The sequence below is a fragment of the Actinomadura sp. 3N508 genome (assembly GCF_044326375.1).
Taxonomy (GTDB): domain Bacteria; phylum Actinomycetota; class Actinomycetes; order Streptosporangiales; family Streptosporangiaceae; genus Spirillospora.
In genome coordinates this window covers 112961-227035 of sequence record NZ_JBIRAX010000008.1, presented here as the reverse complement: position 1 = coordinate 227035, position 114075 = coordinate 112961, and the positions used below count along the sequence as shown (strand labels likewise).

The 114075-nt window shown below is 71.1% G+C and carries 106 protein-coding genes, 2 tRNA genes and 1 pseudogene (1 of these 109 running past the window's edge); 38 read left to right on the top strand and 71 right to left on the bottom strand.

Annotated elements, in window-relative coordinates; translation table 11 throughout:
* The 3 genes from nfi to ACH34S_RS27515 form a co-directional block, all read left to right on the top strand.
* Nucleotides 1-183, top strand: partial view of a deoxyribonuclease V gene (gene nfi, locus ACH34S_RS27525; protein ID WP_395955698.1) — the final stretch only. The gene continues 498 nt to the left of window position 1, outside the view; only the last 183 of its 681 coding nucleotides appear in the window; the start codon falls outside the window, past its left edge; the stop codon is at nt 181-183.
* A gap of 82 nt (nt 184-265) precedes the next feature.
* Nucleotides 266-880: a TetR/AcrR family transcriptional regulator gene (locus ACH34S_RS27520; protein WP_395955697.1), complete on the top strand. Its 615-nt coding sequence runs from the start codon at nt 266-268 to the stop codon at nt 878-880.
* A 48-nt stretch (nt 881-928) separates the two neighbouring features.
* Nucleotides 929-1690 (top strand): glucose 1-dehydrogenase, encoded by a 762-nt coding sequence (locus ACH34S_RS27515; RefSeq protein ID WP_395955696.1) that lies wholly within the window; start codon nt 929-931, stop codon nt 1688-1690.
* Here the strand turns inward: ACH34S_RS27515 and ACH34S_RS27510 are convergent.
* Nucleotides 1687-3093: an amidase gene (locus ACH34S_RS27510; protein WP_395955695.1), complete on the bottom strand. Its 1407-nt coding sequence runs from the start codon at nt 3091-3093 to the stop codon at nt 1687-1689. The two genes, ACH34S_RS27515 and ACH34S_RS27510, sit on opposite strands and share 4 nt — an antisense overlap.
* An 8-nt stretch (nt 3094-3101) precedes the next feature.
* Between ACH34S_RS27510 and ACH34S_RS27505 the strand changes: the two genes are divergently transcribed.
* The 3 genes from ACH34S_RS27505 to ACH34S_RS27495 all read left to right on the top strand — a co-directional run bounded on the left by ACH34S_RS27505 (nt 3102) and on the right by ACH34S_RS27495 (nt 5611).
* The gene (locus ACH34S_RS27505) at nt 3102-3638 is read left to right on the top strand and encodes a TetR/AcrR family transcriptional regulator (protein ID WP_395955694.1); all 537 of its coding nucleotides are present in this window, start codon (nt 3102-3104) and stop codon (nt 3636-3638) included.
* 624 nt (nt 3639-4262) lie between these two features.
* Nucleotides 4263-4742: a DUF2637 domain-containing protein gene (locus ACH34S_RS27500; protein ID WP_395955693.1), complete on the top strand. Its 480-nt coding sequence runs from the start codon at nt 4263-4265 to the stop codon at nt 4740-4742.
* Between the two features lie 389 nt (nt 4743-5131).
* The gene (locus ACH34S_RS27495; RefSeq protein ID WP_395955692.1) at nt 5132-5611 is read left to right on the top strand and encodes a hypothetical protein; all 480 of its coding nucleotides are present in this window, start codon (nt 5132-5134) and stop codon (nt 5609-5611) included.
* Nucleotides 5612-5822: 211 nt separating this feature from the next.
* Here the strand turns inward: ACH34S_RS27495 and ACH34S_RS27490 are convergent, their stop codons facing one another.
* Nucleotides 5823-6425, bottom strand: a complete 603-nt coding sequence (locus tag ACH34S_RS27490; protein ID WP_395955691.1) for a class I SAM-dependent methyltransferase — start codon at nt 6423-6425, stop codon at nt 5823-5825.
* Nucleotides 6426-6686: 261 nt separating this feature from the next.
* Between ACH34S_RS27490 and ACH34S_RS27485 the strand changes: the two genes are divergently transcribed.
* Both ACH34S_RS27485 and ACH34S_RS27480 read left to right on the top strand, forming a co-directional pair.
* Nucleotides 6687-7166 (top strand): SH3 domain-containing protein, encoded by a 480-nt coding sequence (locus ACH34S_RS27485; protein WP_395955690.1) that lies wholly within the window; start codon nt 6687-6689, stop codon nt 7164-7166.
* Between the two features lie 86 nt (nt 7167-7252).
* On the top strand, nt 7253-8590 hold the full coding sequence (locus ACH34S_RS27480; protein ID WP_395955689.1) for an MFS transporter: 1338 nt from the start codon (nt 7253-7255) through the stop codon (nt 8588-8590).
* Nucleotides 8591-8645: 55 nt separating this feature from the next.
* Here the strand turns inward: ACH34S_RS27480 and ACH34S_RS27475 are convergent, their stop codons facing one another.
* Together ACH34S_RS27475 and ACH34S_RS27470 are read right to left on the bottom strand one after the other, a co-directional pair.
* Nucleotides 8646-9992 carry a sensor histidine kinase gene (locus ACH34S_RS27475; protein WP_395955687.1) on the bottom strand — a complete coding sequence of 449 codons (1347 nt, stop codon included), beginning with the start codon at nt 9990-9992 and terminating at the stop codon, nt 8646-8648.
* Complete coding sequence (locus ACH34S_RS27470) at nt 9989-10675, bottom strand: response regulator transcription factor (RefSeq protein WP_395955686.1); 687 nt, start codon at nt 10673-10675, stop codon at nt 9989-9991. Before ACH34S_RS27470 ends, ACH34S_RS27475 begins: the two co-directional genes overlap by 4 nt.
* Nucleotides 10676-10702: 27 nt before the next feature.
* Between ACH34S_RS27470 and ACH34S_RS27465 the strand changes: the two genes are divergently transcribed.
* Nucleotides 10703-11218, top strand: a complete 516-nt coding sequence (locus ACH34S_RS27465) for a hypothetical protein (protein ID WP_395955685.1) — start codon at nt 10703-10705, stop codon at nt 11216-11218.
* A 74-nt stretch (nt 11219-11292) separates the two neighbouring features.
* Here ACH34S_RS27465 and ACH34S_RS27460 read toward each other — a convergent pair whose 3' ends face one another.
* A complete protein-coding gene (locus ACH34S_RS27460) occupies nt 11293-11937 on the bottom strand; it encodes a PaaI family thioesterase (protein ID WP_395955684.1) in 645 nt (214 codons plus the stop codon).
* 125 nt (nt 11938-12062) lie between these two features.
* Nucleotides 12063-13028, bottom strand: coding sequence for a hypothetical protein (locus ACH34S_RS27455; RefSeq protein ID WP_395955683.1), 966 nt, complete (start codon nt 13026-13028; stop codon nt 12063-12065).
* A gap of 99 nt (nt 13029-13127) precedes the next feature.
* Here ACH34S_RS27455 and ACH34S_RS27450 point away from each other — a divergent pair, with 99 nt between their 5' ends.
* Nucleotides 13128-13727 (top strand): DUF4870 domain-containing protein, encoded by a 600-nt coding sequence (locus tag ACH34S_RS27450; RefSeq protein WP_395955682.1) that lies wholly within the window; start codon nt 13128-13130, stop codon nt 13725-13727.
* A gap of 34 nt (nt 13728-13761) precedes the next feature.
* Here the strand turns inward: ACH34S_RS27450 and ACH34S_RS27445 are convergent, their stop codons facing one another.
* From ACH34S_RS27445 to ACH34S_RS27435, 3 genes are all read right to left on the bottom strand, one after another.
* On the bottom strand, nt 13762-14586 hold the full coding sequence (locus ACH34S_RS27445) for a TIGR03619 family F420-dependent LLM class oxidoreductase (RefSeq protein WP_395955681.1): 825 nt from the start codon (nt 14584-14586) through the stop codon (nt 13762-13764).
* 68 nt (nt 14587-14654) lie between these two features.
* Nucleotides 14655-15428, bottom strand: coding sequence for a hypothetical protein (locus ACH34S_RS27440; protein WP_395955680.1), 774 nt, complete (start codon nt 15426-15428; stop codon nt 14655-14657).
* A 108-nt stretch (nt 15429-15536) separates the two neighbouring features.
* Nucleotides 15537-16220, bottom strand: a complete 684-nt coding sequence (locus tag ACH34S_RS27435) for a cyclase family protein (RefSeq protein ID WP_395955679.1) — start codon at nt 16218-16220, stop codon at nt 15537-15539.
* 46 nt (nt 16221-16266) lie between these two features.
* On the opposite strand from ACH34S_RS27435, the gene ACH34S_RS27430 reads away from it, so the two are divergent.
* Complete coding sequence (locus ACH34S_RS27430; protein ID WP_395955877.1) at nt 16267-17046, top strand: HipA family kinase; 780 nt, start codon at nt 16267-16269, stop codon at nt 17044-17046.
* Nucleotides 17043-17444: a DUF3037 domain-containing protein gene (locus tag ACH34S_RS27425; RefSeq protein ID WP_395955678.1), complete on the top strand. Its 402-nt coding sequence runs from the start codon at nt 17043-17045 to the stop codon at nt 17442-17444. Before ACH34S_RS27430 ends, ACH34S_RS27425 begins: the two co-directional genes overlap by 4 nt.
* Before the next feature lie 77 nt (nt 17445-17521).
* Here the strand turns inward: ACH34S_RS27425 and ACH34S_RS27420 are convergent, their stop codons facing one another.
* From ACH34S_RS27420 to ACH34S_RS27360, 13 genes are all read right to left on the bottom strand, one after another.
* Nucleotides 17522-18430, bottom strand: coding sequence for a hypothetical protein (locus ACH34S_RS27420; RefSeq protein WP_132178611.1), 909 nt, complete (start codon nt 18428-18430; stop codon nt 17522-17524).
* A gap of 249 nt (nt 18431-18679) precedes the next feature.
* Nucleotides 18680-19795, bottom strand: a complete 1116-nt coding sequence (locus ACH34S_RS27415; protein ID WP_395955677.1) for a helix-turn-helix domain-containing protein — start codon at nt 19793-19795, stop codon at nt 18680-18682.
* 90 nt (nt 19796-19885) lie between these two features.
* The gene (locus tag ACH34S_RS27410) at nt 19886-20728 is read right to left on the bottom strand and encodes a GNAT family N-acetyltransferase (protein WP_395955876.1); all 843 of its coding nucleotides are present in this window, start codon (nt 20726-20728) and stop codon (nt 19886-19888) included.
* A gap of 135 nt (nt 20729-20863) precedes the next feature.
* Nucleotides 20864-22510 carry an alpha/beta hydrolase gene (locus tag ACH34S_RS27405; protein ID WP_395955676.1) on the bottom strand — a complete coding sequence of 549 codons (1647 nt, stop codon included), beginning with the start codon at nt 22508-22510 and terminating at the stop codon, nt 20864-20866.
* A 178-nt stretch (nt 22511-22688) separates the two neighbouring features.
* The gene (locus tag ACH34S_RS27400; RefSeq protein ID WP_395955675.1) at nt 22689-24293 is read right to left on the bottom strand and encodes an alpha/beta hydrolase; all 1605 of its coding nucleotides are present in this window, start codon (nt 24291-24293) and stop codon (nt 22689-22691) included.
* Nucleotides 24294-24601: 308 nt separating this feature from the next.
* Entirely contained in the window at nt 24602-26263 is a 1662-nt protein-coding gene (locus ACH34S_RS27395) for an alpha/beta fold hydrolase (RefSeq protein ID WP_395955674.1), read from the bottom strand.
* Nucleotides 26264-26528: 265 nt separating this feature from the next.
* Nucleotides 26529-27719: a flavodoxin-dependent (E)-4-hydroxy-3-methylbut-2-enyl-diphosphate synthase gene (gene ispG / locus ACH34S_RS27390; RefSeq protein WP_395955673.1), complete on the bottom strand. Its 1191-nt coding sequence runs from the start codon at nt 27717-27719 to the stop codon at nt 26529-26531.
* Between the two features lie 116 nt (nt 27720-27835).
* Nucleotides 27836-29038, bottom strand: coding sequence for a M50 family metallopeptidase (locus ACH34S_RS27385; protein ID WP_395955672.1), 1203 nt, complete (start codon nt 29036-29038; stop codon nt 27836-27838).
* A gap of 49 nt (nt 29039-29087) precedes the next feature.
* Nucleotides 29088-30323 (bottom strand): 1-deoxy-D-xylulose-5-phosphate reductoisomerase, encoded by a 1236-nt coding sequence (gene dxr, locus ACH34S_RS27380; RefSeq protein ID WP_395955875.1) that lies wholly within the window; start codon nt 30321-30323, stop codon nt 29088-29090.
* A gap of 637 nt (nt 30324-30960) precedes the next feature.
* Nucleotides 30961-32193, bottom strand: a complete 1233-nt coding sequence (locus tag ACH34S_RS27375) for an ABC transporter substrate-binding protein (RefSeq protein ID WP_395955671.1) — start codon at nt 32191-32193, stop codon at nt 30961-30963.
* 535 nt (nt 32194-32728) lie between these two features.
* Nucleotides 32729-33082, bottom strand: coding sequence for a hypothetical protein (locus ACH34S_RS27370; protein WP_395955670.1), 354 nt, complete (start codon nt 33080-33082; stop codon nt 32729-32731).
* Between the two features lie 158 nt (nt 33083-33240).
* Nucleotides 33241-34740: a CoA-acylating methylmalonate-semialdehyde dehydrogenase gene (locus ACH34S_RS27365; RefSeq protein ID WP_395955669.1), complete on the bottom strand. Its 1500-nt coding sequence runs from the start codon at nt 34738-34740 to the stop codon at nt 33241-33243.
* Entirely contained in the window at nt 34737-36044 is a 1308-nt protein-coding gene (locus ACH34S_RS27360) for an aspartate aminotransferase family protein (RefSeq protein ID WP_395955668.1), read from the bottom strand. Before ACH34S_RS27360 ends, ACH34S_RS27365 begins: the two co-directional genes overlap by 4 nt.
* A 146-nt stretch (nt 36045-36190) precedes the next feature.
* On the opposite strand from ACH34S_RS27360, the gene ACH34S_RS27355 reads away from it, so the two are divergent.
* Both ACH34S_RS27355 and ACH34S_RS27350 read left to right on the top strand, forming a co-directional pair.
* A complete protein-coding gene (locus ACH34S_RS27355) occupies nt 36191-37807 on the top strand; it encodes a PucR family transcriptional regulator (RefSeq protein WP_395955667.1) in 1617 nt (538 codons plus the stop codon).
* Nucleotides 37808-37867: 60 nt separating this feature from the next.
* Entirely contained in the window at nt 37868-38662 is a 795-nt protein-coding gene (locus tag ACH34S_RS27350) for an alpha/beta fold hydrolase (protein WP_395955666.1), read from the top strand.
* Here ACH34S_RS27350 and ACH34S_RS27345 read toward each other — a convergent pair.
* On the bottom strand, nt 38625-39677 hold the full coding sequence (locus tag ACH34S_RS27345; RefSeq protein WP_395955665.1) for a hypothetical protein: 1053 nt from the start codon (nt 39675-39677) through the stop codon (nt 38625-38627). The two genes, ACH34S_RS27350 and ACH34S_RS27345, sit on opposite strands and share 38 nt — an antisense overlap.
* Nucleotides 39678-39794: 117 nt before the next feature.
* Here ACH34S_RS27345 and ACH34S_RS27340 point away from each other — a divergent pair, with 117 nt between their 5' ends.
* Nucleotides 39795-40925: a glutamate--cysteine ligase gene (locus ACH34S_RS27340; protein WP_395955664.1), complete on the top strand. Its 1131-nt coding sequence runs from the start codon at nt 39795-39797 to the stop codon at nt 40923-40925.
* A 21-nt stretch (nt 40926-40946) separates the two neighbouring features.
* Nucleotides 40947-41588: a class I SAM-dependent methyltransferase gene (locus ACH34S_RS27335; protein ID WP_395955663.1), complete on the top strand. Its 642-nt coding sequence runs from the start codon at nt 40947-40949 to the stop codon at nt 41586-41588.
* A gap of 15 nt (nt 41589-41603) precedes the next feature.
* On the opposite strand, the gene ACH34S_RS27330 is transcribed toward ACH34S_RS27335, so the two are convergent.
* Nucleotides 41604-42104 (bottom strand): helix-turn-helix transcriptional regulator, encoded by a 501-nt coding sequence (locus tag ACH34S_RS27330; protein ID WP_395955662.1) that lies wholly within the window; start codon nt 42102-42104, stop codon nt 41604-41606.
* Nucleotides 42105-42335: 231 nt separating this feature from the next.
* Here ACH34S_RS27330 and ACH34S_RS27325 point away from each other — a divergent pair, with 231 nt between their 5' ends.
* Entirely contained in the window at nt 42336-43541 is a 1206-nt protein-coding gene (locus ACH34S_RS27325; RefSeq protein WP_395955661.1) for a hypothetical protein, read from the top strand.
* Nucleotides 43542-43579: 38 nt separating this feature from the next.
* Here ACH34S_RS27325 and ACH34S_RS27320 read toward each other — a convergent pair.
* Nucleotides 43580-44767 (bottom strand): annotated as a pseudogene (locus ACH34S_RS27320) (RNA-guided endonuclease InsQ/TnpB family protein); the annotation flags it as partial.
* 119 nt (nt 44768-44886) lie between these two features.
* On the opposite strand from ACH34S_RS27320, the gene ACH34S_RS27315 reads away from it, so the two are divergent.
* The 7 genes from ACH34S_RS27315 to ACH34S_RS27285 all read left to right on the top strand — a co-directional run bounded on the left by ACH34S_RS27315 (nt 44887) and on the right by ACH34S_RS27285 (nt 54632).
* On the top strand, nt 44887-47334 hold the full coding sequence (locus tag ACH34S_RS27315) for a tetratricopeptide repeat protein (RefSeq protein ID WP_395955660.1): 2448 nt from the start codon (nt 44887-44889) through the stop codon (nt 47332-47334).
* The gene (locus ACH34S_RS27310) at nt 47331-48656 is read left to right on the top strand and encodes a PP2C family protein-serine/threonine phosphatase (RefSeq protein WP_395955659.1); all 1326 of its coding nucleotides are present in this window, start codon (nt 47331-47333) and stop codon (nt 48654-48656) included. The genes ACH34S_RS27315 and ACH34S_RS27310 overlap by 4 nt, the downstream gene beginning before the upstream one ends.
* Nucleotides 48653-49993 (top strand): VWA domain-containing protein, encoded by a 1341-nt coding sequence (locus tag ACH34S_RS27305; RefSeq protein WP_395955658.1) that lies wholly within the window; start codon nt 48653-48655, stop codon nt 49991-49993. Before ACH34S_RS27310 ends, ACH34S_RS27305 begins: the two co-directional genes overlap by 4 nt.
* Before the next feature lie 2 nt (nt 49994-49995).
* Nucleotides 49996-50877: an FHA domain-containing protein gene (locus tag ACH34S_RS27300; RefSeq protein ID WP_395955657.1), complete on the top strand. Its 882-nt coding sequence runs from the start codon at nt 49996-49998 to the stop codon at nt 50875-50877.
* Complete coding sequence (locus ACH34S_RS27295; protein ID WP_395955656.1) at nt 50874-52403, top strand: hypothetical protein; 1530 nt, start codon at nt 50874-50876, stop codon at nt 52401-52403. The genes ACH34S_RS27300 and ACH34S_RS27295 overlap by 4 nt, the downstream gene beginning before the upstream one ends.
* Nucleotides 52391-53260 carry a glutamate ABC transporter substrate-binding protein gene (locus ACH34S_RS27290; protein WP_395955655.1) on the top strand — a complete coding sequence of 290 codons (870 nt, stop codon included), beginning with the start codon at nt 52391-52393 and terminating at the stop codon, nt 53258-53260. The genes ACH34S_RS27295 and ACH34S_RS27290 overlap by 13 nt, the downstream gene beginning before the upstream one ends.
* 172 nt (nt 53261-53432) lie before the next feature.
* The gene (locus tag ACH34S_RS27285) at nt 53433-54632 is read left to right on the top strand and encodes a hypothetical protein (RefSeq protein WP_395955654.1); all 1200 of its coding nucleotides are present in this window, start codon (nt 53433-53435) and stop codon (nt 54630-54632) included.
* Between the two features lie 223 nt (nt 54633-54855).
* Here ACH34S_RS27285 and ACH34S_RS27280 read toward each other — a convergent pair whose 3' ends face one another.
* On the bottom strand, nt 54856-55581 hold the full coding sequence (locus tag ACH34S_RS27280; RefSeq protein WP_395955653.1) for a hypothetical protein: 726 nt from the start codon (nt 55579-55581) through the stop codon (nt 54856-54858).
* An 82-nt stretch (nt 55582-55663) separates the two neighbouring features.
* On the opposite strand from ACH34S_RS27280, the gene ACH34S_RS27275 reads away from it, so the two are divergent.
* The 3 genes from ACH34S_RS27275 to ACH34S_RS27265 all read left to right on the top strand — a co-directional run bounded on the left by ACH34S_RS27275 (nt 55664) and on the right by ACH34S_RS27265 (nt 57345).
* Nucleotides 55664-56182 (top strand): PH domain-containing protein, encoded by a 519-nt coding sequence (locus ACH34S_RS27275; RefSeq protein ID WP_395955652.1) that lies wholly within the window; start codon nt 55664-55666, stop codon nt 56180-56182.
* 439 nt (nt 56183-56621) lie between these two features.
* Nucleotides 56622-56876 carry a DUF1778 domain-containing protein gene (locus tag ACH34S_RS27270; RefSeq protein WP_395955651.1) on the top strand — a complete coding sequence of 85 codons (255 nt, stop codon included), beginning with the start codon at nt 56622-56624 and terminating at the stop codon, nt 56874-56876.
* Between the two features lie 106 nt (nt 56877-56982).
* On the top strand, nt 56983-57345 hold the full coding sequence (locus ACH34S_RS27265; protein ID WP_395955650.1) for an NUDIX hydrolase: 363 nt from the start codon (nt 56983-56985) through the stop codon (nt 57343-57345).
* On the opposite strand, the gene ACH34S_RS27260 is transcribed toward ACH34S_RS27265, so the two are convergent.
* Entirely contained in the window at nt 57338-57757 is a 420-nt protein-coding gene (locus tag ACH34S_RS27260; RefSeq protein WP_395955649.1) for an HIT family protein, read from the bottom strand. The two genes, ACH34S_RS27265 and ACH34S_RS27260, sit on opposite strands and share 8 nt — an antisense overlap.
* A gap of 826 nt (nt 57758-58583) precedes the next feature.
* Between ACH34S_RS27260 and ACH34S_RS27255 the strand changes: the two genes are divergently transcribed.
* Both ACH34S_RS27255 and ACH34S_RS27250 read left to right on the top strand, forming a co-directional pair.
* Entirely contained in the window at nt 58584-59726 is a 1143-nt protein-coding gene (locus ACH34S_RS27255) for an ATP-binding cassette domain-containing protein (RefSeq protein WP_395955648.1), read from the top strand.
* Nucleotides 59723-60412: a hypothetical protein gene (locus ACH34S_RS27250; protein ID WP_395955647.1), complete on the top strand. Its 690-nt coding sequence runs from the start codon at nt 59723-59725 to the stop codon at nt 60410-60412. The genes ACH34S_RS27255 and ACH34S_RS27250 overlap by 4 nt, the downstream gene beginning before the upstream one ends.
* A 493-nt stretch (nt 60413-60905) precedes the next feature.
* On the opposite strand, the gene ACH34S_RS27245 is transcribed toward ACH34S_RS27250, so the two are convergent.
* The 3 genes from ACH34S_RS27245 to rlmN all read right to left on the bottom strand — a co-directional run bounded on the left by ACH34S_RS27245 (nt 60906) and on the right by rlmN (nt 63507).
* Nucleotides 60906-61733, bottom strand: coding sequence for a DUF1963 domain-containing protein (locus ACH34S_RS27245; RefSeq protein WP_395955646.1), 828 nt, complete (start codon nt 61731-61733; stop codon nt 60906-60908).
* 63 nt (nt 61734-61796) lie between these two features.
* Nucleotides 61797-62303, bottom strand: a complete 507-nt coding sequence (locus tag ACH34S_RS27240) for a DivIVA domain-containing protein (RefSeq protein WP_395955645.1) — start codon at nt 62301-62303, stop codon at nt 61797-61799.
* Nucleotides 62304-62367: 64 nt separating this feature from the next.
* Nucleotides 62368-63507: a 23S rRNA (adenine(2503)-C(2))-methyltransferase RlmN gene (gene rlmN / locus ACH34S_RS27235; protein WP_395955644.1), complete on the bottom strand. Its 1140-nt coding sequence runs from the start codon at nt 63505-63507 to the stop codon at nt 62368-62370.
* Between the two features lie 112 nt (nt 63508-63619).
* On the opposite strand from rlmN, the gene ACH34S_RS27230 reads away from it, so the two are divergent.
* The gene (locus ACH34S_RS27230) at nt 63620-64765 is read left to right on the top strand and encodes a suppressor of fused domain protein (protein ID WP_395955643.1); all 1146 of its coding nucleotides are present in this window, start codon (nt 63620-63622) and stop codon (nt 64763-64765) included.
* 41 nt (nt 64766-64806) lie between these two features.
* Here ACH34S_RS27230 and ACH34S_RS27225 read toward each other — a convergent pair whose 3' ends face one another.
* From ACH34S_RS27225 to rpsB, 5 genes are all read right to left on the bottom strand, one after another.
* The gene (locus tag ACH34S_RS27225) at nt 64807-65586 is read right to left on the bottom strand and encodes a phosphatidate cytidylyltransferase (protein ID WP_395955874.1); all 780 of its coding nucleotides are present in this window, start codon (nt 65584-65586) and stop codon (nt 64807-64809) included.
* Nucleotides 65587-65984: 398 nt separating this feature from the next.
* On the bottom strand, nt 65985-66542 hold the full coding sequence (gene frr, locus ACH34S_RS27220) for a ribosome recycling factor (RefSeq protein ID WP_395955642.1): 558 nt from the start codon (nt 66540-66542) through the stop codon (nt 65985-65987).
* A gap of 85 nt (nt 66543-66627) precedes the next feature.
* Entirely contained in the window at nt 66628-67326 is a 699-nt protein-coding gene (gene pyrH, locus ACH34S_RS27215) for a UMP kinase (RefSeq protein WP_328374081.1), read from the bottom strand.
* 335 nt (nt 67327-67661) lie between these two features.
* On the bottom strand, nt 67662-68498 hold the full coding sequence (tsf, locus tag ACH34S_RS27210) for a translation elongation factor Ts (RefSeq protein WP_395955641.1): 837 nt from the start codon (nt 68496-68498) through the stop codon (nt 67662-67664).
* 84 nt (nt 68499-68582) lie between these two features.
* A complete protein-coding gene (rpsB, locus tag ACH34S_RS27205; protein ID WP_395955640.1) occupies nt 68583-69629 on the bottom strand; it encodes a 30S ribosomal protein S2 in 1047 nt (348 codons plus the stop codon).
* Between the two features lie 384 nt (nt 69630-70013).
* Between rpsB and ACH34S_RS27200 the strand changes: the two genes are divergently transcribed.
* Nucleotides 70014-70727, top strand: coding sequence for a murein hydrolase activator EnvC family protein (locus tag ACH34S_RS27200; RefSeq protein ID WP_395955639.1), 714 nt, complete (start codon nt 70014-70016; stop codon nt 70725-70727).
* A gap of 203 nt (nt 70728-70930) precedes the next feature.
* On the opposite strand, the gene ACH34S_RS27195 is transcribed toward ACH34S_RS27200, so the two are convergent.
* Complete coding sequence (locus ACH34S_RS27195; protein ID WP_395955638.1) at nt 70931-71842, bottom strand: tyrosine recombinase XerC; 912 nt, start codon at nt 71840-71842, stop codon at nt 70931-70933.
* A gap of 154 nt (nt 71843-71996) precedes the next feature.
* Between ACH34S_RS27195 and ACH34S_RS27190 the strand changes: the two genes are divergently transcribed.
* The 3 genes from ACH34S_RS27190 to dprA are packed head-to-tail and all read left to right on the top strand — an operon-like array spanning nt 71997 to nt 75093.
* Entirely contained in the window at nt 71997-72350 is a 354-nt protein-coding gene (locus tag ACH34S_RS27190; RefSeq protein WP_395955637.1) for a YraN family protein, read from the top strand.
* Nucleotides 72350-73903: a YifB family Mg chelatase-like AAA ATPase gene (locus ACH34S_RS27185; protein WP_395955636.1), complete on the top strand. Its 1554-nt coding sequence runs from the start codon at nt 72350-72352 to the stop codon at nt 73901-73903. The genes ACH34S_RS27190 and ACH34S_RS27185 overlap by 1 nt, the downstream gene beginning before the upstream one ends.
* On the top strand, nt 73900-75093 hold the full coding sequence (gene dprA, locus ACH34S_RS27180) for a DNA-processing protein DprA (RefSeq protein ID WP_395955635.1): 1194 nt from the start codon (nt 73900-73902) through the stop codon (nt 75091-75093). The genes ACH34S_RS27185 and dprA overlap by 4 nt, the downstream gene beginning before the upstream one ends.
* Nucleotides 75094-75456: 363 nt before the next feature.
* Here the strand turns inward: dprA and ACH34S_RS27175 are convergent, their stop codons facing one another.
* The 25 genes from ACH34S_RS27175 to rsmD form a co-directional block, all read right to left on the bottom strand.
* Complete coding sequence (locus tag ACH34S_RS27175; RefSeq protein ID WP_395955634.1) at nt 75457-75771, bottom strand: DUF2469 domain-containing protein; 315 nt, start codon at nt 75769-75771, stop codon at nt 75457-75459.
* Complete coding sequence (locus ACH34S_RS27170) at nt 75768-76493, bottom strand: ribonuclease HII (RefSeq protein ID WP_395955633.1); 726 nt, start codon at nt 76491-76493, stop codon at nt 75768-75770. The genes ACH34S_RS27175 and ACH34S_RS27170 overlap by 4 nt, the downstream gene beginning before the upstream one ends.
* A 374-nt stretch (nt 76494-76867) precedes the next feature.
* Entirely contained in the window at nt 76868-77743 is an 876-nt protein-coding gene (lepB, locus tag ACH34S_RS27165; RefSeq protein WP_395955632.1) for a signal peptidase I, read from the bottom strand.
* 234 nt (nt 77744-77977) lie between these two features.
* Nucleotides 77978-78328 carry a 50S ribosomal protein L19 gene (gene rplS / locus ACH34S_RS27160; RefSeq protein WP_173396656.1) on the bottom strand — a complete coding sequence of 117 codons (351 nt, stop codon included), beginning with the start codon at nt 78326-78328 and terminating at the stop codon, nt 77978-77980.
* Nucleotides 78329-78446: 118 nt separating this feature from the next.
* Complete coding sequence (gene trmD, locus ACH34S_RS27155) at nt 78447-79367, bottom strand: tRNA (guanosine(37)-N1)-methyltransferase TrmD (RefSeq protein WP_395955631.1); 921 nt, start codon at nt 79365-79367, stop codon at nt 78447-78449.
* Complete coding sequence (rimM, locus tag ACH34S_RS27150) at nt 79364-79876, bottom strand: ribosome maturation factor RimM (protein WP_395955630.1); 513 nt, start codon at nt 79874-79876, stop codon at nt 79364-79366. The genes trmD and rimM overlap by 4 nt, the downstream gene beginning before the upstream one ends.
* Before the next feature lie 11 nt (nt 79877-79887).
* A complete protein-coding gene (locus ACH34S_RS27145; RefSeq protein WP_021598307.1) occupies nt 79888-80130 on the bottom strand; it encodes an RNA-binding protein in 243 nt (80 codons plus the stop codon).
* A 1-nt stretch (nt 80131) separates the two neighbouring features.
* Nucleotides 80132-80587 (bottom strand): 30S ribosomal protein S16, encoded by a 456-nt coding sequence (rpsP, locus tag ACH34S_RS27140; protein ID WP_395955629.1) that lies wholly within the window; start codon nt 80585-80587, stop codon nt 80132-80134.
* A 325-nt stretch (nt 80588-80912) separates the two neighbouring features.
* The gene (gene ffh / locus ACH34S_RS27135; protein WP_395955628.1) at nt 80913-82499 is read right to left on the bottom strand and encodes a signal recognition particle protein; all 1587 of its coding nucleotides are present in this window, start codon (nt 82497-82499) and stop codon (nt 80913-80915) included.
* Nucleotides 82500-82976: 477 nt separating this feature from the next.
* The gene (locus ACH34S_RS27130; RefSeq protein WP_395955627.1) at nt 82977-85568 is read right to left on the bottom strand and encodes a [protein-PII] uridylyltransferase; all 2592 of its coding nucleotides are present in this window, start codon (nt 85566-85568) and stop codon (nt 82977-82979) included.
* A gap of 20 nt (nt 85569-85588) precedes the next feature.
* The gene (locus ACH34S_RS27125; RefSeq protein ID WP_395955626.1) at nt 85589-85927 is read right to left on the bottom strand and encodes a P-II family nitrogen regulator; all 339 of its coding nucleotides are present in this window, start codon (nt 85925-85927) and stop codon (nt 85589-85591) included.
* Complete coding sequence (locus ACH34S_RS27120) at nt 85924-87255, bottom strand: ammonium transporter (protein ID WP_395955625.1); 1332 nt, start codon at nt 87253-87255, stop codon at nt 85924-85926. Before ACH34S_RS27120 ends, ACH34S_RS27125 begins: the two co-directional genes overlap by 4 nt.
* 170 nt (nt 87256-87425) lie before the next feature.
* Complete coding sequence (gene ftsY, locus ACH34S_RS27115; protein ID WP_395955624.1) at nt 87426-88580, bottom strand: signal recognition particle-docking protein FtsY; 1155 nt, start codon at nt 88578-88580, stop codon at nt 87426-87428.
* A gap of 98 nt (nt 88581-88678) precedes the next feature.
* The gene (locus ACH34S_RS27110; RefSeq protein ID WP_395955623.1) at nt 88679-89347 is read right to left on the bottom strand and encodes a DivIVA domain-containing protein; all 669 of its coding nucleotides are present in this window, start codon (nt 89345-89347) and stop codon (nt 88679-88681) included.
* 5 nt (nt 89348-89352) lie between these two features.
* Nucleotides 89353-90567: a globin domain-containing protein gene (locus tag ACH34S_RS27105; protein ID WP_395955622.1), complete on the bottom strand. Its 1215-nt coding sequence runs from the start codon at nt 90565-90567 to the stop codon at nt 89353-89355.
* Between the two features lie 4 nt (nt 90568-90571).
* Nucleotides 90572-90979, bottom strand: a complete 408-nt coding sequence (locus tag ACH34S_RS27100; protein WP_395955621.1) for a globin domain-containing protein — start codon at nt 90977-90979, stop codon at nt 90572-90574.
* A 311-nt stretch (nt 90980-91290) separates the two neighbouring features.
* Entirely contained in the window at nt 91291-94977 is a 3687-nt protein-coding gene (smc, locus tag ACH34S_RS27095) for a chromosome segregation protein SMC (protein ID WP_395955620.1), read from the bottom strand.
* 740 nt (nt 94978-95717) lie between these two features.
* The gene (locus tag ACH34S_RS27090) at nt 95718-95915 is read right to left on the bottom strand and encodes a hypothetical protein (RefSeq protein WP_131967557.1); all 198 of its coding nucleotides are present in this window, start codon (nt 95913-95915) and stop codon (nt 95718-95720) included.
* Between the two features lie 179 nt (nt 95916-96094).
* Nucleotides 96095-96394 (bottom strand): acylphosphatase, encoded by a 300-nt coding sequence (locus ACH34S_RS27085; protein ID WP_395955873.1) that lies wholly within the window; start codon nt 96392-96394, stop codon nt 96095-96097.
* Nucleotides 96395-96426: 32 nt separating this feature from the next.
* The gene (mutM, locus tag ACH34S_RS27080) at nt 96427-97320 is read right to left on the bottom strand and encodes a bifunctional DNA-formamidopyrimidine glycosylase/DNA-(apurinic or apyrimidinic site) lyase (RefSeq protein ID WP_395955619.1); all 894 of its coding nucleotides are present in this window, start codon (nt 97318-97320) and stop codon (nt 96427-96429) included.
* Complete coding sequence (gene rnc, locus ACH34S_RS27075; RefSeq protein WP_395955618.1) at nt 97313-98113, bottom strand: ribonuclease III; 801 nt, start codon at nt 98111-98113, stop codon at nt 97313-97315. The genes mutM and rnc overlap by 8 nt, the downstream gene beginning before the upstream one ends.
* Nucleotides 98114-98460: 347 nt before the next feature.
* Nucleotides 98461-98640: a 50S ribosomal protein L32 gene (gene rpmF / locus ACH34S_RS27070; RefSeq protein ID WP_138648437.1), complete on the bottom strand. Its 180-nt coding sequence runs from the start codon at nt 98638-98640 to the stop codon at nt 98461-98463.
* Nucleotide 98641: 1 nt separating this feature from the next.
* Nucleotides 98642-99289: a YceD family protein gene (locus ACH34S_RS27065; protein WP_395955617.1), complete on the bottom strand. Its 648-nt coding sequence runs from the start codon at nt 99287-99289 to the stop codon at nt 98642-98644.
* Between the two features lie 121 nt (nt 99290-99410).
* Complete coding sequence (gene coaD / locus ACH34S_RS27060) at nt 99411-99890, bottom strand: pantetheine-phosphate adenylyltransferase (protein WP_395955616.1); 480 nt, start codon at nt 99888-99890, stop codon at nt 99411-99413.
* A gap of 116 nt (nt 99891-100006) precedes the next feature.
* The gene (rsmD, locus tag ACH34S_RS27055) at nt 100007-100576 is read right to left on the bottom strand and encodes a 16S rRNA (guanine(966)-N(2))-methyltransferase RsmD (RefSeq protein WP_395955615.1); all 570 of its coding nucleotides are present in this window, start codon (nt 100574-100576) and stop codon (nt 100007-100009) included.
* 215 nt (nt 100577-100791) lie between these two features.
* On the opposite strand from rsmD, the gene ACH34S_RS27050 reads away from it, so the two are divergent.
* A complete protein-coding gene (locus ACH34S_RS27050) occupies nt 100792-101499 on the top strand; it encodes an LPXTG cell wall anchor domain-containing protein (RefSeq protein ID WP_395955614.1) in 708 nt (235 codons plus the stop codon).
* Between the two features lie 63 nt (nt 101500-101562).
* Here ACH34S_RS27050 and ACH34S_RS27045 read toward each other — a convergent pair whose 3' ends face one another.
* From ACH34S_RS27045 to ACH34S_RS27035, 3 genes are all read right to left on the bottom strand, one after another.
* Complete coding sequence (locus tag ACH34S_RS27045; protein WP_395955613.1) at nt 101563-103350, bottom strand: serine/threonine protein kinase; 1788 nt, start codon at nt 103348-103350, stop codon at nt 101563-101565.
* Nucleotides 103351-103801: 451 nt separating this feature from the next.
* Entirely contained in the window at nt 103802-105991 is a 2190-nt protein-coding gene (gene recG, locus ACH34S_RS27040; protein ID WP_395955612.1) for an ATP-dependent DNA helicase RecG, read from the bottom strand.
* A gap of 104 nt (nt 105992-106095) precedes the next feature.
* Nucleotides 106096-107700 (bottom strand): DAK2 domain-containing protein, encoded by a 1605-nt coding sequence (locus tag ACH34S_RS27035; RefSeq protein ID WP_395955611.1) that lies wholly within the window; start codon nt 107698-107700, stop codon nt 106096-106098.
* Nucleotides 107701-107933: 233 nt separating this feature from the next.
* Here ACH34S_RS27035 and rpmB point away from each other — a divergent pair, with 233 nt between their 5' ends.
* Nucleotides 107934-108128, top strand: a complete 195-nt coding sequence (gene rpmB, locus ACH34S_RS27030) for a 50S ribosomal protein L28 (RefSeq protein ID WP_030164391.1) — start codon at nt 107934-107936, stop codon at nt 108126-108128.
* Between the two features lie 68 nt (nt 108129-108196).
* On the opposite strand, the gene thiD is transcribed toward rpmB, so the two are convergent.
* The 3 genes from thiD to ACH34S_RS27015 form a co-directional block, all read right to left on the bottom strand.
* The gene (thiD, locus tag ACH34S_RS27025; RefSeq protein WP_395955610.1) at nt 108197-109021 is read right to left on the bottom strand and encodes a bifunctional hydroxymethylpyrimidine kinase/phosphomethylpyrimidine kinase; all 825 of its coding nucleotides are present in this window, start codon (nt 109019-109021) and stop codon (nt 108197-108199) included.
* Nucleotides 109022-109073: 52 nt separating this feature from the next.
* Entirely contained in the window at nt 109074-109976 is a 903-nt protein-coding gene (locus ACH34S_RS27020) for a cellulose binding domain-containing protein (protein WP_395955609.1), read from the bottom strand.
* A 100-nt stretch (nt 109977-110076) separates the two neighbouring features.
* On the bottom strand, nt 110077-110997 hold the full coding sequence (locus ACH34S_RS27015; RefSeq protein WP_395955608.1) for a thiamine-phosphate kinase: 921 nt from the start codon (nt 110995-110997) through the stop codon (nt 110077-110079).
* Nucleotides 110998-111174: 177 nt separating this feature from the next.
* On the opposite strand from ACH34S_RS27015, the gene ACH34S_RS27010 reads away from it, so the two are divergent.
* Together ACH34S_RS27010 and ACH34S_RS27005 are read left to right on the top strand one after the other, a co-directional pair.
* Nucleotides 111175-111408, top strand: coding sequence for an Lrp/AsnC family transcriptional regulator (locus tag ACH34S_RS27010; RefSeq protein ID WP_021600577.1), 234 nt, complete (start codon nt 111175-111177; stop codon nt 111406-111408).
* Nucleotides 111395-111859 carry a DUF3515 domain-containing protein gene (locus ACH34S_RS27005; protein WP_395955607.1) on the top strand — a complete coding sequence of 155 codons (465 nt, stop codon included), beginning with the start codon at nt 111395-111397 and terminating at the stop codon, nt 111857-111859. Before ACH34S_RS27010 ends, ACH34S_RS27005 begins: the two co-directional genes overlap by 14 nt.
* A 12-nt stretch (nt 111860-111871) precedes the next feature.
* On the opposite strand, the gene ACH34S_RS27000 is transcribed toward ACH34S_RS27005, so the two are convergent.
* The 4 genes from ACH34S_RS27000 to ACH34S_RS26985 all read right to left on the bottom strand — a co-directional run bounded on the left by ACH34S_RS27000 (nt 111872) and on the right by ACH34S_RS26985 (nt 113852).
* A complete protein-coding gene (locus ACH34S_RS27000; RefSeq protein ID WP_395955606.1) occupies nt 111872-112822 on the bottom strand; it encodes a hypothetical protein in 951 nt (316 codons plus the stop codon).
* A gap of 3 nt (nt 112823-112825) precedes the next feature.
* Nucleotides 112826-113464: a hypothetical protein gene (locus ACH34S_RS26995; protein ID WP_395955605.1), complete on the bottom strand. Its 639-nt coding sequence runs from the start codon at nt 113462-113464 to the stop codon at nt 112826-112828.
* 82 nt (nt 113465-113546) lie between these two features.
* Nucleotides 113547-113634 (bottom strand) — tRNA-Tyr (locus ACH34S_RS26990).
* A gap of 144 nt (nt 113635-113778) precedes the next feature.
* Nucleotides 113779-113852 (bottom strand) — tRNA-Leu (locus ACH34S_RS26985).
* Nucleotides 113853-114075 lie beyond the last annotated feature (223 nt).

Sequence of the window (114075 nt, the reverse complement as noted above, 5' to 3'; positions counted from 1 at the left end):
GGCCAGGTCATCGGCCGTGTGCTGCGGACGCGAGACGGCGTGAAACCGGTCTTCGTGTCCGTAGGCCATCGCACCGACCTGGAGACCGCGTGCCGGAACGTCCTCGGCCTGACCCCCCGGTACCGGCTACCGGAGACCACACGGAAGGCAGACCGGCTGTCCCGCGATGCGCTCACCGGGTAGCGCGTCTTTGTGGAAGATGGCACTCTCGTCCGAAAGCAGACGGAGACACCCAGGTCATCCGCGACGCCGCTGGACGGTGCCCATGGACACCCGGCCGATGCGGGCCGACGCCCGCCGCAACTACGAACGACTGATCACGACGGCCCGCACCGCCTTCATGGAGCACGGCACGGGCGCGTCCCTCGACGACATCGCAAAACGCGCGGGCGTCGGCTCCGGGACGCTGTACCGGCATTTCCCCACCCGGGACGCGCTGCTGCACGCCGTCCTGCGCGACCGGATCGACGGCCTCCTCGCGCACGCCGACGAGCTGCTCGCCGAGCCCGCCGCCGACCCGGAGACCGAGGCGCTCAACGCGGAGGCCGCGCTGGGCCGCTGGCTGCGCACCTACCTGACCGGCGCCGGCACCCCGCGCGGCACCTCCACCGTGATCATCGAGGCGATGTCGGTGACCTGGGCCGACACCGGTCTCGGCGCCGCGGCCACCGCGATCTGCGACGCGCTCGGCCGGCTGCTGGACCGCGCGCAGCACGCGGGCGCCGTCCGCGCCGAGATCGACCCGCGCGACCTGCTCCGGCTCACCAACGCGATCGGCGTCGCCGCGGAGCGCACCGCCGATCCCGGCGCGTACGCCGACCGGATGCTCGCGCTGCTCTTCGACGGCCTGCGCACCGGTGAGCGCCCCTTGTCCCGTTGACCAAGCGTTCGCTAGGTTGACGTCACGGACACGTGACAAGGAGCGTTGATGGGGCAGCTTGACGGCAAGGTGGCGCTGATCACCGGCGGTGCGCGCGGGATGGGCAAGTCCCACGTCCGACGGTTCCTGGACGAGGGCGCCAAGGTGGTGTTCGGCGACGTCCTGACGGACGAGGGAACGCGGTTGGCCGCCGATCTGGGCCCCGATGCCGTCTTCGTCCCCATGGACGTGACCCGCGAGGACGACTGGAAGAACGCCGTCGACACCGCCACCACAACGTTCGGCGCCCTGCACATCCTGGTCAACAACGCCGGAATCATCCGGCACAAGACCATCGAGGAAATGTCCGTCGACGAGTTCCGCCGCATTCTGGACGTGAACCTCCTCGGCCAATGGCTCGGCGTGAAATCCGTCACCGCCGCAATGCGCGAGGCCGGCGGCGGCTCCATCGTCAACGTGTCCTCGACCGAAGGCTTCATCGGCGCCTCCGGCCTCGCCGCCTACAGCGCCAGCAAGTTCGGCGTCCGCGGACTCACCAAGGCAGCCGCCCGCGAACTAGGGGAATACGGAATCCGGGTGAACTCCATCCACCCCGGCGGCGTCCTGACGCCCCTCTCCCTCCAGGACGACGTCGTCGCCGCCACCGCGGACAGCGCCGACTCTTTCTTCAAGGCGCTCCCCCTGGGCCGCATGGGCAAGTCCAAGGAAGTGTCGGGCCTGGTGGTCTACCTGGCATCGGACGACTCGTCCTACTGCACCGGCAGCGAGGTCCTCGTCGACGGCGGCATGCTCACGGGCGCCGGATACTAAGGCCGCCGCTCGGCCCACCCCTCAACGGCCTCCAACTGCGCGGCAAGCGAAATCAGCGTCGCCTCGTCGGAGTCATGTCCGAGAAGCTGCGCACCGATCGGCAATCCCGCTTTCGTGAACCCGGCAGGCACATTCACACCCGGCCACCCGAGCACGTTCCACGTCCACGCATAAGGACAGGCCGCCGCGACCCCGGACTGCGTCCTCCGATACCCCACCCCCTCATAGGCGCCCACCCTCAACGGCGGCTGGGCGGTAGTAGGTGTGAGCACCACGTCCGCACCCTGGAAGATGCGCCCGACCTTCCTCCTCAGATATGGGTCCATCCGCCTCGCCAACGGAAGCAGCCGCCTGCCGACGACCCGCCCGATCGATGCCTCGACCTCCGTCCGCCGCTCCGGCCGAGCATCCGGAATGGAGTCGAGCCAATCGGCGGCTCCAGCCGTCCCCCGCGGAACGAGCCCCAGCCCCACGAGCCCATAGTCGGGATCGCAGGGAAAAACCTTATGGCCCAGATCAGTCAGCCTCCGCGCCAGCCGCTCGACGGCCCCGCGAACCTCGGGATCAAGCTTCCCACTGACCCCGAACGCCGTCCGATAGGAAACGGCGACCCGCAACCTACGAGGCTCCCTACGAGCAGCCTCCACAAAAGCCACCCTTGGCGGATCGACCTGATAAGCGTCCTCCGGATGGCTCCCGCTCAGCACATCCAGCAACAACGCCGCGTCCTCCACATTCCGCGCAAGCGGCCCCCACACGGTGATCCCATAAAAAGGATCCGTCTGCGGGAACCCGGAAACGCGCCCCCGCTGCGGCTTGATGCCGACCAGCCCCGTCCACGCCGCCGGAATCCGGATCGACCCGGCCCCATCGGACCCCACGGCCCCGGCGACCATCCCCGCCGCCACCGCGACCGCCGCCCCACCCGACGACCCGCCCGGCGAATAATCCGGGTTCCACGGATTCCGAGCGACCCCGAAACTTGACTCGCTAAAGGGCCACAACCCCAGCTCACACGTATTGGTCTTCCCCACGACCACGGCCCCCGCAGCCCGCAGCTTCCGCACGACCTCCCCGTCCCGCACCGCGGGACGATGGTTTCCGGCCACCCCGAACGGCGTGGTCTCCCCTTCAAGATCCGTATCGTCCTTGATCGCCACCGGCACCCCGAGCAGCGGCAGCCGCTCCCCGTCCGCCAGCCGCCGATCGGCCTCCCGCGCCTCCCGCGCCGCCGCCTCCCACCGCACGACCCGGAACGCCCCGAGCGACTCCTGCCGCCGGATGCTCTCCAGACACCCCTCAACGAGCTCGCACGACGAAACGTCCCCCCGGACCAGCGCCTCCACCTGCCCGACCAGCCCCAGCACCGCACGCCCTCTCGTTCGTTCGAACGAACGATACACTGCCACAAATGAGCGCCCGCGACCAGATACTCCAGGCCACCCTCCGCCTCATCGGCGAGCAGGGCATAGGCGCCGTGACCAACCGCGCCGTGGCCCGCGCCGCCGGCGTCTCCCTCGGCTCACTCACCTACCACTTCCCGAGCCAGGACGACCTCCTCCGCGAGGCCCTGCACACCTTCGTAGAGAACGAGATAGCCCGCATAACCACGCACATAGCAACCCTCACACCACCCACCAACGCCCCCGACGAGGTAGAGAAAGCCGTCCTGGCCATCTCGCAGGGCCCGGAGCAGATAGCCAACCTGGAACTCCACCTCCACGCCGCCCGCTCCCCCGCCCTCCGCGAAACCTCCATCCGCTCCGTCGAGGCCTACGACCGCCTGGCCACCGCCGTCCTCAACTCCCTGGGCGTCCCCGACCCCGAACGCCACGCCCCCGCCGTGGTCGCCATGCTCTACGGCCTGGCCCTCCGCCGCCTGGCCACCGGCGACACCACCGGCACAGCCGAGGCCGTCCGCCTCCTCCTCCGAGGCGCCCTCCCCTGAGAAAGACTTCTGGCCCGCACGGCCCCAGAGCGGAGTTACAAAGCCGTGCAGGCCAGAAACCTGTCTCAATCAGGAACCTCAGTCGGAACCTCAGCCGACGTTCGCTCTCTGCTCTCCGCCTGTGCACCTCCGCCGTGTCTCCGATGTGACACCCCAAACGCTAAGCCGCCAACCGCCCCACCAGAACACCCTTAACCCTCACTTAGGGAACCCCTGAGGAGGCCTTAGTCCGCCCCCGTCCGACACAGTCTCGGGAAGTCGCCCGGAAAGCCGCTCACCTGCAAAATCAAGGGAAGAAGCCAGAGGAACAGTCCGGCACAGTCGAGCCGAGTCGACCCAATCCGGCAGGCGTTGGCTCCCGAGATCGGCTCACCTGGCTCCCTCCCTCTCCGCAGGGAGGAGGGCTAACCATGGCCCTAGAAATCACCGAAACAACAATGACCGCCACGGTAAAAGGCAAGGTCATCGCCACGGCCAAGCGCGCAGGAAACACCTGGCAGACCACCACATGACCACACCCACTCGACCGCAACGCAGCGATCACGGCCCTGTCTCTCGCCGAGCGACTCATCACCCACGGCGAAGACGACCCGTGCGTGATCGAGTGGCGAAGGGAGCTGGCCCGTGGCTGACCGCCTCATCCGGATCACAACCGCTCTCGCCGTACTAGCGGTAGCCGCCGTAGCAGCCGTCATCTCGTACCGCCACGCTTACGAACTCGTCCACACCCACGGCGAGACGGGCCCCACTGCACGCCTAGTCCCGTTCACCGTCGACGGCCTCATCTGGGCCGCATCCATGGTGATCCTGGACGCAAGCCGCCGGCAGCAACCCGCACCCCCGTTGGCAAAGTGGAGCCTCGCCGTAGGCATCGTGGCCACGGTAGGCGCCAACGTGGCACACGGCGCATCCCACGGCGTCATAGGCGCGGCAGTCAGCGCGTGGCCGGCTCTCGCCCTAGTCGGCTCCTTCGAACTCCTCATGCCCCTCACTCACAGCTCGGCAAGCCATCAGGACGAAGACGCACCCAACCGGCGCAGCCTCGCTCCGAAGTGGAGCACACGCCGGAACAAGCAGTGTTGGACGAGTACAGAGCGAGCTTGAACGATCCCGGCCCTCCGCTCTCTCAGCGCTACCTAGCCGAGAAGTACGGCATCGACCGCCGCAAGGTGAAGCAGCTCATCACCTACGCGCAACAACCCGCCCCCGCCCTTGGCCCAATTTGGCGTCTCGCGCAAGTTGGCAGCCCCAAGTGCCCTCGATGTGCCCGCTTTGACAATGACTCTCCGAGAGTCCCGCACGAGATCCTTTTAGCACTTGACCCTTAGATCACAGGGGCGATCTCTCGCTGTCCTGCGCCTGAACAAAGCTTCATGAGCTTCTCACTGACCTGTCGTGAACGATCTAGCTGCACTGCGCTTGGCATCGGCGAAGGGTTCTAGTAGATTCTATTCCATCTGAACCACCTACTGAATATGTTGAGCGGAGAGTCAATGAGCGAGGCGCTGCTGCTTGCAATAGGAGGAATTCTTGGTATTTCTCTGGGCAGACTCTGGGATATTCGATCTGAGACCTTACGGTGGCACAGGGATCAAAAGACCGCCTGCTATCAGCGCCTCGCCGAGGCTTTTATTTTGATTTACGAGGATATCCGATCCATAGCTTTGACCGATCCCGACACGGACGAGTCGGCTAATGCAATCGACCGTGCTCGGCGTGACAAGACGTGGGATAACGCACTCGCTTCGGTCTGGCTTCATGGGTCCACTCCGGTTGTCGCGGCTGCATCACTAATGGATCGTGTGCTAACTGAGCTCTTCTATGATGCGCAAGCCAGGGTTTTCTCAGTTGAGCAGTGGAACACAGCTCGAACTCCATCGGCCAGTGCGTTCGAGGGATTCATTTCGGCTGCCCGCAAGGAGCTTAATCTGTCAGCCGCCCCAATTACCCTCTTCCCATATACCCCTAGTTAGTTCGATTTCGAACCCCGAGAATTTCATCATGCTTCCACGGGCGCTGGACGGTTCCGGCAGGGACGCAGAAGGTTCGTACAAGTTCGGACTGGGCCGCCGACCCCTCCCCTCCGCAGGTGGAGCACCGGTGTGCGGGACGCTGCGATGCCGTAGGCGTGGGGGTTGATCAGCAGGTCGTGATCGGCGCGTTCGCGGTGTTTCGGGTGCGGTTTTAGGGGTGGGGTATTGGGGTGAAGGCTAGGGTGGTCCAGTTTAGGTTTGGGCGGCCTAGGACGTCTTGGCGCAAGCTGTGGTGGATTAGGGTCAGGCCATTTGTGGTGGCGTTTGTGATTGTCTCCTGTGCTGAGACGTCGAACATGCGGCGGCCTGGCGGTACTGGGCCGTGGCGGAGGGTTAGGACGATCCGGGCGGTTGGTGTCGTCAGTGTGGCCAGGCGGCCCATTGCGGTGTGGCGTTCGTGCTTGTCCAGGTGCATCCATACTGCGGACAGGAGGATCAGGTCGAAGTCGCACGTTGGGGGGAGGGTCGAGAGGTCGGGTAGGGCGTCGGCCAGCCATTCGATGTTCTTGGAGGGGTGGAGGCGTTCGCCTACGGCGCGTAGTTCGTCGGTGGGTTCGACGGCGAGTACCTGGTGGCCGGCGCGCGCCAGTGCTGCGGCGTCGCGGCCTGAGCCTGCGCCCACGTCCAGGATCCGGCTCGCGGTTGTGGGGAACAGGTGCAGGACGTCCTTGTGGGCGTCCACGAAAGCCAAGCCCTCGTACTGCCGCGCGAGTACTTCCGCTGCCTCGGCATAGCCGACAGTACCTGCGATCATCAGGCCCCAACCCCCACCGACGACAACGTAGCGAAGCGCGTGTGTCCTTCGCAGGTCCTCTTCTGGACGGTGTCTTTACTCGGTCTCGTGACACTTCCGGCGATTCAGGCAAAACGGATTCCCGTTTCGGCCGTGTTTCGTGGCCGGTGGTTGCGGCTGCTGGGGCGGGGTCCGTCAAGAAGAGTCTTCGTTACTCTGGGTCTTTGCTGTGTGACGCTGGGTAGTGTTTGCGACGTACGTCGGACCAACCTGGAGGAACATATGCAGGTAGGGATAAAGCTCGGTGTGGGAGCGGCAGCCGCGGTGCTGGCCGGGAGTGCGCTGAGCCTCGGTGCGGTCGCCGGGGCGACGGAGCCGCCGCCGAATCCGGGCCAGCAGGAGTCGGTGCCGGCTCAGCCGCAGCCCGTGCAGCCAGAGGAAGGGCAGGGGCCGGGTGCCATCGAGGTGGGGCCGGAAGGCGCCGCCAAGGCGCTGGCGCGGCTCGAGCAGCGCAACATTCAGCGGGCTCCGTGGTGCCACGGGAGGGTGGCGGTCCAGCAGCTGAACGTCCGGTCGGGACCGGGGACTGAGAACCCCGTGGTGTACAAGGTCGTGCGCAATCAGCCGGTCAACACTGACTGGGGCCGCATCGTTCGTGAGGACGGGTACCTGTGGGTGCCGCTCAGCAACGGGCGCTGGCTCGCCGACTACAAGCTCGGCGACGGTAACGGCAAGTGGTACGTGAGGTACACCAACTGCTGACGCCTGGTGCCGGGGCCAGCGTCTGAGCCGTTGGCCCCGGCGTTCAGCGGTTTGATGCGGCCGTCGCTGATCGCTACGGTCGCCCGGTGGGAAGGCGGTCGCTGGGGCGACGGTTCGGGTGGCTGTGGGCGTCGTATGCGTTCAGCACGTTCGGCACGAGGATCGCGTTCGACGCGTTCCCCCTGATCGCGGTTCTGGTGTTGCACGCCGGGCCCGCGCAGGTGTCGGTGCTGGCGGCCGCGGGTCTGGCGGTGGGGGCGGCGGTGGCGGTGCCGCTCGGGCCGTGGGTGGAGTTCCGCCGCAAGCGGCCGGTGATGGTCGCGATGGATCTGGTGCGGTTCGCGGCGTTGATGAGCGTGCCCGTCGCGTACGTGTTCGGGTGGCTCAGTTTCGTTCAGTTGGTCGTTGTTTCGGTTGTGGTTGGTGCGGCCGGGATCGCGTTCAGGGCCGCCAGCGGAGCCTATTTGAAGGCGATCGTCCGGCCGGAGAATCTGGTCACCGCGAGCGGGCGGTTCGAGGCCACCACCTGGACGGCGACCGTGGTCGGGCCGCCGGTCGGCGGGGTCGCGATCGGGATTCTGGGGCCGGTGGCGACCGTGGTGGCGGACGCCTTCAGCTACCTGCTGTCGGCGGCGGGGATCCGTGCCATCGGAGGGACGGAGCCAAGGCCGGAGCGGGTCGTGCGTGCAGAGCGGGGCGGCGTCCTTGAGGGGTGGCGGTACGTTCTGGGGCACCCGACGCTGCGTTTGTTGTTCTTCAACACGGTGCTGGTGAACGCGCTGATCATGGCGCCGGCGCCGCTGCTCCTCGTGCTGATGGTCGGGGATCTCGGGTTCGCGCCGTGGCAGTACGGGCTGGCGTTCGCGGTGCCCTGCCTCGGCGGCCTCGCCGGGTCGCGGCTGGCCGGGCCCGTCGTCGCGCGGTTCGGGGAGCACAGGGTCATGCTGGTGAGCGGGGTGCTGCGGGTGTGCTGGCCGGTCGGGCTGGCCTTCATCGGGCCCGGCGCCTGGGGGCTCGTGCTCGTGATGGTCGTGGAGGTCGGGCTGATCACCAGTGTCGGGGTGTTCAATCCGGTGTTCGCCGCCCACCGGCTCACGCGGTCCGCGACGGACCGGGTCGCAAGGGTTCTCGCGGCGTGGACGGTCACCGGAAACGCAGTCACGGCCGCCGTGACGGCGCTGTGGGGGTTGCTGGCCGCTCTTACGAGCGCGCGTGCGGCGATCGCCCTTGCGGGTGTGCTGTTGCTGGCGACCCCGCTCCTGCTTCCCTGGCGTGACCGCGGGTCACAGGCTGTAGGAGGTGGGGGCGGTCGGGATGTAACCGCTCGCGGCGAACCCGAGGACCGCGATCAGGACGGCGACCGCGAGCCCCAGGACGGCGACGAGCGCGGCGGCGATGTAGCGGCGACGCTTCATGAACGGTGAAGCTAAGGCCGGGGCGGGGCGACGGCGCGGGTCTTAAGCGGGATTTAAGGGCCGGCTAGGAAGTGCGGGAATGGCGGCGGCGGACCAGGCGGCGGGAGCGGCGGGCGGGCGGGAGCCACTTGGTGCGGAACCACATCTGCACCTGCGCGCCGCCGAGGACGCTGCGGTGGATGCGCAGGTACCCGCCGGTCGACTCGGCGGCGCGGCGGGCGATGTCCAGGCCGAGGCCGGTGGATCCGCCGCTGCTGCTGCCCCGCTTCAGCGCGGCGTCCGGGTCGGTTATGCCGGGGCCGCCGTCCGCGACGAGGATGCCGGTGACGCCCTGCCCCTGGTGGAGCGTGACGACGAAGCCGGTGCCCTCGGACGTGTGCCGGAAGATGTTGCCGAGCAGCGCGTCCACGGCGGCGGCCAGCTCGGTGCCGGGGACCGGGAGCGGCGCCGGGCCCTCCGCGCCGATCAGCTCGCAGGAGCGGCCCTCGTCCTCGGCGAGGACGGACCAGAACGCGACCCGGTCCTGCAGCACCTTGGACGCGTCGCAGCTGCCCCGTCCGGTCGGGCGCCGGACGGTCCGGATGATCTGGTCGACCTCGCGCTCGATGCGGTCGACGGCCTCGCGGGTCTGCTCGACGACCGGGCCGTCGCCCAGCGACTCGACGTTGAGGCGGAGCGCGGCGAGGGGCGTCCGGAGGCGGTGTGACAGGTCGGCGGCCATTTCGCGTTCCGCCGACAGGAGCTGGACGACGTGGTCCGCCATCGCGTTGAACGCGAGCCCGGCCTCGACCAGCTCGGGCGGGCCGTCCGGCTCGATGCGGACCGACATCTCGCCGTCCCCGAACGCGCCCGCGGCCTCGGCGAGCCGGCGGGTGGAGCGGATCATGCGGTTGCCGAGCCGGTCGGCGACGGCGACGGACCCGGCGACGAGCGCGGCGGCGACGGTCGTCATGACCAGCCACGCCTTCCACACGCCACGGGACAGGTCCTCGTCGGGCAGGTAGACCTCGACGACGGCGGTGCGGCCCGCGTCGAGCGACACCGGCTGGAGCAACGCGTAGCCGCCGTCCACGCCGGCGGTGTAGGAGCGGCCGCGGCGGCCCGCCTCGGCGAGCTGCTCGGGGCGGGCGCCGCCGTCCGGGGAGGCGTTCCTGGGGACGATCCCGCCGTCCGGCATGTGCACGGTCATCCGCCCGGCGGCGCCCGCCTGGGTGCTGGCGACGGCGCGTTCGAGCGCGGCGGGGTCCTCGGTGACGACGAGGACGGGGCCGAGCGCGCTGGCCTGCCGCTCGGCGGTGGTGAGGGCGCGGTCCCTGGCGATCTCCCGGACGGTCAGCGCGAGCGGGATGAGGAACGCCAGCGCCACCATCGAGGTGACCGCCAGCGACACCAGGACGAGAGTGCGCCTCATGATCTCGGATCGGGCTCGGCCAGCCGGACCCCGACCCCGCGCACGGTGTGCAGGTAGCGGGGGGCGGCGGCGGTCTCGCCCAGTTTCCGGCGCAGCCAGGACAGGTGGACGTCGATGGTCTGGTCGTCGCCGTACGCCTGCCGCCACACCTCGGCGAGCAGCTCGCGGCGCGCCACGACCCGTCCGGGGCGGGCGGCCAGGTAGGCGAGGAGGTCGAATTCGCGGCGGGTCAGTTCGAGGGGCTCGCCGTCCAGTGCCGCCTCCCGCCGGTCCAGGTCGATGTGCAGGCCGCCGACCCTCAGCTCGGCGGTCGGCCCGGACCTGGCCGACCGGCGCAGGACGGCGGCGAGCCGGGCGCTGAGATGCTCGATGGAGAACGGCTTGATGAGGTAGTCGTCGGCGCCGGCGTTCAGCAGCCGGACGATCTCGGGCTCGTCGTCGCGGGCGGTCGCGATGATCACGGGCACGTCGGAGATGCCGCGGAGCATCTTCAGGACCTCCGCGCCGTCGAGGTCGGGGAGCCCGAGGTCGAGGACGACGACGTCGGGCGGCGACTGCGTCACCTCGCGCAGCGCGTCCATCGCCGTGCCGACGCTGCGGACGACGTGCGAACGCACGCTCAGCTCCCTGATCAAGGCGGTCCGGACATTCGGGTCGTCCTCAACCACCAGAACACTCGCCATGGCGGAACCGTATGCCACCATGTGCCCATGCGTCGCGCAATGTCGTATGTTGCGCCCTGGGCCGCGGTCACCGCGCTCGCGGTGACGTTCTCCTGGCTCGGGGTCCGCGACGTGGTGCGCGGCGCGGTGTCGGAACGGTCGGCGCCGCCGCCGATCGCCGGCCCGATCATCCACTCCAGCCCGTCCGGCCTGCCCGGCCCGACGTCGATCGGCTCGCCGACGTCCCGGCCGGAGAGCCCGCCCGCCGGGAAGGACGAGAAGCCTTCCCCGGAACCGGAGCCGACCGCGCGGGACGATGACGATCCCACCCCGAAGCCGCCGGACAACGTGCGCAGCTACGCCACCCGCGGCGGGCGCGCCGCCATGTCGATCGAGAAGGACCGGGTGCGGCTGGTGTCGGCGACGCCCAACCCGGGCTACGAGACGCGCGTGACGCAGGCCGGGGGATGGCTTCGCGTCGACTTCCTCAGCGACGACCGCACCTCGTCGGTCATCGCGTCCTGGTACGGGCAGGATCCGGCGGTCAAGGTGTACGAGTACTGAACGTAACTGAACGTATTGAACGACCTCCCGGACGGCGTCTCGGACGACGTCCTGAACGGCGGTCGGTCCAAGTACTAGTACTGGGACGTAACGAAGTGCCGCGGCATGACGAACATCGCGCTGGCCTCTACGGTGACGCGGCCGTCCGGTGCGGCGATCGTCCCGGCCGCGTAGACCTTCCGTCCCTCGACGCGGCTCGCCTTCGCCTCGACGAGCAGCGGGACGCCGAGCGGGGTGGGGCGCCGGTAGCGCAGCTCCAGGGTCGCGGTCATCCCGGGCGTCCCGGTGGCGGCCGCGGCCATGCCGAGGACCTGGTCGAGCACCATCGCCGAGACGCCGCCGTGCGCGTACGACGGCGGACCCTCGTAGACGGCGCCGAGCGTGAACTCGCCGCGGACGATGCCGTCCGAGGTGACCTCCAGGTCGACGGGCGGGGCGACGGGGTTGAGATGTCCGGTGACGGGGTTGGCGACCTGCCGGTCCATCCGGCGCGACTCGCCGGACGCGGCCGTCCGGATATCGCCGGACGCGGCGAACGGGGGCGCGTTCCTGCGCTTCGCCGAGAGGCGCTCGGTCAGCTCCTTGACCTCGCCGGCCACCGCGGCGGCCTCGGCGGCGCCCGCGCCGGTCAGGACGGCGGCCTCGGCCAGCTCGCGCACGCGTTCGGCGAGCCCGGCCAGCGCCGCGACGTCGTCCTCCCCCAGCAGGTCTCGTTCCACCGGCGCATTCCTCCTTGCGGGGACGTCCCCCACGCCTCCCGATCAACCGACCGCGAGTCTAGGAGGTGGCCCGGAATGCCCCGGACACCGGGGTCGATTCCACGCATTTCAGGAGTCAGTACCGGTCAGGCGCCGGTCGCCGGCGCCTGGCTGGGGCGCAGGCTGCCGAGGACCTTCGTCAGCTCCGCCTTCGGCATGGCGTCCGGGACGCCCTGGTCCGACATCAGGACGAAGACCGTCGTCTTGCCGGGAGCGACGCCCGGCACCGCCACCACGTGCACGATCGCGGACGGAGCATCGCATTTCCCCTTGGCCTTGATGACGACGTCGGCCCGCACATGGACGCCCTTGTCACGTCCGACGTTCACGGTCTTCGGCGCGCTCAGCGTGACCACCGGCGCGGGAGCGCCCTCGACGTTGTAGGCGTGCGTCGCCCACTTGTTCGCCGCGTGCCGCGCGACCTGCGTCACGGTGCCTTCGATGTACTGGTTGAACCCGGCGCCGCCGCGGTCGTAGTCGGTGTCGCCGTCCTTGCACACGTCATCGCGGTACTGGGCCACGGAGCTCATCATGACCGGCTCCTTCTTGCCCGGGAGGGCCTCGAAGCCGCTGAGGGTCTCGGTGGGCAGGATCCGCCACGCCTTGGAGACGTCGTAGCTCAGCCCGTACTTGGCGCTGCTGACCGCCCGCCAGCCCTTCACCTTCGGCGGGACGGTGCTGACCGGTTCCGGCTCCGGCGAGGACGGCGAGGACGGTGGGGACGCCGAGAACCCGGCCCCGCCGGCGTCATCGCCGTCGTCCTGGCCGAGGAGCAGGAACGGAGCGAGGATCAGGCCGGCCACGCAGCCGCCGCCCATGAGGAGGCGGTACGGCCACCGCCGGTTGATGAGATGGTAGGGCCGTCGCGACCGCGCCTGGGGGCCGCCTGCGGCGGGAGACGTGGGAGGGGCGTCCTTGGACAGCGGCACGCCGGGCGCCGGGGGCGGCTGGTCGGACTCGGGCGAGTCGCCCCAGTCCTGACCCGGAAGCGGGTACGGATTCCGCCATCCCTCGTCGTCGCCGATGCCGCCGGAGCCCTTGTCGCCCTTCATATCCGGTGACCGTAGTGCACCCGCGGCCGAGATCCCCGTTTAAATAGATTCCCGCAGCTATCTCCAGGTTGCCCCTGTCAAGGAACGAAGGTAGGACCAGTGACGGACAAAGCGCCGCCGCCTCCCGATGATCTCCCGCCCGATCAGCCGCCGCCGTATCAGGGCGCGTACGGGCAGGCTCCGGGAGCAACGCCCTACGACCAGCCGCCGCCCGGGGCGCCGCCGTACGACCAGCCGCCGCCCGGCGGGGCGCCGCCCCATGACCAGCCGCCGCCGGGGGGCCACTACGACCCTCGCTGGGGCTATGGGCCTCCGGGCGTCCCGCCCGGCATGCCGCAGCAGCCTCCGCAGGAGACGACCTGGGCGATCTTCTCCTATGTCGGGATAGTGCTGATCGGCTTCCTCGCGCCGATGATCATCTACTTCGTGAAGAAGAACATCGATCCGTTCGTCCGCTTCCACGCGGCGCAGGCGCTGAACTACCAGATCACCATGCTGATCCATCTGCTCGCGGTCGCGGTGATCTGCGCGCCGCTCGCGATCGCGTTCGAGAACCCCGTGTTCCTGGTCATGCTCATCCCCCCGTACCTGGAAGCGGCGTTCGGGCAGTTCGTGTTCATCATCCTGGGCGCAATAAAGTCGGGGAAGGGCCAGTACTTCAAGTTCCCGACCTTCTTCTGCTTCCGGATGATCCGGTGACCCCGGCGGGCGGCGCGGCCGAGGCGCGACGGCCTTACAGGTAGGTGCGGGCGTACTCGTCCAGCAGCGGCAGGACGGTGTCGCGCCCGGCGGACGGCAGGCGCAGCACGACCTCCTCGATACCGAGCGTGGCGTAGTAGCCGAGCTTCTGCGGGGTGGGCTCCGTCCCGAACGGGATCACGGGCACCATCGCCCGCCCCGCCCGCTCGCAGGCCCGGCGCAGGTCGGGCAGCGCCGCGCGGACGCCGGAGCCGCCGATGGGCAGCCATCCGTCGCCGTACTCGGCGATGTGCGCGAACAGCGTGGGGCCCGGCGCGCCGCCGAGCAGCACGGGCACCCGCCCGAGCGGCTTCGGCCACGACCAGCTCGCCTCGAAGTCCACGAACTCGCCCTTGAAGGACGCCTCGTCGTCCGTCCACAGGGCGCGCATGGCCAGGACGTGCTCGCGGACCATCGCGCGCCGCCGCTGCCACGGCACGCCGTGGTCGGCGGCCTCCTCGGCGTTCCAGCCGTAGCCGATGCCGAGCGCGAACCGTCCGCCTGCGAGCCGGTCGAGCGTGGCGACGGCCTTGGCGGTGACGATCGGGTCGCGCTGCGCGGGCAGCAGGATGCCGGTGCCGAGCGTGATCCGCTCGGTGACGGCGGCCGCCGCGGCGAGGGCGACGAGCGGATCGAGCGTCCGCGCGTACTCCGCGGGCAGGCTCGTGTCCCCGGTCGGCGGCGGCGTGGCGCGGGACACCGGGATGTGGGTGTGCTCGGGGACGTAGAGGGACGCGAACCCGCGCTCCTCGGCCGCCCTGGCCAGCTCGTGCGGCTCCATGGTCAGGTCGGTCGCGAACATCGTGATTCCCAGCCGCATCGCACGGCCTCCTCCCGTCGCCCTGCACGGCCACCCTAACGGGCAACCAAGCAGATGCTAGGTAGGGGCTACGGCGGGAAGGAGCAGACGGCCACGGTCGCGTCGTCGTGGACCTTCCCTCGCGGCCACTTGACGGCCGTGGGGTCGGTGCGCTCGATCTCGCGGGTCCGCTCGATCAGCCCGGTGGGGCCGGGATCGACGGCCAGCGCGGCGAGACCGGCCCAGTCGGCGGCGCCGAAGCGGGCCGCGAGCCGGGTCGCGCCGTCGGTCATCAGGATCACGCGGTGCAGGTCGGCGACCGGCACGGTGCCCGTGATCGCCGCCTCGGCCGCGGCCGGGTCGGCGGCGGCGTAGTGGTCGCCGCCCGTGATCTCCTGGACGCCGTGCACACCGTCCAGCAGGACGGTCGAGTCCGCCAGCACCAGGTAGTCGACCACGTCGCCCCGCAGGCGCAGGGCCAGGACGGTCGCGGCCGGGGTCGTCGGCATGCGCAGATCGCAGGTCGCGCGGTGGGAGGCGGCCACGTCGGCGATCGCCCCGGCGAGGCGCGCGACCAGCGGCCGCGTCCCCGGCGTGTGCGCGCCCTCGGGCGGGCCGACCGGCGGACCCGCGGGCGGACCGCCGGACGGGCCGCCGGGCGGCCCGATGCCGTCCAGCATCCGCGCGAGCAGCCGCGTGCCGAGCGACCGCGCGTACCAGGCGGTGCCGTGGGCGCATCCGAGGTCGGTGCCGAGCGCCAGCCCGCACCCGTCGAGCACCACCACCGCCCCGGACGCCGCCGCGACGAAGTCCTCGTTCCCCCGCTCGGCGCTGCCCTGATCCGTCGCCCACGTCACCCGCACCGCGCCCCGCCCCTCAGTCGCCCGGCCACCAGTATGGGGCGGACGGCGGCGGCGAGGAACACCCGAGCCAAACCGTGACAGCCGCCGCGTGGAGGGCTCGGCCACTGCCTAGACGAGGACGGCGTGGTCGTCTACGCGGGCCACGGCGCGGACCGGGGCGCCGTCCGCGCCCGCCAGAGCGATCGGGAACAGTGACACCTCGATCGCGCAGCCCGCGTTCTGGGCGTCGAGGACGCGGCCGAGCCCGGTGAGGTTCTCGCCGATCACCGCACCGGCCCCGCACAGGACGCGATGGGCCGCCAGGGAGAAGTCCTCAGAGGCCGGGGGCGGCGTCCGGTCGACGCTCAAGGCGTCGATGGCGACCGTCCGGACACCGGCCGCGACGATCGCCTCCGCCGTCTCGACGGACGGATACGGGTGGGCGAGGTAGTCGTCGCCGCCCCAGTGCGCCGACCAGCCCGTCGCGATGAGCAGCACGACCCCCGGGGCTAGGCCGCTGGGCAGCAGCTCCGGGCCGATGGGCGTCCGTGGCGGCAGGCCGCGGGCGTCCATCACCACCGCCGGGCCGGTGAAGCGGCTCAGGGGGAGCTCGTCCAGGCGCGGCAGGGAGTCGTCGATGTGGAAGGGGGCGTCCACATGCGTTCCGGATTGTGAACCCATGTGCAGCCGCAGGACGTTCACCCCGGATTCGGCGACCGTCAGCGCCGGGACGGCCGTCACCTCCGGATCGCCCGGATACACCGGCATCCCGGTCGCGATCGGCACCGACAGATCGAGCAGTTCAACGCCCATGGTTTCGATTATCCCGAGCGCGTTCACCCGATAGCGTTGCGATGTGTTGCCACATGTGACAGCCATCCGCTACGTGACGCCGCTGCGCGAGGGCGGGTCGCTACCGGGCGTCGTCGAGGCCGACGACCTCGGCACCTACGTCATGAAGTTCCACGGTGCCGGGCAGGGCCGCAAGGCGCTGATCGCCGAGGTGATCACCGGTGAGCTGGCCCGCCGGCTCGGCTTCCGGGTGCCCGACCAGGTGCTCATCGACCTCGACCCCGCGATCGGACGGCACGAACCCGACCCCGACGTGCAGGACCTGCTGAAGGCCAGCCCCGGCTGGAACCTCGGCGTCGACTTCCTGCCCGGGTCGCTCGGGTTCGACCCGCTCGGCTGGCGCCCCGACCCCGACTTCGCGTCCCGCGTGCTGTGGTTCGACGCGTTCACCGGGAATGTGGACAGGAGCTGGCGGAACCCGAACATGCTGGTCTGGCACGGCGACGTGTGGCTGATCGACCACGGCGCGACGCTCATCTTCCACCACGCCTGGACGAACGCGACCCGGCTGTTCTCCGGCCCGTACGACGTGGACGACCACGTCCTCACCCCGTACGCGACCCGCCTGGAGGCCGCCGAGGCCGACCTCGCCCCGAAGATCACGGAGAAGCTGCTGCGCGAGGTGACCGGGCTGGTGCCCGACCGCTGGCTGGACGGCGAGCCCGGTTTCGCCGGACCGCAGGAACTGCGCGACGCCTACGTCGACATCCTGCTGCCGCGCGCCGCCAAGCCGCGCGACTGGCTGCCCGACCTGGAGACCGCCGGCCGGCAGGGCGGCGCCCGATGACCAACCTCAGGACGGCGGCCGAGCCCGCGATCTTCGAGTACGCGACGCTGCGGATCGTCCCGCGCGTCGAGCGCGGCGAGGCGATGAACGTCGGCGTGGTGGTGTACTGCCGCGCCCGCGACTACCTCGGCTGCCGCGCCCATCTGGACGAGCAGCGCCTGCTCGCCCTGGACCCGCTGCTGAACGTCGAGGGCGTCCGCGCCGCGCTCAGGGCGGTGGACGCGGTCTGCGGCGGCGGCGAGCGCGCGGGCCAGGCGGCCAATGAACCGCCCGGCACTCGGTTCCGGTGGCTGACCGCCCCGCGCAGCACAATTGTGCAGCCGGGCCCCGTTCACGCGGGCCTGACCGAAAACCCCGAAGCCGAACTGGATCGGCTGTTGAACCTGCTTGTTAAATGACGCTGAACCGAATGCGCACCCGGCTGGCTCGAAAACGAGCCGGCCGGGTGTGAACCCGGCCGGGATGCGAACAAGCGTCAATCCCACTCCCAGCGGATGCCGTGATAACCGGCGGCCATCCCGAACTCGATGAAATGGACGCTGTGGTAACTGGACAACCGCAGGTCAGCCGAATCCTTCAACGCGGTGTGGCCGTCCGGACGCCAGGTGCGATAGCAGCGGGCGGGGAGCGCGGACGGGTGGAACCTGATCTCGATCAGGTACTCGTGCTGCGGGGCGCGGAACCCGCGGCCCTCCTCGTTGGCGGGCGGGCTGGCCTCGTCGAACCCGAAGCCGTACTCCAGCAGGTAGGTCTCGCCGCGGCCGAGGGCCCGGTCGAACAGCAGCTCGGCGGCGATGAGGCCGCTGCCCTCGTCCATCCGGACGCGGCCGAACCGGCAGCCGCGGACCGTTCTGGACGTCGGTAGAACGCCCTGTGGATGGTGGTAGACGGCGATCCAGCGGTCGACGCCCCGCTGCTGCGCCTGGAACACCGCCCGGACGCGCACCTCGTGCAGCTCGCGGCGCCGGCCGATGAGGTACTGGTCGTGCATGCTGAGCCCGGTGAGCTGCCGCTCGCCGCGGTCGCCGATCTCGTCGAGCAGATCGCGGACGCCGGGCTCGGGACACAGCTCCTCCACCGGCAGCCACGGCCCGGTGGCGCGTTCGGCGGTCGGCTTCAACAGGGTCAACAGGGAATGGCGCGGCAGTTCGAGGATGACCTCGAGACCGCGGACGGCGCGCATCGAGTCGGCGCGCTCGGGCCGGGTCCGGCCACGCTGCCAGTAGCTCAGCGTCGACAGGCTGACCGCGATGCCCTGCTCGTCCAGGCGGCGGCGCAGCGAGTCGAGGCTGAGCCCGCGGGCCTGGATCGCCGCGTGCAGGGCGACATTGAACGGCCCGTACTGCAAGACCTGTAGTAGATCGTCTTCTGCGACACTCTGCACTGTTCGGCCTCCGGATCTTCTCCGGCCGGCCCCCGCACAACGGCCTTGACAACTGCAATTGCAACTTCAGCGCTCACTGTAAGCCCCCGGTGGCGCCATGCCAACAGGCAACTTTTGACGTCGCTCCCCCGGCCTGAGCCCGGGGAGTACACCCGATCGAAACGCGGGGTTCATGGAGTCTAGCTCCGTATGGCCCCCCGGTCATGTATTTCGCGGACACGTTCACAGGGTCGAACTCGGCACGCTGGATCAATGCCACTCCCATTCAATACCGACGATGCCGCGTCGAACGGCGCCGACCGCGATGTTCGCGCTGCCGGACGTGCCGATCCACAGTTCACCGAGCCGCTGGCGCGGCGACTGGGAGCTCTCGGCGGTGAAGCCGTAGCAGCGCGCCGGGAGCCGCTCACCGTCGAACTGGATGATCGCGACGTAGTCGTGGACGGGATGGGAGAACCGCCGGTCGTAGCTGTCGTAGGCGGGCTCCTCGATGGGCCCGAGCTCGTATTCGACGACGGCCGTGTCACCGGCCGATAGAACGCGGTCGAAGACGAGCTCGAACGCCACCAGCCCGCCTTCGGCGCGGATGCGCCCGGGACGGCAGTACCGCACCTCGGCGAGACCGGCCGTCCCGGTGGCGGCGGGGCCGGAGTCGAGGCCGGCGGCGCCGTCCGGCTCGTGGTCGGCGACGTTGCCGCCGCCGTTCCCGGAGAGACCGGGGTTGCCGGAGCCTCCCGGGTTCCCGGGGTTCCCCGTGAGCCCGGCCAGCTCGCCGTTGCCCACGGCCTCCGCGCCTCCGGCGTTGCCCGTGGCGAAGCCGGCGCCGCCCGCGGCGACGCCGCTGTTGCCCGGCTGCTGGACGACGCTCGTCTGGTGAACGCACACCACCCGGTCGATGTCGTCGCCCGCCGCCCGCAGGACGGTGCGCACCGACAGCGTCCAGGAGCGGTGGACCTCGTCCAGCCGGAAGACGTCGTGGATGCTCAGCCGTTCGAGCCGGTGGTCTCCCGAGCGGTCCAGCTGGCCGATGAGGCTCGCGTACTGCTCGGGGTCGGGCCACAGGTCCCGGACCGGCCGGCCGCGCTCGCCGGGCCCCGGCGCACCGGCCGTCAGGCCGCCGCGGACGGGGGTCGCGGTGGGCGCGGGATCGTCCAGCAACTCGGTCAGCGTCCCCGGCGGGACCTGCAGGATCTCTTCCAGCGCGACGACCACGGTACGGGACCGGGGACGGCTCCGGCCGCGCTGCCAGTAGCTCAGCGTGGCCACGCTGACGGTGAGTCCGCGCCGCCCGAGCCGGTGCCGTATTCGTTCCAGGGTGAGACCGCTGGCCTGGATGGCCTGCCGTAACGCCCCGGCGAATTCCACGGCCGGATGGTACCCGTCCCGGAAGCCCGATTCATAGATCAGGACATACCAGGCAGGCAATGACAAGTCGGTTGGCGAAGACGGACGGGTTCAAAACAGGATCGACATGAACGAGCCGTGCTCGGTGAAACCGACCCTCCGGTACACGGCGCGGGCCCGCGTGTTGTAGTCGTTCACGTAGAGCGACACCGTCGGCGCGACGCTCTGCAGCGCCTCCCCCACGACGGCGGCCATCCCGGCGGCCGCGCGGCCCTGCCCGCGCAGATCGGGCGGCACCCACACGCCCTGCACCTGGCAGGCCCGCGGGGTGACGGCGCCGATCTCGGCCTTGAACACGACGCGCCCGTCCTCGATGCGGGCGAACGCGCGGCCGTCGCGGATCAGCTCGGCGACGCGGGCGCGGTAGAGCACCCCGCCGTCGCCGGAGTCGGGCGAGATGCCGACCTCTTCGGTGAACATTGCCACGCAGGCCGGGTAGACGATGTCGAACTCCGCCATCCGGACTCGCCGGACGCGCGGGTCGGCCGGCACGTCCGGAACGGTGGAGGTCGCCATCACCGGCTGCTCGGCGCGGACGGCCCGCGGCGGCCCCCAGTAGGGCGCGAGGATCTCCCACAGCTCCCCGACCGGGCCGACGGGCCCGACGATCGACGAGCAGCGGCGTCCCTGCGCCTGGGCCCGCTCGGCGAACGCGCGGACGGCCTCCGGGCCCGCCGCGACCGGGATGAGGTTGGCCCCGGAATAGCACAGCGAGACGAGGCGCCCGTCCCGCAGGTAGCCCCACATCTGCGCGCCGAGGCGGCGCGGGTCGAGCCCCGCGGCGTGCACGCGCGAGCTGACGAACACGTTGGACACCGGGTCGGCGTCCAGGATCGCGAGGGCCTCCGCCCGGTGCCGGTCGTCCAGCACGCGCACCGGGATCGAACCCAGCATGCGCACGGCTACCGGCCTCCGCGGCGTTCGGCCCTCACCACTGAAAGCACCACGTGCCAAGCCTATGCCGTCCGGCGTCCGCGCACCTCCGCAGGCTCGGAGAACGCTTCATCCCGGGCCCGCGGAGGCGTCCGCTCAGCGGAGCGGCCGGGTCAGCGGGGGCGAGGCGGCGCGCTCCGCGCGGCCCGGCTTCTTGGCCTTGGCGGGCTTGGGCGCGGGCCGGGCCGTGCACTCCGCGTCCGGCCCGACCCGGCTCGCGGGCACCCGCCCGCCACCGAGGTAGGCGACGACGGCCCGGTCCACGCACGGGTCGCCTGAGAGCGCCACGCCGTGGTTGTGGCCCCGGGTCTGCACGAGCAGCCTGGACGTGGGGAACCTGCGGTGCGTCTCCAGCGCGCCCTCGTACGGGGTGGCGGCGTCCTCGGTGGCGTGGACGAGCAGGATCGGCGGCAGCGACCCCGTGCCCTGCACGCGCGGCGGCTCGCCGCCGGTCACCGGCCAGAAGGCGCACGGCGCGTTGTACCAGGTGTTGCCCCAGGTCTCGAAGCGGTAGCCGGCGCGGTAGAGGCGCTCGCTGTCGGCGTGCCAGCGGGCCCAGTCGCGCGGCCAGGACGCGTCGCGGCACTGGACGGCGTTGTAGACCGCGTAGTTGTTCTGGTCGAGCCGCCCGGGCGGCTGGAACGCCTTGCGCAGCGGGCGCGCATCGCCCTTGACGGCGTACGCGGACAGTGCCTTCGCGTGCGCGGCCCAGCTGTAGTCGGCGTAGCCGTCGGCGAGGAAGATGTCGTCCAGCTCGGACGGCCCGACCTTCCCGCCGAGGGGCTTTGCCTTGAGCCTGGCCCGCACCTTGGCGTACGCGGCGGACACCTGCCGCTCGGACCTGCCGAGCTTGTAGGTCTTGTGGTGGCGGGCGATCCAGGCGAAGTACGCGCGGATCCGCTTCTCGAACGCGACGTTCTGGTCGAGGTTGTTCTGGTACCAGACCCCGCTCGGGCGGACGACGCTGTCGAGCACCATGCGGCGGACCCGTCCGGGGAACATCGTCGCGTACACCGCGCCCAGGTAGGTGCCGTAGGAGTAGCCGACGTAGTTGAGCTTCTCCTGCTTGAGAGCCTTGCGGATCTCGTCCATGTCGCGGGCCCAGTTGGCCGTGCCCATGTGCGGGAGGACCTTCCGGTACTTCTTCGCGCAGTCGTCGGCGTACGCCTTGGCGCGTGCCGTCCAGGCGCGCTCCTCCCGCTCGTTCGCGGGGATGGTGTCGGGACGCGCGCGTCCCGGGTTCTGGTAGCTCGGGTCGCAGGTCAGCGACGGCTTGCTGGCGCCGACGCCGCGCGCGTCGAACCCGATCCAGTCGTAGGACGCGGCGACCTTCTTGGGCAGCGCCCTCTTGAAGAGGGCCGGCATGTCGCGTCCGTGCGCGCCGGGCCCGCCCCTGTTCAGCAGCACCGCGCCCTGGGACCGGGACGCGGTGTGCCGCGCGCGGGTGAGTTCGAGCGTGATCTGCTCGCCGCGCGGGCGGGCGTGGTCGAGCGGCACGCGGAGGGACGCGCACTGCAGGCCCCTGAGGCGGTTGCCCTCCACCGGGTCGTCGGCGGGGCAGGGCCTCCAGGCGAGCCCGGCGGGCGCGACGAGCCCGGCGAGCCCGGCGAGCTCGGAGAGCGCGGCGGGCCCTGGGGCGGGCCCGGCGCTCGCCGCGGCGGGTGCTCCCAGCGCCGCGATCCCGAGCGTGAGCGCGGCGGCGGCCGTCCCGGCGGCGGCCCTCGTTCCAGCGTCGTTCAGCACCCCGGTTTTCTATCGGAGGGATGCCGTGGGCAGCACGAACTCCGGTATCGCGCGATTCCTGACCGAAGGGGGACGTGTCGCGCCGAACGGCGTCCCGAAACGAATCGTGGCGTGCCCGCCGGTGCGAGACCGGGGGCACGCCACGATCCGGCGTGCTTCGGCTCAGCGGGTCAGCGTGTCACGGGCGTCCGACCGGGAGGTCCTTGCCCGCGGTGGGTCCGGCGGCCTTGGTCCGCATCGCCGTCGGGTCCGGGTCGTTCAGCTCCGGGACGGCCTTGCAGTAGGCGTCCGGGCCGCGGCGGCTCCCCGGCAGCGCACCCGTGTCGAGGTACGCGGCGACCTTGTCGTCGAGGCACGCGTTGCCGTTGAGGGTGTTGGAGTGCGTCTTGCCGCCGAGCTCGAACACCAGCCGCGAGGACGGGAAGACCTTGTGCATCTCCAGCCCGCCCTCGACCGGCGTCGCGCCGTCCTGCGTGGACTGGACGAGCAGCATGCCCGGCAGGCGCTTGTCGCCCTTCAGCCTGAGCTCCGGCCCGCCGTTGAACGGCCAGAACGCGATCGGGGCGTTGAACCAGACGTTGCTCCACGTGTTGAACCGGTAGCCCTGCTTGTAGAGCTTCACGGCGTCGTTGTGCCACTTGTTCCAGTTGCGCGGCCACTTGGCGTCGGCGGCCTGGACGGCGTTGTACACGGCGAAGCCGTTGTCGTCACCGCCCGGGTTGAGCCAGTCGAGCAGGCCCGACGGGTCGTCGTCGTTGACCCACATGGACAAGATCTGCGCGAACGGGATGTAGAAGCCCGTGTTGTAGCCGGCGGACAGGACGATGTCGTCCAGCTCGTCCGGGCCGATCTTGCCGCCGATCGGGGACTTCTTCGCCGCGGCGCGGACCTCGTAGTACTTGGCCTCGACGGCCTTGCCCGTCGTGCCGAGGTGGTAGACCGAGTCCCACTTGGCGATCCAGGCCCACCAGGACTTCATGTTGCGCTCGAACGCCTTGTCCTGTTCGAGCTGGGCGTCGTACCAGACCGTCTTCGGGTTGACGTTGCCGTCCATCACGAAGCGGTTCACGCGGCCCGGGAACAGCGTGGCGTAGGTGGCGCCCAGGTACGTGCCGTAGGAGAAGCCGTACCAGTTGATCTTCTTCTGGCCGAGCGCGGCGCGGATCGCGTCGACGTCGCGCGCGGCGTCGGTGGTGCGCATGTGCGGCAGCAGCCAGCCGAACTTCTTCGCGCAGTCGTCGGCGTACTTCTTCGACTTGGCGATCCAGACCTGCTCCTCCTTCCACGAGCCGGGGACGTAGTCCGGCCGGATCGGGTCGGAGAAGTGCGGGTCACAGCTCAGCGCGGGCTTGCTGGACCCGACGCCGCGGGGGTCGAAGCCGATGATGTCGTACTTGGCGGCGACGTCGGCGTGCCCGGTGCCGCCGATCCAGCTGGCGAGCGCGGGCGCGTACGCGAGCCCGGAGCCACCGGGGCCGCCCGGGTTGATGAACAGGGCGCCCTGGTAGTTCTTCTCGTCGGTGTGCTTGAACCGCGACACCGCGATGGAGATCTTGCGGCCGTAGGGCCGGTCGTGGTCCAGGGGGACCTCGACCTCGGCGCACTGCGCCTTGTTCATCGGGTCGTCCGGGCCGGAGACCGCGCACTTCCCCCAGTCGATGCTGCCGGTGGCCGCGACCGTGGCGGCGCTCGGCCTCCCGGTGTCGGCGGCCACGGAGACGGCGGCGCCGGTGCCGCCGACCGCCACGGCCGCAGCGGCCGTGACGAGAAGGATCCTTTTCACCTGTCCCCCTCAGATCGGCGGCTCCGGGAGCCCGGACGCGGGTGGCCGAGGGGGGCCGGACGCGGGTGGGGGGAGGCACGCCGATGCATAGCGGATGCGAACTGCGTGGAGATTCTGACGGGTATGTCGGTTATGACGGCAGGGCCCGGTCCGAGTGGATGCGGAATCGTGACAAGATCAGCGGAACTTCGTGATGTTGCGGACCGTTCCCGTGCCCGTCCGCCCAGCGTGCGAAGGCCCCGGGGGATCGCTCCCCCGGGGCCCTCACTAACGGTCGGCCGTCTGATTTCCCGGCCTTCCCGGTCGTGTCAGCGGATGATGTCCGCCTTCAGGCGCGCGGCCGTCAGCGACCCGGCGCCGGCGAACGTCTTGGCGGACGCCTGCGCCGGCGGGGTCGGGTCACCCAGCTGCGGGACGTGCACCGTCCGCTCCTTCGGACGCTCTCCCCGCAGGAAGTAGGCGTCGAAGTAGGCGTCCACCTCGGCGGAGCCGCGGTGGACGATGCAGTGCGTGCGGTCGCCGTCCTGGACGACCAGGCGCGAGCCCTTGAGCCTGCGCTGCATGTCCAGCGAGCCCGCGTACGGCGTGGCCGCGTCGTGGGTCGACTGGAACATCAGGATGTTCTCCGGCAGGTCGCGGGTGCGGCCGATGTCGACCGGCTCGCCGGCCTTGGCGCCCCAGAACAGGCAGGGCGCGTTGAACCAGGCGTTGGCCCACGTCTCGAACGGGTGCCTGCGGTTGATCCGGTCGTTGTCGCGCTGCCACTTCTTCCAGCTCAGCGGCCACTGGACGTCGGTGCATTGCACGGCGAGGTAGACGGCGTTGCCGTTGTCCGGGACGCCCCCGCTCGTCGGCCCGCCGTAGGTCAGCGCGAACGTGGCGGTGTCGCCGGCCTTGTAGGCCGCCAGCCCGGCCGCGTACCCGTGCCAGACGGCCTGGCTGCGCCGGTATCCGGCGTTGAGGATGCCGTCGGTCAGCTCGTCCGGCCCGACGGCGAGGGTCTGGCCGCTGTCGGGGTCGGTGTAGCGGACCGGGTTCTTCTTCAGCTTGGCGCGCAGGTCGTAGAAGAAGTCGCGCACCTCGCGCTGCTTCTTGCCCAGCTTGTACGTCGAGTCGTACTTGGCGATCCAGCCGAGGTAGTACTCGAAGTTCTTGTCGAACTGGACGTCCTGGTTGAGGTTGGCGTCGTACCAGACGTCGGACGGGCCGACGTTGCCGTCCAGCACCATCTTGTCGACGTTCTTCGGGTACACGGTCGCGTACGCGGAACCGAGGTAGGTGCCGTAGGACGCGCCGTACCAGTCGAGCTTGTCATTGCCCAGCGCGCGACGGATCGACTCCACGTCGTGGACCGAGTCGATGGTCTTGATGTGGTTCAGCAGGCCGATCTTGTCGTTCTTCGCGCAGCTCTCGGCGTAGGCCTTGGTGAGCTTCAGCCACGTACGGACGGACTCGCGGTCGCCGGTGCCGTAGTCGGGACGCGGGGCGTGGCCGTAGTTCGGGTCGCAGGTGAGCGCCGGGACGCTCATGCCGACGCCGCGCGGGTCGAACCCGATCACGTTGTAGGCCTCGCGCATCGGGGCGGAGTTCTGCGCGAACACGCGCGGCCCGAACAGCGCGCCGCCGCCGCCGGGACCACCCGGGTTGACGACGATGTCGCCCTTGGCCGGGCCCTTGCCGGTGTGCGGCGTCTTGGTGAGCTGCAGCGTGATCTTCTTGCCGTACGGCTTGGCGTAGTCCAGCGGAACCGACAGCTCGGCGCACTGCACGATCTTGGAGACCGGGTAGATGACGTCGTAGAGGTCGTGCACCGTCTTGACGAAGTCCGCCGGGCAGGCGTGCCAGTCGAGCGAGGCGGGGTTGTAGCCTCCTGCCGATCCGGCGGAGGGGCTCTCGGCCTGCGCGCTTGTGGCGCCCAGACCGGTGAGACCGAGGCCGGCCACCGCGGCCACGACAACGATCCTCTTCACAAATCCCCCTAACATGCCGACTCCGGTTGAGTCGGACAAACGGGTAAATGAGTGAAGATTGTGGCGTCCCGGACGGCGGCCGGACAGGCCCCATCACGAGTGGATGCGGAATCGTGACAAGATCAACGGAACTTCGTGATCAGCGAGAACGTTCCCGATCCGGACCGTCACCGAGACCTCACGCAGAACGGCGAGAGCCCCGGGTTTCCGCCCGGGGCTCTCGCCGTTCGCTCGGTCGATTTGGTTCAGGTGCGTCCGAGGCGCGTCAGGAGACGATGACGTCGGCGCCGGGGCCCGACACCGAGCCGTCCTCGGCGATCTCGATGCCCATCTCGTCGGCGATGCGCATCGCCTCCTCGATCAGCGTCTCCACGATCTGCGACTCCGGCACGGTCTTGACGACCTCGCCCTTGACGAAGATCTGCCCCTTGCCGTTGCCGGACGCGACGCCGAGGTCGGCCTCGCGGGCCTCGCCTGGGCCGTTCACCACGCAGCCCATCACCGCGACGCGCAGCGGGACGGGGAAGCCCTTCAGCCCGGCGGTCACCTGCTCGGCGAGCGTGTACACGTCGACCTGCGCCCGCCCGCACGACGGGCACGACACGATCTCCAGCCCGCGCTTGCGCAGCCCGAGCGACTCCAGGATCGCCTGGCCGACCTTGACCTCCTCGACCGGAGGCGCCGACAGCGACACCCGGATCGTGTCGCCGATCCCCTCCGCGAGCAGCGCCCCGAACGCCACCGCCGACTTGATCGTGCCCTGGAACGCCGGGCCCGCCTCGGTCACGCCGAGGTGCAGCGGGTAGTCGCAGGCGGCGGCGAGCCGCCGGTACGCGTCGATCATCACGACCGGGTCGTTGTGCTTGACCGAGATCTTGATGTCGCGGAAGCCGTGCTCCTCGAACAGCGAGCACTCCCACAGCGCCGACTCGACCAGCGCCTCTGGGGTGGCCTTGCCGTGCTTCTCCAGCAGCCGCTTGTCGAGCGAGCCGGCGTTCACCCCGATCCGGATCGGGACGCCCGCGTCGGTGGCCGCGCGGGCGATCTCGCCGATCCTGTCGTCGAACTTCTTGATGTTGCCGGGGTTCACCCGGACGGCGGCGCAGCCCGCGTCGATCGCGGCGAACACGTACTTGGGCTGGAAGTGGATGTCGGCGATGACCGGGATCGGCGACTTCTTCGCGATCGCGGGCAGCGCGTCGGCGTCGTCCTGCGACGGCACCGCCACCCGGACGATCTGGCACCCGGACGCGGTCAGCTCGGCGATCTGCTGCAGCGTCGCGTTCACGTCGGCGGTGAGGGTGGTGGTCATCGACTGCACCGAAATCGGGGCATCGCCTCCGACCGGAACGCTCCCGACCATGATCTTCCGGGACGCGCGGCGCGGCGTGCTCAGCCCCGGCGGCGGCCCGCCGTCCTCGCCTCGGACGCCCGGCATTCCCAGTGAAACGCTCATCCCTCTCCTCTGACTCGCGGCCCCGATACAAAGCCTAAGCGCCATGGGCGGCCGAGGGGACGCCGCCCGGCATCCACAGGTGTGACCGTTCAACTACTCTAGGTAAACATTTTGTGTCATTCCGGTAGCTTCAGCGGATTGAACACGTCTGCGAGGATCAGCAGCACCCCGAGCCCCACGAGCAGCAGCACGGCGAGATAGGTCAGCGGCAGCAGCCGGGTCATGTCGACCGTGCCCGGATCGGGCCGCCCGCGCTTGCGGTTGACGGCCGCACGGACCCGCTCGTAGCCGACCACCGCGAGATGCCCGCCGTCCAGCGGGAGCAGCGGCAGGACGTTCAGCGCCCCGAGGAAGATGTTCACCGACACGACCAGCGACAGGAACAGCGCGATCTTGTCGCGGGTGGAGCTCGTGTCCGAGGCGAAGATCTGGCCGGACACGTCCGTCGCGCCGACCACGCTGCCGACCTGGCCGCCGGGCGAGCTCTCCCGCTCGGGCGAGAACAGCCTCGGGACGGCCGACGGCAGGTCCACCGCGACCTCGCCGATGCCCGCCACGGTCCGGCCGAGCGCGCGCCCGGCGAACGCCGTCGCGCCGATCGGGCCCGCCCGGTCGTAGCCGCCGCCGACGACCTTCGCGGACATGCCGACGAACGGCTGCCCGTCCACGTCCGCGAGCGTGACCGGCAGCGTCATCGGCTGCGGGACGCCCGGCCGCCGCACCACAAGCCGCGCCGTCTGGCCGGGTTCGGCCTTGTCGATGGCCCTGGTGAGCCCGTCCCAGTCCGCGACGGGCGTGCCGTTGAACGAGACGACCCGGTCGCCCGCGCGCAGCCCCGCCGCGGCGGCGGGCGAGCGCGGCCGGCCCTCCTCGCACGCCGCCCGCTGCCCGGCGGGCACGCACGGCGTCACCTCGTCGACCGTGCTGGTCACGGTGCCGGACTGGGGCACCCCGACCGTCATCCCCATCACCATGAGCAGCAGGAACGCGAACACGAAGTTGACGACGACGCCCGACACGATCACGATCGCGCGGCGCCCGGCGGGCTGCCGGTAGAACGCGCGCGGGCGGTCCGCCGGATCGATCTCCTCCAGCGGCGTGTACCCGACGATCTTGACGAAGCCGCCGAGCGGGATCGCCTTCACGCCGTACTCCGTCTCGCCCCGGCGCGTCGACCACAGGGTCGGCCCGAAACCCACGAAGTACTGCGTGGCCTTCATCCCGAACCGCTTGGCGGGCAGCAGGTGGCCGCCCTCGTGGAGCATCACCGACAGCAGCAGCGCGACGACGAACGCCACCGCGCCGAGCAGGAAGGCCATCGGGTCTCCTCGGGCTCGTCCGGAGGCGGGCGAGGCGGGCCTCCGGGTCTCAGTCGGTTCCGGTCAGTTCCCGGGTCCTGGTCCGCGCCCATCGGTCGGCGGCGAGGACGCCGTCCAGCGTCAGCTCCCCGGCCGTGCCCGGGGTCTCCCCTTCCTCCGTCGCGTGCTCGTCCACGACCCGCGCGATCGTGTCGACGATCCCGAGGAACGGGAGGCGTCCCGCGCGGAACGCGTCCACACATTCCTCGTTCGCGGCGTTGTAAACGGCGGGGAACGTCCCGCCCAGCTCACCGGCCCGCCGGGCGAGGGCCACGGCAGGGAACGCCTCGTCGTCGAGCGGGAACAGCTCCCAGGTGTGCGCCTTCGTCCAGTCGAGGCCGGGCGCGGCGTCCGGGACGCGGTCCGGCCAGTCGATGCCGAGCGCGATCGGCAGCCGCATGTCCGGCGGGCTCGCCTGCGCCAGCGTGGAGCCGTCGGTGAACTCCACCATCGAGTGGATCACCGACTGCGGGTGCACCATGACCTCGATCCGGTCCATCGGGACGTCGAACAGCAGGTGCGCCTCGATGACCTCCAGGCCCTTGTTGACGAGCGTCGCGGAGTTGATCGTGACCACGGGACCCATGTCCCAGGTCGGGTGGTTCAGGGCCTCCTCGGGCGTGACGGCGGTCAGCTCGGCGCGGCTCCGGCCGCGGAACGGGCCGCCGCTCGCGGTCAGCACGAGCCGCCGCACCTCCGCGGCCCGGCCGCCGCGCAGGCACTGGGCGAGCGCCGAGTGCTCGGAGTCGACGGGGACGATCTGCCCCGGCCGCGCCCGCCCCTTGACGAGCGGGCCGCCGACGATGAGCGACTCCTTGTTGGCGAGCGCGAGCGTCCGGCCGGCGTCCAGCGCGGCGAGCGTGGAGGCGAGGCCGAGCGCGCCGGTCACCCCGTTCAGCACCACGTCGCACGGCCACGCCGCGGTCTCCGCGACGGCGTCCGGCCCGGCGACGATCTTGGGGATGGGGTAGTCGCCCGAGGCGTACCCGCGCCGCTTGGCCTCGGCGTAGAAGGCGAGCTGCAGCTCCTGCGCGGCGGACGCCTTGGCGACCGCGACGATCTCGGGCCGGAACTCCAGCGCCTGCTCGGCCAGCAGCCCGACCCGCCCGCCGCCGGCGGCGAGCCCCGCCACGCGGAACCTGCCGGGGTTGCGGCGGACGACGTCCAGGGCCTGGGTGCCGATCGAACCGGTGGAGCCGAGCACGACCAGCTCGCGGGCGGGCGCGTCGGGGTTTGACGGAGACATCACCGGTCCATTGTGTGCCATCCCGGCCCGGCCGCACGCGCCGTCCGCGACCAGGCTGCTCCGGTTCGCATAGGCCCTGGCCAGAGGGCCCGCCGGGCGACAGGTGAGGCTTTGCCGCCCTTTTCACCTGCGCCAAGGGTGACAACACCCTTCCCGGCCTATAAAGGGGTTACGTGACGTCGACTCCCGCCAAGGGGATGGGGACATGGGCCAGACGGACGAGCCGACCGTGGACCCGGGTGGGCTGACCACAGCCCAGCGCCTGGGCGACGCGTGCGTCGTCTGCCGCAAGAAGTGGCCCCGGCCGCGCGTCCGCGTCGGCCGCCTGCCGGATTCGACCGGGGTGTTCGCGTGCGACGACTGCGCACCCGCCCCGCCGGTACCCCGCGCACGGCGGGGCTCGCGGGAGTCGCGCACGCATGCCGGACGGCCGGCCGGAGAGCGGCCGCCGGCGATGACGACGGCCCCTTCCGCATGACGGCGCCGTCGTCGAGGAGGTCTCTCCAGGGAGAAGGGTGACCCGGACGTTCGGGGGGAAGTCCGGGACCACCCCGCAGGCGCGTCCGGCTGGGGGCGGCCGGGCGCGCCGGAGAGACCTTTCCGGCCCCGCCCTAGCCCTTCGCCTAGCCCTGGGCGGCTAGAGCTTCGTGGACGTGATCCACGTCTTCGTCCACTCGGCGTAGTCGGTGCAGCCGTCCTTCTCCGACTCCGACTTCTCGGACTTCTCCGACCTGCCGCATGTCTTCGACGGGGCGTGCGCGAACGCGATGTCGTCGAGGTAGTCACGGTCGCCGACGTGGTAGGCGGCGCAGAACCCCGGCTTGAGGCGGTCGCCCGAGCAGGCCTGTGGGTTGGCCGGCGCGACCCCGGTCCACTCGGCCACCTGCTGCTGGACATCGGGCGACGCGGTCCACTGCAGCCACTGGTACATGCAGTTCGGGTGCTGCACCCGCGCGCCGATCATCCAGGCGTCCATCCAGCCGGTCACGCCCTCGGACGGGATGACGCCCTGGACGGGCCGGGACGCGCGGTTCAGGACGTCCACCTGGTAGGGCCACGCCTGGCCCAGGACGGCCCGCCCGCCGGCGAACGCGCTGACGGCCTCGGCGGGCCGCTCCCAGTACCGCTCGACGTGCGGGCGCTGCGCGGCGAGGACGCGCCCGGCGGCGGCGAGCTGCTTGGGCGTCAGCGAGTACGGGTCGCGGATCTTGAGCTTGCGCTGCTTGTCCTTGAGGTAGAGGGCGGCCTCGGCGATGGCCAGCGGGCTGTCGCGCATGACGAGCTTCCCGGAGTTCCGGCGGGCCTGGGCGGGGTCGAACAGCGCGGCCCAGCTCCCCGGCTGCGGGACGGCCCGGGTGTCGTACATGAGGAGGTTGACGCCCCACACGTACGGGATGCCGTAGTACCTGCCGTCCCGCTTGAGCTGCCCGCGCAGCTTCGGCTCCAGCTTCTTGTAGCCGTCCACGAGGTCGGTGTTGACGGGCGCGACCTGGTTCTCGGCGATGAGCCGCCCGGCGACCTCGGGCGGCGCGGCGACGCCGTCGTAGCGGCGGCCCGGGTCGCGCATGAGGCCGGCCATGTCCTCCGGCGACTTGGCGACCTTCAGGCCGACCTTGCAGCCGGTCCGCTCCTGGAACGGGGTGACCCAGTCGACGCGCGGGTCGGTGCTGCCGCTCTCGGTGGCGCCGGGCAGCGTGAGCAGGTTCAGCATGCCCTCGCCGGGCCCGAGGGTGCTCGCCACCTGGGCGACGCCGACCGGCTCCGCGTCGTCGTCACCGCCGGCGGACGCGCCGAGGCCGGCGGCGGTCAGCGCGAGCGCCGCCGCGACGGCCGCGCCCACCTTCACCCGCCTCGTGGCCTTCACCCGCATGTGTCGCTCCCCGATCCCTGCCCGGGACCCCCGCCTCCCGGCCGCGCGCGCGGGGACCCTCCCGTCGGCGCAGCGTAGCGTCTCCGGAACGGCGGGGATGCCCGGACCCGTCCGGAAGGGCGCTTCGTGCTCCGTTCCGGGTTCGCCGGAACCGCCATTCTCGTCCGCTCCGGCGACCGCGCACGAGTTCATCGCCGGTGTGAGGCGCCTCCCCCTCCGAATTGCGGTGGAACGGTCGATGACCGCCGAAGACCGCAGTCCGCGCCTTTCTCGTCACGTCGCCGAGCGGTAAGCAGATGCTGTCCCATTGGGTCGCCTTCGGCGCGCGATTCCGCCACCGATTACGGCCGGAAAGTTTCAGACCGATAAGTTTCGGACCGGTTGTTTATGGATAAACGCCGCGACCCCGGGGGACGGCGGGTGCTGGCGTCCGCGCCATACACGGAGGTTGCTGGAGAGGGATATGGCGCGGACTGCCGCCCTTCCCGGGGCCGCGGCGGCACCGGCGGACGTGGCGAGGTTGGGGAACAGCGGATCACCTTGCAGTGCTGCCTGGCCACGCGATCGCCGGCACCCGGCCGGACGGCGACGGTGTGACGCCTTCGAGACGGAGGAGATTCGAAGGACGTCGCACGTCGGGCCGGGGGTCGCGGCGGAACGGCCGGGACCGGCCGTGCCGGGTCGCAGGTCGTTTCGGTGCGGTGCGCTCGACCACCTCGATCCGTGCGATCAGCCGTTGCGGGGTATCGGCCTCCAGGAAGTCGCCGACGTCGCGGTCCTTCGGCGCCAGCGCCCACCAGTGGCCGGTGAAGGGGCCGAACCAAATGGTCCAGCCCGGAAATCGCCTGCCGAGCGCGTCCACCTCTGCTGCGTGGTCGACTGCGGCCATAGCGCGACTCTCCTGCACACTGACTTTTTAATTCGTCTCCATTAATTGAGACAGTCAGATTGTGTCCCCCGACACAGAGGCCGTCAATGGATGTTGGCATCATTCGTCCGCTGCGGCGGGACGTAAAGAACCGACGAGAACTGATCGCTTGAGCGGGTTTAACCGCTGGTCGGGAAGCCCAAGTTCACCCCTCCGTGACTGGGGTCCAGCCAGCGTGAGGTGACCGCCTTCGTGCGGGTATAGAAGTGGACGCCCTCCATCCCGTGCGCGTGACTGTCACCGAACAGTGAGTCCTTCCAGCCGCCGAAGGAGTAGTAAGCCATCGGCACCGGGATCGGCACGTTGACGCCGACCATGCCGACCTCCACCTCGTTCTGGAACCGGCGCGCCGCGCCGCCGTCGTTGGTGAAGATCGCGGTGCCGTTGCCGTACGGGTTGGCCGAGATCAGCTCCGTGGCCTCCTCGTACGAGCCGGACCGCACCACCGACAGCACCGGGCCGAAGATCTCGTCCTGGTAGGCGTCCATCTCCGGCGTGACGTGGTCGAGGACGGTCGGGCCGAGCCAGAACCCGTCCCCGGCGCCGCCGAGCACCTCCGGGGCGCGCCCGTCCACGGCGAGCGTGGCGCCCTGCGCGACGCCGCTGTCCAGGTACGAGGCGACCTTGTCGCGGTGCGCCCGGGTCACCAGCGGGCCCATCTCGGACTCGGGATTGTCGCCGGGACCGACCTTGAGCCTGCCGACCCGCTCCTTGATCTTGGCCATCAGCTCGTCCCCGACCGGGTCGACGGCGACGACCACGGAGATCGCCATGCACCGCTCCCCCGCGGAGCCGAACCCGGCGGACACGGCCGCGTCGGCGGCGAGGTCCAGGTCGGCGTCCGGCAGCACGAGCATGTGGTTCTTCGCGCCGCCGAGCGCCTGCACCCGCTTGCCGTTCGCGGCCGCGGTCGAGTAGATGTAGCGGGCGATCGGGGTGGAGCCGACGAAGCTGACCGCCTTGACGTCCGGGTGGTGCAGCAGCCCGTCCACCGCGGCCTTGTCGCCGTGAAGGACGTTGAACACCCCGTCCGGCAGCCCCGCCTCGGCCCACAGCTCGGCGAGCCGGACCGACGCCGACGGGTCCTTCTCCGACGGCTTCAGCACGAACGTGTTCCCGCAGGCGATCGCGACGGGGAACATCCACATCGGCACCATCGCCGGGAAATTGAACGGCGTGATCCCGGCGGCCACGCCGACCGGCTGCAGGATCGAGTACGCGTCCACGCGGGTGGACACGTTCTCCGAGAACCCGCCCTTGAGCAGGTGCGGGATGCCGCAGGCGAACTCCACGACCTCCAGGCCGCGGGCCACCTCGCCGGCCGCGTCCGAGACGACCTTGCCGTGCTCGGACGAGATCAGCCGCGCCAGCTCGCCGCGGTGCTCGTTCACCAGCTCGCGGAACCTGAACAGGATGCTCGCGCGCTTGGACAGCGAGGCGTCCCGCCAGGCGGGGAACGCGGCCTTCGCGGCGGCCACGGCCGCGTCGATCTCGGACTGGGCGGCGAAGTCGACCGCCCCGGCGAGGCGTCCGGACGCGGGCTCGTAGATGTCGCCGCGCCGCTCCGCCTCCCCGGCGAACGGCTTCCCGCCGATCCAGTGCGTGACGTGCTTGCTCACTTGCTCGCTCCTTCGTTCACGGACTCAAGAGCGGCGGTCAGGATGCCAAGGCCCTCGGCGGCCTCGGCGTCGGTCAGGGTCATCGGCGGGGCCATGCGCACGACGTTGCCGTACAGGCCGCCCTTGCCGATCAGCAGCCCCCGCTCGCGGGCCGCCTCCATCACTGCCGCGGCCAGCGGCGGGCTCGGCTCGCCGGTGCCGGGGTCGGCCAGCTCGACCGCGAACATCAGGCCCTTGCCGCGGACGTCCTTGACGATCGGCAGCCGGCCGGCGGCCGACACGAGCCCGCCGATGATCGTCGCGCCCTGCCTGGCGGCGTTGGCCTGGAGGTCGTGGTCCAGGACGTAGTCGAGGGTCGCGTTCGCGGCGGCCATCGAGATCGGGTTGCCGCCGAACGTGGAGATCCCGACGGCGTGCAGGCCGTCCATCAGGTCGCCGCGCGCGACGACGCCGCCGACCGCGAACCCGTTCCCTAGACCCTTGGCGAAGGTCATCATGTCCGGGACGACGCCGTGGTTGCCGATGCCCCAGAAGCTCTGGCCGGTCCGTCCCCAGCCGGTCTGGACCTCGTCGGAGATGAGCAGGATGCCGTGCTCGTCCAGGACGCTCTTGTACGCGGCGAACAGGCCGTCCGGCGGCATCGTGAACCCGCCGACGCCCTGGATCGGCTCGGCGATCAGCGCGGCGACGTTCCCGCTGGTCGCGGTGGCGAGGACGTGCCGCAGATCCTGCACGCAGGCGTCGGCGTACTGCTCGTCGGACATGCCCTTGAACTGCGGGAGCTGCCGGTCGGCGCCGTGCAGGAAGTGGACGTCCAGCGGCGAGAACGACACGTTCGTCCAGGCCCGGTTGCCGGTGACGCCCGTCGCGGCGAACGACCGGCCGTGGTAGCTCTGCCGCATCGCGAGGACCTGCGGGCTGCGCCGCGCGTACGCGGCCAGCAGCAGCGCCGTCTCGTTCGCCTCCGTGCCGGAGTTGGTGAAGAACACCTTCGCGTCCGGGATGCCCGACAGGCGGGCGATCTTCTCGGCCAGCTCGACCTGCCCCCGCAGGAGATACGAGGTGGAGGTGTGGACGACGCCCGTCGCGAGCTGCCGCTCCACCGCGTCCCTCACCTCGGGCACGTCGTACCCGAGCATGTTCGTGAGGATCCCCGTGAAGAAGTCGAGGTAGCCCTTCCCCTCGGCGTCGGTCACGCGGTTGCCCTTGCCGCCGACGATCTCGATGGGGTCCTGGTAGTTGAGCGCGACCCAGGACGGCATGACCGCCCGGTGGCGCTTGAGCAGATTCGCGTGTTCCGACATGCTTCCAGTCTCGTTCGCCCAGCACAGCGGGGAAACCCGCAGAGTGTCAGGACCCTCCACGTCCGGTTAACGCTCTGCTGGTGCGAGACGGGCTGTAACGGTGCGATCACCGTTATTGACATTCTGTCCGGATAGGATCACGGGTGATGCTGCCCACACTCGACGACGTCCTCCAGCTCGACGCGGTCCGCCGCGGTCAGCCGCACGTCGTCGCGGGCGCGGACCGGACCGGCAACCGGGTCCGCTGGGTGCACGTCGCCGAGGTCACCGACATCGCGCACCTGCTGCACGGCGGCGAGCTCGTCCTCACCACCGGGATCGCGCTGCCGGACGAGCCCGAACGCCTCCGCGCCTACATCAGCGACCTCGCCGAGGTCGGCGTCAGCGGGCTCATGATCGAGCTGGGCCGCCGGTACCTCTCCGTCCTGCCGCCCGCGCTGATCGGCGCCGCCGAAGACCACGGCCTGCCGGTGATCGTGCTGGCCCATGAGCCCGCGTTCGTGGACATCACCGAGTCGGTGCACGCCCGCATCGTCCAGGACCAGTTCGCCGAGCTGCGCGCGTCCGAGCAGCTCCACGAGATCTTCACGCAGCTGTCGGTCGAGGGCGCGTCGACCGACGAGGTCGTCCGGCAGGTCGCGTCGCTGGGCGGGCACGCGGTCGTGCTGGAGAACCTCGCCCACCAGGTCCTCGCGGCGGACGCGAACGGGGCCGACCCGTCCGAGCTGCTGTCGGCGTGGGAGACGCGCTCGCGCGCCGTCCGGCCGGGCCGCCGCACCGGCTACGACGCGACGTCCGGCTGGCTGGTCACCATGGTCGGCGCCCGCGGCGAGGACTGGGGCCGCCTGATCATCGACCTCGGCGCGCCGCCGTCGGCCCGCGACACCGTGCTGATCGAGCGGGCCGCCACCACCCTCGCCCTCGGCCGCCTCCTGGACCGGCACGCCGAGAGCGTCGAGCGGCAGGCGCACGGGACGATCATCGCCCGCATCCTCGCGCACGCCTACTCCGACCCGCAGGAGGCCGCCGCGCGGGCGCGGGCGCTCGGCGTCCCGCTGTCGGGCCGCCGGCTGCTCGGCGTGGTGCTCCGCCACCGCGGCCCCAAGTCGTCCGCGCCGCCGATCGGGGAGCTGACCGCGCTCGCCGAGACGGCCGCCGCCGCCTGCAAGGACGCCCGGCTCGCCGCGCTCGTCGGCGTCCTGGACGAGGGCGGCCCGCACGCCCGCGTCGGCGTCCTCGCCTCGCTGCCCGCCCGCGCCGACGTGGAGACGGCGCTCACCGACGTCGCGACCCGCATCCGCAAGCAGTCCGGCGACACCGTGATGGCGGCCGGGTCGGTCGTGGAGACGATCCGCGACGTCCGCCGCTCGTTCCTGGAGGCCGAGCAGGTCGCCGACGTCGCCGCCCGCGCGGCCGGGGCGCGCCTCTTCTACCGCCTCCCCGACCTGCGGCTCCGCGGCCTCCTGCATCTCCTCCGCGACGACGCCCGCGTGCAGACCTTCGTCGAGCGCGAGCTGGGCCCGCTCCTGGAGTACGACGCCCAGCGCGGCAGCGACCTCACCCGGATGCTGGAGCTGTATCTCGAATCGGGCCGCAACAAGGCCGTCGCCGCCCAGCAGGCCCACCTCTCCCGTCCCGCCTTCTACGAGCGCCTTCGGCGGATCGAACGCGTCCTGGACGCCGACCTGGACGACGTGGAGTCCTGCGTCTCCTTCCACGTCGCCCTTCTGGCGCTGAGCTCCGTCCGCTGGGAACGTTCCTGACACCTCGCCGTCCGGCGAAGACGGCCCGCCGCGGCGGCCCGCGCGTCTACGCTGCGGTGCATGACGGACGCGGCGCTGCATGTGCATCGGTATGGGGATACAGCGGGCGATCCGGTCGTTCTGCTGCACGGGGTCACGGGCCATGGGGGACGCTGGCGCCGGACGGCCGAGCGGTACCTGGCGGACCGGCCCGTCCTGGCGCCCGACCTGCGCGGCCACGGGAACTCGCCGCACGAGCCGCCGTGGACGGTCGAGCAGCACGTCGCCGACCTGCTGGCCATGTTCGACCTGGAGGGCGTCGAACGGGCCGACCTCGTCGGGCACTCCTACGGCGGGATGATCGCGCTGCATCTGGCCCGGGCCGCGCCGCGGCGGGTGCGGCGGCTCGTCCTGCTCGACCCGGCGATCGGGCTAGACCCCGCCAAGGCGGCCCAGGAAGCGCGCGGTTACATGACGCCGGCATCATGGGGCGACATCACGGAGGCGCGCGCGGCACTCACAGCACGCTGGTCAGCGGCACCGGACCAAGCCGTGGACGACGAGATCGCCGCACACCTCCAGCACTGCCCGGACGGGCGGCTGCGCTGGCGCTACGAACCGGCCGCGATCGTCGTCGCGTACTCGGAGATGGCGCGTCCGCACGTCCCGCCGCCGGTCGGCGTCCCCACCCACCTGGTGATCGCGACGCAGGCGGACCTGGTGCGGCCCGAGTTCGTGGTCGACTGCCGCACGGCGCTCGGCCCGGGCCTCGCGATCAGCGAGATCGAGGCCGGGCACATGCTCTATGTCGACCGCCTGCACGAGACGGGCGCGCTGCTCAGCGGGTGGCTCGGCGGAGGCGCCGGCGGCCGGTGAGCGGCGGCAGGGTCAGCGGGGTGTGCAGCCCCGGCCGGGCCTCGGCCACCGCGGGGAGGGCGTTGACCAGGCGCAGCGCGGTCGCGAGCGTCCCGGGGACGGACGGGTCGGCGGCGCCGGGGCCGGCGACGTCCAGCCGCCACGGCGGCTCCCCGGCGATCTCGACGCGGTACCCGCCGGGCTCGCCGAACGGCGGCGCGGGCCAGTGCGGCGCGAGGTCCTCGCGCAGCCGGGCGACGTGCTCGACAGTGATCACGGGACGCCCACGGTGCAGGCCCGACACCTGGAACCGCAGGCCCGCCGTCGTCCCCTTGCCGATCCGCCCTGCGGGGGTGTCGAACGACTCGGGCGCCGGGCACAGCTCGTAGGTCTCCTCGAAGTCGTCCAGCGGTATGGCCAGCTGATCGGCGATGAGCCGGATCATCGACCCCCACATCAGCGTCGGCACGCCCCGCCGCACGACCGGCGGCCGGTGCCCGATCGGCCCGCCGAACCCGAACTCGCGAACCTCGTCCCCGCGGCCATGGCACATGACCTCAGTGATCTTGATGCCGTCGAGGTGAAGGCTCGCACCGCTGAGCAGCAGCGGCAGCATGTCGGTCATGGGCCCGGGGCCGGCACTGAGACACGCGGAGCCACCGGTGGCGCACGCCGCGCGCAGCCGCCGCACGACCGCCTGATCGGCGGACGCCGGATGGATCATCGAGGTCAGGGCGTCCGTGACGACCCCGGCACCGGACTTCAGGATGCGGCACAGATCGTCCACGACCCGGTCAGAGCCGGCGGCCGTGTGGCTGACCGCATGCGGGCGGAGGGCGAGCAGCGGGCCGGGGTCCGCGGTGGCGAGCACGCCGGTCGGGCGGCCGGTCCCGGCCAGCTCGGCGGCGTCCAGCCCTTCCTCGCGATGGTCGCCGACCACCACCCCGGCGAGCTCGAGATCCGGATGCTCGATGATCGCCCGCAGTGCCTGCCTGCCGCGATGTCCGGCGGACCAATGGCCGACAAGGTACGACATACCACCTCATTTCTGACCAAGCGTTCGGTCAAGCGCGCGCATTGTAAGCAGGGCGTTCCTGCCAGGACGAGCCCCGCGCGGGACGTACATCGGTGCACGGACGGGCACAACCATCTGGTGACACTTCGCACAGGTCCGCGCACGTTCGGGGTGGAGGAGGAGCTGCTCCTCGTCGATCCGGCGACCGGCGTGCCGCAGGCGGTCTCCGGATCCGTCATCCGGTACGCCCAGCGGCACGACGAGCTGTTCCTCACCGGCGGGCGGCGCTCCAAGGCGCTGATGACCGAACTGCAGCGCGAGCAACTGGAGACGGCCACCCCTGTCTGCACGTCCCTCGCCGAGCTCTCCGAACACGTCAGGTCGGCGCGGCTGGCGGCGGCGCAGTCGGCCGCCGGGGCCGGCGTCTCGGTCGCGGCGCTCGCGACGTCGCCGGTCGCCGTCCGCCCGTCGCTGACGCCCTCGCACCGCTACCAGCGCATGCTGGTCGCCTACGGGCCCGCCATGGACGACCAGCTGACCTGCGGCTGCCACGTCCACGTCGGCATCGAGTCCCCGGACGAGGGCGTCGCCGTCCTCGACCGGATCCGGCCGTGGCTGCCGCCGCTGCTGGCGCTCAGCGCGAACTCGCCGTTCTGGCAGGGCGCCGACACCGGCTACGACAGCTGGCGGCACCAGGTGTGGGGACGGTGGCCCTCCAGCGGCCCGACGGAACTGTTCGGCTCGGCCAAGGCGTACCGGACGACGGTCGAGGCCCTGCTCGCCACCGGCGCACTCCTCGACGAAGGCATGATCTACTTCGACGCCCGCCTGTCGCGGCACTACCCCACGGTGGAGATCCGCGTCCCCGACGTGTGCCTGAACCCCGACGACGCCGTGCTGCTGGCCGCCCTCGTCCGCGCCCTGGTGGACACGGCGGCCGGCGCCTGGCGCGACGGCGACCCGCCCGACCCGGTCCGGGCCGACCTGATGCGGCTGGCGATGTGGCGCGCCGGACGCTCCGGGCTGCGCGACGAGCTCGTCCACCCGTCCACCCGCTGCGCCGCCCCCGCCCACCAGGTCATCGGCGCGCTCCTCGACCACCTGACCCCGGCCCTGGACCGCTCAGGCGACCTCGACAAGGTCAAGGGGATGCTGGACGCCGTCCTGGAGCGAGGCAACGGCGCCCAGTTCCAGCGCGCCATCTACTCCCGCACCCATGACGTGAAGGCAGTGGTGGCCGCCGCCGTAGACCACACCGTCACCGTCTGAATCCGGTGCCAGAATCCCCCTATGCCCCTGCCCGATGCCGCCTTGGAACGCTCACCGGTCGTCGCCAACAACCTCATGAACCGCGAACGCACCCTCGCCGCCTACACCCGCGAACTGGGCATCGACATCGTCGCCGAGGTGGGTCACGGCCGTTGGCTAGACCTGTGCTGCGGCACCGCCCGAGCCCTGACCGAGGCCACAACCCGGCTCCCCGCCGGGACAAGGATCGTGGGCGTGGACCTGGTGGACCATTTCGTCCAAGCCCCACCTCCGGCCTCGTTGCAGCTGATCACCGCCTCGGTAACGACGTGGGAGCCGGACACCCCGTCCAACCTGATCACCTGCGTGCACGGCCTGCACTACATCGGCGACAAACTCGGCCTCCTCTCCCGCGCCGCCTCCTGGCTGACCGAGGACGGCCTGCTCATCGCCAACTTCGACACCCGGAGCATCCGCCTCCCCAACGACACCCCAGCAGGCCGCCGCCTAACGACCGCCCTCCGCGAAACGGGCTTCACCTACGACTCCCGGCGCCACCGCATCTCCCTACGCGGCCGCCGAGAAATAGAGCTCCCCTACCACTACCTAGGCGCCGACGACGGAGCCGGCCCGAACTACACGGGCCAGCCCGCCGTCAACAGCATCTACAGCCACAACTCTTGAGCCCGGCCCCCTGGGTTACACGGCCTTTCGCTTCTGGAAGGGGAGGTAGTGGTCGGCGCGGCGGTGGCGGGCGATGAGGCCGGTGGACTCGACGGCGAGGATGCGGTCGAAGCGGAAGGCGCGGACGCCGCGGCGCATGCGGCACCAGCCGACGAGGTACCAGTGGTCGCGGTGGACGAGGCAGGTGACGGGCTCGACCTCGCGGATCGTGACGTTGGCGCCGGCGTCGCCGTAGCAGAGCCGGACGACGCGGTGCTCGGTGATGGCGGCGGCGACCACGCGGGCGCGGTCGGAGGTGGAGGCGTCGAGGGGCTTGGTGAGGGTGGCGAGCGTGGTGGTGACCACGTCGTCGTGGGGCGCGGCGTCGAGGAGGGTGTGCAGGGCGCGGCGCGCGGTCGTGGCCTGCGGGCCGGTGCCGAGGTGCGCGAGCGAGAGCGCGAGGGCGGCGATCTCGGCCGCGGTGAGCGGGGCGGTCGCGGTGGGGACGGTCTGAGGGTGCGTCGCAACGTTCGCCATGATTCGATCATACGTTCGAACACTGACATTTTGGAGTGCGGAGGACGCTCGGTTCGCGTCACGTGACACAGCTTCGGCGCCGCGGTCGACGATGATCGGGATCGCGGTTGAGAAGGCGACCTCCGATGGTGAAAACTTGGGCACCAAAACGTGCTCTATGTGGGGGAATCGGGGCGAACATGGGCCGACCGTGGACCGGCGTTGAGTGACGCGCGGGTGGGCCGGCCCCCGATGAGCCGCGATGAGGCGGACCGGGCGCTGGCACGGCTCCGCGACGAACGGGAGCGCATCAGCGCGGCCCTGCTCGAATTGGAGGCCCACCAGGGCTACCAGCTGCTGGAAGGGGCGGCGCTCGACGGGGAGACGCAGCGCCTGCGGTCCGAGGTGCGGGCGGGGCTGGCCTCGCTGTGGGCCCTGTTCGACGTGTACGGGCGCGTGCTCGGCGCCGCCGAAGAACTGCGGGCCCGCCACGGCAAGCCGGGTCAGACGCAGCTCAAAGAGCTGACCTGGCTGCTCGCGGGCCCGTCGGTGGAACTGCCCGCCGAGGAGGTGCCGCTGGAGCGGCGGACGCTGCTGTCCGTCCCGTCCGGCGAGAAGCTGACGCTGCGGGCCGCGGTCGAGCGGATGACGCCGCTGTACGAGGAGGCCGCGCGGGCCGTCGCGGCGCTGGACGCCGTCTGGTCCGCGCTGCTGTCACGGCTGGCGGAGGTGGAGGCGGAGCGGCGGGGAGCGGAGGAGCTGCTGGAGTCCCTGGGCGGGACGGAGCCGGAACTCGACCGGCTCCGCGCCGATCTCGCCGCCGTCGCCGCCGTGGTGCGCAGCGACCCGATGGCGCTGGCGCGCGACGGCCGCGCCGACACCGGGCGGCTGGACGCGCTCCGAACGGGGCTCGCCGAAGTACGCCGCGGGCTGGAGGAGGCGGAGCGGCTGCGCGACGGGTTCGCCGACCGGGTCCGCGCCGTCGCCGCCGTCCTGGACCAGCTGCACGCGACGGAGGCGGAGGCCCGCCAGGTCCGCGACGAGGTCCTCGCCAAGATCGTCAACCCGACGCTGCCGGAGCTGCCCGAGCTGTCCGCAGCGCTGGCCGACCGGCTCGCCGCGGTCGCCCGGCCCGCGCAGGGCGTGGGCTGGAGCGATCTGGCGCAGCGGGTCGCCGGCCTGGAGCGGGCGGCCAACGACGCGCTGGCCCGGACGCGGGAGGCCGCCGGCGTGATCCGCGGCCTGCTGGACCGGCGCGAGGAACTCCGCGGACGTCTGGAGGGGTACCGCGTGAAGGCTGCGAGACTCGGCCACGCCGAGGACACCGAGCTGATCCAGATCTACGAGCAGGCCCGCGAACTGCTGTGGACCTCCCCCTGCGATCTGCGAAAGGCGACCGTGACTCTGTCGGGATACCAACAGGCCATCAACGCGCGGACGAAAGGAGTGGAGCGTTGACTTCTTCCCCACGGCTGAAGCCGGGGGGTTCCGGCCCTCGCGGGTCGGGTTTCCTGCTTCGCCGCCAGTCGCCCGCCGGGCTTGCGCCCTTGGGGTCTTACACCGGCTCCACAGGCGTTTCATCTCTCGGCCAGCCCGGCCGCGAGGATGTTGCGGGCCGCGTTCACATCACGGTCGTGCACCGCGCCGCAGGCGCACTGCCAGGACCGGACGTTCAGCGGCATCGCGTCGTGCCGGGTTCCGCACCCGCTACACAGCTTCGAGCTGGGGAACCACCGGTCGATCACGATGAGTTCGCGGCCGTACCAGGCGGTCTTGTACTCCAGCATGTCGCGCATCTGGCGCCAGGCGGCATCAGAGATCGCGCGGGCCAGCGCATGGTTGCCGAGCATGTTGGTGACGGTGAGGTCCTCGATCACGACCGTTTGGTTCTCACGGACGAGCCGAGTGGTGAGCTTGTGCAGAAAATCCCGCCTGCGGTCGGCGATCCGGGCATAGATCCGCGCAACGCGTTGCCGGGCCTTGTCTCGGTTCTTCGACCCCGGCTCCTTGCGGGACAGCGCCTGCTGGGCTTTGGCCAGCCTGCGCCGGTCGCGCCGCTCGTGGCGGGGGTTGGTGACCTTCTCCCCGGTGGACAGGGCCACCAAGGACGTGATCCCCGCGTCCACGCCCACCACCTGCCCGGCGGGCGGCAGCGGGCTGGTCGTCTCCTGCACCAGGATGGACACGAACCAGCGTCCGGCGGCATCCAGGCTTACCGTGACGGTGGACGGGTCGGCGCCTGCCGGCAACGGACGCGACCACACGATGCGCAGCGGCCCGTCCATCTTCGCCAGTGTCAGTGTCCCGTCCCGCCAGCGGAACGCCGACCGGGTGTACTCCGCCGACGCCCGGGACTTCTTGCGGGACTCGAACGTCGGGTAGTTGGCGCGCTTGGCGAAGAAGTTGGCGAACCCTGCTTGCAGGTGCCGCAGGGCCTGCTGCAACGGGACCGAGGACACCTCGCCCAGAAACGCCAGCTCCGGGGTCTTCTTCCACGCGGTCAGCATCGCGGAGGTCTGCGCGTAGGTGATCGTGCGGCCCTCGGCGGTGTAGGCGCGAGAGCGTTCGGCCAGCGCCTTGTTGTAGACCAGGCGCACGCACCCGAACGTCCGGGCGAACTCGGCGGCCTGATCGGGGGTCGGATAGAAGCGGTACTTGTACCCCCGCTTCACCGACTGCGTCATGTCATACATCATACCCGTAGAGTGACCGCGAGTCGCACACATGTTCGGATTTCTGCGGCGCCGTGCCGCGTTTCCTCCCCACGCCTGCTGGCGGGGGTCTCCACGCTTCAAGGAGAACGATGAGCCAGTGCACGGAGCCGGGCTGTACCGGGACCATTGACGGCGGGTACTGCCTCCAGTGCGGCGTGGCCGCGCCGTCCGGGCCGCCGCCCGTTCCGCCGTCCTCGCCGAACGCGTGCGCGCAGCCCGGGTGCACGGGGACGATCTCGGACGGCTACTGCGACATCTGCGGCAACCCCCCGGTGAGCGCCGCCGCCGGCGTGCCCGCGCCGCAAGCGCCGGTTGCGCTGCCGCCCGACGCGTGCCGGATGCCGAACTGCACCGGGACGATCATGGACGGCTACTGCGACGTGTGCGGCTCCCCGCCCGCCCACACGACGCTCACCGCGCGGGCGGGCGCCTCCGGTAGCACGAGCACGGGCGGCACCTCCGGGACCACCCGGACGGGCAGCACGCGAACCGGGTCCTCGCGTTCGTCCGCGCGGCGGGGCATGCTCGGCGCGGGGCTGGTCGAGGTGCCACGCGTCCCCTACCGGGACCCGGCCACCGCGGTGATGAGTGACCCGCAGGTCGCGGAGGGCAAGCGTTTCTGCAGCAACTGCGACCATCCGGTCGGGCGGGGACGCGGCGGCCAGCCCGGCCGCACCGAGGGGTTCTGCCCGAAGTGCGGGACCAGGTTCTCGTTCACGCCGAAGCTCCATCCGGGCGATCTCCTCGGCGGGCAGTACGACGTGCTCGGCTGCCTCGCACACGGCGGCCTCGGCTGGATCTACCTGGCCAAGGACCGCAACGTCAGCGACCGCTGGGTGGTGCTCAAGGGCCTGCTGGACAGCGGTGACGCCGACGCCATGGCGGCCGCGGCCGCCGAGCGCGCGTTCCTCGCCGAGGTCGAGCACCCCAACATCGTCAAGATCTACAACTTCGTCCAGCATGACGGCGACGGCTACATCGTCATGGAGTACGTCGGCGGCCAGTCGCTCAAGGACATCCTGCTCCAGCAGCCGCAGCCGTCGGGCGAGAAGCACCTGCCGCTGGCGCAGGCCATCGCGTACGGGCTGGAGGTGCTGCGCGCGTTCGAGTACCTGCACGCGCAGGGCCTGGTCTACTGCGACTTCAAGCCGGACAACGTGATCCAGTCCGAGGAGCAGCTCCGGCTGATCGACCTCGGCGGCGTCCGGCGGCTGGACGATCCGAGCGGCGCCATCTACGGCACGGTCGGCTACCAGGCGCCGGAGATCGCCCACGCCGGGCCGTCCATCTCGTCCGACCTGTACACGGTCGGGCGGGCGCTGGCGGTGCTGAGCTTCCCGTTCCGCGGCTTCACCAGGACGTTCACGAACTCGCTGCCGGACCGCGCACAGATCCCGGTGCTGCAGCGGTTCGAGTCGTTCGACCGGTTCCTGCGCAGGGCCACACACCACGAGCCCGCGGAGCGGTTTCAGGACGCGGCGGAGATGGCGGAGCAGCTCACCGGCGTGCTGCGCGAGGTGCTGGCCGCCGAGGACGGCGTGCCGCGTCCGGCCCCGTCCGGGCTGTTCGGTCCGGAGCGGTTCGCGACGCGGATGGCGGGCGGCGAGTCCGAGGAGTCGGCGTTGCCGCCCGTCCCGCCGGCGGTGGCCGCCGCGGCGCTGCCGGTCCCGCTGGTGGACGGGTCCGACCCGGCCTCCGCGTTCGTCTCGGGCCTCAGCGCGCTGGAGCCCGAGCAGGTCGTGGAGGCGGCGAAGAACGCGCCCGAGCGCACGCCCGAGGTCAGGCTCGCGCTCGCCCGCGTGCACATCGAGCTGGGCGCGGCGGCCGAGGCGCAGGCGCTGCTGGACGAGCTGGACGCCGAACGTCCCGGCGACTGGCGGGTCGACTGGTACCGCGCCGTCGGGCTCCTCGCGCAGGGCCGGGTCGCCGAGGCCGAACCCTGGTTCGACCGCCTGTACGGGCTGCTGCCGGGTGAGGCCGCGCCCAAGCTGGCCCTCGCCTACTGCCGGGAACGGACGGCGCCGCACGAGGCCGTCCGCCTGTACGACATGGTGTGGCGCACCGACCAGAGCTACATCAACGCCGCGTTCGGCCTCGCCCGCGTCCATCTGGCGGCGGGCGACCGGGCCGCCGCCGTCGCCGCGCTGGACTCGGTGCCGAAGATCTCCATCCGGTACCTGCCCGCGCAGGTGGCGGCCGTCGCGACGGCGGTGCGCGGGCGCGCGCCCGCGGAGATGACGGCGGTCGAGCTGGTCGCGGCCGGTGACCGCCTCACCGCACTCGACCTGGACGGGGAGCGCCGCGACCGGCTCGCCGCCGAGGTCCTGGAGGCCGCGCTCGACTGGCTCCTCGACGGGCCGGGCGCTGCGGCCGGGACGCGGGGCGGGTCCGTCCTCGGCACCCCGCTCGCGGAGCCGCAGCTGCGCCGCCTGCTGGAGCGGACGTACCGGGAGCTGGCCCGGCGCACCCGGGACCGGGACGAATGCCGGCGGCTCGTCGACTCCGCCAACGCCGTCCGCCCGAGGACGCTGCTGTGACCGGCGACCAGCACGCGGCGAAGGCCGCGGAGCCGTCGTGCCCGGTGTGCGGCGAGATCGTGTACGCGGGCGAGATCTTCTGCGAGGAGTGCGGGCACCGCCTCGCCGACGCCCCGCCCGCCGAGGCCACCCTCGTGGGACGTCCGGACGCGACGATCGAGCAGCCCCCGGCGGAACCGCCTCCGGCGCCCGCGGGCCCGTGCCCGGGCTGCACCGGGACGGCGATCGACGCGGAGGGCTACTGCGAGTCCTGCGGCCTGCGCCAGCCCGCCGAACGCGACCACGTCGAGATCGAGATCCCGGCGGCCGGATCGGCGGGGGCGGGGACGGGGGCCGCGAACGGAACGCGGTCGCTGATCGCCGCGGGGGCGAGCGACCGCGGGCGGCGCTACAGCCGCAACGAGGACGCGCTCGCCATCGCCGTCCACTCCGCCGGGGTCGCGACCGTCGTGTCGGACGGCGTCGGCTCCTCGCAGCGTCCCGAGGAGGCGTCCCGCGCCGCCGCCGAGGCGGGCGCCGCCGAGCTGGTGGCGCTTCTCGACGCCGGCGAGGACCCCGAGGCCGCCACCCGCGCCGCCGCCCTCAAGGCCGCCGCGGCCGTCGCCGCGCTGGCGACGTCACCGGCGGACGCGCCGTCGTGCACGTACGTGTCAGCCGTGACGCGCGGCACGGGGATCACGGTCGGCTGGATCGGCGACAGCCGCGCCTACTGGCTGTCCGCGGACGGCTCCGTCGAGCCCGGCGAAGGCAATGCTGCCGGCGAAGGCGATGCGGCCGGCGACGCCTCCGGCCCTGGCGCGGCGGTCCCGGACGAGGAGGTGAGCACCGGCGACATGGCGGAGCTCGGCCCGTCCCGCAGGCTCACGGAAGACGACTCGTGGGCCGCGTTCATGGTCGCCGAGGGCTCGCTGACGGAGGCGGAGGCGGACGCGCATCCGAACGCGCACGTCATCACGGCGTGGCTGGGTGCGGACGCCGGGGAGGTCAGCCCGCACGTCGCCTCGTTCCGTCCGACGGGCCCCGGCACGTTGCTGGTGTGCAGCGACGGCCTGTGGAACTACTTCCCGGCGGCAGGAGACCTCGCGGCGCTCCTGGCCGCCGGACCCGGCGACCAGGCCACTCCTGACGGAGCCGCGTCAGGCCGGGGGCACGACCCGTCCGCCGATCCGCTCGGCGTCGCGCGGACCCTGGTCCGCCACGCCCTCGACGCGGGCGGCCGTGACAACATCACGGTCGCCGTCATCCCGCTTCCGTCCCCCGCCGCCGCCCCGCAGAGCCGCATCCACGAAGGCACGACGCAGAGCACGGAGCAGCCCCGATGAGCGAGCAGCCGCAATTCACCGTCAAGATCGACCAGAACAAGTTCCTGCCCGAGGGCGGCCGCGAGGTGCACGCCATCGTGTCCGTCGAGGCGACGGCCGCCGAGGGGGCCGTGGCGGCGGTCCCGCAGTCGACCAAGGCGTCCGAGGTCATCATCATCGACACCTCGGGCTCGATGTCCTATCCCGAGACGAAGCTGCGCGCGGCGGTCAAGGCGGCGAAGGTCGCGATCGACACGCTGCGCGACGGCGTCGAGTTCGCGGTGATCTCCGGTTCCAACAACGCGAAGATGGTGTTCCCGGCGCAGCCCGGCCTGGTCGCCGCGTCCCCGCAGAGCCGCGAGCAGGCCAAGGTCGCGCTGAACAAGCTGAAGGCGTCCGGCGGCACCGCGATCGGCTCCTGGCTACGGCTCGCCGACGAGCTGTTTGACCAGGCACAGGGCGGCCTCCGGCACGCGATCCTGCTGACCGACGGCAAGAACCAGCACGAGACGGCCGAGGACCTCGACGCCGTCCTGTTCCGCTGCGACGGCCGGTTCGTGTGCGACTGCCGCGGCGTCGGCACCGACTGGGAGGTCGCCGAGCTGCGCAAGATCGCCTCCGCGCTGCTCGGCAGCGTCGACATCGTCGCCGACCCGGCCGGTCTGGAGGCCGACTTCCGGGCGATGACGGAGGCGGCGATGGGCAAGTCCGTCGCCGACGTCGCGCTGCGCGTGTGGACGCCGCAGACGGCGAGGCTGCGGTTCGTCAAGCAGGTCCTGCCGTCGGTGGAGGACCTGACCGGCAAGCGCGTCGAGTCGGCGCCGCAGGCCGGCGACTACCCGCTCGGCGCGTGGGGCGCCGAGAGCCGCGACTACCACGTCTGCGTCGAGGTGCCGCCCGGCGATGTCGGCAAGGAGCTGCGGGCGGCGTGGGTGAAGCTCGTCGTCCCGGGCGCGCCCGGCGAGGAGGCGCAGGTCCTGGCGAGCGGGAACGTCCTGGCGCAGTGGACTGACGACGAGGCGCGGTCCACCAGGATCAACGCGCGGGTCGCGCACTACACCGGGCAGGCCGAGCTCGCCGCCGCCATCCAGGAGGGGCTGCAGGCCCGCAAGGAAGGCGACTTCGACACCGCGACCGCACGGCTCGGCCGCGCCGTGGTGCTGGCGAACGAGGCCGGCAACGACGAGATCACCTCGATGCTGCGCCGCGTCGTGGACGTCGTCGACGAGGCGACCGGCACCGTCCGGCTGAAGCGCGACGTCGACAAGGCCCACGAGATGGAGCTCGACACCCGCTCCAGCAAGACCGTCCGGACGCGCAAGGACGAGACCGTCACCACCCGACGGGGCGAGGGCTGAGCATGGCGAGCTGCCCCAACGGACACACCTCTCAGGCGTCCGACTACTGCGACGTCTGCGGCGAGCGCATCGAACCGTCGTCCCCCGCCTCCCCGTCCGGCGGGGGCACGGGCGAGTCCGGCCCGCTGGGCACGCAGGCCCTGCCGTCCTCGCCGGGCGGCGGACGTGGTCAGGGCGGCGGCCCGACGCCGTGCCCCGACTGCGGGACGCCCGGCAGCGACCGTTTCTGCGAGGCATGCGGCTACGACTTCGCCACGGGCGGCGGCAAGCCGACACCGCGGACCGCCCCGGCGACCCCATCTCAACAGCCGCCCCCTCGGGAGGCCGAACCGGCGCCCGCGACACCCGAGACCCCGGCCCCGGCCTCCCGGGCTCCGGCCCCGGCTGCCCCGGCTGCGGCTCCAGCCACCCCGGCTGCGGCCGCCGCGGCTCCGGCCGCCCCCGCCCCGCCTGCTCACGCCCCGCCCCCGGCCGCCTGGACGGCGGTCGTGACGGCCGACCGCGACTACTACAACACGGTCGTCGCCGAGGAGGGCCCCGACTCGGCGGCCCTCACGTTCCCGCCGTACGCGCCCGAACGGCGGATCCCGCTCGCCGGGCGGGAGATCCGCATCGGGCGGCGCGGCTCGGCGCAGCCGTCCCCGCCCGAGATCGACCTGCGCGAGCCGCCCGAGGACCCCGGGATCTCGCACGTCCACGCGGTCCTGCTGGCCAAGCCGGACGGCACCTGGACGCTCGTCGACCCCGGATCCACCAACGGGACCTGCATGAACGGGTCCATGGACCCGATCCCGAACAACGTGGAGGTGCCGGTGTCCGAGGGCGACCGGATCCACGTGGGGGCATGGACCACCATCACGCTCATCCGAGGCGAGGCGACATGACGGCCGTGCAGCACGCTCCCGACGCGGGACAGCCCGCCCCCTCCGCGCCCGCGCGGCCCGGCCCGGCGGGCCCGCCCGCCCGCCGTGGCTCCACGGGACGGCTCAGGCGAACGCCCGAAACGCCCCCGACCGGCGTCGCACGCCTGGTGCCGCGCACGGCCTCGTCCCGCATCAGGACGCTGACGGCGGTGACGGCCGTCCTGCTCATCGCGCTGCTGGCGGTCTCCTGGTGGGCGATCGCGAACGCCCGCGAGGGCGTCCGGGTGATCGGGCACGACGCGGGCCCGCAGGTCGTCGCGACCGGCGACCTGTACTTCCAGCTCACCGACATGGACGCCCAGCTCGCGAACGCGCTGCTGATCGGCGGCGCGGCGGGCGGCGGCCGCGACCAGGCCCTCGCCCGCTACAACGACAACCGGCAGAAGGCGGGCAACGCGCTGCTCAAGGCCGCCAAGCTCGCCGACGAGCGCACCGAGGACAACACCGCCCGCGACGTCCTCGACGCGCTCGGCCGCTACGAGCGGCTCGCCGGGCAGGCGCTGCTGCTCGACGAGCAGTCCGGGCACGCGTCCGGACCGCCGTCGCAGGAGGTCATCAAGCTGTACCAGCAGGCGACCGACCTGATGAAGCTGGACCTGCTGCCCAAGGCCTACAACCTGACGCTCGACAACGGCACCCTCGTCCGGCACACCTACGAGGACAAGCGCTCGGCCGTCCTCACGGGCCGGACCTGGATCCTCGTCACGGGCCTGGCGCTGCTCGCCGTCCTCGTCGCGTTCCAGCTGTTCCTGGCCAGGCGGTTCCGGCGGCTTCTGAACATTCCGCTGGCGGCGGCCACGCTCGGCACTTTCGTATTGGTCGTCGCGGGAACCGCGATGCTGTCCGGGCAGGCGGACCAACTCCGCAAGGCCAAGGCAGAGGGATTCGACTCGATCCTCGCCCTTTCCCGGACGCGCGCCATCAGCAACAGCGCGGCGGCCGACGAGACCCGTTTCCTCCTCGACCCCGGACGCGCGGACGCCTACGAGCAGGTCTATCTCAGCAAATCCCAGACCGTCCTTTACCTGAAGGCCGGGAATCTGACGGAGTACAACACGGCCGTCCAGAAGGATCTGTCGTTCGAGCCGGGACGCGCGCCGTTCCTCGGGTTCCTCGGCACGGAGGCCAACCGGCCCACCGAGTCGGACGAGCGCCGGTCCCAGATGGTGGACGCGCTGAACACGGTCCTCAAGAACTACCAGAAGGTCCAGGCGAACGACCGGCAGATGCGGACCCTCGTCCACGGCGGCAAGCGCGACCAGGCCGTCGCCGCGCGCGGCGCCTCCGCCGCCGACTTCACCGAATACGACCGGTCGCTGCAGGCGCTGGCCCAGATCCACCAGAAGGCGTTCGACGAGGCCGTGAAGGACGGCGACGACGGCACCCGCGGCTGGTACGCCGTCCTGCCGATCGCGGGGGTCGTCATCGCGCTGCTCGTGCTCATCGGCGTCCGCCCCCGCCTGGCGGAGTACCGGTGGTCGAAGTGAACCGGCGCAGCGGGCACGGCCGCCTTCGCGCGGCGGCTTCGCTGGCGGCGGCCGGAACGCTCCTGACGACGGCCACGGCATGCGGCATCGCGGACGCCCGCGAGACGTCCGTCGCCACCAAGGACACGCTCGTCATCGGCGTCAACGGCGACCAGCCGGGCGTCGGCGAGCGCACCGCAGGCGGCACGTTCCAGGGCTTCGACATCGACATCGCCAAGGAGATCGCCGAGCGCCTCGGCGTCACCGCCGCGAACGTGACGTTCAAGCAGGTCGGCTACGCGACGCGCGAGAAGATGATCCAGGACGGCGACGTCGACCTCGTCGTGGCCAGCTACTCCGTCACCCCCGAACGCAAGGTGAAGGTGTCGTTCGCGGGCCCGTACTACGTCGCCCACCAGGACGTCCTCGTCCGCGAGTCCGACGCCGCCGGGATCCGCGACATCCACGACCTCAAGGGCCGGCGCCTGTGCAGGGTGCCCGGTTCGGTGTCGTTCCCGCGCGTCCACGACGAGCAGGGCGTCGCGGCGCTGCCCGTCGAGGCGGACGGATACGCCCGCTGCCTCACCGACCTGGCGGCAGGCAGGCTGGACGCGGTGTCGACCGACGACGTGATCCTCGCGGGCCTCGCCGCGAGGGCGCCCGGCGGCCGCCCCCTCAAGATCGTGAACGCGCCGTTCACGGACGAGCCGTACGGCGTCGGCATCAGGAAAACCGACGTGGCCGGCTGCGAAGCGGTCAACAAGGCCATCACCGGGATGTACCAGGACGGCACCGCGCCCGTGCTGCTGAAGAAATGGTTCGCCCCCGTCGGCCTCAAAGTCACCACCACCGTGCCGCAATTCGAGGGCTGCGTCTGAATTCGGTGACCGAGAGCGAAACAACGGTCACGGAATGGCGCAATAAGGGCGGTGAGACCGGCCGGTCACTGAGATCAGTCGGTTACGTAAGTGGCGGTCGGCGCGCGTGATCGTAAGTTATGGTCGCGATCAAAACCCGGTCCGGTCATCACCATCACGTCCGAGGAGTGTCATGACGACGGTCGTCCTGGTGGTGCTGTGCTTCGTCGTGGGGGCGCTCGAGCTCTACGCGGGCAGGCAGAGCCGGAACCAGGCCAGCGCCTTCTCCCGCCGGATCGAGGAACTGAACGAGCAGGTCACGAAGCAGAACAACGTCCTGGTCACGGTGGGCGAGCAGCTCACCGCCGAGCTGGCGCGGGTCAAGCAGGACGTGCTGCCCGCCCTCGACAGCCGGCTCCGGCAGAACACGGGGCAGGTGGAGGAGCTGGCGGGTCTCGTCCACCAAGCCGACGATTTCCTCCGCACACAAGCAGGACGCCTGCGCGACCTCGAACAGCAACGGATCACCCTCGCGGCGCTGCGCCGCAAACTGACCGAGGTGGAGACGTCCGTGCGCGCCGTGACCCGCACGGGCGGCGGCCCGGCCGACGACAGGGTCGAGATCGCCCTCGACCGCCTGGCCGACCTGGAACGCGGCGGCGCGGAGATGCTGGACCTCCAGCGCACCCTCACCCGCACCCTCGAGGACGTCGAGGACGTCGTCGCCGAACTGCTGCAGTTCACCGAGGGCGAGCTGGACGACACCGTCACGGCCGCGCTCACCGGCCGCCCCCGCTCCCACGGCGACGCCGTCACCGCCACCGGACGCCTCTGGACGCGCGACCCGCAACTGGAAGACATCCTCGGCGAGATGTACGAGCGGTGCGTGCGGTCGAGCCGGCTGAACGTCCGGTTCCGCACCGCCGAGGGCCCCAACGGCGACGCGCCCGGCTCCCCCGAACGCCGCCGGTACTTCCTCGCCGGCCAGGCCGCCGACGACCTCGCCGGCGCGTTCAGCGCCCTGCTGATCTCCGCCGGCGCCGACCGCCCGAGCAACGGCTCCACCCCTCCCGGCGCCAAAGCCAGGCGCGGCCTCGCCCGCGTCGAACCTGGCGTCCCGGCGGGCGTCGAGCCAATACGTCCGCCCGAGGACGAGACCGCCCTCAAGTCCCTCCTCCGCACACTCTCGGAAAGCTCGGGCGCGGTCGCACAGATAGGCCCGCTCATGGCCGTCCGAACCCGCGACGAACTCCTGTGCGCCGTCCTAACAGCCGCCCAGTCCCTAGAACTGGAGAGCGACGAGGTCTTCTGGGACCCGATAGCCGCAACCCACCGCCTACGCCGCCTCCCATCCCACCAACTATGGGACCTGACCACCTGGACAACCCCCTAGCCCAAGTGGACAAGCGGCCCTGGTGGTCCCAGCCCGCCACGATCCCCAACGCGACTAACACGTCGAGCACACCAACAGCCGACGCTCCGCCCCCGGACACTCGACCGCCCTCACCGCACACACCCCCACCGTCCTGGACGGCAACGACCCCACTCAGCCCGGCCGCCACGTGGGCTCGGCCATCCGGTTGTACCGGGCGGCCCCGGCCGTAGAAGGGGTCGGCTTATGAGAAGGTCGCACCGTATGCGCGTACGGTTCGTTCGGCGGGCCCGCCGATGCGCGCGTACAGGGGACACGTCACAGCGCGCGTGACCGGATCGACCTCCACGCAGAGCCCGATCCCGGCCGCCCGGTCGAGGAACACCGCGTTCTCCACCGCCCGCGCGCCCCGCACCGCGTACGGGACGGAATCCGCATCGCCGGTGTCGAAGAGCTCCTCGAACGTCAGCCGCCGCGCGAACCGGATCAGCGCGTCCGCGTCCACCACCCGGCTGCCGATCGCCGCCGCGGGGCCAGCGGCGACGATCCCGAAGCTCGGGTTCTCCCGCCCCCTCACGTAGATCTCCCGGTCCGGTTCCAGCCCCTTACGCCGGTCAGGGATCTGGACGCCGAATCCGGCGGCGCCGTTCACGTACGCCGGGGGCCCGAACCCGTCCGCCGACCCGTCCCGGACGCGTAGGGCGCCCGCCGGCATCTCCCAGCCCGGCAGGTACACGCCGAGCCCCCGCAGCAGGAGCCGCCAGATGGGACGCCTCGTGACCTCCACCGCGAGCTCGCCCCGCCGTCCGGGCCCCGGTTCTGGCCCGCCGCCATCCGGCGCCCGCTCGTGCCGTTCGTGCCGTTCGTGCCGCCCGTTCCGCTCGATCCGCTCGTCCCGATCCGCCCCAGGCTCCCCAACGCCCTCCATGACGACCATCATCAGCCGCCGCTCCCCCACCGGCAAGCGCATCCTCTGTTACCGCCCGGCATCTGCGCCCGCACGACCGCGTCGGCTACCGTTGAACCACCCGGATCATGACGAGGACGCCGCCGTGAATCTGCAGGACATGATGGTGCAACACGACAGCTCGTCGCGCACCGTCGACAAATACCTGATGTCCCACGAGGGACGTGTCATCGCCGTCCGTCGCCACCCGGCCGTCCTGCTCCTCCCCGTCGCGATCGTCGTCGCCGGGCTCGTCGCATGCGGCGCGATCAGTGCGGTCATCGGACTCACCTGGATCTGGTGGCTATGGCTGATCGCCATCGGCTACCTGGTCTGGAAGGTCATCGCCTGGTCGGTGGAGTTCTTCCTGGTCACCGAGCACCGGGTGATGGTGATCAACGGCGTGCTCAACCGGAACGTCGCGATGATGCCGCTGGCCAAGGTCACCGACATCGCGCTGAACCGCTCCATGACCGGACGGATCCTCGGGTACGGCGAGTTCGTGATGGAGTCCGCGGGCCAGAAGCAGGCGCTCCGCAATGTCGGCTTCATGCCGTACCCGGAGCAGCTCTACCTGGAGGTATCGTCCGTCATCTTCGGCACCATCGACGAGTCCCCCGACTAGCGCTCCCTAGAAGAGCACCCTGCAAGGGGGCCGACACTGTCTGGAACAGGACCAAGGGCCGGAGCAGCCGACGCCATCCCTACCAACTGACCCAGACCAGCTCCCCAAAGACAAACAGCATGTCCAAGGCCCCGTCATGGCACTCATCCGGTCCTCACCTGGCGACTCTCGCTCGCCCAGGCCGTGAGGAAGCACGGCGTCACCCAACAAATCGCCCGCTCAGACCGCTCCAACGCCGCCGCTCCGGGACGAGCCAGCCGCCCACGCGCGACTAAGACCCACTTCAAGGCACCCCCTAAACCGAACGCCCTCCTCGATAGCGCGCAAGTCAGCACAGCGCATCCGGCCCCTCGGTAGGGGGCGATTCTCGTTCTCAGTGGGGATGGCTTCGCGACACCTTGCGGCGTACTTTTAAATGCCGCAAGGAAGGAGACCGGCCATGTCTGAGTCGGTGCGCCAGAACCTTCCCGCCTCCGACGACCATGTCACCGTCCACCCCTCCCCGGACCAGCTCCTCGTGATTCGCAAAGCGGCCGAGCTGATCGGCTGGACGGTCACCGACTTCGTCCTGTCCGCGGCCCTGGACAGAGCCGAACGCGATCTCTACGAGCACGCCGCGGCCTTAGCGGCTGCCACACCCGCCGAAACGGACCCGACGGCGCCCTACACGGCTCTCCTCCTAGCCCTGACCTGAGCAAACCTCCCTCCCAGGCACCCAGCGAAAACCCCTCTGACACAAGATCGGCGGGCAACCAGCTTCACGGCTCCTCCCGCCGTCCACCGCACCACGGGACGCGCCGATGCCGGCGGCCCTCGCCGCCGTCTGGCACGCCCAGCACCTGCTCCTTGCCTTCGACCGCCACCGCGACCAGTGGGAACTGCCGGGAGGCCTGCTCGCCCCCGGTGAAACACCCTGGCAGGCCGCCGTCCGCGAACTGCACGAGGAAAGCGGCCTCCACCTCCCACCCTCCCCCTCCCCGGTTACGGACACTTCACCTGACCGACCCACCCCTGCGACGAATGCGCCGCCCTCTACACCGCCCGCGCGACCACCCTTCGTTCCGAACGAAGAGACCAGCGCAATCCGCTGGTGGGACTCGACCACTCCCACTCCCCACAACGCCCAGATCCTCGACACGACCCTGGCCCTGCAGATCAGGTGAGCCCTTCGGACAAGCGCGCGGCAAAGGCCGCCGCCTCCGCATCGGACTCGTATTTCTGCCGCGGCCAAAAGAACCCGCGAAGCCCGTCCTTCCGATTACGCGGAACGACATGAACATGCAGATGCGGGACGCTCTGACTGACCCGGTTGTTCATCGCCACGAACGACCCGGCGGCGCCGAGCACCGACTCCATGGCCTCGGCAAGCCGCTGCGCATGCCCGAAGAACGGTCCCAGAAACTCGCCGGGAAGATCTGTGAGCGTCTCATAGTGAGCCCGCGGCACCAGCAGCGTGTGCCCCTTGAACAAGGGCCGCACGTCAAGAAACGCCAGCGCATCGGGCGCATCCATCACAATATGCGCGCTCCGTTCGCCCTTGACGATCTCGCAGAACAAACAAGCCTGCTCAGCCATCCCGACCACTCCCTTCCGCCCAACAAACGAGCCCCACGAATACCACCCCAGACCCTAGACAACACTCCCGGGCAAGAGCACCAACCGCTCGCCGCCTCCGACCGTCTCCCGTGGTCCAGGTAGGCAGAATGAGCCGATGCTCACCCGGAGTCACGTGGCGCACACTCCGACGACAGGCAGGTGACCCACGCAACCGTCGTCGCATTCGGTTTAGCCACCCGCAACGACCAAGAAGACGCCTTGGCAAGCTCCACCCCCACCTCAACACACCAAACCACCCCCCGATCCCTGCCCCTCCCTCCGCACGGGCCCCGCCGAAAACCTCCTCGAAAACGGCGACGAGGCCTTGCGACACCAGCGACCGCTCCCTCCTCGGCGGCAACCGCACCCGCCACAGCAGACGAGATCACCAGCGAGCTCGCACAGGCTGGGGGCGTCGCGCAGTGCGACGGCGGTCCTCATCCGCGGCAACGCCGTCAGCCCTCCAGGCGCCCCTGCCGCCGCACCCATCCGGCACTAAGTCACGCTCCGTACATTCGAGTGTCCTGCCCTGACCCGTTCTCCCCTGGCCGTGCACTTGGGGTGTCCTCGTGGCCCGCGCACCCCCTTCAGACCCCGCCGATGACGACTCCGGGCACGTCCGCCATCTCCCGCCACGCGCTGCCTTTCCGACATGGCCGTTCTGCTTCCACCGCCATCCGGCATTGCTTCCTACGCCACCCCTGCGTTCGTCAGGAGCCGCCGTCCACTCCGTTTTTCAGGCACCATCGGGTGCATCCTGGGGTTAACGCGGTACTTACGGGCGGGACGTTAGCGTGCAGGTTTCATGCGGTTGGAGGGTGTGGCTTTTCGTTACCACCGGAGGGATCCCTGGGTACTCAGGGATGTCACTCTGACGATGCTCCCCGGCGGGGTGACGGAGGTGACGGGGCGGAACGGTGCGGGGAAGTCCACTCTTCTGCGCGTGATCGCCGGTCTACGCAGCCCGTACAAAGGCATTGTCAAGGATCGGCCCCGCCGCGTCGGGTACGCCCCCGAACGGTTCCCGGTGGACCAACCGTTCACCGTCCGCGGCTACCTGGACCACATGGCCGCGATGCGCGGTGTCCCGGCGGCGTCCGTCGGGACGTGGGCGGAGCGGCTCGGCTTCGATCACCTCCTCAATGTGCGGCTCCCGGAGTTGTCGAAAGGCAGCGCGCAGAAGGTTGGTCTCGCACAAGCGTTCCTGGATGACCCAGGCCTGCTCATCCTGGACGAGCCGTTCGCGGGCCTCGACGCGGCCACGCGTGCGGCGCTACCCAGGTTGATCTCGGAATTCGCGGCCAACGAAGCCATCGTGGTCGTCAGCGACCATCAACGCTGCATCGAAGCCCTCCCGGGCATCGACCGACTGCGCGTAGCCGACGGCACAGTAACCAGCTTTCCTCCCGAGGCAACCAGCCTCCCTCCCAAGATGGCCGACCCACCTTCCAAGCTGACCAGTCTCCCTCCCGAGAAGCCGACCGACCTTCCTCCCAAGGCGACCACCCCGCCTCCTGAGGCGACCGGCATCCATCCCAAGACGACCGACCCGCCCCCCGAAGCGACAAACCTCCCTCCCAAGGTGACCGCCCCGCCTTCCGAGGTGGTCGGCCTCCATCCCGAGATGGCGGACCCGCCTTCCGAAGTGTCCGCCCCGCCTTCCGAGGTGGCCGGCCTCCCTACCGAGAAGCTGACCGGCATCCATCCCAAGGTGACCGACCCGCCCCCCGAGGCGACCAGCCTCCCTTCCAAGCTGACCGGCCTCTCTTCCGAGAAGGTGACCGGCATCCATCCCGAGACGACCGGGCTCTTTTCCGAGGTGGCGGGCCTGCCTTCCGGGGAGACGAACTGGACCGTTTTGGAGATCGAGGTCCCTGAGGACGAGGCCGACACCTTGGAGACCAAGCTGCGGGCGGACGGCTACCGGGTGCGGAGGCCGAAGCGGTGATCGCGCTCATCAGGTTCCAGGTCGCGGGGTACGTCCGGTCGCTGCGCGTTCTGCATCCGCTGATCGTCGTGGCGCTGGTCGTGGTGCTGGTCCTCGTCCAGGGCCCGAGCGGGCCGGACGCCACCGATCTCGCCGTCGGGACGTTCGGGGATGTGGCGGCGTTCATGTTCCCGGTGTGGGCATGGGCGGCGCGCGCGCTCCTCGACACGCAGCCGGACGAGCAGCGCGCGCTGACTGCCACCGCGGCGCGCCGCCGCTCCATGCCCACCTACGCGGGACTTCTGTCGGCCTACAGCGTGAACGTCTGCCTGGGCGTCGTCGCATTGGCCGTCCCCCTCCTGCAAGCGATTCAAGTCGGCGCGCCCGGGCGGGCGGTCCTGGCGGGTTGTGCCCTGAACCTCCTCGCCGCCGTGCCCGGGACGCTGCTCGGTGCATGGACGAGCCGGGCGTTGATCCCTGACCCGGGTGTTTCGCTGCTCGCGCTGCTGAGCGCCGCCACCGCGCTCGTGCTCCTCGGGATCGGACGGCTCTCCTGGCTGTCCGTCCCGATGATCGATTGGCTCCGTACCGCACACGATGGCGCGCCCGAGTTCACCGCTGGATTCCCTGCCATCGCCCTCCACCTCGCTCTCTGGTCCGCTCTCGTCGGCACCGCCTACCTGGCCTTGACCCACCGCCGCCACTGACCACACGCACACCGGCGCGTCTCGCACCCGCATACCGTCCCGCTGGAGTCTCCACCTGCAACTCAGGCCGTCACGCGAACCGCCCTGAGCCAACGCCGCAGGTGGACGTACTTCCCGGCGCGTCCCGCACCGCATACCGGCCCCCTGGAGCCTCCACCCGCAACCACGGCCGTCACGCGAACCGTCTTGGCCACCGCGGGTGGACGTACTTCCCGGTGCGTCTCGCACTTCGTACCGTCCCGCTGGAGTTCCCACCTGCGACTGCGGCCGTCACGCGAACCGCCCTGAGCCAGCGCCGCAGGTGGGTGTACTCCCGGCACGTCTGGCAGCCTCAGACCGTCCTGCTGTGGCTCCCATCGCGTGACCATTGCCGTCGCGCCGATCGTCCTGGCCTGCGGACTCCGCTTACGCGCACACTCCCTGGTGCATCTGGCCTGCTGCGGCTTTACCGCGCGGCCCTGGCCTTCCGCGCGAAGACGAGGCTCGGCGTGTATCAGGCGGCTTGGAGGGTCAGCCACGATTGCTCCAGAGGGTCGTCGGGGCGGGCGCAGAAGTAGACGCGGCCTGGGTCGCCCCAGTACCAGCCGAGGCGATCGTCGGAGTCGAGTTGGAGTAGGAGGCGCCACTCCTCCACGGCCCGCTGCTCGTCCAAGGTCAGCGGCGGCGGGCTGAGGAAATCCAGGGGGCGGCCCGTCGACGCGTACAGGCAATCCGGGCCGACCGGACGTTGGACGAGGGCCGGCCACCCGCCGAGCTGGTGTGCGGTTGCCTCGTCCCGTGAGGCGTACTGCGACCAGACGGCGTGCAGTTGCTCATAGACGGTCAGGAAACCGTTGTACGTGGCCTCCAATCGGCGCATGGACATCTCCTGGGGCGAGGGCAGGGAGAGGAATGGAGCGGCGCTCAGGCGGATCCGGGGATAGGTCGACGCGCCGGGCGGCGGGGTGGTTTCGCCGAGGTCACCGGTGTAGATGCGCCAGCCGTCCCGCTGTGCCGCCTGGTCGCCCCATGGGCGGGGCGTCTCGGTGGCGTAGTAGAACGCGGCCCTGCCGGACGAGGGGATGCCCGGGATGTCGCCGAAGCGGGTGAGGGCGGCGAAGTCGATCGCGCCGAGGAAGCCGAGCGGGCGTCCGTTCCACTCCGGCCAGGTCGCGCCCGGGGGTAGCAGCGGGGCGCCGCCGAGGTGGACGGGGACCTCGCCGCCGCTGCCGAGCCGCAGCGCGCGCCTGGCCAGCGGTATCAGGGCGGCCGTGATCTCGGGAGGCAGGAAGACGGCGAGGAGGGAGCGGAGCCGCCGGTACTGTGCCGCGAAATGATCCATGCACGTAGCGTTACGCAGCCCCGTCCCGCACCGCGACGTCCGCCGAAAATGTGGATAACTTCGTCAGCGGCGTTCGAGGGCGCCGGCGAGCTGCACGAGGAAGCGGTCGACCTCCTGCTCGTCGTAGCCGGGGCCGAACCGGACGACGCGGAATGCGCATTCCCGCACGTCCCGGGCGGACATCGGCGGGGCGACCCCGCGCAGGCCGGCGATCACGCGGTCGAGGAACGCGTCCACGTCGCGGACGTCGTAGCCCGAGCGCAGGCCCGAACCCGAGAAGCGGGCGCTCTGGATCCAGTTGATCAACCAGGCGGGTTGCACGCGCGGGCGGCCTGGCCGGTCGGGGATCGGTCCCCTCGCCTGGAGTTCCAGGATGCACTCGCGTACCAGGCGGTCGACGGCATGGGGTTCGTAACCGCGCAGGACGACGTCGAAGCGGGTCCTGCGCACATCGTCCGCCGACATAGGCGGCCCGCCGTTCAGTGCCTGCGAGATCCGTCGCAGCAGGCCGTCCACCTGCTTCTTGTCGTAGCCGCGCATGACCACCGGCAGCCGCGCACCCGTTCGCACCGCGCACCTGCTCCTCAGCCGTTCCCCGCGCCCGCGCGGCACCAGGGACGCGCCTGCGGAACGCTCAGTCCTTGGTCGACGCCGCCAGCTGGCCGCAGGCCCCGTCGATCTCCCTGCCCCGAGTGTCGCGCACCGTGACCGGGATCCCGTGGGCCTCCAGCCGCCGGACGAACTCGCGCTCGTCCTGGGGCCGCGACGCGGTCCACTTGGAACCCGGCGTTGGGTTCAACGGGATCAGATTGACGTGTACGAGTTTCCCGCGCAAGAGCCTGCCGAGAAGATCGGCCCGCCAGGCCTGGTCGTTGACGTCCTTGATGAGCGCGTACTCGATCGAGACACGCCGTCCGCTGCGCTCGGCGTAGGCCCAGGCGGCGTCCAGCACCTCGGCGACCTTCCAGCGGTTGTTGACGGGCACGAGCTCGTCGCGGAGTTCGTCATCGGGCGCGTGCAAGGACAGGGCGAGCCGCACAGACATGTCCTCAGCGGCAAGTTTCTCCATGGCCGGGACAAGGCCGACCGTCGACACGGTGACCGCGCGCTGGGAGATGCCCAGGCCTGCGGGTGCCGGGTCCGTGATGCGACGTACCGCGCCCATCACCGCCTTGTAGTTGGCCAACGGCTCGCCCATGCCCATGAAGACGATGTTGGAGACACGACCCGGCCCGCCTGGGATGCGTCCGCGGGCCAGAGCGCGCGCGCCTGCGGCGACCTGCTCGACTATCTCGGCGGTGGAAAGGTTGCGTGTGAGCCCCGCCTGGCCCGTCGCGCAGAACGGGCAGTTCATGCCGCACCCAGCCTGGGACGAGACGCACATCGTGGCCCGGTCGGGGTACCGCATCAGCACCGACTCGAACAGCACGCCGTCGAACGCCTTCCAGACGGTCTTCAGCGTCGTCCCACCGTCGCAGTCCATCTCGCGCACCGGGGTGAGCAGCGTGGGCAGCAACTCGGCCACGAGCCGTTCCCTGACGGCGGCGGGCAGATCGGTCATCTTCGCCGGGTCGTCCACCAGACGGGCGAAGTAGTGCCGCGACAGCTGGTCAGCCCGGAACGGCTTCTCCCCCAGCGCGGTAACCGCCTCGCGGCGTTCCGCAGAGGTGAGGTCGGCGAGGTGCCTGGGCGGCTTACCGCGCCTCGGAGCGGCGAAGACGAGCTTCGCCGGGGTCTTGGACGCGGTACCGGCTACGGCGGGCTGGCTAGACATGATGCTTCCAGTGTCGCAAACACCTGGCCGTGCATCGTCCGTCTGCGGACAGCCCGTGCCCCGCACCGCGACATTCCTGCGCATGACCTTGTGTGCGACTAAGGTCTCGATCATGTCGGTTTTGCGCAGGGGCACCGCCTCCTCCGGTGGCTCCAAGGCCACGGTCGTCCACACCGCGGTCAGCCCGTACGGCAGCCGGCGGCTCGCCATCGAGACCGACGGCACCGTCACCGCGGCCTACCTCAAGGACGCGCGAGACTCGGTGGTCGGCGCAGTATGGGTCGCGAACCACCGCAAGGCCCCCTCAGACCTCGACCGGTCCCGTCTGGAGGCCGGCCGTGCGCCCCTTCTGCCCGGGTCCCATGTCCGGCACCCAGAGGGCCGTGCCGCCCTGGACGGCGGCGGCCTGGAGGTCGTGTGGTTCGAGGAGGGCGACGGTGTGGCCGTGCTCGAAGCGGGCGACCCGCTCTTCGTGATCCCCGGCTGGTCCGACATGGGACGCGGCATCCCCGGCTACGCGCGCGACGCCACGCGCCAGAGCCCGTTCGCCTTCCCGCTGGACGAGGAGATCGAGGACTTCGGGCCACGGATCGACCGGGCGCGCGAACACTGGAAGATGTGCCGCGCCGACGGCTCCTGGGCGGAGTTCCAGCAGTCGGTGCTCGGCCACCTGCTGCAGCGGCTCGGGCCTGGGGGCCACTACTGGCACGACGTGGGGCGGCAGTTGGGCAACGGACGGCCGGGCATGGCCCCCACAGTTGGCGTTTCCGAGCGTCCTGCACGGGGCGACCGGAAATTCACGGTCCTGAGCACGGTCGGCATGTGCCGTCAGCGGATGCCCACGGTCGAACTGTACGAGGACGACGTCGCCCCGTACGGCCGTATAGAGCTGGCCGTGGCGAGCACCCTGCCCAGCCAGCAGACGGGGAGCATCTTCCCCTGGCTGGCGCAGTATCCGTGGCGGTCGGTGACCTGGTTCGCCCCTGGAGACGTCGTCAAGTGGTACCACGAGGCCCGCACGTTCCCGCTGCGCAGCGGAGATTCGGCCTGGGAGGGCGTCCTTCTCCTGGACGATCCCAGCCGTCTGGCCGGTCCCGAGGCCCCCGACATGACCGGGCTGACCCTGAACGGCGATCCCGTGCGGTGGCTGTGGCTCGTGCCCCTCACCGGCGAGGAACACCGCTACGCCAAGAACGAGGGCTCGGACGCCCTCGTACGACGCCTCGCCCAGCAGCGCCGCTCCTGGGTCGTCTCCTAGCTGAGCCTGGGTCGTCTCCTGGCCCGGCCCTGGGCTGTTCCCTAGCTTGGGACGAACAGTTCCAGGAGCAGCCAGACGACGGGTGCCGTCACCACCAGGGAGTCCAGGCGGTCCATCACCCCGCCGTGCCCTGGAAGGATCGTTCCCAAGTCCTTGATGCCTAGGTCACGCTTCATCATCGACTCGACGAGGTCGCCTGCGGTCGCGGTGACCACGACGGCGAGGCCCACCAGGACGCCCTGCCAGATTTTGCCGCCGTCCAGTAGCCACCACACCAGCCAGCCGCCGACGAGCATGCACATGAGGGCGGAGCCGGTGACACCCTCCCAGGTCTTCTTCGGGCTGATCGTAGGTGCCATCTTGTGCTTGCCAAGGAACGAGCCCGCGAAGAAGCCGCCGGTGTCGCTGGCCACGGTGGTGGCGATGAAGATGACGATGCGGTGGTCGCCGTCGTCCGGGCGCATGAGCAGCGCCACGATCCCGCCTATCAGCACCAGGTAACCGGTCACGAGCGCCCCTGCGGAGACGTCGCGCACGTACCCGTCCGTGCCCTCGGTCATCCGTGTCATCAGCAAGGCGAGCATCGTGAGGGACACCGCCGCGACCGCGGCGGTGGGGCCCCACACGTAGGCCGCGACCGGTGTGCCGACCATGCCCGTCGCGACCGGGATGAACGGGACGACGATGTCGCGGCTCTTGAAGGCCTCGGTCAGCTCCCGCATGCCGATGAAGAGGAACACGATCATCACGGCAAGGAAGATCTCCTTGACCGTGTAGAGAGAGAGCAGCACCAGGGAGCCGAGCGCTAGACCAACGCCGATCGCCAGGGGAAGGTTGCGGCCGGTCCTGGGCTGACGCTTCCCGTCGGAGGCCCCAGAGGCGCCGTTGGCAGAAGCCCCATCCGCAGAAGCTCCGCCCCCAGAGGCCCCGTCCGCTGAGGATCCAGCGGCATTGGACGCTCCTGCGGGAGGACCGCCTGCAGAATTGCCGTCCGTTCTGGAGAACCCGCTTCCGAAGGCCGTAGCCCCGGAAGACACGCTCCTGGAAGACGCGTCCTTGGACGTCGTGTCGGGCAGGGGCGCGTGTGCGCGCGCGCCTGTACCGGGTGTGGCGCCGGAAGACGAGGCGTTCTCGGTCGAGGTGTCCGGTGTGAGCCCGTCCAGCTCGGCCTCCGGCTCATCCGGGGAGCGCGAGGGCTCCCCGGCGTCGTCGAATCGCATCAGACTTCGAGCAGTTCGGCCTTCTTGTGCTCGAGCAGTTCGTCGATCTGCCCCACGTAGCGGTGCGTGGTGTCGTCGAGTTCCTTCTCGGCACGCCGGACCTCGTCCTCCCCCGCCTCGCCGTCCTTGGCGAGCTTGTCGAGGGCGTCCTTGGCGCGGCGGCGGATGTTGCGGATGGAGACCCGGCTCTCCTCGGCCTTGTGGCCCGCGACCTTGATGAACTCCTTGCGCCGTTCCTCCGACAGGTCGGGGAAGACGACGCGGATGACGTTGCCGTCATTGGTGGGGTTCACGCCGAGGTCGCTGTCGCGGATCGCCTTCTCCACCGCCTGCATGGAGGACTTGTCGAAGACCTGGACGATGACCATCCGCGGCTCCGGGAGCGTGAACGACGCGAGCTGGTTGATCGGCGTCGGCGTCCCGTAGTACTCGGCGGTGATCTTGTTGAACATCGCGGGGGTGACCCGGCCGGTGCGGATGGCCTGGAAGTCCTCCTTGGCGACCGCGACCGCCTTTTCCATCTTCTCCTCTGCCTCGAGGAGGGTCTCGTCGATCACTGTGACTCCCATGTCATCTGGTCGGGCCCTGGTCATACGGTTCTACGGGCCGTGCCGCGTCCCGCATTCGGGTTCCGGGCCGCGGTCAGCCTTCCGCCGGGCTGACCAGCGTGCCGATCTTCTCACCCCGGACGGCCCGAACGATGTTGCCCTGCCCCATGAGGTCGAAGACCACGATGGGGAGCGCGTTGTCCATGCAGAGGCTGATGGCCGTGGCGTCCATGACCTTCAGGCCTCGCTGTAGAACTTCACCGTATTCCAAACGGTCGAACTTGACTGCGTCTGGATTCTTTCGAGGATCGGCATCGTAGACACCGTCCACTTGCGTGGCCTTCAGGACGGCCTCCGCACCGATCTCGAGCGCGCGCTGGGCGGCGGTGGTGTCGGTGGAGAAGAACGGCTGTCCGAGGCCGGCCCCGAAGATGACGACGCGGCCCTTTTCCAGGTGCCGGATGGCGCGCCGCGGAATGTACGGCTCGGCCACCTGGCTCATGGTGATGGCCGTCTGCACGCGCGTGTCGAGGCCGAGCTTCTCCAGGAAGTCCTGCAGGGCCAGGCAGTTGATGACGGTGCCGATCATCCCCATGTAGTCGGCGCGTCCGCGGTCCATCCCGCGTTCGGCCATGACCGCGCCGCGGAACATGTTGCCGCCACCGCAGACGACCGCGACCTGCACGCCGTCCCGGACGGCCTCGGCTATGGCCTCCGCGACGTGCTGGACGATTTCGGGATCGATTCCCAGGGGGTCGCGTCCTGCGAAGGCCTCACCGGAGAGCTTCAGCAGTACCCGTTTCCAGCCTGCGCGTGGCGCGTGCTGAGCGGGCGTGTGCGGATCCGCCTCGTGCCGTCCGGTCGCACCGTCGCCGGAGGAGTGACCGCTGGACGAGCCTCGGCCCGACGGATTCCGGCCAGAGGAGTTCTGGCTGGACGAGGAGTTCCGGCCGGTCGCGTCTCGATCGGCACCGTCCCGATCGGTGACGTCCCGGCCTGCGACGTCCCCATCGGCGACATCCTGATCGGACGACGAGGCCGCCGTCGCGCTAGTGGTCGTCTTGTCCGGCACGTCGGCGGCCTCCTCGTAGCTTCGCGTTCTCTCGGGTATCCGTCTCCAGAGTGCCCTTAAGCCTGCCCGACCTTGAACCGGGCAAAGCGGACAACCTTCACACCGGCCTCGTCGAGGACCTTCGCGATCGTCTTCTTGCCGTCCTTCACGAACGCCTGCTCGACCAGCACGAAGTCGCGGAAGTAGGCGTTCACCCGGCCCTCGACGATCTTCGGGATGGCCTGCTCGGGCTTGCCCTCGTCGCGGGTGAGCTGCTCGGCGAGCGCCCGCTCCTTTTCGACCGCCTCGGCGGGGATCTCATCGCGGGTGAGGTACTTGGGGGCCATCGCCGCGATCTGCTGGGCGACGTCCTTGGCGACCTCGGGGTTCTCCGCGTCCAGCTCGACCAGCACGCCGGTGGTCGGCGGCAGGGACGGGTCGGACTTGTGCAGGTAGCTGGCCACGTAGGCGCCCTGGAAGTGGGCGAAGCGGCGCAGCTCCAGCTTCTCGCCGATCTTGGCGCTGTTCTCCTCGATCAGGGCCTGGACGGTCTTGCCCGGCTCGATCTCGGCGGTCAGCAGCGCCGGCGCGTCGGCGAGGCCGCTGCCCGCGGCGAACTCGACCAGGCGGTTCGCCAGCTGGATGAACTGCTCGTTCTTGGCGACGAAGTCGGTCTCGCAGTTGAGCTCCAGGAGCGCCCCGTCGCCGGAGTTCGCAAAGTGCTCGGCGACCAGCCCGTTGGCCGCGGTGCGCTCCGCGCGCTTGCCGACGTCCTTGGCGCCCTTGAGGCGCAGCAGCTCCGTCGCCTTCTCGAAGTCGCCGTCCGCCTCGGTGAGGGCGTTCTTCACGGCCATCATGCCGGAGCCGGTCAGGTCGCGCAGCCGCTTGACGTCAGCGGCGGTGAAGTTGGCCATCGCTCTCTTCGCTTCTCTCGTCGTTGGTCGTGTGACCCGCGACGGTCCCGGCGGCGCCCACACGGGGCCGCCGGGACCGCGGGATCAAGCCTGCTCGGCCTCGGCGGGCTTCTGGGCGTCCTCGCCCGCGGCCTCTGCCTCGGAGCTGGCGGCGGGCTCCGCGGGAGCCTCGACCGACGCCTCCTCCGGGGCCGGGGTCTCCGCGGGCGCCTCGGCCTCGACCTCGGCCGGGGTCTCCGCGGGCGCCTCGGCCTCGGCCGGGGTCGCGGCGGGCGCCTCGGTCTCGGCCGGCGCCTCGGTCTCGGCCGGGGCTGCGGCAGACGCCTCGGCGGCGCCCTCGTCCGGCTTGAGCAGGTCGCGTTCCCACTCGGCCAGCGGCTCCGAGCCCGCCGCCGCGGCGCCCTCTGCCGGCTTCTCGTCCCCGCCGGTGGCGGCTCCTGCGCGCGCGATGAGGCCGTCGGCGACGGAGTCGGCGACGACGCGGGTCAGCAGGCTGACGCTGCGGATGGCGTCGTCGTTGCCCGGGACGGGGTAGTCGACCTCGTCGGGGTCGCAGTTCGTGTCCAGGATCGCCACGACCGGGATACCGAGCTTCTTGGCCTCGTTGACCGCGATGTGCTCCTTCTTGGTGTCCACGATCCAGATGGCGCTCGGGACCTTCGCCATGTCGCGGATACCGCCGAGGGTGCGCTCGAGCTTGTCCTTCTCACGGCGCAGACCCAGAAGCTCCTTCTTGGTCATGCCGGAGCCGGCCACGTCGTCGTAGTTGATCTCCTCCAGCTCCTTGAGCCGGGTGAGCCGCTTGTGGACGGTGGAGAAGTTGGTGAGCATGCCGCCCAGCCAGCGCTGGTTGACGTAGGGCATGCCGACCCTGGTGGCCTGCTCGGCGATGGACTCCTGAGCCTGCTTCTTGGTGCCGACGAACAGGATCGTCCCGCCGTGGGCGACCGTGGCCTTGACGAACTCGAAGGCGCGGTCGATGTAGGACAGCGACTGCTGCAGGTCGATGATGTAGATGCCGTTGCGCTCGGTGAGGATGAAGCGCTTCATCTTCGGGTTCCACCGGCGGGTCTGGTGGCCGAAGTGGACGCCGCTCTCCAGGAGCTGCCGCATGGTGACGACGGGTGCCATTGCCCGTGTTCTCCTTCTCTGGCCCTTCCGGGCCACATTTGGTTGTACGCCTGCGCCCGGGTGTCGTCCCACCGTCGCCGTGGCGACGGACCGAGGGACGGCGCCCCACCATGTCTGCGGTGGCATGCGGACGCGTGAAATGAGCCGCCGGGAAACCCCTGGCGGCTGTGACCCGTTCCCGGATCTGTGACCTCTCCGCCCAAGGCGGCTTCTCATCGTGCCGCCCTGGGGCGGAACGTCAACGGCCTGGTCTGGCCGGTGTCCCCTCGGACACCACTACAGATTATCAGGGCGCGGACGCGTCCGTGAATCAATGGCCCGCCGGTTATCCACAGTTCGCCGACCCCCTCGCACTCGCTGCGGCGGGGCGGCAGGCTTCGGTGCATGACCTTGCTGACCCTGCTCCTCACCTGCGTGATCGCCGCCGGTACGCCCGTCCTGGACGCCTGGAAACCGGGCCTGGACGCGTGGCGGTGGCCGTTAGGGCCGCCCGCTCCGAAGGTGGTCCGGAGCTTCAGCCCGCCCACGTCCCCGTGGGGTTCCGGCCACCGCGGCGTCGATCTCGCCGGGCGGCCGGGGCAGCCCGTCTACGCCGCCGGCCCGGGGCGCATCGCCTACGCCGACCGGCTGGCCGGGCGGGGCGTGGTCGCCATCGATCACGGCGTCCTGCGGACCACGTACCTGCCCGTCCGCCCCAGCCTCGGCGTCGGGCACCGGGTCACGTCCGGCACCCGGATCGGCACCTTGGAGGACGGTCGCCATTGCCCTGCCCCGTGCCTGCACTGGGGCCTGCTGCGCGGCTCCCTCTACATAGACCCGCTGAGCCTGATCCAGCGGCGGGTACGGCTGCTGCCCCACTGGGCACGTCCTTCACCGTCCCAGACCCAGCTCGTCCCTGAGCCGACGCCTGAGCCGAGGCCGGTCCTGCGTGACGCCACCACGGCGACCGGCGGGGCGCTCACCGGCATGGTCCTGGCCTTCGCGCTCGCCTTCGTCTGGCGCCGCACCCGCGTCCGCTACCGCCTGCACCGCCGCCATCGTCCACCGCCGGGCGTCATCAACCTGTCCCAGGAACGCCGCCTACGCCGCACCCCCTGACCTTGAAGGCCTGCCGCCCACACCCCTGGGCGGCAGGCCACCCAACCACCCCTAAGCCCGTCCCCCACCGAGGATCGGCGGCACACAATCGACTCAGACAAGGCCCTTGAAGGTCCCCGCGCCCCTAACTCAATGTGCAGCGCGAAGAATTCGTTCACAGCGCCGCCGCCCTGGACACCCAGGGGCCCTGACTTCAGATCGGCCTAGTCGGACTGGGCTCCGCGCGGGTGGGCCTGGCGGTGGACCTCCTTGAGCCGCTCTGCCGACACGTGTGTGTAGAGCTGGGTCGTCTGCAGGGAGGCATGTCCGAGGATCTCCTGGACGCTTCGCAGGTCGGCTCCGCCTTCGAGCAGGTGGGTGGCGGCGCTGTGACGGAGCCCGTGCGGGCTCAGGTCGGGTACCTGGCCGACCTCAGAGATCCGGGCGTGGACGATGCGGCGTGCACTGGTCGGGTGGAGCCGTCCCCCGCGTGCGCCCAGGAAGAGCGCAGGGCCGCTGTGATCCGTCGCCAGGGCCGGGCGTCCCGCGCGGAGCCAGTCCTCGACAGCGCGGATTGCCGGTTCCCCTACGGGGACGGTTCGTTCACGTCCGCCTTTGCCCAAGACCCGGATCGTTCTGCGCCCGGTGTCCAGGTCGTCGATGTCGAGACCGCACAGTTCACTGACCCGAACGCCCGTCGCGTAGAGCATTTCGAGAACGGCCAGGTCGCGGAGCCCTAGTGGACCTTGGGTGTCCATCGTGTCCAGGAGGCGTGCCGCCTCGTCCCGTGTGATCACGTCGGGGAGATCTCGCTGACGCTTGGGCGTGCCGAGGAGCACTCCTGGATCGTCCGAGAGCTGGCCACACCTGTGCAGATGCCGGGTGAACGCGCGAACGGCGGCCGTGCGGCGGGCCAAGGTGGCCCGAGAACGGCCCAGGGCGTGTTGGCGGGCGAGCCAGGCCCGCAGTAGCGAGACGTCGAGGCCCGCCGGTTCCGTCACGCCCATGTCCGCGGCATAGCTGATCAGGTCGTTCAGGTCACCGAGGTAGGCGCGCAGCGTGTGCGGTGAGACGTCGCGTTCGGCGCGCAGATGGCGGCCGAATTCGGAGACGGCGTCTTCCAGCGCGTTGGTCACACCGTCACGCTGCGCCACCGGCCGGGCCGAAGCAAGCACCGGGCCCCGGTTCGCGGCGAATCACCGGAAATGTTCTCCGAAGTTATCCACAGGTTGCGATTTCTCGGCGACGCAGCGTCACGGTCGGCATCGTCGGAGACCGGAGGTGAGGCCCGTGAACGCCCACATCAGCCTCGGCCGGCGCGGCGAGGACGCCGCCGTCGACTACCTGGTCAAGCTCGGCTGGACGATTCTCGACCGCAACTGGCGGTGCCGCGACGGCGAGCTCGACATCGTCGCCCACGACGGCCGGAGGCACGTCGTCTGCGAGGTGAAGACCCGCGGATCGGACCGCTTCGGTGACCCCGTCGAGGCGATCACCGCGGACAAGGCGGCCCGGTTACGGCGGCTGGCCTGGCGGTGGGCCGCCGTGCACGGCGTCAGCGGCACGCACGTGCGGGTGGACGTCCTCGGCCTGATCACCGACGGCGGCGGCTTCTCGGTCGACCACCTGCGGGAGGTGTGCTGATGACGCTCGCGAAGACGCGCTCGGTCTCCCTCATCGGGGTGGACGGCTGCGTGGTCGACGTGGAGGCCGCCATCACCAGCGGCGTCCCCGGCCTTCACCTGGTCGGCCTGCCGGACACGGCGCTCAGCGAGGCCCGCGACCGGGTCCGCGCCGCCATCTTCAACTCGGGTGAGGATTGGCCGAACCGCCACGTCACGGTGTCGCTGTGCCCGGCGAGCATGCCGAAGAAGGGCTCGACCTTCGACATCGCCATTGCGATCGCGCTGCTCGCGGCCGCGGAGGTCGTCCCGGCGCGGGCCTGCGCCGATCTGGTCATGATCGGCGAGCTCGGGCTCGACGGCCGCCTGCGGCCCATCCAGGGCGTGCTGCCGGCCGTGCTGGCCGCCGCCAACCAGGGGTGCCGGACGGTCGTCGTCCCCCGCGCGAACGCCGCCGAAGCGGAACTCGTCCCGGGCATGAAAGTGGTGCCCGCGAGCACTCTGCGCGGCCTCCTGTGCTTCCTGCGCAACCAGCCACCGCCCATCGAGGAGGACGAGGACGACAGCGGCTCCTTCCCCGCTGACGGGCTCGCCCTCCGGCAGCAGGACATCCCGCCCGATCTCGACCTGGCCGACGTCCGCGGGCAGGCCGAGGCCCGCCGGGCCCTGGAGATCAGCGCCGCCGGGGGCCACCATCTCTTCTTCGCAGGGCCGCCCGGCTGCGGAAAGACGATGCTCGCGGAACGGCTCCCGACACTGATGCCGCCGCTGGAACCCGACATCGCCCTGGAGGTCACGGCGATCCACTCCGTCGCGGGAACGCTTCGGCCGGGCCAGCCTCTCATCACCCAGCCGCCGTTCTACGCGCCGCATCACACCGCCTCGCGCGCCGCGCTGGTCGGCGGCGGCTCCGGCCGCGTCCTCCAGCCGGGCGCCGTGTCACTCGCCCACAGGGGCACGCTGTTTCTAGATGAAGCTCCCGAATTCTTCGCGGGGACGCTGGACGCCCTTCGCCAGCCTCTCGAAGAAGGTGAAGTGCGGATCAGCAGGATCGAGGGCATGGCGCGCTTCCCGGCGCGGTTCACGCTCGTCCTGGCGGCGAATCCGTGCCCGTGCGCCGCGGCCAAGCAGATCGACTGCTCCTGCTCCCCCGGCACACGCCGCAAGTACACCTCCCGCCTGTCCGGCCCGCTCCTCGACCGCATCGACCTCAAGCTCGAACTGACACCGGCCAGCCGCGCCGAACTCCGCTACGACCTGGAGTTCGCCGAGTCCAGCAAGGTGGTGGCCGAACGCGTTCTGCTCGCCAGGGAGCGGACGATCAGACGCCTGGCCGGAACCCCATGGCGCTGCAATTCCGAGATCCCCGGCCCGGAACTGCGCCGCCGGTTCACGCCTTCCTCCGACGCGATGGAAGGCGCCGACGAAGCCCTGCTCAGGGGCGCGCTCAGCGCGCGCGGGCTCGACCGCATCCTGCGGGTCGCATGGACCATCGCGGATCTGGCGGGCCACGACGAACCGGGCCCGGACGACGTCGGCGGCGCGCTCACCCTGTGGTCTGCGGGGCGCCAATGAGCGACGAACGCACCGCCCGCGCGACCCTCACCGCGGTCGCCGAACCCGGCGATGTCTTTCTCAACCGGATCATCGACCATTCCGGCCCGGAACAGGCGCTCGAATCGATCCGCACCGGCCGGCTCCCCGATGACGTCCCCGCCGACATGAAGGAGATCAAACGCCTGGAGAACTGGCGGATCCGCCTGATCGCCGCCGAACCGGACCAGGACATGGCCGTCTGCGCCCAGTTCCGCGGACGTCTCGTCTGCCCGGGAGACCCCGAATGGCCGACGACGCTGGACGATCTCGGCAGCGGCCGTCCCTACGCCCTCTGGCTGCGCGGCCCCGGCGACCTGCGGTACAGCTGCCTGCGCTCCGTCGCCATCGTCGGTTCCCGCGCCGCGTCCCCCTACGGCATGCGGGCCGCGGCCGATTTCGCCTGCGAGCTGGCGGACGCGGGCTGGACGGTGATCTCGGGCGGCGCCCTGGGCATCGACGCGTCCGCCCACCGGGGCGCCCTCGCCGCCGACGGCCCCACCGTCGCCGTCCTGGCCAACGGCGTCGACGTCCCGTACCCGGCGTCCAACGAGGGCCTGTTCGCGGAGATCGCCCGGCGTTCGGTCCTGGTGAGCGAGTCGCCGCCGGGCACCCACCCGCACCGGCTCCGGTTCCTCGTCCGCAACCGGGTGATCGCCGCACTGTCCCGCGGCACCGTCGTCGTGGAGGCGGAGGCCCGCAGCGGCGCCCTCAACACCGCGACCTGGGCGTCCAAGCTCGGCCGCATGGTCATGGCCGTACCCGGCCCGGTCACCAGCCGGTCGTCGGTCGGCTGCCACCGGCTCCTGCGCGAGGACGGCGCCACCCTCGTCACCCGCACCGAGGAGATCATCGAAGCGGTGGGCCGTCTCGGCGCCGACCTCGCCCCGCCGCGGCACAGCCCCGTCCTCCCCCGCGACCGGCTGGAACCGGTCACCCGAGCCGTCCTGGAGGCGTTCCCGGCCCGCGGCGCGGCCGGTCCCGCGCAGCTCGCCGTCAGCGCGGGCCTCGAACTGACGACGATCAACGCGAAATTGGGCCTCCTGGCAGCCGCCGGCTTCGTCGAGCGAACCTCTTCGGGCTGGCGCCTGACCAAGGCAGGCAAATCCCCCAAAGGCCCGGCCGACGACACGTCCCAACCTCCGACCACCCACCTCAAGGAGCCCGAATGATCTACCGCCGACGCTCACACCCCAGCCGCCCGCGAGGCTCAAGCCACCGGAGATGCATCCTCACCTCAGCCCACCGCGTCTCGACGCCCCAGCGCCTCACGGCCGCTCCAAGCTTCAAAGGTCAACGCGGGAGGGGAGTCACCTGGCGAACGAAGTGATCCAGATGGCCCTAACGCGAAGGCGCCAGCCCCACCGAACCTCGGACCGCAGTGCCAGGCACACCAGAACGCCTGACCATCTCAGCCAGATGCCACCCCTCGAAGGGAACCCGATTCGTCGCCACGCCATGGGTGGGGAGGCGGGCTCGCCGAGGGACGGCCTAAGTACAGGCCGTGTCTGCGATGGCGACCTGGAGGGGGCGCCTCACTGCTCGGAGGGGAGTTCGAGCTCGCTCTTGGCGAGTTCTTCGACGTTGACGTCCTTGAACGTGACGACACGCACGTTCTTGACGAAGCGGGCAGGACGGTACATGTCCCAGACCCAGGCGTCCTGCATCGTGACCTCGAAGAAGACTTCGCCGTTGTCGACGCTGCGCACCTGGAGGTCGACCGAGTTGGTGAGATAGAACCTGCGCTCGGTCTCGACGACGTAGGTGAAGAGCCCGAGAACGTCGCGGTACTCGCGATAGAGCTGCAGCTCCATCTCGGTCTCGTACTTCTCGAGATCCTCGGCGCTCACGCTCGTGCCCCTTCCGTGCGGCCCTCGCCGGGGACCTCCCCTTCGGTCTCCTCCACCAAGGCCACCTCTCCATTGTTACGCAAGGCACGCCCGACATTGACGTAGGAGAACCGATGCTCTGGACAGGGTCCGTGCGCGTTGAGCGCCTTGCCGTGCGCGCGGGTCACGTATCCCTTGTGAAGGTCGAACCCGTACTCCGGGTATCGCTCGTGGAGGGCCACCATGATCCGGTCTCGGGTGACCTTCGCGACGATGGACGCCGCGGCCACACACGCCGCCGCCTGATCACCTTTGATCATCGCGAGCCCGGGGACGTCCAGGCCCGGGACCGGGAAGCCGTCGCTGAGCACGTAGGCGGGCCGCTTGTCCAGGGCGGCGAGTGCCCGCCGCATCCCGGTGACGTTGCAGCGGTGGAGACCGATCCGATCGATGTCGTGGCACGGGATGATGACCGTGCTCCACGCGTACGCGCGTTCGGTGACCTCGGCGTACAGCTCCTCGCGTCGCGCCGGTGTGAGCAGCTTGGAGTCGGTGAGGCCGTCGATCTTTCCTCGCCCGCCTTGAAGGATCACCGCGGCGACGACCAGCGGTCCCGCGCACGCGCCCCGCCCCGCCTCGTCGACGCCGGCGACCGGGCTCAGCCCCGCATGCTCCAGGGCACGCTCGAAGGCGTGCATCCCCGCGTCACGGCGCGGCGTGAACCGAAGTGGACGACCCTTCATGCTCCGCAGCGTACGTCCCCGCGCCCCTTCGCCGCTCCCCGAACGCCGCCGTTCCCACCATGTCCCCGATCACCCGCCGGAGGCCTTTCGCCGAACGAATCGCACAGCCCGCCTCATGAAGGCTGGACATGGCCGACGCCCTGCCTGCGTCTACGTCCACGGGCGTCGTCAAGGTCCTGGAACGGGTGAAGGTCCGTCCGATAATGGCGGCCCTGTCTGAGCCTTTGCGGAACGCCGTGCGGGCCGCATCCGATTAGTTCGGCCTGCTCGATGCGAGATCATCTTCGGCCACGTCGAGTTACGAACTCGGCGGCGGGTGACGGCGCGTCGGGACGTGCCACGGCGGCCATTGTCGCTGTGCGACGTGGGAAGTGTCAGGCGGCTTTGAGCCGGCGGCGTCTCAGGAGGTACGCGAGAGGGAGGGTGCCGATGACGCCTAGGGCGTAGGGGGTGGCAGGCAGCGCGGCGGACAGGGATTTCTGTTTGAAGGTGTCCGGAATCGGGAGGGTGCTCATGCGGTCCAGCGGCCAGACGATGACGAAGGCGCGGCCGATGACGCGGTTGATCGGGATGGTGCCGCCGCCGGGGTCGCCGCGGTGCGCGCGGGAGTCGTAGGAGAGTTCGCGATGGTCGCCCATCACCCACAGCTGGCCGGGCTTCACGGTGACGTCGAAGGGCTCGTTGGACGGCTTGTTCCGCTCGTGCGTCTGCGGGTTGGTGAAGAGGTAGGAGTCCTCGTCCAACGGGACGCCGTTGACCGTGACGCGGCCCTTGGCGTCGCAGCATTTGACGTGGTCGCCGGGGATGCCGATGACGCGCTTGATGTAGTCCTTCTCGTTGGGAGCGACACCGAAGGCGGTGCCGACGGCGCGCAGCGCGCGGGAGACCGGGTTGCCGGGTTCCTCGACCTGGATCTCCGGGTCCCAGGAGTCGAGGCCGTTGAAGACGATGACGTCACCGCGGGCGATGTCGCGGGTGTGGTAGACGATCTTGTTCACGAGGACGCGGTCGCCGACCTGGAGGGTGTTCTCCATGGACCCGGACGGGATGTAGAAGGCCTGGACCGCGAACGCCTTGATGACGAGGGCGAGCACGACGGCGACCACGATGAGGATCGGGAGCTCTTTCCAGAACGAGCCCTGTTTCTTCTTTTTGCGCTTGGCGTCGTCCTCGGAGTCGTCGAGCGCCTCTTCGACCGAGTCAAAGGGCTCCTGCTCTTCGGGCACCGCGCCCTCGGCCTCGGATCGCACGTCTCTCCGATCGTCCTCATCAGTCATCAGAGCGAAAGCCTAGCGGCGCAGGGCCACGCGGACGCCGCCCGTGGGCGTGTCGCCAGGGATCGGATCGGCCATTTCCATCCGAAACTGGCAACGCCCCGGTCACCGTTTCGGGTTCCCGGGGCGTTGTCATTCATTGGCTCAGTTCGGCCCTGTCCGTCCGCGGCGATCGAGTGCGTCGCAGGCTCGGTGGCGGGTGGGGCGGGCTCAGTGGTCGCGCTTCTCCTTGATGCGCGCGGCCTTGCCGCGCAGGTTGCGCAGGTAGTAGAGCTTGGCGCGGCGGACATCGCCGCGGGTGACGACCTCGATCTTGTCGATGGAGGGACTGTTGAGCGGGAACGTCCGCTCGACACCGACGCTGTAGCTGACCTTGCGGACGGTGAAGGTCTCACGGGCGCCGCCGCCCTGGCGCCGGATCACCACGCCCTGGAAGACCTGGATACGGCTCCGGTTGCCCTCGGTGACACGCACATGCACCTTCAGCGTGTCGCCCGGGCGGAAGTCCGGGACGTCGGCGCGCATCGCGGCCTTCTCGATCTCCTGGATCAGGGTGTGCATCGCAGCGGTTCCTCATGGTCGAACGCGGGCGTCGAGAGGCCCCGGTGGATCTTTCGTGGGGGCGTCGCGCCGCGGGAAGTGGTCTTGGGGTGCCATGCGGTCAGAACGCACGGACGCTCTAGTCTGCCATACCTTCGGCGTCAACCGGAAAACCGGCCTCCCGGAGGACGGCGCGGTCCCGATCGTCGAGGTCCTCCGGGGCGAGGCGAGCGAGCAGGTCGGGACGGTGGCGGGCGGTGCGGCGGATCGCCTCGTCGCGCCGCCAGCGGGCGATCGCTCCGTGGTGACCCGACAGGAGGACGTCAGGGACGGACCGTTCCCGCCAGACGGGCGGCTTGGTGTAGACGGGGCCCTCCAGGAGCGACTCCATGGCGCCGGGCGCGAACGAGTCGTCGGCGACCGAGTCGGCGTTGCCGAGAACGCCGGGCAGGAGACGTCCGATCGCCTCGATCATAACCAGGACGGCGACCTCTCCGCCGGCGAGCACGAAGTCGCCGAGGCTGACCTCGTCCACGGGCATCCGCGTGCGGGCCTCTTCGACGACGCGCGAGTCGATGCCTTCGTAGCGTCCGCAGGCGAAGAGAAGCCATGGTTCGGACGCGTACCGCGCCGCGTCCGCCTGCGTGAACGGCCGCCCGCTCGGCGTGGGGATGATCAGCCGCGGAACCGCCCCAGAGGGGGCCGGCTGGTCTGCTCCGGCACCGGCGTGGGGATCGCTCACTGACGAGGGGCCAGCATGAGGCGACTGGTCCGCGGAAGGGAACGGGCCGTCAGGAGACGACGAGCTCGCGGGGCGTGGGGCGGGAGGTGTGGGGGGGACGATGGCGTCCAGGGCTTCGCCCCAGGGTTCCGGCTTCATGACCATGCCGGGGCCGCCGCCGTACGGGGTGTCGTCGACGGTTCGGTGCCGGTCGTGGGCCCAGCCGCGCAGGTCGTGGACGTGGACGTCCAGGAGACCGGTTCGCCGGGCCTTGCCGAGAAGGGAGATGTCCAGGGCGGCGAAGTACTCCGGGAAGATCGAGACGATGTCGATTCTCATGATTCGCCGAGCAGGCCGGGGGGCGGGTCGATGACGAGCCGCCCCCCGGGAACGTCCACCTCGGGGACGAGCGCTGTCACGAAGGGGACCAGCGTCTCCCCACCGGGGCCGTCCACGACCAGGAGGTCCTGACCGTGGTGCAGGACGTCGGCGACCCGGCCGACGTCGGCGCCTTCCGCGGTGACGACGGCGAGCCCGATGAGCTCCCGGTCGTGAAAATCGTCCGGGTCTGCGGACGGGTGGATCTCACCGGAGTCGATGACAAGCCAGGTGCCGCGGAGTTCTTCGGCGGCGTTGCGGTCGCCGATTCCGGCGAAGCGCACGAGCAGGCGTCCCGAATGCCAGCGAACGCGCTCGACGGTGAGGGGGCCGGTGGCCGCGGGGTCGGTGACGATCTCCGTGCCCGCGGCGAACCGGGTGTCCGGCTCGTCCGTGCGGACGTCGATGGTGACCTCACCGCGAACCCCGTGCGGCCGTCCGATCCGTCCCACCACGAGCGGTTCGCTCATCGGGACACCACTCAGCGGACCTCGTTGACGTCGAGGAGGTCAACACGCACGTAGCGGCCCCCGGAGAGGGCGCTGATCACCGTGCGGAGGGCCTTGGCGGTGCGTCCGCTGCGGCCGATGACCTTCCCGAGGTCCTCGGGGTGCACGCGCACCTCGAGGACCCGGCCGCCCCTGATCCGGCGGGCGCGGACCCGGACGTCGTCCGGGTTCTCCACGATCCCGCGGACCAGGTGCTCGAGCGCTTCTTCGAGCACGTCAGCCCTCGCTCTTAGCTTCGGTCGTCTCGGTGGCCTTCGCCTCGGACTTCTTCGGCTCGGCCTTCTTCTTGCTCCGGGTCTGCGTCGCGGCGCCGGCGGACTCCTCGTCGCCCAGCGACTCCTTGACGGCGGCCTCGAACGCGGCCTTCTTGTCGGGCTTCGGCTCGGCGACCTTGAGGGTGCCCTCGGCGCCCGGCTCGCCCTTGAACTTCTGCCAGTCGCCGGTGATCTTCAGCAGGTTGAGGACGGGCTCGGTCGGCTGCGCGCCGACGCCGAGCCAGTACTGCGCCCGCTCCGAGTCGATCTTGATGAGCGACGGCTCCTGCTTGGGCTGGTAGAGCCCGATCTCCTCGATAGCACGCCCGTCACGCTTGGTGCGGGCGTCGGCGACGACGATCCGGTACTGCGGGTTCCGGATCTTCCCCAGACGCTTGAGCTTGATCTTGACTGCCACGGGTGTGGTGTACTCCAGACTTCATTACAGGGTGGACGGCCCGTGCCAGGTGGGGAACACCGGCTCACAGCCGCCCGAGGACTCCGGTCGCCCAGGACGAGAGAGGGCGCCTGGCGACTCCGGGGTTTCCAGCCTGTCATTCTGCCAGACGATCCATGCAAACGCGCAATCGCGCGAAGTCGTGTTGCCCGTCCCTCGCGTCCCTCAGGCGCGGCCGCCCAGCAGGCCCCGGTGCCGACGCGAACGGTTGAGTCGATGACCCGCAGCGATGCGGCGACGGCCGTTTCCCGCCGTTGCGGGGCCCGGGCTGGGCGTGGGCGAGTGGCTACTTCTTCTTGCGGCTCTGGAGTTTGTCCAGGTCTGGCATTTGGAAGCCGGGGGGAAGCTGGCCGCCGAGGCCGGGCGGAAGGCCGGGGGCGCTGCCAGGGCCGCCGCCGAGGCCGGGGGGAAGGCCCTGGGGCGTCCCGCCGTCGGCCGCGGGCTGCTGGTCCTGGCCGCCCTTGCCCGCGCGCTTGCGCGGGTCGCCGCTGCGCTGCTTGCCCTTCTTGTTCTTGGACGCCTTCGCGGCCTTGGCCTTCCTGCGTCCGCCTGGCATGCCGGGCAGGCCCATCCCGCCGGCCATCTGGCGCATCATCTTCTGCGCGTCGAAGAAGCGGGTGACGAGGCTGTTGACCTCGCCGACGCCGACGCCGGAGCCGTTCGCGATGCGGGCCCGCCGGGAACCGTTGATGATCTTAGGCTGGGCGCGTTCCTGCGGGGTCATCGAGCGGATGATCGCGGCGATCCGGTCCAGGTCCTTGTCGTCGATCTGGTTGACCTGGTCGCGGACCTGCCCCATGCCGGGCATCATGCCGAGCAGGTTGCCGATCGGGCCGAGCTTGCGGATCATCATCATCTGCTCGAGGAAGTCCTCGAGGGTGAAGTCCTCGCCCGAGGCGAACTTGCTGGACATCTTCTCGGCCTGCTCGGCGTCGAACGCCTGCTCGGCCTGCTCGATCAGGGTGAGGATGTCGCCCATGTCGAGGATGCGGCCCGCCATGCGGTCCGGGTGGAAGACGCTGAAGTCCTCGAGCTTCTCGCCCGTCGAGGCGAACATGATCGGACGTCCGGTGACATGCCGGACCGACAGCGCCGCACCGCCCCGGGCGTCGCCGTCGAGCTTGGTGAGGACGACGCCGTCGAAGCCGACGCCTTCCATGAACGCCTGCGCGGTGTTGACCGCGTCCTGGCCGACCATCGCGTCGACGACGAACAGCACGTCGTCGGGCTTCACGGCGTCGCGGATGTCGATGGCCTGCTGCATCATCTCGGCGTCGACGCCGAGACGGCCCGCGGTGTCGATGACGACCACGTCGTGCTGGGCGTGCCTGGCCTGGTCGATGGAGCGGCGCGACACCTCCACCGGGTCGCCGACGCCGCTGCCCGGCTCCGGCGCGAACACCGGCACCCCGGCCCGCTCGCCGACGACCTGCAGCTGCTGGACGGCGTTGGGACGCTGCAGGTCGGCGGCCACGAGCATCGGCGCGTGGCCTTCCTGCTTCAGCCACCGGGCCAGCTTGCCCGCGAGCGTGGTCTTGCCGGCGCCCTGCAGACCCGCGAGCATGATCACGGTCGGCGGGTTCTTGGCCAGCCTGATCCGGCGCGTCTCGCCGCCGAGGATGTTGATGAGCTCCTCGTTGACGATCTTGACGACCTGCTGGGCCGGGTTCAGCGCCTGCGAGACCTCCGAGCCCCGCGCCCGCTCCTTGACCTGGGTGATGAAGTCCTTGACCACGGGCAGCGCGACGTCGGCCTCGAGCAGCGCGATCCGGATCTCGCGGGCGGTGGCGTTGATGTCGGCCTCGGAGAGCCGGCCCTTGCTGCGCAGCGACGAGAAGACCGTCGTCAGCCGGTCGGAGAGCGTCTCGAACACGTGTCTGGACCGTCCTTAAAGCTTCTGGGATCGCCTATCAGCGTATCGGGTCACCGGCCGAGTCCTGCCCCTCTCGCCGGGGCCGTTCTCAGCGGCCGCCCCTCGTCCGTTCGGATCCGGGCCACGTCCCCGTGCCCGCCTGTGGCAGGACGGCGGCACACCGACTCCACGATCGGTGGTCACTGACCTGGCGCAGTACAACGCCCCGGCTGTGCGTACCCGTAGGCCGCGCTGCGCAGGGAGGCTACAGCGCTGAGCGTGTCTCATGGTGGCCGCAGCCTGCGCGCCGGCGTCTGGCTCGCCTTGGTGCAGCGACGTCGAAGCGGATGGAGCGGTGATCTCGTCAGTCGATGCGGCTTGGGCACGCGGCTCGGCCCGCCGTGACACGGTCCGGAGTGGACGTTCCTGAGGAGGTGGGTCCCAGGCGGAGGGAGCGCGGCTGCGCGGTGGCGGGCTCCGGCCGGAGGGTGGGGAAGGTCAGCGGAGGGCCGCCAGGACTTGGGAGCGGACGGTTGCGAGGGCTGCGGGATCGTCCAAGGGGTGTCCCTCTGCGTCCACCACGTAGAAGACGTCCACTGCCTCGGCGCCCAATGTGTCGACCTGGGCGGCGCGAACTTGCAGGCCGCATGCGCCCAGTGCCTGTCCGATTCGCCAGAGCAGCCCCGGCCGATCGTGGGCCCGAACCTCGACGACGGTGGCCGTGCGGGACGCGTCGTCCACGATCATCACCCGCGGCGGGGCCACCGCCACCCCCGGCCGGACGCGCATGGACCGTGCCCGCCTTTCGAGCCGATCCGCGACATCGAGCCGGTCGGCGAGCATCCGCCGAAGGTCGGCTTCCAAGGCGGCCGGGTCCGGCGGCGTCCCGTACTCGGGCACAGCGGTGAAGTCGAGCACGGCGGTCACGTGCGACTCCCCCGCCGAGCCGACCGCAGACGCGGACGCGGCTCGCTCACCGGACGGATTGCGCGTCCTCTCGGTGGAGTCGGGCGGTGAAGCCGCGGCGTCCATGAGTTCGGACGGGGTCGCGCCAGCAGGGGCTTCGCTCTCTGCGGACACGTCGCTGCTTGCGGGCGCGAGGGCGGCGGTGGGCGTGGTCGCTTTGGTGGGCGAGGAGTGAAGGAATTCGGTGGGGGCGTTCAGGGGCCTGGACGAGGGTGTGGGGCTTGGGTGCGGGGCCAGCGTGTTGGGCTGGGCTGCTGTGGTGCTTTGGGGCAAGGGGGCTCGGGGGGTGGGTGATGAGGTGGTGCGGGCTGTTTTCACGGCCAGGCGGTGTAGGGCCAGGACGCCTGCTGCTCGCCAGAGGAGGCCGGGGCGGTCGGGGGCGGCGATCGTGATTCGGGAGCCGGTTACGCGGACGGCGGCGCCGTCGTGGCGGGCCAGGGCGACGTGTTCGGGGGGCAGGGCGGGAACGGGGCGGGAGCCGCCGGACAGTGCGGCGGCGGCTCGGCGGGTCAGGTCGGCGACCAGGGCGGCCTTCCAGGGGCCCCAGGCGGCGGGGCCGGTGGCGTTGCCGTCGGCGATCGCGAGGGCGGCGAGGAGGTCGAGGATCTCGCGTTCGCGGCCGGGCACGGCCGAGACGGCGGTGGTGACCGTCTGGACGGTCATCGGGTCGTCGATGTCGCGGCGGGTGGCGGTCTCGGGCAGGAGCAGGTGGTGGCGGACGAGCGTTTCCAGCACGCGGACGTCGTCTGCGGGGAGGCCGAGGCGGGTGCCGATGTCGTGGGTCAGGGCGGCGCCGGTGGTGGAGTGGTCGCCGGGGCGGCCCTTGCCGATGTCGTGCAGGAGGGCGCCCAGGAGGAGCAGGTCGGGGCGGGCCACGTCGCGGGTCAGGGCGGCGGCTCCGGCGGCGGTTTCGACCAGGTGGCGGTCCACGGTGAAGCGGTGGACGGGGTTGCGCTGCGAACGGTTGCGGACGCGTTCCCACTCGGGCAGCAGCCGGACGATCAGCCCGGCCTGGTCGAGGGCCTCCCAGACGCCGATGGCGGCGGGGCCTGCGCCGAGCAGGGAGACGAGGGCGTCGCGGGCGGTGGCGGGCCAGGGTGTCGGTAGGAGGGCGGCGCTGTCGGCGAGCCGGTCGACGGTTGCGGGAGCGAGTGGGATGCCGGTGTGGGCGGCGGCAGCGGCTACGCGGAGGACGAGCGCCGGGTCGTTCAGGTCCGCGTTCCGGGCGAGGACGACCTCGCCGTCATGCTCGACCGCACCGTTCCCTACGGGGCGCCGCTCGATGTGGCCTCGTCGTGCGGCGCCGCTGGACTTGGCGCGGCGCCACGCGTGCGAGGTCGCGTAGGTGATCGTGCGGGCGGCCTCCGAGATCGAGCGTTGCAGGACGTTCGCGTCCGCCAGGCCGAGGGCACGGGCGACGGCTTCCTGTTCCTGCAGGACGAGGCGGTCGCTGGCGCGGCCCGTGACCTCGTGCAACGCATGCCGGACGTCCAGCAGCAGATCATGGGCCGCCCGGACGCGGCCGTCGGGGCCGGGCGCCACCCAGGACGCGACGACGGCGTGCAGGATGTGCACGTCGCGCAGCCCGCCGCGTGCCTCTTTGAGGTCGGGTTCCAGAAGGAAGGCCAGCTCACCTTGGGCCTCCCACCGTTCGCGGCACAGCTGCGACAGCGCGGCCAGCCGGCCGGGGGCGTCCGCGCGCCAGTCGGTGAGGACGGCGGCGCGCAGGTCGTCGGCGAGGGTGCGGTCGCCTGCGATCCAGCGCGCCGAGAGGAGCCCGAGGGCCGCCTTCAGGTCGCCGCGCGCCACCGTCCGGGCCTCGTCGACGGTGCGGACGGAGTGGTCGAGCCGCAGCCCGGAGTCCCAGACCGGGTACCAGACGCGGTCGGCAACCTCGGCGATGCCGGAGCGGCCGCGGTGCAGGAGGACGAGGTCGAGGTCGCCGCCGGGTGTCAGCTCGCGTCGTGCGTGGCTGCCGACCGCGATGAGGGCGACCTCCCCGGAACCGGAGGTCAGCAGGGATCCCAGCCATCGGTCCAGCTCGGCGGCTCGCTCGGCCCGGGCCGCCGCGAAGGCGGCCCGGGCAGGCGCGAGGCCGTCGGCCCTGCTGCGTGCTGAGCGCATCGGTCCTCCCGCCGCGCCGGTCAGAGGGCCTCGGGGCCGGTCTCGCCGGTGCGGACGCGGACGACGGTGTCGACCGGGACGGCCCAGACCTTCCCGTCGCCGATCTTGTCGGTGCGGGCCGCGTTGACGATGACGTCGATGATGTCGTCGGCGTCCACCGCGTCCACGAGGACCTCGACGCGCAGCTTGGGCACCAGGTCGACCTGGTACTCGGCGCCGCGGTAGACCTCGGTGTGGCCTTTCTGGCGGCCGTAGCCGCTGGCCTCGCTGACCGTCAGGCCGCGCACGCCGAAGGCTTCCAGGGCCTTCTTGACGTCGTCCAGTTTGAACGGCTTGATGACCGCGGTGATGAGCTTCATTTCTTCGCTTCCACCTTCGTGCCGACGGAGTGCGCGGAGAGCGCGGCGGTCGCGCCGGAGCCGGTGCCCGCCCGGATGGTGCCGAAGTCGTACGCCGTCTCGGCGTGCGCCGTGCTGTCGATGCCGGCGGCCTCGTCGTCCTCGCTGATCCGGAAGCCCATGACCAGGTCGATGACCTTGGCGATCACGTAGGTGACGACGAAGGAGTAGGCGAGCGTCGCGAGGACGGCGACCGCCTGCTTGCCGAGGAGCGCGAACCCGCCGCCCGCGAGCAGCCCGTCGGCACCGGCGTCGTTGACCGCCGTGGTGGCCAGGACGCCGATGAGGAGGGCGCCGACGATGCCGCCGACCATGTGGACGCCGACGACGTCCAGCGAGTCGTCGAACCCGAGCCTGTACTTCAGGCCGACCGCGAACGCGCAGACCGCACCGGCGGCGAGGCCGAGAGCGATGGCGCCGAGCGGGGTGACGAACGCGCAGGCCGGGGTGACGGCGACCAGCCCGGCGACGATGCCGGACGCGATGCCGAGCGTGGTGGACGACCCGTCCCGCAGCTTCTCCACGACGATCCACGCGAACGCGGCGGCGCAGGTCGCGGCGAGCGTGTTGATGAACGCGACGGCGGCGGTGGCGCCGGCGCCGAGCGCGGACCCGGCGTTGAACCCGAACCAGCCGAACCACAGCAGCCCGGCGCCGAGCAGGACGAACGGCAGGTTGTGCGGGCGCATCGGCTCCTTCGGCCAGCCTCTGCGCCTGCCGAGCACGAGGACGAGCGCGAGTGCCGCGACGCCCGCGTTGATGTGGACGACCGTGCCGCCCGCGAAGTCGAGGGCGCCGAGGTCGTAGAGCCAGCCGGCCTTCTCGCCGTCCGACCACCAGACCCAGTGCGCGATCGGGAAGTACACCAGTGTGACCCACACGAGGGTGAACACGACCCAGGCGCCGAACTTGGCACGGTCCGCGACGGCGCCGCTGATCAGCGCGACGGTGATGATGGCGAACGTCGCCTGGAAGGCCACGAACACCAGCTGCGGGATGCCGGTGCCGTCGTCGGCCGTGGCGGCGTTCTCCAGGCCGACGAGGCCCCAGTCGCCGAACCCGCCGATGAACGAGCTGAGCCCGCCGCCGTCGCCGAAGGTGAGCGAGTAGCCGTAGACGACCCACGCCATGCCCACGACGGCGATGCTGACGAAGCTCATCATCATCATGTTGAGGACGCTTTTCGCCCGGGTCATGCCGCCGTAGAAGAAGGCAAGTCCAGGAGTCATCAGCAGGACGAGCGCCGTGCTCGTCAGCATCCAGGCGGTGCCACCGCTATCGATCTTCATCTCTGAGGGAGTCCCTCCTCGCCAGGGGAACGTGACTGCTCAGAGACTCGGGCGCGGCGGTTTCGGCTGGTGGCGCCCTACGTTTCCGCGGTGTGAAACCCGGTCCCGGCGTGTTTCACCGGTGTTTCCAAATCCTCACAAACCGCATTTCTGCAATATTGGCCCGCTTTTCAGTCTCCCAGGATGGCGTCGACAAAGGCCTCGGGCTCGAAGGGGGCGAGATCGTCGGGCCCCTCGCCGAGGCCGACGAGCTTGACCGGGACGCCGAGCTCCCGCTGCACCTGGACGACGATGCCGCCCTTGGCCGTCCCGTCCAGCTTGGTCAGCACCACACCGGTGATGTTGACGACCTCGGCGAACACGCGCGCCTGCTGCATGCCGTTCTGCCCGGTCGTCGCGTCGAGGACGAGCAGCACCTCATCGACGGTGGCCTGCTTCTCCACCACACGCTTGATCTTGCCGAGCTCGTCCATCAGCCCGGTCTTGGTGTGCAGCCGGCCCGCGGTGTCGATGATCACCACGTCGACCTTGGTGTCGATGCCCTGCTTGACGGCGTCGAACGCGACGCTGGCGGGGTCGGCGCCCTCGTCCTTGCGGACGACCTGCGCCCCGACCCGGTTCGCCCACGTCTCCAGCTGGTCGGCGGCGGCGGCGCGGAAGGTGTCGGCGGCGCCGACGAGCACGGTCTTGCCGTCGCCGACGAGGACGCGGCCGAGCTTCCCGCACGTGGTGGTCTTGCCGGTGCCGTTGACGCCGACGACCATCAGCACGGCGGGACGCTCCCCGGGCGTGTCGGTGTGCAGCGAGCGGTCCAGATCCGGGCCGATCTGCTTGACCAGCTCGTCCTTGAGCAGCCCGCGAACCTCCCCCGGGCTGCGCGTCCCGAGCACCTGGACCCGCGTCCGCAGGTCATCGGTGACCTGGCGGGCCACGGCGGCACCCAGATCGGCGGTGATCAGAGTGTCCTCGATCTCCTCCCAGGCGTCGTCGTCCAGCGTCTCGCGCGACAACAGCCCCAGGAGGGTCTTGCCGAAGGCGCCCTGCGAGCGGGCCAGCCGCGCCCGCAGCCGCACCAGCCGTCCCGCACCCGGCGGCGGCTTCTCGATCTCGACCGTTGGCCGTGGCGGCGGAACCTCCGTCGGCGGGGCCTTCTCCAAGGTGGGCGCGCCCGCGTCCGCCTCGTCGACGGCGGTGGCGCCGCCGGCCCGCTCGGCCGGACGCTCGGCGGCCGGCCGCTCCCGTCCCCGGCGCGGACGCACCAACATGACACCGCCGATGATCAACGCGACGACCACCAGCGCGGCAATGACGATCAGATATTCCATAGCGCCCCCCAGTTTTCCAGAAGCCGCCCACCCGCGCTGACGGCCCCCTGGAACCCCCGGCCCGGAACGACGCCCTTAAGAGGCGCCGCCAGAGGTGCTCACTGCGGGAGTGAGGCGCGTTCGGAGTTTTCCCATTCGTCGACGTTGCGGAGGAGTGCCTCCAGGTAGGAGCGCAGGTGGGTGCGGTAGACGTCGCTGTAGGTGCGCAGGTAGGCGATCTCTCGCTCCATGGCGCGGCGCTCGTCGTCGGGAAGGGCGCCGCCGCGCGGGCGGGCGGAGGCGCGTGCGTGCTGTTCGGCGGTCCGGACGGCCGCGTCGGCGACGGCGGCGGCCTTGCGGTGGGCGTGTTCCAGCATCTGCTCGGCGCGACCCTTGGCGTCGGACAGGATCGCCTCGCGGTGCAGCCGGGCCTCGTGGGCGAGCTCGCGAGTGTAGCGCTCGGCGTCCGCGACGTACAGGTCGGCGGTCTGCTGGGCCTGCGACAGGATCCGGACGGCCTGGAAGTGCGCGTCCTCGGGCGCCAGCACGGTGCCGTTCGTGCCGTCGGCCGCGGCCTGGGCGCGGAGCCGGTTGACCTCGTCGCCGAGCCTGGCCATGTTCGTGAAGACCTGGACGAGTTCGTGCTCGACGTACGCCAGGAACGCGCGGACCTCCTCCTCGTCGTAGCCGCGGCGGCCGAGCGCGGCCCGGGCGAACTCCACCGACCGGAGCTCGCCCGGGGTCAGCCGCGTGCCCTCGTTGGCGACGGGAAGGTTCGGTGGGTTCAACGGGCTCACCTCTGTGCGTCTGCGAAGGTTTCCAGCCGGATGCGGTCCCGCGGGACGCCGAGCAGCGCGAGCTGCTCGACGGTGTGCCCGACCATCGCGGCGGGCCCGCACACGTATGCGTCGTGGTCGTCCCAGGGGCCGCGCCTGGCCACGACGTCGGACAGGTTCCCGTGCTCGACGTCGCCGTCCCCCGGCGACGACGGTCCGGGCGCGGGTGCCGTCTCGAACCAGGACTGCGGTCCCGCATGCGGGGACGACTGGAGCACGGACGGGAAGCCGTGCCCGCCGGGTTCGTCCGACACGGCGGGGATGACGGTGAGCCAGGGGAACTCGTCGGCGAGCTTGGTCAGGTGCTCCAGGTCGTACAGGCCGTCGCGGGTGCGGGCGCCGAAGAACAGGTGGACGCGCGGCGGCTCGGGACGGCCGGCGATCTGCTCCAGGATCGCCTTGAGCGGGGCGAGCCCGGTGCTGCCCGCGACGAGCAGGATGTCCCGGCCGGACGACTCGTCCAGCGTGAGCGTGCCGACGGGGGCGCCCATCCGGACGCGGTCGCCGGTCTCGGTGCCGCGGACCAGGACGGGGCTGACCGGGCCCCCGTCGATCAGCCGGACGTGGAAGTCGATGGAGTGGTCGGGGCGCGGCGCGTTCGCCATCGAGTAGTACCGCCACTGCCGCAGCCGGGACGGCACCTCCAGGGCGACGGACTGGCCGGGCTCGTACGGCAGCGGCTCGTCCGGCTGGACGCGCAGCACGCAGATGTCGAACCGGCGCCGTTCGACGGCGATGACCTGGCCGTTCCACCAGGCTGGCCGGGTTAGGGCGTCCTCGTCGGCGGCTTCCAGCATGACCTTGCCGACGAGGGTGTAGGCGGCGGTCCAGTCGCTCTCGATGTCCTCGGACCATGCCTCGCCGGAGAAGTGCCGGAGCGTCGCGATGAGGCTGGCGCCGACGTGCGGGTAGTGCTCGGCGACGATCCCGAACCTGCGGTGGTCGCGGCCCAGCTGCTGCAGGAACGGGACGAGGTCGGCCGCGTCGTCGACCTGGGCGACGATGTGCCCGAGGGCGCGCAGCAGCTTGTCGCGCTGGTGGCTCATCCCGATCGGGAACATGTCCCGGAGGTGCGGGTTGCGCACGAAGAGGTCGGAGTAGAAGAAGAGCGCGACGGCGTCGCCCTGCTCGGCGACGAGCGCGAAGTTGTCTTTCAGGCGCTGTGCGTCCACTGGATCAGGAGACGAGCTCCGCGGCGGCCTCCGACATGACCCTGGCGACGAGGCCGTAGGCGGCCCTCCAGTCGCGTTCGAGGTCCTCGGTCCAGCCGGGCCCGGTGAAGTAGGCGAGGGTGGCGATGAGGCTGGCGCCGACGGGCGTGTAGTGCTCGTCGAGGACGCCGAAGGTGTGGTGCCGGCGGCCGAGGTCGCGCAGGAACGGGACGAGCTCGTCCTCGTCGTCCACGGTCGCGACGATCTGCGACAGGGCGCCGAGCAGCACCTCGTGCTGCCGGGTCATCCCGGCCGGGAACATGGACCTGAGCTGCGGTTCCCGCGCGAAAAGGTCGGCGTAGAAATATTCGGCGACCTCGCCGCCGTTCACGGCCACCAGGGCGAAATTGTCTTTGAGTTTCTGCGGGTCCACGAGCATCACCCTTCCAGCGGTTCTCCGCACCGGGCGGGGGTGCCCGGCAACGGGGGAGCCGGAGAACCACGGTGCCTATGGGTAGTGGATGGGTCCAACGCACACAAGCCCGCGAGCGTCGCCGCGCCGTCACGTTCGGTTCATGTTGACCGGGTGGTCCATCCCGTTACCGGCGCAAATGCCCCCGTGCCAAACCGTTATAGGGGACTGAAATTACCTCGGTCCAGATCCGGGGGTCCGTCCGAAATATGGAACATCGGGCGGTGTACCGTTCCAGAGAAAGGTGGCGGGATAACGCCGCCGGACGTAATTCAGGCGCGCTCGTGCAGCCGCTGGCTGACGACCTGGGTGACGCCGTCGCCGCGCATGCTGACGCCATACAGGGCGTCGGCGCCCTCCATCGTCCGCTTCTGGTGGGTGATCAGGATGATCTGGGACGACTCGCGCAGTTCCTCGAAGACGGTGATGAGCCGCTGCGTGTTGGTGTCGTCGAGCGCGGCCTCGACCTCGTCGAGGACGTAGAACGGCGACGGCCGGGCCTTGAAGACGGCGACGAGGAAGGCGATCGCGACCAGCGACCGCTCGCCGCCCGACAGCAGCGACAGCCGCTTGACCTTCTTGCCCGGCGGGCGGGCCGCGACCTCCACGCCGGTGGCGAGCATGTCGTCGGGCACGGTCAGCGACAGGCTGCCCTCGCCGCCGGGGAACAGCCGGGCGAAAATGCGTTCGAATTCGCGGGCGGTGTCGTCGTAGGCGGCGGCGAACACCTGCTGGACGCGCTCGTCCACCTCTTTGACGAGGCCCAGTAGTTCTCGCTGGGTCTTCTTCAGGTCTTCCAACTGCGAGGTCAGGAACGCGTGCCGCTCTTCCAGTGCGGCGAACTCCTCCAGCGCAAGCGGATTGACCTTACCGAGCTGGTTGAGCTGCCGTTCCGCGACTTTGGCACGCTTTTCCTGGACGGCCCTGTCGTAGGGGACGGGCTCGGCGGCACCGCCCTTTTCCCCGTCCGAACCGGATTCTTTTTCGGGGTCCTGCGGGACGGGCTGATCGGGCCCGTACTCCGACACGAGCGACTCGACTTCCAGGCCGAACTCCTCCAGGGCACGCTGCTCGAACTGCTCCAGCCGGAGCCGCTGTTCCGCGCGGGCGACCTCGTTGCCGTGGACGACGTTGACGAGCCGTTCGAGCGTTCCGGACAGCTCGCGCACCTGCGTCCGGACGACCTTCAGCTCCGCCTCCCGGGCGGCCTTGGCCTGCTCCGCCGCCTCCCTGCGCCGGACGGCGGCGGCCAGGGAGTGGTCGATGCGCTCCAGGGCCGTCCGCGCGCCCTTGAGGACGGCGTCGGCGACCTTGGCCTGCTGCTCGCGGCGGGCGCGGCGCTGCGCGGCCCGGGCGCGTTCCTCGCGTTCGCGATGGGCGCCGCGTTCCAGCGCGTCGGCGCGTCCGGCGATGGCCTGGACGCGCTCCTCGGCGGTGCGGACCGTCAGCCGCGCCTCCATCTCGGTGGCGCGCAGCTCCTGGCAGCGGGCGTTCAGCTCGTCGCGGGCGTCGGTGTCGTGCCCGGCCTCGTCGGCGACCTCCGCGGCCTCCGCCGACTCGGCGAGCCGCATCGCGAGCTCCTCGGCCGCCTCGGTGTCGCGCTCCAGGGACTCGTTGGCCGCGTCGAGGGCCTTGGTCAGCCGCTCCGCCTCGCCGCGCGCGGCCCGGACGTCGGCCTCCAGCCGGGCGGCGCGCTTGGCCTCCTGAGCGGCCTGCGCGTCGAACTCGCGCAAGCGCGCGCGGACGCGGTCAAGCTCCGTCTGGGCCTGGTTCACGGTCGCCTGCGCCTCGGCTGCGGCGGCTTCCGCGCCCTCCAGCGCCGCCTGTGCGGCCTGCTCGCGCTCTATCGACACGCTGAGGTCATCTGCGGCGGCGCTGGCCGCCGTCTCCGCCGCAGCCAGGTCCTCAGCGGCCTCGTCGAGCGTCGCACGCATCTGCAGGAGGCTCTGGCCGCCGCCTGCCGCGCCTCCCTGCGCCCAGTGCGCGCCCACCAGTTCCCCATCACGGGTGACAACCCGCAGAGACGGTTCCCTACGGACGAGCGCAGCCGCCGCTGGGACGTCGTTCACCACGGCCACTTCACGCAGTAGATGCTCAACCGCAGGACGCACGGAATCCGGCACGTGCACCGCGTCGACCGCATAGTCGACACCCGGGACACGACTCCATGCCCCGGCCGCTCCCCCGCCGATGAGCAGCCCGGCCCGCCCGGCATCACGCGACCGCAACAGCGCCAGCGCGGCCTCGGCGGTATCGAGCGACCCGACCGCGATGGCCTCCGCGGCGTTCCCGAGCGCCGCCGCGACCGCCGTCTCGTACCCGGGACGGACGTTCAGCAGCGACGCGACCGTCCCCAGCACCCCGTCGAGCGACCCGTCGGACCCCGCCGACAGCAAGGCCTCCCCGCCGCCGGCGGCGCTCGCCAGCGTCATGTTCAGGGCTTCGATCCGGGCCTGCAACGCCGCGACCCGCTTCTGCGCCGCCTGATCGGCCGACCGGGCCGACCCCACGGCCGACCGGGCCTCCTTCAACGCGCCACGCGGCCCGCCCACCGCCGCCCGCGCCGACTCGGCGGCGTCCTTGGCCGTGGCGAGCGCCTCCTGAGCGGCCTCGTGCTCCGCCGCCAGCTCCGGGTCCTCGACGACCTCCGCCTCGAACGCCTCGAACTCGACCTGCGCGGACTCCGCCCGCTGCTCGGCCTCCTCCCGCGCCTCGGTGAGCCGCCCGATCTCCGACCGTCCCGCCTGCGCCTTGCTCCGCAGCGCCTCGACGCGCCCGCGCAACCGGGCCAGTTCCTCCCGCCGGTCCGCCGCGGCGCGGGCGGCGGCCTGCAGCCTGCGCTCCTCCGCCGCGAGGGCGTCCTCGGCGCCAGACCGCTCCTCGACCGCGCGGGACAGCCCGTCCTGCGCCTCCTCAAGCGCCGCTCGCAGCATGTCCTCCTGCTCGCGGATCTCGGCGGCCTCCCGCTCCATGTCCTCGGGATCGCGCCCGCGCCGCTCCTCCTCGCGTACTTCGGCCGCGTTCCGGTACCGCTCCGCAGCCAGATCGGCGACGCCGCGCAGCCGCTCCTTCAGCGCCGACAGCTGGAACCAGGTGTCCTGCACCTGCGCGAGCCGCGGCGCCTGCTCGGCCTCCTCGGCCTCCAGCACGCCCTCGCGCTGCTGCGCCTCCGCCAGCGCCCGCTCCGTCTCCGTGCGGCGCTCCCGGACGGCGGCCTCGTCCGCGGCCTCCTGCTCCAGCTTCGTCCGCAGCGTGACGAGATCGTCCGCCAGCAGCCGGAGCCGCGCGTCGCGCAGGTCGGCCTGGATGACGGCGGCCTTGCGCGCGATCTCCGCCTGCCGCCCCAGCGGCTTCAGCTGCCGCCGCAGCTCACCGGTCAGGTCCTGGACGCGGGTCAGGTTGCCCTGCATCGCGTCCAGCTTCCGGAGCGCCTTCTCCTTGCGCTTGCGATGCTTGAGGACGCCCGCCGCCTCCTCGATCACCGCCCGGCGCCCCTCGGGCCCCGAATGCAGGACGCGGTCGAGCTGCCCCTGCCCGATGATCACGTGCATCTCGCGCCCGATGCCCGAGTCCGACAGCAGCTCCTGGATGTCCAGCAACCGGCACGAGTCGCCGTTGATCGCGTACTCGCTCGACCCCGACCGGAACATCAGCCGGCTGATCGTCACCTCGGTGTAGTCGATCGGCAGCGCGCCGTCGGAGTTGTCGATCGTCAGCACGACCTCGGCCCGCCCGAGCGGCGCCCGGTTCGCGGTGCCGGCGAAGATGACGTCCTCCATCTTCCCGCCGCGCAGCGACTTCGCGCCCTGCTCCCCCATCACCCAGGCCAGCGCGTCCACGACGTTCGACTTGCCCGACCCGTTCGGCCCGACCACGGCCGTGATCCCCGGCTCGAACTTCAACGTGGTGGACGACGCGAAGGACTTGAAGCCGCGCAGGGTCAGAGTCTTGAGATACACGCGCTTCCAGTCCTCCTCCACAGCTGAAGAGCCGACAACATCCGTCGAACGATACTGCTTCTACTGGGTTTCTCTCCTCCTTCGGCCCTGGCGGCGCTCCATCGTCGACAAACGCGCGCGATCGCTGCATCGCTCCGACTCGCCTGGCGGCTCGCTGCGCGATCAGGTTTCTCGCACGCTCGAAACCTGCCTTCGGACGCGATCGCAAGCATCGAGGTCGTCGCGTGGTTGCTGTGCGGGCTGGGGTCGTTGCGTCCGGTAGTCGGGCTCCGCTGCGGAGTACCCAGATGGTGGCCATTGCCACAAAAACGTCAGACGCGGACGTACCGAAAAAGGGTCGGGATTGACCGAATCTTGACTGGTTCCCGATGTGACGACCTGGGCCTGTATAGAAATGGCGGATGTCCCCGGTTCACCGAAAAGCGTGAACGGCGACGACACCCAATCCTTGGGCGTGGTCAGGCTCGACTGCTTGGGTCTGTACCTCGGCCGGGGTTACGGGTCGGGCGGCCGGAGGCGCCCAGCGCCGGAGGTCGCACGACCCGACGGTCGGTGGGCCGTTTCGCGAGACGCGCCAGCGGCTCGCGAAACGGTTCGCCGACCGTGACGGGGGTTCCAGGGGGTCGCCCCCTGGGCCAACAGGGTCGCCCCCTGGGCCAGCATCGCCCCCCCTGGGCAGGCACAGCTAAGGGACGCCGAGTGGCCGACGTCCCTGTTCACTCTTGGGAAGCAGGCGCCGATCAGGTCAGCGCCGGTTCACGGTCCTTCACCGGAAGCGACATCACATCGTCGTCCGTCGCCGTCGCAAGCGCGTCGTTCTCCGCCTGGAGCCGTACGAGCTCGGCCTCCAGATCACGTACGCGCTGCTGAAGGCGCCGCATCTCCGCGACCATCCGGGGGTCGGGACCGCCGACGTGGCCGAGTAGAGCCTTCGCCATGACTAAGGGTCCTCCACGCTGAGTAACCAGCAGGGATCGCGCACGAGAATCTGCTGAAGTCGGTGCGCGTATCGTCTAGAGTCGCACCGGCCGGTGTCCTGGTCAAGACGCACATCACAGGCCGGTAACAACCTTCCTCTACTAGTTTAGCAGGTATAAACGAGAGCTCCCCACCCGCGTCACCGCTCGTGGAAACCGGGGGGCTCTCCGCGTGGCCCGGTCCAACGCTCCGTGACGCCGGTGACCTTCCCCGGACGGGCCGGTTCGGCGTGATCACCGTTCAGCAGGTCCAGGAGCAGGCGGCACTTGGACCGAGGGCCTTCCGCGACGACCTCCACGCGCCCGTCGTCCAGGTTGGTGGCGCTGCCCGCCAGGCCCAGCTCCAGCGCCCGTGCCCGGACCCACCAGCGGAACCCGACCCCCTGGACGCGGCCGCGCACCCAGGCCGTCAGCCGCACCGTCTCGTCGCCGTCGTCCATCACGTCCCCCGTTCCGGTCATCGGTCCACGCCCTAGTAGCGTCCCCGCCGGGGGCGGGGCTGGCACACGGGACAGCTGTAGGACGAACGATTCATGAACTCGTCCCGGCGGATAGGCGTCCCGCAGCGGCGGCAGGGCTCGTCGCGCCTGCCGTAGGCGTCCAGCGAGCGCTCGAAGTAGCCGCTCTCCCCGTTCACGTTGACGTACAGCTTGTCGAACGAGGTGCCGCCGACCGCCAGGGCGGCGCTCATGACGTCTCGTGCGGCCTCCAGGACGCGCGCGGCCTCCGCCCGGGTCATAGTCTCGGTCGCCCGCGCCCAGTGCAGCTGCGCCCGCCACAGCGCCTCGTCGGCGTAGATGTTGCCGACGCCGCTGATCAGCGACTGGTCGAGCAGCGCCCGCTTGATCCCGGTCCTGCGGCGGCGGAGGGCGCGGAAGAACGCGTCGGCGTCGAAGGCGTCCTCCAGCGGGTCGGCGGCGATGTGGACGATCGGTTCAGGGACGAGCCCCTGACCGCCGACCTTGTCGGGGGCCAGGTCGGTGACCATGAGGTGCCCGAACGTCCGCTGGTCGACGAAGCGCAGGTCGAGGCCGCCGTCGTCGAAGACGATCCGGACGCGCAGATGCTTCTCACGCTCCTTGTCCGGCTCGCCGACGAGCAGCTGGCCGCTCATCCCGAGGTGGGCCAGCAGCGCCTCCTCGGGCGGCCCCGCGCCGTCGGCGCGCAGCGGCAGCCACATGTACTTGCCGCGGCGGCGGGGGGTGAGGACGGTGCGTCCGGCGAGGCGTCCGGCGAAGTCGGCGGGGCCCGCCTCGTGGCGGCGCACCGCCCGCGGGTGCAGGACCTCGGCGGAGGCGATCGTGCGGCCGGTCGTGAACCGCTCCATGCCCTGCCGGACGACCTCGACCTCGGGCAGCTCAGGCACCGGCCTGGGCCGCCTGTCCGTCCTCAACCGTTCGGCCACCCTGCTCGCCGCCGGCCGGCTCTGCCTGGCCCGGAGCGTCCCGCTGGACGACGATCTCGCGGATCTCGTTCCAGGCGGCCTCGGCGGCGTGCTGCTCCGCCTCCTTCTTGCTGCGGCCCTCACCGGACCCGTAGGTCCGGCCGCCGACCCGCACCGACGCGCGGAACGTCTTCTGATGGTCGGGGCCGCTCTCGGCGACGTGGTACTCGGGGACGCCGAGCTCCTCCACCGCCGTGAGCTCCTGCAGCGAGGTCTTCCAGTCCAGCCCGGCGCCGAGGCCCGCCGAACGGGCGATCAGCGCGTCGAACAGCCGGTGCACCAGGGCGGACGCCTCGTCCAGCCCGCGGTCCAGGTAGACGGCGCCGATCAGCGCCTCCAGCGTGTCGGCGAGGATCGAGGCCTTGTCGCGGCCTCCGGTGCCCTCCTCGCCGCGGCCGAGCCGGATGTGGGCGCCGACGCCGAGGCCGCGCGCGACGCCCGCGAGGGCGCGCATGTTGACGACGGCGGCGCGCAGCTTGGCGAGCTGCCCCTCAGGCAGGTCGGGGTGGCCCCGGAACAGGGTGTCGGTGACGACGAGCCCCAGCACCGAGTCGCCGAGGAACTCCAGGCGCTCGTTGGTGGGCAGGCCGCCGTTCTCGTAGGCGTACGAACGGTGCGTCAGCGCGCGTTCGAGCAGGTCGCCGGTCACTTCGACGCCGAGCGCGCCGGTCAGTTCGGTGCGATCCGGAACCGGATCGCTCTTCTTTCCGCTCACGGGCCCTCCTCGCAGGCCGTGTACCGCGCATGGCGCGGTCGCGTCTGGGGCGCGCGGCCTGGACGGCCGGGCCGGCGAGGATGGGCGAGGAGAGGTCCGCGAAGACGAGGTGCGCGCCGGTCGGCTGATCCCGGCGTGCACCACGGCTCCGGGCGCAGTGAACAACCGTCATCGAGCCCCCACCCGCCGTCTTTCAACGGACGAGCTTCGCTCGACGGTTCGTTCAGTCTCCGCGCCGGTCACCACGCCGGCGTCACGCGCCGGGTGGTCGGTTGCCTGGTCCTGCCGCACCGGGGGGCGGCACGCGCGTCGTCCGCGCGGATCCGCCCCCCAGGATGCGTGAAGACTCAGGCCGACGGGGCGATGACCTCGCGCCGGTTGTAGGTGCCGCAGGTCGCGCACGCGGTGTGCGGCAGCTTCTGGTCGCGGCACGTCGGGCACTCGACCAGGTTCGGCGCCGCGGTCTTCCACTGCGAGCGCCGGTGCCGCGTGTTGCTGCGCGACTTCTTCCGCTTCGGGACGGCCACGTCAGCCCTCCTGCTTTCGTTCTCGTCGATCGGATGATGCACGGGAGCCGTTGCTCCCGTCCCCCCGGTCGGGGGACGCCGGCGCCATGTCGCCGGCGAGGTCCTGCAGCGCCGCCCACCGGGGGTCGGCGACGTCGTGGCGGTGCCCGGGACCGGCGTCCGCCAGCCGCACACCGCACTCCGGGCACAGGCCCGGGCAGTCGTCCCGGCACAGCGGGGACAGCGGCAGCGCGAGCAGCACCGCGTCCCGCAGGACCGGTTCGAGGTCGATCAGGTCGCCCTCGAGGCGGAGCTCGTCATCGTCGGCGTTCCCGCCGGAGCGGGTGTCGTCGTAGACGAAGAGTTCCTGGAAATCCGCCTCGAAGGTCGAGGCGATCGGGTCGAGGCAGCGGGCGCACTCCCCCCGGAGGGGGACGGTCGCCGTGCCGGTGACGAGCACCCCTTCCAGGACCGCTTCGAGCCGGATGTCCAGCTCGATCGCGGCGCCTTCCGGGACGCCCACCATCTCGACGCCGAAATTCTCCGGTGCCGGCACGGACAGGTTCTCCTCCCGCGACGACCCGGGTTGCCTGCCCAGAGCTCGGGTGTCGAGCACGAGAGGGGCGTTGGGGTCGAGACGTGACAGTGGATTCCTGCTTTCGTGAGGCATGAGAATGACGGCCACGGTGATGGCCGATGTCCCAGGGTACCGAAGACCCGGCCGTTGACCCAACTCGCGGCCCCGCTCACCAGGGCGGGCCGCCGGTGCGTGTCCTCGTCCTCGCGCGCGGTCAGTCCGACTTGAGCCGCTCGACCAGCCGCTCGTGGACGAGGTCGGGCACCAGGCCGGAGATGTCGCCGCCGAACTTGACGACCTCTTTCATCAGGCTGGACGACAGGAACGCGTATTCGGGGTTCGTCGCCATGAACAGCGTCTCCACGCCGGCGATGCGGTGGTTCATCTGGGCCATCTGCAGCTCGTACTCGTAGTCGCTGACGGCCCGGAGCCCGCGGACGATCACCGGGATGTTCTGGTCCTTGCAGTAGTCGACGGTGAGGCCGTAGAACGTGTCGACCGTGATGTTGCCGTACTCCTTGGTGACCTCGGAGATCATGTCGGCGCGCTCGTCCACGGTGAACAGGCTCTTCTTGTTCTTGTTGATCAGCACGGCGACGACCACCTCGTCGTAGAGGCGGGAGGCGCGGCTGATGATGTCGAGGTGCCCGTTGGTGACGGGGTCGAACGATCCCGGACAGACGACACGGCGCACGGCGAGAACCCCTTCGCTCCCGGTTTCTGACCTGCGGCGCGAACGTACCAAATCGCATTCGGCCCGCTTTTCACCGGGGGTGCGGCGGGTCGTCCCCATACGCCCGGCGTGCCACGTCAGGCGCCTGTGGCGCGCCCGTACCAGAACACGGCCTCGCCGTAGCGGCGGTCGCGTTCGGGTTCGTAGCCGTCCGGCCAGCGCAGGGCCGGGCCGCGGGCGGCGCGCTCGACGGCGATGAGCGCGTCCGGGGCCGTCCAGCCGTGGTCGCGGAGGTCCTCCAGCAGGACGGCGACGGACGCGTCCGCCAGCGCGTACGGCGGGTCGGCGAAGATCAGGTCGTAGGGCCCGCCCGGCGGGGGCTTGCGGACGAGCCGCTCCACCTTGTCCGCGCAGGGGACGGCACCCGGCAGGCCCAGCGCCTCGGCGTTCTGCCGGATCACCTTCATCGCCCGCGGATGCGACTCGACGAGCAGCGCGCGGGCGGCGCCCCGGGACAGCGCCTCCAGTCCGACGGCGCCCGATCCCGCGTAGAGGTCTGCGACGCGCAGGCCGTCCAGCGGGCCGAGCAGGGTCAGCACCGTGGCGAACAGGCCCTCCCTGGCGCGGTCGCTGGTCGGCCTGGTGTCCCGTCCCGGCGGGACGGCCAGCCGCCGCCCGCCCGCGCTGCCCGCGATGACCCTGGTCATCACCCCAGTATCGCGGCGGCCCGGCGGCGCCCGGGCCCGGTGGGCGCGGACGACACGCCTCAAGAGTGCACAACATGGACAGTCAGTGATTGTGAAACTACACCTAAATGCCGCGATCGCTGTTCACACCCACTACTGGACGTGTAAACGTGCTCGCAGGTTGTGCAACCACTTTCCCCTCAGGAGTATCTGTGCATCACGGTAGGAGACTGGCGGTGACGGCCGGCGCGACGGTGCTCGGCATAGCCGCCATGAGCGGCGTTTCACACGCCGAGACCTCCCAGCCCTCCGCCGAGAAGGGCGCCACGTCGAGCTCCCTGCTCAGCCTTGATCTCGGGCCGCGGACGGCCGCCAAGCCGGTCGAGGCCGGCGGTTCGGGCCTCAAGCTCGACCTCGGCCTTGGTCTCGGCGTGGGCGCGCCGAAGGGCGGCGGCAGCGGGGGCATCCGGGTGGACGCGGGTGTGAACGCCTCGCTGAGCGGCGGCTCGGGCACCCGCCAGGGCAACCGGACCACGGCGTCCTCTGCGGAGCCCGGCATATCGGTCGGCGCCAACGCCGGGGCCTCGGTCGGCAACGCGGTTTCGGCGAACGTGTCGGCGAACGCTTGCGTCGGCGGCTGCCAGGCCCCGACGCCGCCCACCCCTCCGACGCCCCCGGCCCCTCCGACGCCGCCGACCCCGCCCAGCCCGCCGAGCCCGGCGCCGCCGGGACAGCCCGGGCCGCCTTCGGGGCCGCTGCTGCCCGAGCTTCCGTCCTCGCCCATGAAGCCGGGCGCGGCGGGCGTCGGCGAGTTCACGCCGCCGAAGAAGCTGCCGATCACCGGAACCGACGCGCTGCCGCTGGCCCTGCTCGGCATCACCGCCATCGCCGCGGGCAGCGCCGCGGTCGCGGCGACCCGCAGGCGCACGGCCCGCGAGTCCTGAGGATCACGCAAGAGGGGCGCCTTCCCGGCCGGAAGGCGCCCCTTCGACGTGCGGAGCCCCGGCTCAGAGGGCCTCGTTGGCGACGACCTTCCAGGTGCCGCCCGTGAGCTGGAGTTGCAGCCGCTGGAGTTCCACCCGTTCCCGGTCGGTGCACTCGCCCTTGCAGGCGCCGACCGGGACCAGCGCCGTCAGCCGGTCCGCCTGCCCGGCCGAGCGCAGCCCGATGTCCAGGGGCGTGCCCGCGGCGACGGCCGGGTGGCGGGCCACCGCGTCGAGCGCCCCGCGCGCCTGCGTGCCCGGCCAGCTCGCGCCCGACACGTCCGCGCGGGGCGAGGCCGCCTTCAGCGAGTACAGGCTGTCGAGCAGCCAGCCGCCGCCCTGCTTGACCATGGTCGCGCGCATCGGATCCTGGAGCCGGCTCGGGTCGGCGTTCTCCGCGCGGACCGTCCGCTGGACGTACGACAGCACGGTGACCGTGCCCGGCGTGGCCGACACCACCGCCGAGTCGACGATCTCCGCGACGACCGAGCCCTTCTTGTCCTTCAGCTCCTCGCGGTACGCGCGGGTCGCGAGCTGGCGGTCGTAGTCGGCGCCGTACCGCGGCGTCGACACCCGGTGCGCCGCCGCGACGTTCTGGTCGAGGGACGCGTGGTCGAAGCTGAGCACCGTCCTGATCGCCTGCGCGGCCGGGTCGACGACGGCGGCCGCCTCGGCGGGCGGCGCGGCGTCCGAGGTGTCGGCCTTCGCGGGCTCCTTCGCCGAACCGCCGGACAGCAGCGCCCACGCCGCCCCGCCCAGGCCGATCGCGAGCACCACCGCCGCGGCGGCCGCGGCGATGCCGAGCCCGCGGCGCCCGCGCCGCGGCGGGACGGTCTGCGGCGTCTGCGCGTAGCCCACCGGGCCGCCCGGGCCGGTCCCGCCCGAGTCCGTCCCCATCAGGTGATCGGCGCGGCCCACGGTCGGCGGCGCCGACGGCGGCGTCCTCGGATCACCCGCGAAATGGGCGCCGGTGCTGAGCGGGCCCAGATCGTCCTCGATCGTCTCGGCGCCGCCGAGCAGGTTCAGCAGCACCCCCTGCGCCTCCGGCCGCCGCGCCGGATCCTTGTCCAGGCAGGACGCGACCACCCCGCGCAGCGACTCCGGCAGCGCCGACAGGTCCGGCTCGTAGTTCAGGATCCGGTGGAACACCGCGGAGATCGTGTCGTTGCCGAACGGGTGCCGTCCCGTCGCCGCGAACAGCATCGTCGCCGCCCACGTGAACAGGTCCACGCCCGTGCCGAGGTCGGTGTCGGTGACCTGCTCGGGCGCCATGTACGACGGCGTCCCGACCACCCCGCTGCCCTTGGACGCCGACGCCCCGGCGATCCGCGCGATGCCGAAGTCGATGACGCGCGGCCCGTCCGGGCCCATCAGCACGTTGGACGGCTTGAAGTCGCGGTGCAGGATGCCCGCCCGGTGGATCGCCGCCAGCGCCGTCACGGTCCCGATCGCCAGCCGGTCGAGGTCCGTGCCGGTCCGCGGGCCCTTCTCGTTCACCAGCCCGCTCAGCGACGGCCCCGGCACGTACTCGCTGACGACGTACGGCAGGTCGCCGGAGATGTCGGCGTCCAGGACCTGGGCGGTGCAGAACCCGGCGACCCGGCCGATCATCCGCATCTCCCGCTCGAACCGCGCCCGCCACTCCGGATCGCGGCTGAACCGGTCGCGGAGCAGCTTCACCGCGGCCTGCTCGCCGTCCTCACGGCGCCCCAGGTAGACGACGCTCTGCCCGCCCTCACCGATCCGCCCGACCAGCTCGTACGCCCCGAGCCGGGCAGGGTCGCTGGGCAGCAATGGACCAACGGCCGCCATGGGAGCTCCTCCGTCGCATGCGAAACCCGCCACGGACCCTGTACCCGCGCGAGCCCCACATCGCCACTTACGATCGGCTATACGTTAGACGCCTGTAACGGCCCATGCGTTCTCCGTTGTCTGTTATCTATCCGGGGGGGGCGACCCCCCGTACCCCCCGGCTGCGCGGCACGGGTCTCCTCGCTCCGGTCGCTGGCGCTCCCTGCGCTGCGGGGACGCGGCGCGCCGGGCATGCCCGCTGCCTTGTTTACCTGGGGGGCGACCCCCCGTACCCCCGGCCGCGCGGCACGGGTCTCCTCGCTCCGGTCGCTAGCGCTCCCTACGCTGCGGGGACGCGGCGCGCCGGGCATGCCCGCTGCGCTCGCTGGGGCTCGCTCCGCGTGCCTGCCCGTAGCCGGTGGTTGAGGTTCAAACTGCCTTGGCTGGGGTTCAGGCCGTCGCCGTGGTGCGGTCAGGTCTTTTCTAGGAAGTTGGCTCGGTCTTCGTCTAGGAGGGTTGCTAGGACCGTTGCCAGGCCGGGGTGGCTTTCTAGGTCTGGGTCTTTCTCGACCAGGGTTGTTGCTTCTTCTCGGGCGTCTCGGATTACTTCCTCGTCCTTTTGGAGGGTTAGGAGGCGGAGGCTTGAGGTGCGGCCTGCTTGGGCGGCGCCCAGGACGTCGCCTTCTCGGCGTTGTTCCAGGTCTAGGCGGGAGAGTTTGAAGCCGTCGGTGGTCGAGGCTACGGCGTCCAGGCGTTCGCGGGCCTTGCTGCCGGGCTCGGCGTCCGTGACCAGGAGGCACAGGCCGTGCAGGGAGCCTCGTCCGACGCGGCCGCGGAGCTGGTGGAGCTGGGAGACGCCGAAGCGGTCCGCGTCCATGATCACCATGACGGTGGCGTTGGGGACGTCCACGCCGACCTCGATGACCGTGGTGGCGAGCAGGACGTCCAGGTCGCGGTCGGTGAAGCGGCGCATCACCGCGTCCTTCTCGTCGGGGTGGAGCTTGCCGTGCAGGACGCCGATGCGCAGGCCGGAGAGCAGCTCCTCCAGTTTCGGCAGCACCTCCATGATGCCGAGGGGCGAGCGGCGGGCCTCGTCGTCGGACGTCATGGCGTCGCCTTCGTCGCCCTCCTGCTCGCCGATGCGGGGGCAGACGATGTAGATCTGGCGGCCCTTGGACGCCTCCTCCTTGATGCGCTCCCAGATGCGGGCGAAGAACGCGGGCTTCTCGGGCGGCACCACGTGGGTCTGGATCTCCGAGCGGCCCGCCGGGAGCTGCCCGAGGACGGACGTCTCCAGGTCGCCGAAAACCGTCATCGCGACCGTGCGCGGGATCGGTGTCGCCGTCATGACCAGGACGTGCGGGCGCCCGCCGCCGGTCTTCTCGCGCAGCGCGTCCCGCTGCTCGACGCCGAAGCGGTGCTGCTCGTCCACGACGACGAGGCCCAGGTCGGCGAACTGGACGCTCTCCTGGAGGAGCGCGTGGGTGCCGACGACGATGCCCGCGGCGCCGGACGCGGCGTCCAGCAGGGCCTGCTTGCGCGCCTTCGCGCCCTGCGATCCGGTGAGGAGCGCTACGCGGGTGGCGTTGTCGGCGCCGCCTAGCTGTCCCGCCTGGGCAAGGTCGCCGAGCATGCCGGTGATCGAGCGGTAGTGCTGCTGGGCCAGGACCTCGGTCGGGGCGAGGAGGGCGGCCTGGCCGTTGTTGTCCACTACCTGGAGCATGGCGCGTAGGGCGACGACGGTTTTTCCGGCGCCCACGTCTCCCTGGAGGAGGCGGTGCATCGGGTGTTCCAGTGCCAGGTCGGCGGCGATTTCGTCGCCGACCTCGCGCTGGCCCTTGGTGAGCTCGAACGGCAGGCGTGAATCGAACTCTGCTTGGAGGCCGCCGAAGGTCGGGGGGCGGGGTGTGGCCGGGAGGGCGGCGGCGGCCAGGCGGCGCTGTGCCAGGGCTACCTGGACGATGAAGGCCTCGTCCCATTTGAGGCGCTTCTTGGCACGGCCCAGTTCTTCCCAGCTTTTCGGGCGGTGAATGCCTTCGTACGCCTCGCGTAGGCCGATGAGGTTGCGGCGGCTCAGGAGGTTGCCCGGCATGGGATCGGCGGGCAGGTCCAGCTGGTCCAGGACGGTGCCCACCGATGTGCCGATCGTCTCGATGGGGAGGTTCTTCGTCGACGGGTAGATCGGGATGATCTCGTCGGCCCACTCCTGCGCGGCCTGCTCGGCGCCCTTCTCGCGGACGACCTTGTACTGCGGGTGCGCGAGCTGCCGGACCGGCCTGCCGCTGCGCGGCCGGTACGTGCTGATCTTCCCCGCGAACAGGCCGCGCGTGCCGGGCGACAGGTCCTTCTCGGGGCGGTAGGAGCCCTTGCGGCCGAAGAAGCTCAGCTTCAGCTCGCCGGTGCCGTCCGTGACGGTGATCTCCAGGACGTAGCCGGGGCTGCGGGAGAGGGTGCGGCCCTGGACCTTCACGACCTCCGCCATGACCGTGACGTGCTCGTCGTCCTGCAGGCCGCTGAGCTGCGTGAGCTCGCCGCGGTGCGCGTAGCGGCGCGGGTAGTGGTGCAGGAGGTCGCCGGCGGTGTGCAGGTCGAGGCCCTTCTCCAGGACCTTCGCCGTCTTGTCGCCGAGGACGTTGCGCAACGGCTCGTCGAGATTCGCCACGCTGTCTTTTCTAGCCCATGGGACCGACCGGCATCACTGAGTAGTTTTCATCCGGCCTTCCCACGGTGCCCTGTACTGCCGGGCCGGCCGAGGATGAGAAATGCTCACTCGACGCCGATGAGGAGCGGGAACTGTTCCTGGCCGCCGTCGTAGACGCCGACCTCCACGTCCGGGTGCGTGTCGCGCAGATGTCCTTCGAGCGCGGCGGCGAGGCCGGGCGGCGCGTACAGGCCGATGATCAGCGTGGCCAGCTCGCCGCCGCCGGCCAGCATCCGGTCCAGGACCTGCCGCGCGACCTCCACGACGCCCGCGCCGACCGTGACAACGTCCGCCTCGATCAGGCCGAGGACGTCGCCGGCCAGGCACGGGCCGGCGGGGGTGTCCGCCGCCTGCTCGGCGACCTCCAGCCTGCCGAACCGGGTGGCGCCGGCGGCGCGGGTCATCTCGGTCACGTCGTCGGCGAAGCGGCGCAGCGGGTCGTGGACGGCGAGCGCCGCCATCCCCTGGACGGCCGCCTTGGTCGGGACGACCGCGATGCTCGCCCCCGCCTCGCGGGCGCGTTCCGCGGCGGCCTCGGCGAGCGACACGACCGCGGGCTCGTTCGGCAGGACGGTCACCTCGTCGCCCGCCTGGAGGATCGCCTCCGCCAGGACCGCGAGCGGCGGCGCCAGGCCGGGGTCGCGGCGGACCACCCGGGCGCCGCACTCCTCGAACAGCGCGGCGAGGCCGTCGGCGGCGGTGACCGCGATCACCGCGCGGCCGGTGTGCGGGGCGTGCGGCTCGCGCGTCCTGGCGTGCAGGTAGGTGACGCGGATCCGGTGCGGGCGGCCCGCGGCGAGGCCCGCCTCGATGGCCGCGCCCGCGTCGTCCACGTGGACGTGAACGTTCCAAAGCCCGTCGCCCCCCACCACGACCAGCGAATCGCCGATGCGGTCGAGCTTCTCGCGGAGGGTGTGGACGGCGTCGTCCTGCGCGTACAGCAGGTAGATGACCTCGTAGCCGGGACCGTTCCGCTGCTGCGGTAGCCCCTGGGCCGGGGTCTGTGGGGTGGTGGTGCGGGCGGGCACCTCGTAGTGCTCGGGGTGCTCGTCGGTGATCTCGGCTACTAGCGCGTCCAGGACGACGCAGAGGCCGGCCGCGCCCGCGTCGACGACACCGCTGCGGGCCAGCACCTCCAGTTGGCCGGTGGTGCGGTGCAGCGCTTGCCTGGCGCCGGTGGCGGCGGCTCGCGTCACCGCCGCCAGGTCGGTCGCGGACGTTTCCGCGGCCGATGTGCATGCGGAAGCGGCGGCGTCCAGGACGCTTAGGATCGTTCCTTCCACGGGATGCTCGACGGCTCCGCGGGCGAGGGTGGACGCGTGTTTCAGCGCGCCCGCGAACTCCGTCCCGCCGGGTGGTGCGTCCAAGGGGCCGAGGACGTCCGCGAGGCCGCGGAACACCTGGCTGAGGATCACACCGGAGTTGCCCCGTGCGCCCAGCAGCGCGCCGTGGGACAGCGCCCGCCAGGTCTCCAGGGCTCCTGCGCCGCCCGGGATCTGGTCCAGCGCGTCCGCGGCGGCGATCACGGTCAGGTGCAGGTTCGTGCCGGTGTCGCCGTCCGGGACGGGGAACACGTTCAGTGCGTCGATCTCCGCCCGGGTCGTGCCGAGCGCCTTCGCGGCGCCCCTGCACCAGCGCCGGACCGCCGCCATGTCGAGGACTTCGCCCACGCCCGCCCCTCTCACCTTTCGCCCGACTCTTCTGTACCGTGTCAGGGCCATTCGGGGGAAGGTGTAAAGCGGGATGTTTCGCAAGCCGATTCGCGTATCCGCTGGGCGGTCGGCTACTCTGATCCGTGCGCCTCGTCCGAGGCGCTCATCAGTGAGCGCCCATGATGCCCGGCTCGCCCCAGCGGCGACGGGCGGCGCTCCGGTCAGAGTTTCGACACCACTTGGAGTTTCCCGTGGCTTCCGTCTGCGACGTCTGCGGCAAGGGACCCGGTTTCGGCATGCGCGTCTCCCACTCGCACCGCCGCACCCCGCGCCGCTGGAACCCCAACATCCAGCGCGTGCGCGCCGTCGTGAACGGCAGCACCAAGCGGATCAACGCCTGCACGTCCTGCATCAAGGCAGGGAAGGTCGTCAAGCCGACGGTCTGAGCACCGCCGGGCAGGGCTTCGGCCGGCTCATCGGGATGGCCCGATGAGCCGGTTTTTTGTGCCTTCGATCAGGTGCGGTGGCGCCAGCCGTGGTCGACGGGGCCGATCCCGGCGCCGAGCGGGAAGCCCGCGGCGATGGCGCCCGTCACGTACTTCTTCGCCTTCGCCACCGCCTCGGGGACGTCGTCGCCGAGCGCCAGATGCGACGCGATCGCGGACGCGAGCGTGCACCCGGTGCCGTGCGTGTGCCGGTTGTCGTGCCGGGGCGCGGTGAACCGGTGCTCGCGCTCCCCGTCGAACAGCAGGTCGGCGGGCTCGCCCGGCAGGTGCCCGCCCTTGATCAGGACCCACTGCGGGCCGAGCGCCTTGACGGCCTCGGCGGCCTCGCGCAGCCCCGCCTCGTCCACCACCTTGACCCCGGTGAGCTGCTCCACCTCGTAGAGGTTGGGCGTGACGACCGTCGCGACCGGCAGCAGCACCGACCGGACGGCCTGGACGGCGTCGGGCGCGAGCAGCGAGTCGCCGTGCTTGGACACGCCGACGGGGTCGACCACGGCGGGCGCGTCCGAGGCGGCGAGGGCCGCCGCGACCGTCTCGACCAGGGTCGTGGACGCGAGCATCCCCGTCTTGATCGCGTGGACGCCGATGTCGGACAGCACGGAGTCGAGCTGGGCCCGCACCGCCTCGGCCGGCAGCTCCCAGTAGCCCTGGACGCCGAGCGAGTTCTGCGCGGTGACGGCGGCGATGACGCTCATCCCGTGCACGCCGAGCGCGAGCATGGTCTTCAGGTCCGCCTGGATCCCGGCGCCGCCGCCGGAGTCGGAGCCCGCGATGGTGAGCACGAGCGGGGGCGCCTGCCGCGTGGCCGGGACGTCGGACGGGGAATGCGTCATGCCGTCCACTTTATGGCTTTATGCCCTGCGGGCGGCCCGGTGGCCGGGCGGCTCAGACGATGGCGCAGGGCTGGCTGTTCAGGATGCAGGCCGACGGCTTGGCGGCCGTGCCCTTCGCGGCGAACACGATCCGCACCTTCGCGCCGGGCGGGATGGCGGTGCGCCCGCGGACGTGGGCGATCTTGCCCGTCTTCACGACGGTGGCGCCGCTGACGGCGGTGACGGACGCGGTGGGGATCTTGAACGCGAGTGCCCACCTGGTGACGGGACGCGGGCCCTTGTTGGCGATCGTGGCCGTCGCCTTGAAGCCGTCCGGGCCCTTGGACGCGACCTTGAAGGCGATGATGAGGCCGTCGTTGCGCCCCGCGCCACGGCTGGCGCGCTCGTTCTCCTCGCGCTGGGAGACCTGGTTGTCGCGGGGGTTGGTCTGCGTGCTGTCCTGCGGCGCGCCGCCCGCGAAGTTGAGCGCGATCTGCTGCGTGCTCAGCGCGTAGGCGACGATCCCGACCGCGATGACGAGCGCCACGATCGGCAGCAGCGGGACGGGGAGCAGCGAGAGGAACTTGAACGGTCCGCGGCCCGGGCCGGGCGGCGAGGCGGGAGCCTCCGGCTCTCGTGCGTCCGGCGGGCCGGGCAGGTCGGGCGAGCCGAACGGGTCTTCGGGTGCGGTGGCGGGGTGGAGGCTGGGAGCGCCCGGGTAGTCACCGGGATAGTCGCCCGGGAGCGGGTCGAACCGGGGCCGGTGCGGCGGCGGGCCGTGCGTGCGGTGGTCGGTGTCGGGCGGCGGGCCGGTCGAGATCCGGTCGTGCGGCGAGACGTAGACGCGGTCGTCGGTCGGCCCGGAGAAGGCGTCGAAGGAGGTGCCCGGCGGAGCGCCGTAGTACGGACCCTGGGACGCAGTGGCGTCCGGTACGGGTTCGTCGTCCGGTTCTTCGCGCCTGGTGTGTCGTCCCATCCCATCCCTCTTCGATCAGAGGATGTATACCAAACCCGTACCAACCGTGCCTACCGGATGCCCCAACCCGCACGGGCTGTCTCGCTCCGTGCATGGCGTCTCACGTCGGGAAATGATCCCACGCGCCGGACGGTGGTTCGTGCCCGTCCACGTGGACTCCCGCCCCCTCGCCGGCGCGTCCGATCACCGTCCAGTGTGGGGGCAGGACGGTGTTCGGGGGGAAGGTTCCGGCGAAGGCGTGGTCCTCGCCGCCGGTGAGCGCGTGCCGCAGCCCGTCCGGGCCGAGGATCTCCGCGACGGGAACGGCCGACGAGTCGATCTCGATCCGGACGCCGCTCCCGGCCGCGATGTGCCCGAGGTCCTGGACGAGCCCGTCGCTCACGTCCAGCAGCGCGGTGGCGCCGTGCGCACGCGCCTCCTCCCCCGCCGCGTACGGGGGCTCCGGACGGCGGTGTGCCGCGATCAGCTCGGCGGGGCCGTCCCGTCCCTCGGTGAGCAGCGCGAGCCCGGCGGCGGCGTGGCCGAGCCGCCCCCGGACGGCCACGACGTCGCCCGGACGCGCCCCGGACCGGGTGAGCGGAGCCGCGCCGCCCAGGTCGCCGAGCGCGGTGATCGCGAGCATGACGCCGGGCGCGCCGACCACGTCGCCTCCCGCGACGGACGCGCCCGCCGCGCGGCACTCGTCGGCGAGCCCGTCGTAGAGCCGTTCGGCCCATTGCGTCTCGGTGTCAGGCGGGGCCGCGAAACCGACGAGCAGCGCCGTGGGACGTGCGCCCATCGCGACGACGTCGGCGAGGTTCTGCGCGGCGGCCTTGCGTCCGATGTCGTAAGGCCCCGACCAGTCGCGGCGGAAGTGCCGGCCCTCCACGAGAAGGTCGGTGGTGGCCACGACACGCCCGTCCGGCGCGGCGACCACGGCCGCGTCGTCGCCGGGGCCGAGCCGCACGTCAGGCCCCTGCGGGAGCCGCCGCGTCAGCCGGGCGATCAGCCCGAACTCGCCTGCGTCCCCGATCGTGCCCATCCGCCCCATCCGCGCCGTTCCCCCGGTGTTTCCCCGTGTTCGCCCCGTGCGCCTGCCGTCCTGTTCGCCACCGTTCGGGACGCGCCCGGGACGCGCCCGCCCCCGGCCACGCGCGGCGGCGCGTAACACGATACGGTGAACCGTCCGACGGTTGATTCTCCGCCCGGGGAGGACGTGATGGTGCAGGCCTACATCCTCATCCAGACCGAAGTCGGCAAGGCGGCCGAGGTGGCAAGCCATATTTCCGGCATCTCGGGTGTCACTCTGGCGGAGGACGTCACGGGACCCTACGACGTGATCGTCCGAGCGGAGGCGCGCAATGTCGACGAGCTCGGCAAGCTCGTCGTCGCCCAGATCCAGGCGGTCGAAGGCATCACCCGCACTCTCACGTGCCCGATTGTCCACATCTAGGCGCACGCCCTTCCTGGCCGCCGCCGGGCTGGTGCTGGTGCTCGCCGCGTGTGGCGACGGGGCCGTCCAGGTGCCGGTGACGCAGCCGGACGCCGCCACCCGCCGGCTGTGCGAGGGGCTGCGGCTCCCCGAGAAGCTGCACGGGCAGCAGCGCCGCGACACCTCCCCGAGCTCGCCGCTGACCGCCGCGTGGGGTTCGCCGCCGATCGCGCTGCGCTGCGGGGTGCCGCGTCCCGCGACGCTCCATCCGACGTCCCAGCTGGTGACGATCAACCGGATCGACTGGTTCGGGCAGCCCGTGGACCGTCCGGTCACGTTCACCGCCGTCGCGCGGCAGGCCTACGTCGAGGTGACCGTCCCGCCCAAGTACAACCCGGCCGGGGACGTCCTCATCGAGCTCGGCCCGCTGATCGAGGCGACGATCCCGCAGAAGCCCGAAGGCCAGATCTGACGACGCCGGGCGTCAGGGCGCCAGGTCGACGCGGATGTCCTTCGTGGAGTCGGGCAGCAGGATGACCGTCGCGCCGTTGTGGCGCGTCCAGCCCACGGGGAGCAGGAACCAGCGGCCGCCCTCATGCGCGAGCGTGCGCAGGCCGTTGTAGCGGTAGCTGAACGCGGCGTCCTTGGCGTCCAGCCGCAGGACGGCGACCCCGGACCCGGTGATGTGCAGGCGCTCGCGGGAGTACACGACCGCCTGCGGGCTGGTCGGCAGCGACAGCTCGATGGCGCGGGCCGCGTCGATGCCGTGCTCCTGCGCCGCGTTGGCCGTGGCCCAGAAGGCCGCGATCAGCGCGAGCGCGATGAGCAGCAGCCGCCGGACGGGACGGGTCGAGGCGAGGATCTCCGACCAGCCGCCCCGCGCCACCCCGTAGCGTGACGCGGTCCCGGCGACGTACTCCAGCAGGAGGGTCCCGCCGCCGAGCGCCGCGGGCGACAGGTAGGGCCCGCTGACCGCGTCCTCGGCGTGCCGGTGCAGGCTGACGGCGCCGATCGTCACCAGGGTGACCGCGATGGCCGTGAGCAGCAGGCACACGAGCACCCGCTGCCGGTGGGACGCGCCGCGCAGCAGATGGACGAGCAGGTGATGGGCGACGAGCGCGCCCACGCCGAACACCATCACCGACGCCAGCGGGGAGAACACCGGGCCCGCGCTCACCACGAGGTAGTCCGTCGTCGTGAAGCCGACCGTGCCGAGGTCGATCCCGAAGTAGGAGAAGAGGGCCCGCTCGCGGACGTAGCCGAAGTAGTACAGGATCGCCGTCAGCACACCGGTGGACGCCAGCACCCGTCCGGCGATCTCGACGAGCTGCCCGATCGCCCGTTCCCCGCCGCCCGGCGCCGCGCCCGCACCGCCCGGCGCCGCGCCCGCACCGGCAGGCGCTTGAGCCGGTTCTCCAGCAGGCTCTTCGGGCATCGGTCAGGTTCCCGCGGGTCCCGGGCCGTCGTCCTCTTCGGGCGGGGCTTCTTCCGGGCTGTCGGGTTCGGGCTCGGGAGTGATCTCGGACCCGCCGCTCGGCCCCTCCGGCGAGGGCGACTCACCCTCCGGCGACCCCGGCTCCCCAGGCGACTCATCGCCGGTCGCGGATTCGGGCGGGGGCGTCGCGGCGACGTCGAAGAACTCCGTCCGGGTCTTCACTCCCACCCGCAGGCACACGTTCCCCTGACCGTTGCCGCACTTGGAGCTGTCCTTGACCTCGACGATCCCGGCCGGGTTGCCGCTCGTCTCGTGCGCGATCATGCAGGGCGAGTCCGGACGGCACGGACGCCGGTTCTTGAACTGCTCCTTGATGGACCGGGCGCACGCGTCGCCGCCCGCATCGGTGATCTCGACCGCCTCCCGGCACGCCGCCGCGATCTCCTGCAGCTGCGCGTCGGAGATGCGGGTCTGCGCGACGTCCGTCGCCTGGGGCTGGACGTCACCGCCGACGGCCAGGCCGCTCGGCTGCATCGGCAGCGGCGTGGTCGCGAGCGACGCCTCGTCCTTCCCGCCGCCGCACGCCACGGCGCAGAGCATCAGGATGAGCGCGCCGGCAGCGCGACCTCGCCGAGACCTCATGCTCGCCCCCCGTCATCGCGTGGTGACCCCGCGCATGCGCGATGGGTTCCCCCAGGTCAGACCGTAAAACCGAGCGAACTCGTGGTGAGGCGGGTGGGATTCGAACCCACTCAGCGCGATGGCAACCGGGTTACAGCCGGACCCGACTCTCCGAACGTCGGCGCCGCCTCAAGCACGGGCCTGGGCCCGCGTCACGCGACCGTCGTCCGGCCGCGTCGTACCTCCGGAGGGATTCTGTGCTAGCCCTGGCCAACCAGATCCATCGCACAGCACCTCATGCTGCCGTCTCTGCCGTTGGACTACGGAGGCATGCGTGCGGCCCCCGGGACTCGAACCCGGAACATCCACTTCCTGAGAGTGGCCTCTCTGCCCATTGGAGTAGAGCCGCAAGAGAGATTCGCGAGGTGGCGTCACTCGCGGCGGCTCGACCGGGGGATCGTCAGGAGACGGGATACCGGCCGGGGCGGGCGTGCGACGCCGAGGGCAGTCGAAGTCGATACTGCTCCATGGCCATGGCCGGTCCTCCTCTCAGAAGCCTCGTGTCTTGGACGGGCTGACGTCGTCCACAGTGCCAGCAGCCCGGAAACCGCCGCAACGCATTTTCCGGCTGG

Bases quoted from the DNA above. Each gene is read 5' to 3' on its own strand.
- ACH34S_RS27520 (WP_395955697.1), top strand. From the start codon at position 266: ATGGACACCCGGCCGATGCGGGCCGACGCCCGCCGCAACTACGAACGA.
- ACH34S_RS27515 (WP_395955696.1), top strand. From the start codon at position 929: ATGGGGCAGCTTGACGGCAAGGTGGCGCTGATCACCGGCGGTGCGCGC.
- ACH34S_RS27505 (WP_395955694.1), top strand. From the start codon at position 3,102: ATGAGCGCCCGCGACCAGATACTCCAGGCCACCCTCCGCCTCATCGGC.
- ACH34S_RS27495 (WP_395955692.1), top strand. From the start codon at position 5,132: ATGAGCGAGGCGCTGCTGCTTGCAATAGGAGGAATTCTTGGTATTTCT.
- ACH34S_RS27490 (WP_395955691.1), bottom strand. From the start codon at position 6,425: ATGATCGCAGGTACTGTCGGCTATGCCGAGGCAGCGGAAGTACTCGCG.
- ACH34S_RS27485 (WP_395955690.1), top strand. From the start codon at position 6,687: ATGCAGGTAGGGATAAAGCTCGGTGTGGGAGCGGCAGCCGCGGTGCTG.
- ACH34S_RS27475 (WP_395955687.1), bottom strand. From the start codon at position 9,992: ATGAGGCGCACTCTCGTCCTGGTGTCGCTGGCGGTCACCTCGATGGTG.
- ACH34S_RS27470 (WP_395955686.1), bottom strand. From the start codon at position 10,675: ATGGCGAGTGTTCTGGTGGTTGAGGACGACCCGAATGTCCGGACCGCC.
- ACH34S_RS27465 (WP_395955685.1), top strand. From the start codon at position 10,703: ATGCGTCGCGCAATGTCGTATGTTGCGCCCTGGGCCGCGGTCACCGCG.
- ACH34S_RS27455 (WP_395955683.1), bottom strand. From the start codon at position 13,028: ATGAAGGGCGACAAGGGCTCCGGCGGCATCGGCGACGACGAGGGATGG.
- ACH34S_RS27445 (WP_395955681.1), bottom strand. From the start codon at position 14,586: ATGCGGCTGGGAATCACGATGTTCGCGACCGACCTGACCATGGAGCCG.
- ACH34S_RS27435 (WP_395955679.1), bottom strand. From the start codon at position 16,220: ATGGGCGTTGAACTGCTCGATCTGTCGGTGCCGATCGCGACCGGGATG.
- ACH34S_RS27425 (WP_395955678.1), top strand. From the start codon at position 17,043: ATGACCAACCTCAGGACGGCGGCCGAGCCCGCGATCTTCGAGTACGCG.
- ACH34S_RS27410 (WP_395955876.1), bottom strand. From the start codon at position 20,728: ATGCTGGGTTCGATCCCGGTGCGCGTGCTGGACGACCGGCACCGGGCG.
- ispG (WP_395955673.1), bottom strand. From the start codon at position 27,719: ATGAGCGTTTCACTGGGAATGCCGGGCGTCCGAGGCGAGGACGGCGGG.
- ACH34S_RS27385 (WP_395955672.1), bottom strand. From the start codon at position 29,038: ATGGCCTTCCTGCTCGGCGCGGTGGCGTTCGTCGTCGCGCTGCTGCTG.
- dxr (WP_395955875.1), bottom strand. From the start codon at position 30,323: ATGTCTCCGTCAAACCCCGACGCGCCCGCCCGCGAGCTGGTCGTGCTC.
- ACH34S_RS27375 (WP_395955671.1), bottom strand. From the start codon at position 32,193: ATGCGGGTGAAGGCCACGAGGCGGGTGAAGGTGGGCGCGGCCGTCGCG.
- ACH34S_RS27370 (WP_395955670.1), bottom strand. From the start codon at position 33,082: ATGGCCGCAGTCGACCACGCAGCAGAGGTGGACGCGCTCGGCAGGCGA.
- ACH34S_RS27360 (WP_395955668.1), bottom strand. From the start codon at position 36,044: ATGTCGGAACACGCGAATCTGCTCAAGCGCCACCGGGCGGTCATGCCG.
- ACH34S_RS27355 (WP_395955667.1), top strand. From the start codon at position 36,191: ATGCTGCCCACACTCGACGACGTCCTCCAGCTCGACGCGGTCCGCCGC.
- ACH34S_RS27350 (WP_395955666.1), top strand. From the start codon at position 37,868: ATGACGGACGCGGCGCTGCATGTGCATCGGTATGGGGATACAGCGGGC.
- ACH34S_RS27345 (WP_395955665.1), bottom strand. From the start codon at position 39,677: ATGTCGTACCTTGTCGGCCATTGGTCCGCCGGACATCGCGGCAGGCAG.
- ACH34S_RS27335 (WP_395955663.1), top strand. From the start codon at position 40,947: ATGCCCCTGCCCGATGCCGCCTTGGAACGCTCACCGGTCGTCGCCAAC.
- ACH34S_RS27330 (WP_395955662.1), bottom strand. From the start codon at position 42,104: ATGGCGAACGTTGCGACGCACCCTCAGACCGTCCCCACCGCGACCGCC.
- ACH34S_RS27325 (WP_395955661.1), top strand. From the start codon at position 42,336: ATGAGCCGCGATGAGGCGGACCGGGCGCTGGCACGGCTCCGCGACGAA.
- ACH34S_RS27315 (WP_395955660.1), top strand. From the start codon at position 44,887: ATGAGCCAGTGCACGGAGCCGGGCTGTACCGGGACCATTGACGGCGGG.
- ACH34S_RS27305 (WP_395955658.1), top strand. From the start codon at position 48,653: ATGAGCGAGCAGCCGCAATTCACCGTCAAGATCGACCAGAACAAGTTC.
- ACH34S_RS27300 (WP_395955657.1), top strand. From the start codon at position 49,996: ATGGCGAGCTGCCCCAACGGACACACCTCTCAGGCGTCCGACTACTGC.
- ACH34S_RS27295 (WP_395955656.1), top strand. From the start codon at position 50,874: ATGACGGCCGTGCAGCACGCTCCCGACGCGGGACAGCCCGCCCCCTCC.
- ACH34S_RS27285 (WP_395955654.1), top strand. From the start codon at position 53,433: ATGACGACGGTCGTCCTGGTGGTGCTGTGCTTCGTCGTGGGGGCGCTC.
- ACH34S_RS27280 (WP_395955653.1), bottom strand. From the start codon at position 55,581: ATGCGCTTGCCGGTGGGGGAGCGGCGGCTGATGATGGTCGTCATGGAG.
- ACH34S_RS27270 (WP_395955651.1), top strand. From the start codon at position 56,622: ATGTCTGAGTCGGTGCGCCAGAACCTTCCCGCCTCCGACGACCATGTC.
- ACH34S_RS27265 (WP_395955650.1), top strand. From the start codon at position 56,983: ATGCCGGCGGCCCTCGCCGCCGTCTGGCACGCCCAGCACCTGCTCCTT.
- ACH34S_RS27260 (WP_395955649.1), bottom strand. From the start codon at position 57,757: ATGGCTGAGCAGGCTTGTTTGTTCTGCGAGATCGTCAAGGGCGAACGG.
- ACH34S_RS27255 (WP_395955648.1), top strand. From the start codon at position 58,584: ATGCGGTTGGAGGGTGTGGCTTTTCGTTACCACCGGAGGGATCCCTGG.
- ACH34S_RS27245 (WP_395955646.1), bottom strand. From the start codon at position 61,733: ATGGATCATTTCGCGGCACAGTACCGGCGGCTCCGCTCCCTCCTCGCC.
- rlmN (WP_395955644.1), bottom strand. From the start codon at position 63,507: ATGTCTAGCCAGCCCGCCGTAGCCGGTACCGCGTCCAAGACCCCGGCG.
- ACH34S_RS27230 (WP_395955643.1), top strand. From the start codon at position 63,620: ATGTCGGTTTTGCGCAGGGGCACCGCCTCCTCCGGTGGCTCCAAGGCC.
- tsf (WP_395955641.1), bottom strand. From the start codon at position 68,498: ATGGCCAACTTCACCGCCGCTGACGTCAAGCGGCTGCGCGACCTGACC.
- rpsB (WP_395955640.1), bottom strand. From the start codon at position 69,629: ATGGCACCCGTCGTCACCATGCGGCAGCTCCTGGAGAGCGGCGTCCAC.
- ACH34S_RS27200 (WP_395955639.1), top strand. From the start codon at position 70,014: ATGACCTTGCTGACCCTGCTCCTCACCTGCGTGATCGCCGCCGGTACG.
- ACH34S_RS27185 (WP_395955636.1), top strand. From the start codon at position 72,350: ATGACGCTCGCGAAGACGCGCTCGGTCTCCCTCATCGGGGTGGACGGC.
- dprA (WP_395955635.1), top strand. From the start codon at position 73,900: ATGAGCGACGAACGCACCGCCCGCGCGACCCTCACCGCGGTCGCCGAA.
- ACH34S_RS27170 (WP_395955633.1), bottom strand. From the start codon at position 76,493: ATGAAGGGTCGTCCACTTCGGTTCACGCCGCGCCGTGACGCGGGGATG.
- rplS (WP_173396656.1), bottom strand. From the start codon at position 78,328: ATGCACACCCTGATCCAGGAGATCGAGAAGGCCGCGATGCGCGCCGAC.
- trmD (WP_395955631.1), bottom strand. From the start codon at position 79,367: ATGAGAATCGACATCGTCTCGATCTTCCCGGAGTACTTCGCCGCCCTG.
- rimM (WP_395955630.1), bottom strand. From the start codon at position 79,876: ATGAGCGAACCGCTCGTGGTGGGACGGATCGGACGGCCGCACGGGGTT.
- ACH34S_RS27130 (WP_395955627.1), bottom strand. From the start codon at position 85,568: ATGCGCTCAGCACGCAGCAGGGCCGACGGCCTCGCGCCTGCCCGGGCC.
- ACH34S_RS27125 (WP_395955626.1), bottom strand. From the start codon at position 85,927: ATGAAGCTCATCACCGCGGTCATCAAGCCGTTCAAACTGGACGACGTC.
- ACH34S_RS27120 (WP_395955625.1), bottom strand. From the start codon at position 87,255: ATGAAGATCGATAGCGGTGGCACCGCCTGGATGCTGACGAGCACGGCG.
- ftsY (WP_395955624.1), bottom strand. From the start codon at position 88,580: ATGGAATATCTGATCGTCATTGCCGCGCTGGTGGTCGTCGCGTTGATC.
- ACH34S_RS27090 (WP_131967557.1), bottom strand. From the start codon at position 95,915: ATGGCGAAGGCTCTACTCGGCCACGTCGGCGGTCCCGACCCCCGGATG.
- ACH34S_RS27085 (WP_395955873.1), bottom strand. From the start codon at position 96,394: ATGGACGACGGCGACGAGACGGTGCGGCTGACGGCCTGGGTGCGCGGC.
- ACH34S_RS27065 (WP_395955617.1), bottom strand. From the start codon at position 99,289: ATGCCTCACGAAAGCAGGAATCCACTGTCACGTCTCGACCCCAACGCC.
- rsmD (WP_395955615.1), bottom strand. From the start codon at position 100,576: ATGACCAGGGTCATCGCGGGCAGCGCGGGCGGGCGGCGGCTGGCCGTC.
- ACH34S_RS27045 (WP_395955613.1), bottom strand. From the start codon at position 103,350: ATGGCGGCCGTTGGTCCATTGCTGCCCAGCGACCCTGCCCGGCTCGGG.
- thiD (WP_395955610.1), bottom strand. From the start codon at position 109,021: ATGACGCATTCCCCGTCCGACGTCCCGGCCACGCGGCAGGCGCCCCCG.
- ACH34S_RS27020 (WP_395955609.1), bottom strand. From the start codon at position 109,976: ATGGGACGACACACCAGGCGCGAAGAACCGGACGACGAACCCGTACCG.
- ACH34S_RS27015 (WP_395955608.1), bottom strand. From the start codon at position 110,997: ATGGGCACGATCGGGGACGCAGGCGAGTTCGGGCTGATCGCCCGGCTG.
- ACH34S_RS27010 (WP_021600577.1), top strand. From the start codon at position 111,175: ATGGTGCAGGCCTACATCCTCATCCAGACCGAAGTCGGCAAGGCGGCC.
- ACH34S_RS27000 (WP_395955606.1), bottom strand. From the start codon at position 112,822: ATGCCCGAAGAGCCTGCTGGAGAACCGGCTCAAGCGCCTGCCGGTGCG.
- ACH34S_RS26995 (WP_395955605.1), bottom strand. From the start codon at position 113,464: ATGAGGTCTCGGCGAGGTCGCGCTGCCGGCGCGCTCATCCTGATGCTC.